The 101,480-nt window shown below is 62.9% G+C and carries 89 protein-coding genes and 2 pseudogenes; 55 read left to right on the top strand and 36 right to left on the bottom strand.

Annotated features, from left to right (window positions below):
* The 3 genes from ACW9IB_RS08515 to ACW9IB_RS08505 form a co-directional block, all read left to right on the top strand.
* On the top strand, positions 1-657 hold a 657-nt coding region (locus ACW9IB_RS08515), incomplete at its 5' end, for an RHS repeat-associated core domain-containing protein (protein WP_457413212.1).
* Positions 654-1,034, top strand: coding sequence for a hypothetical protein (locus ACW9IB_RS08510; protein ID WP_457413211.1), 381 nt, complete (start codon positions 654-656; stop codon positions 1,032-1,034). The genes ACW9IB_RS08515 and ACW9IB_RS08510, both read left to right, overlap by 4 nt.
* On the top strand, positions 1,016-1,489 hold the full coding sequence (locus tag ACW9IB_RS08505) for a hypothetical protein (RefSeq protein ID WP_457413210.1): 474 nt from the start codon (positions 1,016-1,018) through the stop codon (positions 1,487-1,489). Before ACW9IB_RS08510 ends, ACW9IB_RS08505 begins: the two co-directional genes overlap by 19 nt.
* A gap of 196 nt (positions 1,490-1,685) precedes the next feature.
* Here the strand turns inward: ACW9IB_RS08505 and ACW9IB_RS08500 are convergent, their stop codons facing one another.
* Complete coding sequence (locus ACW9IB_RS08500) at positions 1,686-2,273, bottom strand: NUDIX domain-containing protein (RefSeq protein ID WP_457413208.1); 588 nt, start codon at positions 2,271-2,273, stop codon at positions 1,686-1,688.
* A 193-nt stretch (positions 2,274-2,466) separates the two neighbouring features.
* Between ACW9IB_RS08500 and ACW9IB_RS08495 the strand changes: the two genes are divergently transcribed.
* On the top strand, positions 2,467-3,393 hold the full coding sequence (locus ACW9IB_RS08495; RefSeq protein WP_457413207.1) for an alpha/beta hydrolase: 927 nt from the start codon (positions 2,467-2,469) through the stop codon (positions 3,391-3,393).
* 203 nt (positions 3,394-3,596) lie between these two features.
* Here ACW9IB_RS08495 and ACW9IB_RS08490 read toward each other — a convergent pair whose 3' ends face one another.
* Positions 3,597-4,745 (bottom strand): alpha-hydroxy acid oxidase, encoded by a 1,149-nt coding sequence (locus tag ACW9IB_RS08490; RefSeq protein ID WP_457363936.1) that lies wholly within the window; start codon positions 4,743-4,745, stop codon positions 3,597-3,599.
* Positions 4,746-4,867: 122 nt separating this feature from the next.
* Between ACW9IB_RS08490 and ACW9IB_RS08485 the strand changes: the two genes are divergently transcribed.
* Positions 4,868-5,653, top strand: coding sequence for a DeoR/GlpR family DNA-binding transcription regulator (locus tag ACW9IB_RS08485; protein WP_457413206.1), 786 nt, complete (start codon positions 4,868-4,870; stop codon positions 5,651-5,653).
* Positions 5,654-5,739: 86 nt separating this feature from the next.
* Here the strand turns inward: ACW9IB_RS08485 and ACW9IB_RS08480 are convergent, their stop codons facing one another.
* Entirely contained in the window at positions 5,740-5,946 is a 207-nt protein-coding gene (locus ACW9IB_RS08480) for a PLDc N-terminal domain-containing protein (protein WP_457363938.1), read from the bottom strand.
* A gap of 122 nt (positions 5,947-6,068) precedes the next feature.
* On the opposite strand from ACW9IB_RS08480, the gene ACW9IB_RS08475 reads away from it, so the two are divergent.
* Both ACW9IB_RS08475 and ACW9IB_RS08470 read left to right on the top strand, forming a co-directional pair.
* Positions 6,069-6,647, top strand: coding sequence for a hypothetical protein (locus ACW9IB_RS08475; RefSeq protein WP_457413205.1), 579 nt, complete (start codon positions 6,069-6,071; stop codon positions 6,645-6,647).
* A 156-nt stretch (positions 6,648-6,803) separates the two neighbouring features.
* The gene (locus ACW9IB_RS08470; RefSeq protein WP_457413203.1) at positions 6,804-7,547 is read left to right on the top strand and encodes an SDR family NAD(P)-dependent oxidoreductase; all 744 of its coding nucleotides are present in this window, start codon (positions 6,804-6,806) and stop codon (positions 7,545-7,547) included.
* On the opposite strand, the gene ACW9IB_RS08465 is transcribed toward ACW9IB_RS08470, so the two are convergent.
* Complete coding sequence (locus tag ACW9IB_RS08465) at positions 7,532-7,933, bottom strand: winged helix-turn-helix transcriptional regulator (protein WP_457363941.1); 402 nt, start codon at positions 7,931-7,933, stop codon at positions 7,532-7,534. The genes ACW9IB_RS08470 and ACW9IB_RS08465 overlap by 16 nt on opposite strands.
* Positions 7,934-8,024: 91 nt before the next feature.
* Between ACW9IB_RS08465 and ACW9IB_RS08460 the strand changes: the two genes are divergently transcribed.
* Positions 8,025-8,939: an aromatic alcohol reductase gene (locus tag ACW9IB_RS08460; RefSeq protein WP_457413202.1), complete on the top strand. Its 915-nt coding sequence runs from the start codon at positions 8,025-8,027 to the stop codon at positions 8,937-8,939.
* On the opposite strand, the gene ACW9IB_RS08455 is transcribed toward ACW9IB_RS08460, so the two are convergent.
* Positions 8,914-9,459, bottom strand: coding sequence for a putative natural product biosynthesis protein (locus ACW9IB_RS08455; protein ID WP_457413201.1), 546 nt, complete (start codon positions 9,457-9,459; stop codon positions 8,914-8,916). The two genes, ACW9IB_RS08460 and ACW9IB_RS08455, sit on opposite strands and share 26 nt — an antisense overlap.
* Positions 9,460-9,521: 62 nt before the next feature.
* Positions 9,522-9,905, bottom strand: coding sequence for a DUF2946 domain-containing protein (locus ACW9IB_RS08450; protein WP_457413200.1), 384 nt, complete (start codon positions 9,903-9,905; stop codon positions 9,522-9,524).
* Positions 9,906-10,100: 195 nt separating this feature from the next.
* Between ACW9IB_RS08450 and ACW9IB_RS08445 the strand changes: the two genes are divergently transcribed.
* Together ACW9IB_RS08445 and ACW9IB_RS08440 are read left to right on the top strand one after the other, a co-directional pair.
* On the top strand, positions 10,101-10,706 hold the full coding sequence (locus ACW9IB_RS08445; RefSeq protein WP_457413199.1) for an SCO family protein: 606 nt from the start codon (positions 10,101-10,103) through the stop codon (positions 10,704-10,706).
* A complete protein-coding gene (locus ACW9IB_RS08440) occupies positions 10,706-11,173 on the top strand; it encodes a copper chaperone PCu(A)C (RefSeq protein WP_457363946.1) in 468 nt (155 codons plus the stop codon). The genes ACW9IB_RS08445 and ACW9IB_RS08440 overlap by 1 nt, the downstream gene beginning before the upstream one ends.
* Before the next feature lie 105 nt (positions 11,174-11,278).
* Here ACW9IB_RS08440 and ACW9IB_RS08435 read toward each other — a convergent pair whose 3' ends face one another.
* The 3 genes from ACW9IB_RS08435 to ACW9IB_RS08425 form a co-directional block, all read right to left on the bottom strand.
* Positions 11,279-13,408, bottom strand: coding sequence for a molybdopterin cofactor-binding domain-containing protein (locus ACW9IB_RS08435; protein ID WP_457413198.1), 2,130 nt, complete (start codon positions 13,406-13,408; stop codon positions 11,279-11,281).
* Positions 13,405-13,881 (bottom strand): (2Fe-2S)-binding protein, encoded by a 477-nt coding sequence (locus tag ACW9IB_RS08430; RefSeq protein ID WP_457363948.1) that lies wholly within the window; start codon positions 13,879-13,881, stop codon positions 13,405-13,407. The genes ACW9IB_RS08435 and ACW9IB_RS08430 overlap by 4 nt, the downstream gene beginning before the upstream one ends.
* A 103-nt stretch (positions 13,882-13,984) precedes the next feature.
* The gene (locus ACW9IB_RS08425; protein ID WP_457413197.1) at positions 13,985-14,911 is read right to left on the bottom strand and encodes a LysR family transcriptional regulator; all 927 of its coding nucleotides are present in this window, start codon (positions 14,909-14,911) and stop codon (positions 13,985-13,987) included.
* Between the two features lie 248 nt (positions 14,912-15,159).
* On the opposite strand from ACW9IB_RS08425, the gene ACW9IB_RS08420 reads away from it, so the two are divergent.
* Positions 15,160-16,773: an argininosuccinate lyase gene (locus tag ACW9IB_RS08420; protein WP_457413196.1), complete on the top strand. Its 1,614-nt coding sequence runs from the start codon at positions 15,160-15,162 to the stop codon at positions 16,771-16,773.
* A 200-nt stretch (positions 16,774-16,973) separates the two neighbouring features.
* On the opposite strand, the gene ACW9IB_RS08415 is transcribed toward ACW9IB_RS08420, so the two are convergent.
* Complete coding sequence (locus ACW9IB_RS08415; protein WP_457413194.1) at positions 16,974-18,191, bottom strand: cation:dicarboxylate symporter family transporter; 1,218 nt, start codon at positions 18,189-18,191, stop codon at positions 16,974-16,976.
* Positions 18,192-18,308: 117 nt separating this feature from the next.
* On the opposite strand from ACW9IB_RS08415, the gene ACW9IB_RS08410 reads away from it, so the two are divergent.
* On the top strand, positions 18,309-19,232 hold the full coding sequence (locus tag ACW9IB_RS08410) for a LysR substrate-binding domain-containing protein (RefSeq protein ID WP_457363952.1): 924 nt from the start codon (positions 18,309-18,311) through the stop codon (positions 19,230-19,232).
* Between the two features lie 234 nt (positions 19,233-19,466).
* On the top strand, positions 19,467-19,802 hold the full coding sequence (locus ACW9IB_RS08405) for a hypothetical protein (protein ID WP_457363953.1): 336 nt from the start codon (positions 19,467-19,469) through the stop codon (positions 19,800-19,802).
* Here ACW9IB_RS08405 and ACW9IB_RS08400 read toward each other — a convergent pair.
* A complete protein-coding gene (locus ACW9IB_RS08400) occupies positions 19,792-21,405 on the bottom strand; it encodes an ATP-binding response regulator (protein ID WP_457413193.1) in 1,614 nt (537 codons plus the stop codon). The genes ACW9IB_RS08405 and ACW9IB_RS08400 overlap by 11 nt on opposite strands.
* Positions 21,406-21,520: 115 nt before the next feature.
* On the opposite strand from ACW9IB_RS08400, the gene ACW9IB_RS08395 reads away from it, so the two are divergent.
* Positions 21,521-22,123, top strand: coding sequence for a LuxR C-terminal-related transcriptional regulator (locus ACW9IB_RS08395; RefSeq protein WP_457363955.1), 603 nt, complete (start codon positions 21,521-21,523; stop codon positions 22,121-22,123).
* Here ACW9IB_RS08395 and ACW9IB_RS08390 read toward each other — a convergent pair.
* The gene (locus ACW9IB_RS08390) at positions 22,120-22,557 is read right to left on the bottom strand and encodes a GNAT family N-acetyltransferase (protein WP_457413192.1); all 438 of its coding nucleotides are present in this window, start codon (positions 22,555-22,557) and stop codon (positions 22,120-22,122) included. The two genes, ACW9IB_RS08395 and ACW9IB_RS08390, sit on opposite strands and share 4 nt — an antisense overlap.
* 139 nt (positions 22,558-22,696) lie before the next feature.
* On the opposite strand from ACW9IB_RS08390, the gene ACW9IB_RS08385 reads away from it, so the two are divergent.
* The 5 genes from ACW9IB_RS08385 (at position 22,697) to ACW9IB_RS08365 (ending at position 27,022) form a co-directional block, all read left to right on the top strand.
* Positions 22,697-24,028 (top strand): flavin-containing monooxygenase, encoded by a 1,332-nt coding sequence (locus tag ACW9IB_RS08385; protein ID WP_457413191.1) that lies wholly within the window; start codon positions 22,697-22,699, stop codon positions 24,026-24,028.
* Between the two features lie 25 nt (positions 24,029-24,053).
* Positions 24,054-24,464: a RidA family protein gene (locus ACW9IB_RS08380; protein ID WP_010171793.1), complete on the top strand. Its 411-nt coding sequence runs from the start codon at positions 24,054-24,056 to the stop codon at positions 24,462-24,464.
* 11 nt (positions 24,465-24,475) lie between these two features.
* Positions 24,476-25,153 carry a DUF1028 domain-containing protein gene (locus ACW9IB_RS08375; RefSeq protein WP_457413190.1) on the top strand — a complete coding sequence of 226 codons (678 nt, stop codon included), beginning with the start codon at positions 24,476-24,478 and terminating at the stop codon, positions 25,151-25,153.
* Positions 25,150-26,295: an acetylornithine deacetylase gene (gene argE / locus ACW9IB_RS08370; RefSeq protein WP_457413188.1), complete on the top strand. Its 1,146-nt coding sequence runs from the start codon at positions 25,150-25,152 to the stop codon at positions 26,293-26,295. Before ACW9IB_RS08375 ends, argE begins: the two co-directional genes overlap by 4 nt.
* Positions 26,296-26,629: 334 nt before the next feature.
* On the top strand, positions 26,630-27,022 hold the full coding sequence (locus ACW9IB_RS08365) for a hypothetical protein (RefSeq protein WP_457413187.1): 393 nt from the start codon (positions 26,630-26,632) through the stop codon (positions 27,020-27,022).
* 41 nt (positions 27,023-27,063) lie between these two features.
* On the opposite strand, the gene ACW9IB_RS08360 is transcribed toward ACW9IB_RS08365, so the two are convergent.
* Positions 27,064-27,975 (bottom strand): LysR substrate-binding domain-containing protein, encoded by a 912-nt coding sequence (locus tag ACW9IB_RS08360; RefSeq protein WP_457363961.1) that lies wholly within the window; start codon positions 27,973-27,975, stop codon positions 27,064-27,066.
* Positions 27,976-28,224: 249 nt separating this feature from the next.
* On the opposite strand from ACW9IB_RS08360, the gene ACW9IB_RS08355 reads away from it, so the two are divergent.
* The 4 genes from ACW9IB_RS08355 to ACW9IB_RS08340 all read left to right on the top strand — a co-directional run bounded on the left by ACW9IB_RS08355 (position 28,225) and on the right by ACW9IB_RS08340 (position 31,299).
* Positions 28,225-29,640 carry a purine-cytosine permease family protein gene (locus ACW9IB_RS08355; protein WP_457413186.1) on the top strand — a complete coding sequence of 472 codons (1,416 nt, stop codon included), beginning with the start codon at positions 28,225-28,227 and terminating at the stop codon, positions 29,638-29,640.
* Positions 29,641-29,792: 152 nt separating this feature from the next.
* Positions 29,793-30,284, top strand: coding sequence for a GNAT family N-acetyltransferase (locus tag ACW9IB_RS08350; RefSeq protein WP_457413184.1), 492 nt, complete (start codon positions 29,793-29,795; stop codon positions 30,282-30,284).
* A gap of 320 nt (positions 30,285-30,604) precedes the next feature.
* Positions 30,605-30,856 (top strand): hypothetical protein, encoded by a 252-nt coding sequence (locus ACW9IB_RS08345; protein ID WP_457413183.1) that lies wholly within the window; start codon positions 30,605-30,607, stop codon positions 30,854-30,856.
* Between the two features lie 17 nt (positions 30,857-30,873).
* The gene (locus ACW9IB_RS08340; RefSeq protein WP_457413182.1) at positions 30,874-31,299 is read left to right on the top strand and encodes a GNAT family N-acetyltransferase; all 426 of its coding nucleotides are present in this window, start codon (positions 30,874-30,876) and stop codon (positions 31,297-31,299) included.
* Between the two features lie 39 nt (positions 31,300-31,338).
* Here the strand turns inward: ACW9IB_RS08340 and ACW9IB_RS08335 are convergent, their stop codons facing one another.
* Entirely contained in the window at positions 31,339-31,875 is a 537-nt protein-coding gene (locus ACW9IB_RS08335) for a hypothetical protein (protein WP_457413181.1), read from the bottom strand.
* A gap of 122 nt (positions 31,876-31,997) precedes the next feature.
* Here ACW9IB_RS08335 and ACW9IB_RS08330 point away from each other — a divergent pair, with 122 nt between their 5' ends.
* The gene (locus tag ACW9IB_RS08330) at positions 31,998-32,675 is read left to right on the top strand and encodes a class I SAM-dependent methyltransferase (protein WP_457363966.1); all 678 of its coding nucleotides are present in this window, start codon (positions 31,998-32,000) and stop codon (positions 32,673-32,675) included.
* 5 nt (positions 32,676-32,680) lie between these two features.
* Here ACW9IB_RS08330 and ACW9IB_RS08325 read toward each other — a convergent pair whose 3' ends face one another.
* On the bottom strand, positions 32,681-33,892 hold the full coding sequence (locus ACW9IB_RS08325; protein ID WP_457413180.1) for a TPM domain-containing protein: 1,212 nt from the start codon (positions 33,890-33,892) through the stop codon (positions 32,681-32,683).
* A gap of 125 nt (positions 33,893-34,017) precedes the next feature.
* Here ACW9IB_RS08325 and ACW9IB_RS08320 point away from each other — a divergent pair, with 125 nt between their 5' ends.
* Positions 34,018-34,833, top strand: coding sequence for an alpha/beta fold hydrolase (locus ACW9IB_RS08320; RefSeq protein WP_457413179.1), 816 nt, complete (start codon positions 34,018-34,020; stop codon positions 34,831-34,833).
* Positions 34,823-35,956, top strand: a complete 1,134-nt coding sequence (locus ACW9IB_RS08315; protein WP_457413178.1) for a PAS domain-containing sensor histidine kinase — start codon at positions 34,823-34,825, stop codon at positions 35,954-35,956. The genes ACW9IB_RS08320 and ACW9IB_RS08315 overlap by 11 nt, the downstream gene beginning before the upstream one ends.
* Here the strand turns inward: ACW9IB_RS08315 and dapF are convergent.
* Positions 35,953-36,756, bottom strand: coding sequence for a diaminopimelate epimerase (gene dapF, locus ACW9IB_RS08310; protein ID WP_457413177.1), 804 nt, complete (start codon positions 36,754-36,756; stop codon positions 35,953-35,955). The two genes, ACW9IB_RS08315 and dapF, sit on opposite strands and share 4 nt — an antisense overlap.
* Positions 36,757-37,073: 317 nt before the next feature.
* Here dapF and ACW9IB_RS08305 point away from each other — a divergent pair, with 317 nt between their 5' ends.
* Positions 37,074-37,835, top strand: a complete 762-nt coding sequence (locus tag ACW9IB_RS08305) for an HNH endonuclease (RefSeq protein WP_457413175.1) — start codon at positions 37,074-37,076, stop codon at positions 37,833-37,835.
* A gap of 54 nt (positions 37,836-37,889) precedes the next feature.
* Here the strand turns inward: ACW9IB_RS08305 and ACW9IB_RS08300 are convergent, their stop codons facing one another.
* Positions 37,890-39,485 (bottom strand): L,D-transpeptidase family protein, encoded by a 1,596-nt coding sequence (locus tag ACW9IB_RS08300; RefSeq protein WP_457413174.1) that lies wholly within the window; start codon positions 39,483-39,485, stop codon positions 37,890-37,892.
* Between the two features lie 41 nt (positions 39,486-39,526).
* Between ACW9IB_RS08300 and ACW9IB_RS08295 the strand changes: the two genes are divergently transcribed.
* A complete protein-coding gene (locus tag ACW9IB_RS08295) occupies positions 39,527-40,255 on the top strand; it encodes a murein L,D-transpeptidase catalytic domain family protein (RefSeq protein WP_457363974.1) in 729 nt (242 codons plus the stop codon).
* Positions 40,256-40,284: 29 nt separating this feature from the next.
* A complete protein-coding gene (locus ACW9IB_RS08290) occupies positions 40,285-41,031 on the top strand; it encodes a creatininase family protein (RefSeq protein WP_457413173.1) in 747 nt (248 codons plus the stop codon).
* Positions 41,032-41,180: 149 nt separating this feature from the next.
* On the opposite strand, the gene ACW9IB_RS08285 is transcribed toward ACW9IB_RS08290, so the two are convergent.
* Complete coding sequence (locus ACW9IB_RS08285; RefSeq protein ID WP_457363976.1) at positions 41,181-41,522, bottom strand: hypothetical protein; 342 nt, start codon at positions 41,520-41,522, stop codon at positions 41,181-41,183.
* 34 nt (positions 41,523-41,556) lie between these two features.
* Positions 41,557-42,201 (bottom strand): ATPase, encoded by a 645-nt coding sequence (locus tag ACW9IB_RS08280; RefSeq protein WP_457363977.1) that lies wholly within the window; start codon positions 42,199-42,201, stop codon positions 41,557-41,559.
* Positions 42,202-42,343: 142 nt separating this feature from the next.
* Here ACW9IB_RS08280 and ACW9IB_RS08275 point away from each other — a divergent pair, with 142 nt between their 5' ends.
* Complete coding sequence (locus ACW9IB_RS08275; RefSeq protein WP_457363978.1) at positions 42,344-42,607, top strand: hypothetical protein; 264 nt, start codon at positions 42,344-42,346, stop codon at positions 42,605-42,607.
* A 2-nt stretch (positions 42,608-42,609) separates the two neighbouring features.
* On the opposite strand, the gene yfcF is transcribed toward ACW9IB_RS08275, so the two are convergent.
* The gene (yfcF, locus tag ACW9IB_RS08270; protein WP_457413172.1) at positions 42,610-43,242 is read right to left on the bottom strand and encodes a glutathione transferase; all 633 of its coding nucleotides are present in this window, start codon (positions 43,240-43,242) and stop codon (positions 42,610-42,612) included.
* Positions 43,243-43,417: 175 nt separating this feature from the next.
* Here yfcF and ACW9IB_RS08265 point away from each other — a divergent pair, with 175 nt between their 5' ends.
* Together ACW9IB_RS08265 and ACW9IB_RS08260 are read left to right on the top strand one after the other, a co-directional pair.
* On the top strand, positions 43,418-44,863 hold the full coding sequence (locus tag ACW9IB_RS08265) for a hypothetical protein (protein WP_457413170.1): 1,446 nt from the start codon (positions 43,418-43,420) through the stop codon (positions 44,861-44,863).
* A gap of 132 nt (positions 44,864-44,995) precedes the next feature.
* On the top strand, positions 44,996-46,048 hold the full coding sequence (locus ACW9IB_RS08260) for a HoxN/HupN/NixA family nickel/cobalt transporter (RefSeq protein ID WP_457413169.1): 1,053 nt from the start codon (positions 44,996-44,998) through the stop codon (positions 46,046-46,048).
* A gap of 30 nt (positions 46,049-46,078) precedes the next feature.
* On the opposite strand, the gene ACW9IB_RS08255 is transcribed toward ACW9IB_RS08260, so the two are convergent.
* The 5 genes from ACW9IB_RS08255 to ACW9IB_RS08235 form a co-directional block, all read right to left on the bottom strand.
* Entirely contained in the window at positions 46,079-48,511 is a 2,433-nt protein-coding gene (locus ACW9IB_RS08255) for a TonB-dependent siderophore receptor (RefSeq protein WP_457413166.1), read from the bottom strand.
* Positions 48,512-48,601: 90 nt separating this feature from the next.
* A complete protein-coding gene (locus ACW9IB_RS08250; RefSeq protein WP_457413164.1) occupies positions 48,602-49,555 on the bottom strand; it encodes a FecR domain-containing protein in 954 nt (317 codons plus the stop codon).
* Positions 49,552-50,049: a sigma-70 family RNA polymerase sigma factor gene (locus ACW9IB_RS08245; protein WP_457363984.1), complete on the bottom strand. Its 498-nt coding sequence runs from the start codon at positions 50,047-50,049 to the stop codon at positions 49,552-49,554. The genes ACW9IB_RS08250 and ACW9IB_RS08245 overlap by 4 nt, the downstream gene beginning before the upstream one ends.
* Positions 50,050-50,134: 85 nt before the next feature.
* Positions 50,135-50,800, bottom strand: coding sequence for an epoxyqueuosine reductase QueH (locus ACW9IB_RS08240; RefSeq protein WP_457413163.1), 666 nt, complete (start codon positions 50,798-50,800; stop codon positions 50,135-50,137).
* A 101-nt stretch (positions 50,801-50,901) separates the two neighbouring features.
* Positions 50,902-51,510 carry a LysE family translocator gene (locus ACW9IB_RS08235; RefSeq protein ID WP_457413161.1) on the bottom strand — a complete coding sequence of 203 codons (609 nt, stop codon included), beginning with the start codon at positions 51,508-51,510 and terminating at the stop codon, positions 50,902-50,904.
* 141 nt (positions 51,511-51,651) lie between these two features.
* On the opposite strand from ACW9IB_RS08235, the gene ACW9IB_RS08230 reads away from it, so the two are divergent.
* The 4 genes from ACW9IB_RS08230 to ACW9IB_RS08215 all read left to right on the top strand — a co-directional run bounded on the left by ACW9IB_RS08230 (position 51,652) and on the right by ACW9IB_RS08215 (position 56,864).
* Positions 51,652-53,295 (top strand): sensor domain-containing diguanylate cyclase, encoded by a 1,644-nt coding sequence (locus tag ACW9IB_RS08230; protein ID WP_457413159.1) that lies wholly within the window; start codon positions 51,652-51,654, stop codon positions 53,293-53,295.
* Positions 53,296-53,728: 433 nt separating this feature from the next.
* Positions 53,729-54,826, top strand: coding sequence for a carboxynorspermidine decarboxylase (locus tag ACW9IB_RS08225; protein ID WP_457363988.1), 1,098 nt, complete (start codon positions 53,729-53,731; stop codon positions 54,824-54,826).
* A gap of 30 nt (positions 54,827-54,856) precedes the next feature.
* The gene (locus tag ACW9IB_RS08220) at positions 54,857-56,101 is read left to right on the top strand and encodes a saccharopine dehydrogenase family protein (RefSeq protein WP_457413157.1); all 1,245 of its coding nucleotides are present in this window, start codon (positions 54,857-54,859) and stop codon (positions 56,099-56,101) included.
* Between the two features lie 523 nt (positions 56,102-56,624).
* On the top strand, positions 56,625-56,864 hold the full coding sequence (locus tag ACW9IB_RS08215) for a DUF6124 family protein (protein ID WP_457413155.1): 240 nt from the start codon (positions 56,625-56,627) through the stop codon (positions 56,862-56,864).
* Between the two features lie 141 nt (positions 56,865-57,005).
* On the opposite strand, the gene ACW9IB_RS08210 is transcribed toward ACW9IB_RS08215, so the two are convergent.
* Positions 57,006-57,785 carry an IclR family transcriptional regulator gene (locus ACW9IB_RS08210; RefSeq protein ID WP_457413152.1) on the bottom strand — a complete coding sequence of 260 codons (780 nt, stop codon included), beginning with the start codon at positions 57,783-57,785 and terminating at the stop codon, positions 57,006-57,008.
* 215 nt (positions 57,786-58,000) lie between these two features.
* On the opposite strand from ACW9IB_RS08210, the gene ACW9IB_RS08205 reads away from it, so the two are divergent.
* From ACW9IB_RS08205 to ACW9IB_RS08185, 5 genes are all read left to right on the top strand, one after another.
* Positions 58,001-58,783: an ABC transporter substrate-binding protein gene (locus ACW9IB_RS08205; protein WP_457413150.1), complete on the top strand. Its 783-nt coding sequence runs from the start codon at positions 58,001-58,003 to the stop codon at positions 58,781-58,783.
* On the top strand, positions 58,780-59,448 hold the full coding sequence (locus ACW9IB_RS08200; RefSeq protein WP_457413149.1) for an amino acid ABC transporter permease: 669 nt from the start codon (positions 58,780-58,782) through the stop codon (positions 59,446-59,448). The genes ACW9IB_RS08205 and ACW9IB_RS08200 overlap by 4 nt, the downstream gene beginning before the upstream one ends.
* Positions 59,445-60,197 (top strand): amino acid ABC transporter ATP-binding protein, encoded by a 753-nt coding sequence (locus ACW9IB_RS08195; protein ID WP_457413147.1) that lies wholly within the window; start codon positions 59,445-59,447, stop codon positions 60,195-60,197. Before ACW9IB_RS08200 ends, ACW9IB_RS08195 begins: the two co-directional genes overlap by 4 nt.
* Positions 60,194-61,459, top strand: a complete 1,266-nt coding sequence (locus ACW9IB_RS08190) for an NAD(P)/FAD-dependent oxidoreductase (RefSeq protein ID WP_457413144.1) — start codon at positions 60,194-60,196, stop codon at positions 61,457-61,459. The genes ACW9IB_RS08195 and ACW9IB_RS08190 overlap by 4 nt, the downstream gene beginning before the upstream one ends.
* Before the next feature lie 90 nt (positions 61,460-61,549).
* Positions 61,550-61,993, top strand: coding sequence for a cupin domain-containing protein (locus ACW9IB_RS08185; RefSeq protein ID WP_457363995.1), 444 nt, complete (start codon positions 61,550-61,552; stop codon positions 61,991-61,993).
* Positions 61,994-62,016: 23 nt separating this feature from the next.
* Here ACW9IB_RS08185 and ACW9IB_RS08180 read toward each other — a convergent pair whose 3' ends face one another.
* Entirely contained in the window at positions 62,017-64,992 is a 2,976-nt protein-coding gene (locus ACW9IB_RS08180; RefSeq protein WP_457413142.1) for an amino acid adenylation domain-containing protein, read from the bottom strand.
* A 140-nt stretch (positions 64,993-65,132) separates the two neighbouring features.
* Complete coding sequence (glsB, locus tag ACW9IB_RS08175; protein WP_457413217.1) at positions 65,133-66,041, bottom strand: glutaminase B; 909 nt, start codon at positions 66,039-66,041, stop codon at positions 65,133-65,135.
* A 103-nt stretch (positions 66,042-66,144) separates the two neighbouring features.
* Between glsB and ACW9IB_RS08170 the strand changes: the two genes are divergently transcribed.
* Positions 66,145-66,495, top strand: a complete 351-nt coding sequence (locus ACW9IB_RS08170) for a hypothetical protein (RefSeq protein WP_457413141.1) — start codon at positions 66,145-66,147, stop codon at positions 66,493-66,495.
* 139 nt (positions 66,496-66,634) lie between these two features.
* On the opposite strand, the gene ACW9IB_RS08165 is transcribed toward ACW9IB_RS08170, so the two are convergent.
* On the bottom strand, positions 66,635-67,045 hold the full coding sequence (locus ACW9IB_RS08165) for a hypothetical protein (RefSeq protein WP_457413139.1): 411 nt from the start codon (positions 67,043-67,045) through the stop codon (positions 66,635-66,637).
* A gap of 109 nt (positions 67,046-67,154) precedes the next feature.
* On the opposite strand from ACW9IB_RS08165, the gene ACW9IB_RS08160 reads away from it, so the two are divergent.
* From ACW9IB_RS08160 to ACW9IB_RS08150, 3 genes are all read left to right on the top strand, one after another.
* Positions 67,155-68,009 carry an AraC family transcriptional regulator gene (locus ACW9IB_RS08160; RefSeq protein WP_457413137.1) on the top strand — a complete coding sequence of 285 codons (855 nt, stop codon included), beginning with the start codon at positions 67,155-67,157 and terminating at the stop codon, positions 68,007-68,009.
* Between the two features lie 100 nt (positions 68,010-68,109).
* On the top strand, positions 68,110-70,179 hold the full coding sequence (locus tag ACW9IB_RS08155; RefSeq protein WP_457364000.1) for a TonB-dependent receptor: 2,070 nt from the start codon (positions 68,110-68,112) through the stop codon (positions 70,177-70,179).
* Between the two features lie 181 nt (positions 70,180-70,360).
* Positions 70,361-71,251 (top strand): helix-turn-helix transcriptional regulator, encoded by an 891-nt coding sequence (locus tag ACW9IB_RS08150; RefSeq protein ID WP_457364001.1) that lies wholly within the window; start codon positions 70,361-70,363, stop codon positions 71,249-71,251.
* Positions 71,252-71,254: 3 nt separating this feature from the next.
* Here the strand turns inward: ACW9IB_RS08150 and ACW9IB_RS08145 are convergent, their stop codons facing one another.
* Together ACW9IB_RS08145 and ACW9IB_RS08140 are read right to left on the bottom strand one after the other, a co-directional pair.
* Positions 71,255-72,967 carry an ABC transporter ATP-binding protein gene (locus tag ACW9IB_RS08145; protein ID WP_457413136.1) on the bottom strand — a complete coding sequence of 571 codons (1,713 nt, stop codon included), beginning with the start codon at positions 72,965-72,967 and terminating at the stop codon, positions 71,255-71,257.
* Complete coding sequence (locus ACW9IB_RS08140; protein ID WP_457413135.1) at positions 72,951-74,732, bottom strand: ABC transporter ATP-binding protein; 1,782 nt, start codon at positions 74,730-74,732, stop codon at positions 72,951-72,953. The genes ACW9IB_RS08145 and ACW9IB_RS08140 overlap by 17 nt, the downstream gene beginning before the upstream one ends.
* Before the next feature lie 255 nt (positions 74,733-74,987).
* On the opposite strand from ACW9IB_RS08140, the pseudogene ACW9IB_RS08135 reads away from it, so the two are divergent.
* From ACW9IB_RS08135 to ACW9IB_RS08100, 8 genes and pseudogenes are all read left to right on the top strand, one after another.
* Positions 74,988-76,562 (top strand): annotated as a pseudogene (locus ACW9IB_RS08135) ((2,3-dihydroxybenzoyl)adenylate synthase); the annotation flags it as partial.
* Positions 76,560-77,951 (top strand): salicylate synthase, encoded by a 1,392-nt coding sequence (locus ACW9IB_RS08130; RefSeq protein ID WP_457413215.1) that lies wholly within the window; start codon positions 76,560-76,562, stop codon positions 77,949-77,951. The pseudogene ACW9IB_RS08135 and the gene ACW9IB_RS08130, both read left to right, overlap by 3 nt.
* Positions 77,948-79,006, top strand: a pseudogene (locus ACW9IB_RS08125) (condensation domain-containing protein); the annotation flags it as partial. The gene ACW9IB_RS08130 and the pseudogene ACW9IB_RS08125, both read left to right, overlap by 4 nt.
* Positions 79,007-79,029: 23 nt before the next feature.
* Positions 79,030-84,318 (top strand): amino acid adenylation domain-containing protein, encoded by a 5,289-nt coding sequence (locus tag ACW9IB_RS08120; protein ID WP_457413132.1) that lies wholly within the window; start codon positions 79,030-79,032, stop codon positions 84,316-84,318.
* A complete protein-coding gene (locus ACW9IB_RS08115) occupies positions 84,315-89,789 on the top strand; it encodes an amino acid adenylation domain-containing protein (RefSeq protein WP_457413131.1) in 5,475 nt (1,824 codons plus the stop codon). Before ACW9IB_RS08120 ends, ACW9IB_RS08115 begins: the two co-directional genes overlap by 4 nt.
* The gene (locus ACW9IB_RS08110; protein WP_457364006.1) at positions 89,786-90,880 is read left to right on the top strand and encodes a hypothetical protein; all 1,095 of its coding nucleotides are present in this window, start codon (positions 89,786-89,788) and stop codon (positions 90,878-90,880) included. The genes ACW9IB_RS08115 and ACW9IB_RS08110 overlap by 4 nt, the downstream gene beginning before the upstream one ends.
* Entirely contained in the window at positions 90,877-91,959 is a 1,083-nt protein-coding gene (locus tag ACW9IB_RS08105; protein WP_457364007.1) for a Gfo/Idh/MocA family oxidoreductase, read from the top strand. The genes ACW9IB_RS08110 and ACW9IB_RS08105 overlap by 4 nt, the downstream gene beginning before the upstream one ends.
* The gene (locus ACW9IB_RS08100) at positions 91,949-92,743 is read left to right on the top strand and encodes a thioesterase II family protein (protein ID WP_457413130.1); all 795 of its coding nucleotides are present in this window, start codon (positions 91,949-91,951) and stop codon (positions 92,741-92,743) included. Before ACW9IB_RS08105 ends, ACW9IB_RS08100 begins: the two co-directional genes overlap by 11 nt.
* Here the strand turns inward: ACW9IB_RS08100 and ACW9IB_RS08095 are convergent.
* The 5 genes from ACW9IB_RS08095 to ACW9IB_RS08075 all read right to left on the bottom strand — a co-directional run bounded on the left by ACW9IB_RS08095 (position 92,740) and on the right by ACW9IB_RS08075 (position 97,501).
* On the bottom strand, positions 92,740-93,996 hold the full coding sequence (locus tag ACW9IB_RS08095) for an MFS transporter (protein ID WP_457364009.1): 1,257 nt from the start codon (positions 93,994-93,996) through the stop codon (positions 92,740-92,742). The genes ACW9IB_RS08100 and ACW9IB_RS08095 overlap by 4 nt on opposite strands.
* Positions 93,997-94,088: 92 nt before the next feature.
* Complete coding sequence (locus tag ACW9IB_RS08090; RefSeq protein ID WP_457413128.1) at positions 94,089-94,832, bottom strand: class I SAM-dependent methyltransferase; 744 nt, start codon at positions 94,830-94,832, stop codon at positions 94,089-94,091.
* A gap of 75 nt (positions 94,833-94,907) precedes the next feature.
* Complete coding sequence (locus ACW9IB_RS08085; protein ID WP_457364011.1) at positions 94,908-95,885, bottom strand: ABC transporter substrate-binding protein; 978 nt, start codon at positions 95,883-95,885, stop codon at positions 94,908-94,910.
* Positions 95,878-96,636: an ABC transporter ATP-binding protein gene (locus ACW9IB_RS08080; protein WP_457364012.1), complete on the bottom strand. Its 759-nt coding sequence runs from the start codon at positions 96,634-96,636 to the stop codon at positions 95,878-95,880. Before ACW9IB_RS08080 ends, ACW9IB_RS08085 begins: the two co-directional genes overlap by 8 nt.
* Before the next feature lies 1 nt (position 96,637).
* Complete coding sequence (locus ACW9IB_RS08075) at positions 96,638-97,501, bottom strand: ABC transporter permease (RefSeq protein WP_457413127.1); 864 nt, start codon at positions 97,499-97,501, stop codon at positions 96,638-96,640.
* 342 nt (positions 97,502-97,843) lie between these two features.
* Between ACW9IB_RS08075 and ACW9IB_RS08070 the strand changes: the two genes are divergently transcribed.
* The gene (locus ACW9IB_RS08070; RefSeq protein ID WP_457413214.1) at positions 97,844-100,264 is read left to right on the top strand and encodes a TonB-dependent receptor plug domain-containing protein; all 2,421 of its coding nucleotides are present in this window, start codon (positions 97,844-97,846) and stop codon (positions 100,262-100,264) included.
* A gap of 31 nt (positions 100,265-100,295) precedes the next feature.
* A complete protein-coding gene (locus tag ACW9IB_RS08065; protein WP_457413124.1) occupies positions 100,296-101,378 on the top strand; it encodes an LLM class flavin-dependent oxidoreductase in 1,083 nt (360 codons plus the stop codon).
* The last annotated feature ends 102 nt before the right edge of the window (positions 101,379-101,480 follow it).

Raw genomic sequence — 101,480 nt, 5'->3', positions numbered from 1 at the left:
GATCAGGAAAGCGGGCTGCACTACAACCGGCATCGCTACTACAATCCGGATCTGGAACGCTACCTGACGCCGGATCCGGTGAAGTTGGCGGGTGGGATCAATGCCTACCGGTATGTACCTAATCCTACGGGGTGGGTGGATCCGCTGGGGTTAAGTACGTGTCCGGGGGGTGATGGGTGTAAGCCACAATCGGAAATAGAAAGCCCAACCGATCAAATAAAGGTTGAGGACCGCTCCCCACCACAGCCGAGGCCGCAGGAGAAACGTAGCTATTTATACCGAGGAGATATGAGAGAGCCGGATGAGATATTTGAAAAGGGATTTGAGAGCAGAGGCTCGAGTACAGACCTTTTCCTGCACATTTTGAATAACGCGAGCCCGCCTAGCAATTTCGTCCCCACATCAACATCAAGAAAACAGGCATTGCAGTTTGCTTCAAACTTTGGATTCGAGGATGGCTTCCTATACACACTCAAAAGAATCCCTGGAATAGATGTAAACAAAGAACTGGGCTCACGCTCCAAACACAGCTATGAATCGGAAATCGCAATTCCAGGGAGAATAGACACCAAAGATATTTTAGGCGCTTCACCTGTCAATGAGGACGGAACATTCAAGGGATACACTATATTAAACCCCAATAGAGAATACCCATGAAATCACGTGAAATCAGCATCATTAAAAACGGGTTGCGTGAAAGCGCAGTTATAGAATATGAAGGAAGCAAGCCTACGCTTGAGATACTGATGAACGATGGGACTCGAAAAACCTATACAGCATTGGACTTATATGACTGCTTTGGTTTGATGAGAGCGGACCTGAAAGAGATTAAATTCCTATGTAAAGGCTCAAAAATCAATGTTCACACCTCAGGAATGTCTTCACACATGTCAAATGGACTTATCGCATACGAACTATCAATAGGACAACCTGAAGGTATTCCTGTACACATTTTTTCCTATGAGGAAAACGACTTGACCAACGACATACAAGAGCAGCATGACTTCTGCACAACATGGGAAAAATCTTGTTAAATCTCCTAAAAATTCCAGACCGCTCACTTGCACAAACAAAAATGAAAAAGCAGAACATCCATGCATTGATTGAAAATAGTAGAACAGAAGTTTTCGTAAAATATGACACCAACAAATCAATCATGACATTCTCGGAAGCCGACAATTTCAAAAAAATCTACGAAGGAGCAGACATGTATGTTTGCCTGGCAAAAATCAGAGCCGACTTTCCCCATATAACCTTTCTATGCAAAGGCGCAAAGTTAAATGTCAAACCTTCAAGAATGGCCTCTCAAATGAGCTCTGGTCTTGTGGCATATGAAATGACGTTAGGAAAACAGGCAACCAACGAAAATATTGTTCACTTATTTGATTATGAAGAAGAAAACCTTACAAACAACCCACAAGAACAAATCAATTTCTTTAAAAAATGGCTGGCATCACTAGGTGCCCAAGACTATGAAAAATTCAATTAAGCCTCTTTCCTATCCCCTGTAGTGAGCGAGCTTGCTCGCGCCGGGCTGCGAAGCGGCCCCAACTCTGGCAACGTGTTTCTTCCGTTGGATCAGCGCCGTTCATTTTGGGGCTGCTCCGCAGCCCAGCGCAGGGCAAGCCTGCTCACTACAAAAACGGGGTTCACGCTACAAAAAACACCCATTACAAACGCCTGACTCACCACCCTTCCTTCAGCATGCGCAACTCCAGATGCTGCAACAGCATGATGGTCTTGCCATCGACAATCTCACCCTTCTGCACCATCGCCAGGGCCTGTTCGAAGCCCAGTTCCAGAACTTCGATGTCTTCGCCTTCGTCGATCAATCCGCCGCCGTTGCCCACACGGTCTTCCGGTTGGTATTCGCCGATGAAAAAGTGGATGCGCTCGGTAACCGAGCCCGGGCTCATGAACGCGGCGTAGATCTGCTCCACATGCCCCACGCGGTAACCGGTTTCTTCCTCGGCCTCCAGGCGGATGCGTTCTTCGGGGCTGGCATTGTCGAGCAAGCCCGCGGCGGCTTCGATCAGGTAGCCGTGGTAATCGTTGACGAACGTGGGCATGCGGAACTGGCGGATCAGCAGCACGGTGCGTTGCGCACGGTTGTACAACAGGAGAGTGGCACCGTTGCCCCGGTCGTACACTTCGCGGGTCTGGGCCTGCCAGGTACCGTCGCGGCGGCGCAGGTCGAAGCTGTATTTTTTCAGCAGGTACCAGTTGTCCGAAAGGGTTTCTTCAGCGGTGATGCGAACGGGGCTGTTGTCCATGGTCGGGCCTTTGCTCAAAGGAGCAGGAGCATGTCGCGCGGGCATTGTCAGCGTCAAGCCGAGCACGGTGACAGCCCTGTCTTGCTATGCTGTAACACTTTGCAAGCAATCCCCCTCAACGGCTGTCGAATTAATCCCTGCCCTCGTAAGCCATCTGGTAAAAACGCTGCTTCGTTCTTGTTCTGGAACCTTCATGTCGTCTCGTTTTTTTTCACGCTGGAACCTGCGCTGGTTTCCCCTGTTGTGCATGGCACTCGTGATCGTCGGCCTGCCGGTGGGTTGCGCCGTGCTGCAACACAAGGAGCGTGAGCTGGTGTTCCGCATCGAACCGGGCACGGCTAGTTGGTACAGCGGGTTGCCCAAGGCTGTGCAGGAGTTCGAACTCACACCGGCCAGTTTCAAGTCAGGGCAGAACATTCACGGCTGGTGGTGGCCGGCAGAGCGCAAGGACGCGCCGGCCATTCTCTATCTGCACGGCGTGCGTTGGAACCTCACCGGGCAGTTGTTTCGCATCGAACAACTGCATGCGCTGGGCTTCTCGGTACTGGCTATCGACTACCGCGGCTTTGGCCAAAGCCAGGGCGATTTACCCTCGGAAAGCACGGTGTATGAAGACGCACGCATCGCCTGGGAACGCTTCCAGGTGCTGCAACCCGATCCGAGCAAGCGCCTGATCTACGGCCACTCCCTGGGCGGCGCAGTGGCCATCGATCTCGCCGCCGAACTGGGCAAGCAAGTACCACTGCCCGTGCGCGGGCTGGTGATCGAGTCGACCTTTACTTCCCTCGCGGATGTCGCGTCAGCCGTGGCCAACACCTCGCTGCCGGTGCGCTGGTTGCTGTCGCAGAAATTCGATTCCATCGACAAGATCCCCGACATCCATATGCCCTTGCTGGTGGTGCACGGCCTTGATGACCGTTATGTGCCACCCCGTTTCAGCCAGCAACTGTTCGAAGCCGCCCGGGAACCCAAGCGCCTGTTGCTGGTACCCGGCGCGAGCCATAACAACAGCATGAGCTTGGCCGGGCGCAGTTATCGCCAGGCCCTCGACAACCTGATGCAAGCGAAGATGCCGGCCCAGGTGGTGACGCACTCCACAGGCCGTAGCGGCGACTCATAAAATGGTTTTCGGCACTGGGTTTGCGCTTGCCTGTCAAGCGCAAACCCAGCCTATGCGGGGCCGCGCTGGAAGTTGATCAAATATTGACCTCGGGTCAAATCGCCACATCTGCCGGGGCCTCACAAAGTTATCCACAGAGATACCCACGGTTTTCGTGGACAACTCTTTTCAAACTTTTATGATTTTTTTGCTCGGCAAACCCTTCAGGGAAAGGTGCCCGGCAGCAAAATATCGCGGTTCACATCACGTATATCGTTATAGCCACAGAGGGCCATCGACACATCCAATTCACGGGCAATGATGTCCAGGGCCTTGGTCACACCGGCTTCACCCAAGGCGCCCAAACCATACAAATGGGCGCGTCCGATCAACGTGCCCTTGGCACCCAATGCCATCGCCTTGAGCACGTCCTGGCCGGAGCGAATGCCGCCATCGAGCCACACCTCGATGCGCTCGCCCACCGCCTCGACAATCGCTGGCAACTGGCTGATGCTCGACGGCGCCCCATCCAACTGACGGCCGCCGTGGTTGCTCACGATCAGCGCGTCGGCGCCGGAGTCGGCCGCCAACCGTGCATCCTCCACATCGAGGATGCCCTTGATGATCAGCTTGCCGCCCCAGCGCTGTTTGATCCATTCCACATCGCCCCAGTTCAGGCGCGGGTCGAATTGCTGGGCGGTCCAGGACGACAGTGAACTCATGTCTGCCACGCCCTTTACATGCCCCACGATATTGCCGAAGCCACGACGGCGAGTGCCCAACATGCCCATCACCCAGCGCGGCTTGGTGGCCATGTTGAGGATGTTCGGCAACGTCAGCCTGGGCGGCGCCGACAGGCCATTGATCAAGTCCTTGTGACGCTGACCGAGGATCTGCAAGTCCAGGGTCAACACCAACGCATCCACACCGGCGGCCTTGGCACGATCGATCAATTGCTCGATAAAGGCACGGTCGCGCATCACGTACAGCTGGAACCAGAACGGCTGGCCGACATGCTCGGCAATGTCCTCCAGTGAACAGATGCTCATGGTCGACAAGGTGTAGCGCAGGCCGAACGCCGCCGCCGCGCGAGCAGTAAGAATCTCGCCATCGGCATGCTGCATGCCGGCGAGTCCTGTAGGAGCCAGGGCGACCGGCATGGCCATGTCCTGGCCGATCATGGGGGCGCGAATGGAACGCTGATCGATATTGCGCGCCACCCGCTGACGAAACTGGATACGGGCAAAATCACTCTCATTGGCCCGGTATGTGCTCTCAGTCCAGGAGCCGGAATCGGCGTAGTCGTAGAACATCCGTGGAACACGTCTTTGCGCCAGCTTGCGTAAATCTTCGATGGTTGTGATCAACGACATCGGGGTCACCTCTCCCTGAACTGAACACAGAGAGTAACCGCCCATCGGCTTCGCAACCAGTCGTTGCACTTGGATCAAGCGCAGGCTAATCTCCGCACAAACCTGCAAAAAGACGCAAAATCATGCATAGCACCCATCAAGCCGTTGACCTGCCTTCGCTGCGCAAGCAAAAAATCCTGTTGCTGCTGGAGCGCGACGGCAAGGTCACCGCGTCGGAGTTGGTGGAGCATTTTGCCGTGTCCCAGGACACCATCCGTCGCGACCTTGGCGAACTGGCCGCCGCCGGTCTGTTGCAGCGCGTCCATGGCGGCGCCCTGCCCCGGCCCAAAGACACCGGCAAAGACTTCTTCACTCGCGTCGGCGAGACCAATGACGTCAAGCGCCATCTCGCCCAACTGGCTGCCGACCGCGTGCAAGATGGCCAGATCGTGCTGTTCGACTCCGGCTCCACCACCCTTAAAATCGCCCAGTCGCTGCCCCGCGATATCCACCTGACCGTGGTCACGCCGTCACCGATGATCGCCATCGCGCTGGCCGACCACCCCCGCGTCAAAGTGATCCTCACCGGGGGGCAGCTCAACCCGGCAACACTGTCTACCACCGGCCAGGAAACCGTGCGCCTGATCCAGAGCGTGAAAGCCGACCTGCTGTTCACGGGCGTGTGCGCCTTGCACCCCGAGGTCGGTATCAGCTCGCTGCATTTCGATGAAGTGGCCGTCAAACAGGCGCTGCTCGACAGTGCCTCCCATGTAGTAGCCGTGACCACCGCCGACAAACTCGGTGCGGTGGAGCCGTTTGTGGTCGCGCCGTGCAACCGTATCGGCACATTGATTACCGAGTGGCACGTACCGAGTGTCGAAGCGTACGAGCAGTTAGGGCTGGAAGTGATGCGGGTGGCGGTCGATTAGGTACAAGCACTCGCCGATCAAGAAACGCCCCCCTCTAAAAATGCAGACAGGCGCCGATCGGCGCCTGTTTTTTTTACCTCGACCCCTCAGCTTTTGTGCTGCTGAGCCATCTCCCGCTTGGGCCCGAACATCGCCCAGGCAATCAGACCGAGCAAGGGTACGAAGATCAGAATCACCAGCCACAGCCCCTTGGTCTCCCAGCCACTGGTGCTGCGCAATACGATATTGATCGCCCACAATTCCAAGAGCAGCAGAATCACCGCCAAACCGATCCAGACATATTCTATTTGCATGATCCACCTCCTGAGGTCTGTGCATTAGGTCAAGCGATAGCCTTAAGGGTTCCATCGGATTTACCGCAACCGCTCAAGCCTCGGGAACACGTAGAAGCTCGAGTGCAGTCCGGATCGGTGAAATGCAACCCGAATCTTGCTCGATCATGCAGGCTGCACGACAACCTGAAGCGATTCAAATGACTAACCCACTGATTACTGACCTGTTTTCAGAGGCGTTCGCGTTGGTACAGCAAATGCAGGACTACTCCGGACAAGGCGTTCACTTCAGTGCTGGGGGCAGAAATGGAAGCCATCAAGACAGCCCGCAAAAAACCCATAGGGACCAAGCCATTGGCGGCCTGATACCCACTCGGCGAAGCCTGGGTCAGCCAGGCTTCGATGACTCACAGCAACAAGGGGATTGCGTCATGAAGACCTTCATTTCCCAGAGGATTCTACTGGTCATCGGCTTCTCGGCCCTGCTTGCCAACCCAGCCTTCGCCGCGTTCGGTGATGACACCACTCCATCGCCAAGCGCTCTGAACGGTAACAGCGCCGCAGGCTCCGCCCTGCCGCCTGGCACTTACCCCAGCAGCCCTGCGGACAGTGACAAAAAAGCTGAAACGTCACCTCAAGAAAAACCTTCGCCCAGTTCATCGAAGCAAAAGCCACACGACGGCAAGGCGCCCAAAAAGCAAACGCCGCGCACTGGCAGCTAAAGTGAGTCATATCGACTACATGGAGTCATTAAGACAATCAATAGAGGGTGTCTTAATGACTCCTTAAAAATTATCCAATTGATTTATATGAATTTAATAGCTGGCACATTTCCTGATGAGGTGAAGAACACCTTCAACACCCACAGAGAAATCACCATGCGCAATGAATTCAATCGTCGCCTTGCCGTTGTTACCGGAGCCAGTTCGGGGATCGGCCTGGCCGTCACTCGCGGCTTGCTGGAACAGGGCACCCAAGTGGTCGCCATGTCACGAAAGTTGGGAGAACTGGGGGCACTGGCCGAGCGCTTCGGCGAGCAATTGGTGTGGCTGGCCGGCGACGTGACCAGTGCGGCGGATCAGGCGCGCCTGGCACAGTTGACGACCGCCATCGGCCCGGTGGATTTCCTGGTGCCGAATGCCGGCATTGCCTGCCTGGCGGACGGTCTTGACCCAAGCGCATTCGAGCGTCAATGGGCGGTCAATGGCGCCGGCGCCCTCAACACCCTGGCCAGCCTGCGTGGACAGTTGGCCGCCCAGGCATCGGTGGTGTTCATCGGTACCTTCCTGGAGCAGGTCACCTTTCCCGGCCTGGCCGCCTACATTGCTTCCAAAGCCGCGTTGCGCGCCCAGATGCGCACCCTGGCGGTGGAACTGGCGCCCCATGGCATTCGCGTGAACATGGTCTCCCCGGGGCCCACCGCCACGCCGATCTGGAGCACCCTGGGGTTGACTGACGAGGCATTGGGCGGCGTGGCGAAAACCGTCAATCAGCGCTTGCTCAGCGAGCAGTTCCTTGAGCCGGAAGCCGTGGCCGACGTGATCCTGTTCCAGTTGAGCCAAGGCGCTCGCAGTGTGTATGGCCAAGACTGGGTGGTAGATGGCGGCTACACGCTGCGCTGATCGAAACGCCCCCGCGCCTCACGAAACGCTTCGCCGTTGTCCACCACCCAGGTCCACAGCGGAATCATGTGGACCAGCAACTGCTTGCCCAGGGTCGACAGCTCGTATTCGACCCTGGGTGGCACTTCCTGAAAATCATGACGCAGCACCAGCCCATCCCGCTCCAACTGACGCAGGCTGCGGGTCAACATGCGCTGCGTGACCCCTTCCATGCGCCGGCCAATCTCGGCATGCCGCAAACGACCGGACACCCCCAACGCATGCACGATACCCAATGACCAGCGGTTGCCCGCATGGGTCAGCACTTCACGCTTGAGGCCATCATCGTCGGCGCTCAGCGCGTCACACGCCGCCTGTGAGCGTCGGATGATCTCATCGTTATCCATGGTGTCCTCCCGGTATCACTGGTGTGCCTTCTTATGCAGGGCGATTAATTCTGCAAGCATGCCACGACTTTCAACACCGACGGAGAACCCCATGACAGCCTCTTCCATCCTGGTACTCGGTGCCGGCGAACTGGGCATGGCCGTGCTGCGCGAACTGGCGGCCCAGGCCACGCCGCGCCACACCCGCATTGCCGCGCTGCTGCGCCCGGCCAGCCTGCAATCGCCTGGGGCAAAGACCCTGCGCGAACTGGGTGTCGAACTGCTCGCCGGCGACTTGCAGCACGATAGCCAGAGTACCCTGGCCCAGCAGTTTTCAGCCTTTACCACCGTGATCTGTTGCACCGGTTTTGCCGCTGGACCCGGCACCCAGTGCAAGCTGGCACGTGCAGCGATCGAGGCTGGCGTACAGCGCTTCGTGCCCTGGCAGTTCGGCGTGGATTACGACGTAATCGGTCGCGGCAGCCCGCAAGACACCTTCGACGAACAGCTGGACGTGCGCGAGCTGTTGCGCAGCCAGCACGGCACCCAATGGCTGATCATTTCCACCGGGATGTTCACCAGTTTCTTGTTCGAGCCCTCGTTCGGCGTGGTCGACCTGGCGCACAACAGCGTGCACGCCTTGGGCAGCTGGGACACCGCCGTTACGGTCACCACGCCGGAAGACATCGGTCGACTGACCGCGCAGATCGTGCTGGCTGAACCGGCCATCACCAACCAGGTGGTGTACACCGCCGGCGACACCCTGACCTACGGACAACTGGCCGATACCGTGGACACAGTCCTCGGCATCACCCTCAAGCGCGCACCGTGGTCAGTCCCCTCACTGCTGGAAGCGCTGGCCCAGGACCCCGATGACAACCTGAAAAAATACCGTGCCGTGTTCGCCCAGGGCCACGGCGTAGCCTGGGACCCCGCCGTGACCTTCAACGTTCAGCACGGCGTCGCCGTGACCGATGTCGCCAGTTGGATCCGCCAGCACCTCACGGCACCGGCAACCAGCCACTGAACTCACCCCGGGCATTCAACGCGCACCAGGCGAAATCCCACTCGACGACGGGTAACGCCTGGTGCTCGGCAGCGCCCAACGCCGGCCCTTTCCAGTCGAACACCCTTGAGCCCTGCCAGGCCAGGACCACGCCCCGGTCTGCGCTCCTGTCGGTGTTGACCCAACACGCGGCGGCCGCCGCCATGAAGGCATCGATGGGCTCGTCGTCAATCCGCGCGCGATAGGAGGAGCCCAGCAGCCAGCGACAGACATTCACGTGGTAGGTCCAGTCCAGCGGCGGTCGATGGCGATAGGCCCAGGTCATGAAACTGCGGAACAGGTTCAAACCCTCGGGCGGGTCGAGTTTGAGCAGTGCCGGGCAGATATCGAACAAGGCATGCCAATACGGCAGCAGGCGTGCATCCAGGTGCACGAAGCAGCGGGAATTACTCGGGTACTCAGGCAGCACCGGCTCCGCGCGCAGACGGCGCGACGCCTTGCTGACCAGGCGGCTGGCGCCGGCAGGCAACAGGTGGTTCATGAAACGCACTCACAGTCGTGACGATAGAACGCCTCCCGATCACGGGAGACACCGGGTACACGTCAGCAAACAGGAGAGGCGCGAGGGTTGGCCGAGGGCCAGGAATAACGTGGCGGCGCCTTGTTGCGCCGCTCATGGGCCGGTCGCGGGGTTTGCCCCAGCCCAAGCAGCCAGGCAAGACCGATGAAAAACACCAGGGCAACGGTAACGGCATTGCACACCGGGCAGGCAAAGTAGTTCGAGATGTTACTGGAAGACGGGCTGCCCAACCCTTTGTCGGAAAGTGGCGCCTGACCGCCATCCAGAGAACAGAACGCTCCGCCGATGCCGTTGAGCTGCTGGCCGAGCATCTGCCCATGGCCCAAACCGCACACGAACAGGTTCATGAGCACGCAGAAGTACAGGGCCCAGGCGACCAGCGAACGGTTGGGATGGCTCATTTTCATGGCGGCGACTCTACCATCGAAGCCGCCATGGGATGAAGCGCGGCAGGCCCCTGTGGCAGAACGTCGCAGATTACGCGGGCCGGCCAGGGTTGATAGACTTGGCGCCCTCTTCGGTTCTCCTTTTCAAAGCCTGCTGTTCACTGCCCTGATGGCCAGATTCAGCGCAATGCGGGCGCTTCACAGGATGCAAAGTTGATGAGCACGTTATTCACCCGCCGCAACGTCCTGACCGGCATGGGTTTGCTGGGCCTGGGCCTGCTGGCCGGTTGTGACAACAGCCCCAGGTTGAACTTCAAGTACGGCAAGGACCTGAGCGACAAGATCATGGGCCGTACCTTCAAGCTCAAGAACACCGAGGGCGACACCGTCACCCTCAGCTCCTACCGTGGCCTGATGCCGGTGGTGTTCTTCGGTTTCACCCAATGCCCGGCGGTCTGCCCGACCACGCTGGCCCGTGCCGCCCAGGCCAAGAAGCTGATGGGCCGCGACGGCGAGATCATGCAGGTGATCTTCATCACCCTCGACCCCGAGCGCGACACCCCGGAAATCCTCGACAAGTACGTCAAGGCGTTCGACCCCAGCTTCGAAGCGCTCTACGGCACCCCGGAAGAAATCGCCGTGGCTGCCAAGGAGTTCGGGATCTTCTATGAAAAAATCCCGGCCGGTGACACCTACACCCTGTCCCACACGGCCACCAGTTTCGTTTTCGACACCCGCGGCAACCTGCGCCTGGGCCTGCCGGCTTCACTCAACGCCAAAGAGTGCGCAGAAGACCTGCTCACCGTCATGGAGGTCTGCTGATGACTGCCTTTCAATCTTTCAAGCGCCTGGCTTTGGGCCTGACCCTGCTGGGCCTCGCGGCGCACGCCAGCGCCCAGGTGCAAGTGACCGACGCCTGGGTGCGCGCCACCGTGCCGGGCCAGCCGTCCAGCGGCGCGTTCATGACCGTCACCGCCGACAGCGACAGCAAACTGCTGAGCGTGGCCACTCCTGTGGCCAAGGACGTGCAGATCCATGAAATGAGCATGAAAGACGACGTGATGCACATGGGCCCGGTGGACTCGGTAGCCCTGCCTGCCGGCAAGGCCGTCACCCTCGACCCGGATGGCTACCACGTGATGCTGATGGGCCTGACCGGCCAGATCAAGGAAGGCGACCAGGTGCCCCTGACCCTGACCGTGGAAAACGCCAAGGGCGAGAAGCAATCGATCGAAGTGAACGCCCCTGCCCGTGGCCTGGACGGGATGGACCATAGCAAGATGCATTGAGCCGAATAGGGGCAGCTGGCTTTTGTAGTGAGCAGGCTTGTCGAATCGTCGCACCGCCTGCGCCGGGGCGCGCAGCGGCCCTGTACACCAACGAACCTATCCAGCTCACAGCACAACCGGCAACCGGCGCACGCGCTTGCCCGTCGCAGCAAACACCGCGTTCACCACCGCCGGGCCAATCATCACCGTCGACACTTCACCAATCCCGCCCGGGGTCTCTTCGCTGTCGAGCACATGGGTTTCGATCCGCGGCGCCTCGTTCATGCGCAGCATGCGGTAGGTATCGAAATTGGCCTGTTCGACCCGCCCATCCTTGAAGGTGATGTTGCCGAACAACGTTGCCGTAAGCCCGAAGATCGCCCCGCCCTGCATTTGCGCCACCACGCTGTCGGGCACGATGGCGCGACCGCAATCCACCACGCAGGTGAGTGTGTGGACACGCACCTGGCCGGCAGGATCGACGCTGACTTCAGCCACTTGCGCGGCATAGGTGCCAAAACAGAAGGTGAGTGCCACGCCACGCCCGCGTCCGGCCTCCAGCGGCGTGCCCCAGCCCGAGCGTTGTCGCAGCGCTTCAAGCACACGGCGGGCACGGGGATGTTTGTCCAGCAGGGCCAGTCGATAGGCAATCGGGTCCTGACCGGCATCGACCGCGAGTTCGTCGATAAAACCTTCGACCATGAACACATTCTGCGTATGCCCCACCCCGCGCCAGAAACCGGTAGTGATACCGGCTGGCGGCTCATGGCGCACATAACTCACGCCGATATTGGCGAAATCATAAGGGCCACTGGGGTCGCGGGTTGCGTCGCCGTCGATGCCGTTGGCGAAGCGCTCCGGCAGCCAGCGCGCGAGGATCGATGAACCAGTGACTTTGTGGGTCCACACCGTGGGTTTGCCCGTGGCATCCAGGCCGGCGCTGAGGTGGTTGAAATGGTAAGGACGAAGGGTGCTGTGACGGGTGTCTTCTTCCCGCGACCAGATGACTTTGAGCGGAAATGCCACCTGCTTCGCCAGCGCCACCGCGTGGGCCACGAAGTCCACGTCCAGACGCCGGCCAAAACCACCCCCCAACAGATGGTTGTGCACTTGCACCTGGTGCTCGGCGAGCCCGGTCAATTGCATCGCCACAGCCTGCGCCCGCGCAGGCACCTGTGTGCCCAGCCACAAATCACAGCCATCGGCGCGGACGTGCACCGTGCAATTCATCGGTTCCATGCAGGCATGCGCGAGGAACGGTACTTCATACACCGCCGTCAGGGTCTTGCTGGCGGCAGACAGGGCCTGCCCGACATCGCCCACGGTCTTGACCATCGCTCCCGGTGCCTGGGACGCCTGTTCGATATCGGCCAGCATCTGCGCGGTGGAATACTGGCCGTTGGCACCGTCATTCCACTGCACCCCCAATAGCGCCAGAGCCTTGCGGGCGGCGCCCATATGCTCCGCCACCACCGCCACGGCGTTATCGGTACGCAACACCTGCACCACACCTTTTACCGTCCGCGCGGCGCGGTCATCGACACTGGCCAGGGTGCCGCCGATGACCGGGCAGATCATGATCGCGGCCACCTTGAAACCCTCCGGTCGCGCGTCGATACCATAACGGGCGGTGCCGTTGACCTTGCTCGCCGAATCGGTGCGCTGCCGGGTCAGGCCGATCAACTGAAAGTGTTCGGCGCCCTTGAGCTCAACCTTGTCCGGCACTGGCAACGTGGCGGCCTTTTCCACCAGCTCGCCATACGCCAGTTGGCGCTGGCTCGGCGTGTGGTACACCACGCCGTCGCGGGCGGCGCAACTGCTGGGTGCGACATTCCAGAGCACAGCGGCAGCCTGCAGCAACAAGGTGCGCGCCGTGGCACCGGCCTGGCGCAACGGCGCCCAGGCGCTGCGAATCGAGGTCGAGCCACCCGTCACCTGAAAGCCCAACAGCGGGTTGGCATAGCGTTTGTTGTCGGCGGGCGCATGCTCGATTGTCACTTGGTCGAGGCGCACTGCGAGTTCTTCGGCGATCAACACCGGGATCGAGGTGTAGGTGCCCTGCCCCATTTCTACTTGGGCGATGGTAAACGTCACCCGGCCGTCGCGGTCGATGCGGATAAACGCATTCGGCACGAACGATGCCGGTTCATCCGCCAGCGCCTGGCCCAGGGGCAAGTTCAGGCTGAGCAGCAAACCACCGCCACTGGCCGCGCTGACCTTTAGGAAACCGCGACGGCTGAGCAGCGCGGCGTTCATGCGCCCACCTTGACGAATTCGGCGCCCGCCGCCTGCCGGATCGCGGCATGAATGCGCACATAGGTACCACAGCGGCAGATGTTGCCGGCCATGGCATTGTCGATATCGCTGTCACTCGGGTTGGGGTTGCTGGCCAGCAGCGCCGAGGCCGACATGATTTGCCCGGACTGGCAGTAACCGCACTGCACCACCTCGAGCGCGCGCCAGGCTTCCTGGATCTTGTGACCGGCGGGCGTGTCGCCAATCGCTTCGATGGTGGTGATTTGCGCACCGCTCAACGCACTCACCGGCATCACACAGGAGCGGATCGGCGTGCCGTTCATGTGAACGGTACATGCGCCACACAGCGCCATGCCGCAGCCGAACTTGGTACCGGTCATGCCCAGTACATCGCGCAACACCCAAAGCAGGGGCGTGTCGTCGTCGACGTCCACGGTGTGTGTGGTTCCGTTGATGTTCAGCGTCTGGGCCATGGTGCGACTCCTGGAGATAGGCAACCCATCTTAGGATGCCAGCCAGTCCCCATAGAACGCTGTCGGGCTTCATACGCTTTGAAGCGTCTCTAACAAATGCAGCCTAAAGCATCTTCAACGGCTGCGGCGCCGCCACACCACGGGGCGGTTCGCGCAGGAAGTCGATCAGCGCCCGCAGCTTGCGGCTGACCCGCCGGCGATCGGAGTAATACAGGGTGAAGCCCGGCAGCGCGGGGCACCAGTCTTCGAACAGGCTGACCAGCTCACCGCGCTGGATAAACGCATCGATATGGCCGCTGATCATATAGCCGATCCCCAGGCCGTCCAGGGCACTTTGCACCAGCGCCGAGGAGTCGTTGACGATCATCCGCCCACGCACCGGCAGCAGCAATGATTCCTGGCCCTTGACCAGGTCCCAGCGCTCGACCACGCCGCTGGACGCCCGGAAGGTGATGCAGTTGTGGTTGAGCAATTCGCTGGGATGCTGCGGTGTTCCGTGCCGCGCCAGGTACGCCGGCGACGCGATCACGCGCATACGCAGCGCGGCACCGACCTTGACCGCGACCATGTCCTGCTCGACGAAATCACCGAAGCGAATGCCCGCGTCATAACCCAGGCGCACGATGTCCACCAGGGCGTTTTCCATGGTCAGTTCGAGGTCGATCTGCGGGTGGGCGTCGAGAAACGCCGACAGCAGCGGTTGCAGCACCGTCATATAAGCTGCCCGCGGCACGTTCAGGCGCAGCAGGCCGGACGGCGCGCCGACACTATCGCCCACTTCCATGGCGGCGGCGGTCAGGGCCGTGACCGCCGGTTGCACTTTGGCCAGGAAACCCAACCCCGCCTCCGTGAGGCTGACGCTGCGGGTGGTGCGGTTGAACAATGCCACCCCCAGCCGCCGCTCCAGGTTGCGAATCACCTGGCTGACGGCCGACGGCGATACCCCTAGACGCACGGCCGCTGCCGAGAAGCTGGCATGTTCGGCGACACAGACGAACGTAACCAGCCCGTCGAGTTGATCCTGGCGCATGAATTGTTCCGCAGAAAACGAACAGTAAAGCACATGCATTATGAAGATGGACTTCAAGACCTTATCAGCATTTCAGGGCTAGTCTGTGCAACCAAAACCTGTATTCATACATAAAAGATCTGCGATCAACACTTACTATATATTTTCAATCTGCAAATAGACTCGATAGCCTGATCCTGTCGCTCGCGCCTCCCTGTCGCCTACGGCCCCACAACTCCAAAAATAAGTATCAGACAACGGGTATCACTGTGAACACATCCCCTCGTGCCCTGAAAAGCCTGCTTCATCTCGCCATCGCTTTCGCCCTGTTCAACAGCCACAACGCCTATGCCGCCAACACCGGCGAGCTGCCCTGCACCACCACCGAACAATGCGCGGCCCAGGCGGCAAAAGTGGGCGCCACACCCGACAGCTCACAAACCGCGCACAAGGCCAAGGGCGACCCGACCCAGACCCAATTCGCCTGGCTCAACCGTATCAACAAAGCCTCGCTGGTGATGCTGACCGAAGAAGGTATCGTGGCGCCCGCCATGGGCCAGAAGATCGCCGGCGGCGTGCGTTATGCCATCGCCCAGGCCGACCAGCCCGGCGGCACGCGCCCCAGCGATGTGTTGCAGCTGGAAAAAATCATGACCGACAAGATCGGTCCGGAAGCCTCCTTGATCCACTCCGGCCGCAGCCGCCAGGACATGCTGGCGACCTACCGCCTGGCCGCGCTGCGCAACCAGGTGCTGGCCTACAGCGAGGCGCTGAACGCCACGCGCCTGCGCCTGCTGAACATCGCCGACAAAAACGTCGACACCCTGGTGCCTGCCTACACCAACGGCGTGCAGGCCATGCCCATCAGCTACGCGCATTACCTGCTGGCCTTTGAAGCCGCGTTCGACCGCGACGGCCAGCGCATCCGTGAGCTGTACACCCGCTTGAACAAGAGCCCGATGGGCACTGCTGTGCTGGCGAACTCCGCCTACCCGCTGAACCGCGAGCGTCTGGCCGAGTTGCTGGGCTTTGATGGCGTGCGCGAAAACTCCCTGGATTCGAGCCAGGTATCGACCTACGACATTCCGATCGAGGCGGCCAACCTGGCGTCATCGTCGGCGATTCGGGTCGGCGCGATGATCGGCGACATCCACACCCAGTACCACCAAATTCGCCCATGGCTGTTGCTGGATGAGGAAGCCACCTACACCAGCAGCGCGATGCCGCAAAAGCGCAATCCCGGGTTGCTGATGCGCGCCCGTGAGACCGCCTCCGACGTGGTCGGCCTGGCCCAGGCCGTGACGTTGCGCGCGCACAACGTCACCACCGGCATGACCGACTACAAGTTCGCTTTCGACTCATTGGGGGTGTTCCGTTCCACCCAGGAAATGTTCGAAAGCGTGGACGCTGTGCTCGACGCGTTGCAGATCAATCCGCAACGTGCCCTGGAAGAATTGGAGTCGGAATGGACCACCTCCATGGAGCTGGCCGACACCCTGGAACGCCAGTACAAGGTGCCTTTCCGCATCGGCCACAGCTTTGCCTCGCTGATCGTGACCGAGGCCCGCAGCAACGGCACCACGCCAAAAACCTTCCCGTACGCCGATGCGCAGAAGCTGTATAGCCAGGCGGCGGACAAGTACAAGTGGACGCCCAACACCTTGCCACTGGATGAGGCCGGTTTTCGTGCGGCGCTGTCGCCGACCACCATGGTCAAGACCCGCAAGGGCACCGGCGGCCCGCAACCGGAAGAGGTCAAACGTATGCTGACCGAGGCACGCAAGACACTGGAAGGCGATCAGCAGTGGTTGAAGGAGCGGCGTGAAAAGCTCAAGGGCGCTGAAGAGAATCTCGACAAGGCGTTCGACAAGCTCAAGGGCTGAAGCACGACCAGCCATCCGGGAGAGCGGTTTATGCCGGGCTGGGTGGGGCCGCTGCGCAGCCCAGCGCGGGACAAGCCCGCTCACTACAAAAGCCCGGCGAATCCATTGGTTTCAACACATAACCACTGTGGTGAGCAGGCTTGTCGAATCGTCGCACCGCCTGCGCTGGGGCGCGAAGCGCCCCCACCTCTCCTGCTGAGTCAGGTCGGCATCTCCCGTTGCAGCACCTCGCGATCGATCGACTTCTGCCACCCGCAAATCGCCAGGCACGCCACACAATTGCCCAGCACATTGGTCAGCGAGCGGCACTTCATCAGGCGCTCCACTCCCAACAGCAGCCCTACACCTTCCAGCGGCACCAGTTGCAGGATGTTCAGGGTCGCGATCAATGTGAACAGCGCCGAGCCCGCCACACTGGTGGAGCCCAACGACGTGAACAGGCAAATCACCAGCACCGCCAGCAACTCCGCAACGCCCATCTGCACACCACCCATATGGGCCAGAAACATGATGGCGGTGGTCAGATACAGGTTGGTACCGGCCAGGTTGAAGGTATAACCGGTGGTCAATACCAGCCGCACCAACTGTCGATCACAACCCAGTGTTTCAAGTTTATTGATACACCCGGGAATTGCCGCCACCGACGCGCCGGTAAACATCACCAACAACAACTCTTCCTTCAAATAAACAATCAGGCGAGATAACCGCACGCCGACCATTCGCGTCACAGCAACCAACACCACCGCCACAAACAGGATGCTGACCAGATAGATAACCACCACAAACTTCAACAACGGCACCACCGAACTTACGCCGTATTTACCCACCACAAAGGCCATCGCACCAAATGCCGCCAGAGGTGCAAATTTCAAGATGATCCGCAATACATAAAACAACCCTTCGACACCGGTTTCCAACCACCCCAGGCAACGGTTGCCCAGCGTGCTGCCACGCCCCATCCACAGGCCGCAGATGACCGCAACGAACATCACCTGCAGGACCAGGCTCTGGGTAAATACGCGATAAAGGGTCGAGGATGCCGACAGCAGCGAAAGTTCGTGCAGAAAGCTTTCCGGCAGAGGGGGCGTCGCCAGCAGTGGCAAGCCGGTGTGATCGAGATTGAACGCCCACCCCGTGGCCATGCCCAGCAGCAACGCGGCCATCGACATCAGTTGGAAATACAGGATGATGCGCCGCACCACATGCCGGTGATGGGGTTCACGCTTGATACCCGCCACCCCGGTGGATACCAGCACAAACAACAAAAACGGCATCAATAAACCGACCAACTTGATAAAACCGTCACTGAGCACTTTCATCTCGACGGCCACGTTCGGATACACCAGGCCCAACATCATGCCCACGGCAATGGCAATCAGAATAGGCAGGGTTCCGTTCTTGGCACGGGGGGTCGGCATCCGCTCTCCATGGTCTTTTGGCTATTGTTATTGTCGTTGTTCGCCGCGTTCGGCATATTGGGCGCCATGGTCGCCCCAGGCGGCAAATAGTAAAGTCTTGCCACGGGATATACCACCATGGAACTTCGCCATTTACGCTATTTCATCATGGTGGCCGAAGAGCGACACTTCACCCGTGCCGCCGCTCGCCTCAACATGCAACAACCGCCTCTCAGCCAGCAGATTCGAGCCCTGGAGCAGGAGTTGGGCTTCGATCTGTTCAAGCGCCACCCCAAGGGCGTTGACCTGACCGCGGGCGGCCTGGTGTTCCTCGATGAAGCGCGGTTCATCCTCGCCCGCGTCGACCAGGGCGCACTCAAGGCATCCCGCGCCGCACAAGGCATCGAAGGCACGCTGGTGATCGGGTTCACCAGCTCGGCCGCCGCACATCCGCTGATCCCGCGCATCATCCGCGCCTACCGCGAACGCTACCCCGGTGTGGAATTGTCGATCAATGAAGGCAGCGCCCGGGAAGTGACTGAAGACAGCATCGAAAAACGCATCGACATCGGCATCCTGCGGGCCCCGGTCAGCACCCATCAAAGCCTGACTTTCCACCGCCTGCTCAACGAAGAAATGCTGCTGACCCTGCCCACCGGCCATCCCTTGCTGGACAACGCCGGCGGCGCCATCCCCCTCACCGCCCTGCGCGACGAACGCTTTATCCTGGTCCGCCGCCCGGGCGCGCCCGGCATGTACGCCAACCTGATCAAAGCCTGCCAGAACGCCGGGTTCGAACCGAAGATCGCCTTCGAAGTGGAACGCATGCTGACCAACGTCAGCCTGGTGGCCGCCGGTGAAGGCATCTCCGTGGTACCCGCCTCGATGCGCGACGTGCACCGCGAAAGCGTGGTCTATTGCCGAATCAGCGCAGCCAGGCCCAAGTTGCTGGCGCCAATCACCCTGGTGCGGCGCACCTTCAACCCCTCGGCGCCGTTGCAGAACTTTATCGGGCTGGCGCGAGAGTTGGCGGGGGTGTATCGCAAAGGTTCTGCGGCCTGAAATCAGGTGTTTGCGTTAAGCCGACCGGGGCGGACCCGCTCACAAAAAATGATGCTCTGCTGAACACATCTCCATGACCTCACTCTGCCATTAGCACACTTGTGCTAATCGACCCCCACCCCCTGCGGCGCTATATTCCCCGGCACTTCCAACGCTCCTCTGGCACCGCGCTTTCATTGCGCGCGGGCGCGCTGTGCATTGGAAAAACCCAAACAACACCAAGGAAGAAGCACCATGAAACTGCACTCCCCCGTTACCCGCCTTACCCTGTTGGGCGCCTTGATCATCGGCGTGGCCGGCTGCAGCAATATCAAGCCCACCGAAGACCATCTCAAGACGCTGTCGGAAACCAACCTGGGTGAGCCGGTCAAGCGCATCTCCAATGTGCGCAGCGACTCCATGACCACTTATTACGTGGCCAGCGCAGCGTCCGGCGAATACAACTGCTCGGTACCCAGCGGTGCCAGCGGCGGTGCCTTTGCGGTGGCCAGTTTCGGCTTGATGAAACCTGCCGCCTACTGCCAACCCAAAGGTGCACGCGGCAATGGGCTGACGCCGTTCAACCAGTAACCTTCGCCAGGCTGAGGTCCCGCAGGGTGCCGCGCAGTTCGGCGGGGCGCACCGGTTTGGAGAGGATGGCGATCTGACGGTCGTGCAAGGCGGCCTGGATTTTTTCCACGTCGTGCCCGGTAAGGATCAGCGCCGGCACCGCCCAGCCACGTTGGGCCCGCAGGGCATCGATGCATTCGATGCCGGTGGCATGGTTGCCCAGGTCGTAGTCGGCAACGATGATGTCGCAGTCGCTGACCAGCCCCTGCCCTGACGACTCGGCCTGCACGACGCACCCCCAGCGCTCCAGCAGCGCCTGGGTGGCGAGCAGCACGTTGTGGTCATCTTCCACCAGACACACCTTCAAGCCCGTGAGCAGGCCGGCCTGGCGCGCATCGTCGCGCGGTGCCGGCTGACGCGGTGCCGCTGCCAGGGCCAGCCCCAGCAGGCTGACGGACGTGCCATGGCCCACCCGCGAACGCAGGCTCACCTGCATTCCCATCAGTTGGCCCAGACGCTTGACGATGGACAATCCCAGGCCCACGCCTTCGACGTCCTTGTCCCGCAACTGGCGCACGCGATAGAACTCTTCGAAGACCTTTGACAGATGCTCCTCGGCAATTCCCCGCCCCCGGTCATGGATCTCCACCGCCAGGGCGTCGTCACGCAAGCGCACGCCAATCAGCACCGGGCGCTGCGCCCCATATTTGAAGCAATTGGAGAGTACGTTCTGCACCATGGTCGCCAGCAGCGCCGGGTCGACCAAGACCCAATGGGTGCAGGGCCGCAGGCGCAACTCCACCCCGGCCCAGCGCGCGGCTTCGGCGTTCTGGCGCACCAGGTCGGCGAGAAACTCGCCCAGGTGCACGGCGCGGTATTTGGGCAGCAGGCGGCCATTGTCGAGGGTGTACAGGTCGAGAATCGAACGGAACAGCTGCGACACGTTCAGCAGCGAGCGGTCAATGTTGTCCACCAGGCGCCGCTCTTCATCCCCCAGCCGGGACTCGCGCAGGCAAGCGGTGAACAAACCAATGGAGTGGATCGGCTGACGCAGGTCATGGCTGGCCTGGGCCAGGAAGCGGGATTTTTCCAGGTTGGCGGCGATGGCCTCTTCGGAGGCCTTGCGCGTGCGCTCCAGCAGGATATGCGCGTACACCGGAATCACCGTGCTGGTGATCATCAGCATCAGCACCATGAACGGCTGGGCCTGCCACACCGGCGTGATGCGATAAACCACCAGCAGCGCCAGCAACGCCAGCGCGGTGGCAATCGCCAGGTAGCGCGAGCCATAGCGCATGCCGTTGCCCAGGTTGACCCACACCATCACCGCATACAGCGGCAATGCCGCCTCGCCGCCCACCACCAGGCCGAACGAGGTGCCGGTGTAGTCGTGGACCATGCCGAAGATCCGCCGCGCGGGGTAATGCCCGGGCCAGCGGGCGATCACCTGACGCAGCACGATGGAGGCCAGCAGGAACAACAGAATGTAGAGCAGCACCGGCAGATAGGTGTCGAACGACTGGCCCGGCAGGCAGCCGAGTACGCCGATGTAGACGAACGCAATCACCGCCACCACGATGCGCAGGTTGGCCTGATCAAGCTCGGAGTTGGTCTCAAGTGCCATGGGTTACGTCCTTGTGCGGCATTCGTCATATCCGTCACGTCCTCCACGTGGGCTGCGGACGGGGTGGTAAGGTAGCATGCCAGCGAACCACCCTGCCCCAGGAAGGAGCCCCCCCATGACCGGCCGCATCATCATCGCCGACGACCACCCGATGTTTCGCGAAGGCATGCTGCGCACCGTGCAGCGTCTGCTGCCCGAGGCCGTGGTGCAGGAGGCCGGCGACCTGGACAAGGTGCACGCGCTGATCCGCGAGGCCGACGAAGTCGACACCCTGATCCTCGACCTGCGCTTTCCCGGCCTGACCTGCCTGAGCCAACTGGCCGAACTGCGCCAGCAACTGCGGCGCACCACGCTGATCGTCGTGTCGATGGTGGATGACCCGGCGCTGATCGATCAGGTGATGGCCCTGGGCGCAGACGGTTTTATCGGCAAGAACATCGCCCCCGACGAAATCGGCCAGGCGCTACTGGCGATTCGTGACGGCGAAGTGCTGGTCAAGTTCGAACCCTCGGGGCTGTTGCCGCTGGACACCCATACCCTCACCGCCCGCCAGCAGGACGTGCTGCGCCTGATCGCCCAGGGCAAGACCAACAAGGAAATCGCCAAGGCCCTGGATATTTCGCCGTTCACCGTGCGCATCCATGTGTCATCACTGCTGCGCACCCTGGATGTGCCCTCGCGCGCAGCGGCAGCAGTGAAGTACTCCGGCGAGTTCTAGGCGTTTTCATTGCCGGGGCGGGTGAAGGAATAGCGGTCGATGTCGGTGCGCAGGTTCCAGCCCTGGCCTTTCCAGTAAGCGGCGGCGCTGGTGTTGGTCTTGAACACATCCAGGTGACATTTGTGAATGCCCAGGCGCTCCAGCTCATCCAGGCAACGTTGCGTCAGCGCCTGCCCAATGCCCTGCCGACGAAAATCGGGCAGCACCAGCAGGTGTTGCAGGTACCCGCGCCGGCCATCGTGACCGCACATGACGCAGCCGATCAACTGGCTGGCGTCGGCCTCGGCGACAAAACTCAAGTCGGGGTTGCGCGCCAGGTAACGCTCGGTGGCATCGCGGGAATCGGCGTCGCGCAGCGAAATGCCGGGAGTGTTCTGCATGAGGGATATCACTGCGTCGTAGTCGGCTGGCGTCATCACGCGAATCTTGAACATGGGCTTGGCCTGGCATTGAGGGCCTGGCAGGTTGGCATACTTTTGTGACGCTGCGCAGCGCTCTGCATCCGATATTTATGCTCACTTCCCAGCTTAATAATATTTTATTTATAACCCCCCTCCCCCTAGCCTTGAGGTCATGCCAACGCTGCATCCAACTGCATTACGCAAGGACAGAGACATGACTGAAGCAATAACAAAAACAGACACGCTGGTGGTCGGCGCCGGCCAAGCTGGCGTGGCCATGAGCGAGCACTTGAGCAAGCAAGGCGTGCCGCACCTGGTGCTGGAACGCAGCCGTATCGCCGAGCGCTGGCGCACCGGGCGCTGGGATTCGCTGGTGGCCAACGGGCCGGCCTGGCATGACCGTTTTCCCGGCCTGGAATTCGATGACGTCGCCGCCGATGGCTTCGCGCCCAAAGAGCGGGTAGCGGCTTACTTCGAAGCCTATGCACGCAAGTTCAATGCACCGATCCGCACCGGTGTGGACGTCACCTCCGTGGTACGTAACGTGGGCCGCCCGGGCTTTACCGTGCACACCAGCGACGGCGTGATCGAAGCCAATCGCGTAGTGGCTGCGACCGGTCCGTTCCAGAAGCCCGTGATCCCGCCCATCGCACCCACTGGCAGCGCATTGCATCAGATCCATTCCGCCGATTACCGCAACCCCGCACAACTGCCAGCCGGTGCCGTGCTGGTGGTGGGCGCCGGTTCGTCCGGGGTGCAGATTGCCGATGAACTGCAACGCTCCGGTCGCCAGGTGTACCTCTCGGTCGGCGCCCACGACCGCCCGCCCCGCGCCTACCGCCACCGCGATTTCTGCTGGTGGCTCGGTGTGCTGGGCGAGTGGGACCAGGCGGCAATGAAGCCAGGGCGCGAGCACGTGACCATTGCCGTGAGCGGCGCCCATGGCGGCAAGACCATCGACTTCCGTGAGCTGGCCCAGCAGGGTATGACCCTGGTCGGGCTGACCCAATCCTTCGACGGCAGCGTCGCCCGCTTCCAGCCGAACCTGGTGGAAAACCTCCAGCGTGGCGATGAAAACTACCTCGCCTTGCTGGACGCCGCCGATGCCTATATCGAGCGCAATGGCCTGGACCTGCCGCTGGAGCCCGAGGCCCGCCGCGTGTTCCCTGACGCCGAGTGCATCAAACAGCCGATCCTGGAACTGGACCTGGCCAAGGCCGGCGTGACTTCGATCATCTGGGCCACCGGGTTCGCCGTGGACTACAGCTGGCTCAAGGTCGATGCGTTCGATGCCGCCGGCAAGCCTGCACACCAACGCGGCGTCTCCACCGAGGCCGGGATCTACTTCCTCGGTCTGCCGTGGCAGTCGCGCCGGGGCTCATCGTTTATCTGGGGGGTGTGGCACGACGCCAAATACGTTGCCGACCACATCGCCATCCAGCGCCAATACCTTGAATACCGTGAAGCCGCCCCGGTGGCTCGTCCAACCCCTGTCAGCGCCTGACCCCCTATTTGCCGGAGTTTTTCTGATGCCTACTCACACTCGCATCCGCATGTTCAACACCAAGGAAACCTACCCCAACCAAAGCCTGGACAACGACCTGTGCCAGGCCGTGCGTGCCGGCAACACCGTGTATGTACGCGGCCAGGTGGGTACCGACTTTGACGGTAACCTGGTGGGCCTGGGCGATCCCCGCGCCCAGGCCGAACAAGCCATGCGCAACGTCAAGCAACTGCTGGAAGAGGCCGGCAGCGACCTGAGCCACATCGTCAAGACCACCACCTACCTGATCGACCCGCGCTACCGCGAGCCGGTCTACCAGGAAGTCGGCAAATGGCTCAAAGGCGTGTTCCCGATCTCTACCGGGCTGGTGGTGTCGGCTCTTGGCCAGCCACAATGGCTGATGGAAATCGATGTGATCGCGGTGATCCCGGAGTAAGGAGGCAACCCATGACCTTTTCAATCGTTGCCCGTTGTGCCGAGACCGGCCAGATGGGCATCGCCATCAGCTCCTCCAGCATTGCCGTGGGCGCCCGTTGCCCATGGCTGCGCCCGGGCGTGGGCGCGGTGTCGACGCAGAACATCACCCTGCCGGCCCTGGGCCCGGATGTGCTCGACTTGCTGGAACAGGGCCTGGCTCCGGCCGAGGCCATCGACACCGCCCTGACACGCAATGGTTACAGCCAGTACCGGCAACTGACCGCGATTGACCACTTGGGCCGTGCCGTGCATTTCAGTGGCAGCGAGACCCTGGGCACCCACCACGCCGTGGCCGGCGAACAGTGCGTGGCGGCGGGCAACATGCTCGCCGACCGCGGGGTGATCGATGCCATGGTCAAGGCGTTCGAACACGGCGAAGGCCAGTTGGCCGACCGCCTGCTGGCGGCCATGCACGCGGCCATCGCCGCTGGTGGCGAAGCCGGCCCGGTGCATTCCGCCGCACTGGTGGTGGTCGGTGAGCTGACCTGGCCGATCATCAACCTGCGCGTGGATTGGGCCGACGAGCAACCGATCCGCGAGCTGCAAACCCTGTGGGATGCCTATCGTCCACAAGTGCAGGACTACGTCGACCGCGCCCTCGCTCCCGATCGCGCGCCAGGCTACGGCGTGGCGGGAGACGACCGATGAGCAGCAGTCGCGAACTGCTGCAAGCGCTGGTGGGATTCGATACCACCAGCCGCGAGTCCAACCTGCAACTGATCGAGTTCGTGCGCGATTACCTGGCAGGTTTCGGCGTGGCCAGCGAGCTGGTGTACAACGACGAGCGCAGCAAAGCCAACCTGTTTGCCAGCGTTGGCCCGGTGGACGTGCCGGGCATCGTGCTGTCGGGGCATACCGACGTGGTGCCGGTGGACGGTCAACCGTGGACCGTGCCGCCGTTCGAACTGACCGAGCGCGACGGCAAGCTGTTTGGCCGTGGCACGGCGGACATGAAAGGCTATATCGCCTGCGTGCTGGCGCTGGTACCGGCACTGGTCAAGGCGCAGTTGCGCACGCCGGTGCATATCGCCCTGTCCTACGACGAAGAAGTCGGCTGCCTGGGCGTGCGCTCGTTGCTCAAGGTGCTGGAACAGCGCCCCATCAAGCCGCTGCTGTGCATCATCGGCGAGCCGACCGGGCTCAAGCCGGTGCTGGGTCACAAGGGCAAACTGGCGATGCGCTGCGACGTGCATGGCGAGGCGTGCCATTCGGCGTATGCGCCTTACGGCGTGAATGCCATCGAGCACGCAGCGGACCTGATTGGCGAACTGGGCCGCATCGGACAACGCCTGCGCCAGACCCGGGACACGCGCTTCGACCCGCCGTTCAGCACCGTGCAGACGGGTGTGATCAGCGGCGGCAAGGCGTTGAACATCGTGCCGGCGGACTGCCGGTTCGACTTCGAAGTGCGCGCCTTGCCGTCCCAGGACCCGGCAGAGGTGGCAGACGAACTGAAGGCCTACGCCGAGCAACAGGTATTGCCACGCATGCAGGCGGTGAGCGCGCAGAGTGCGATTCGCTTTACCGAACTGTCGGCGTACCCCGGGCTGGTCACCGATGAGCGCAGCCAGGCGGCGGAGCTGATCGCGGCGTTTTCCGGCTCGCGGGACTTCGGCACAGTGGCGTTCGGCACCGAAGGCGGGTTGTTCGATGCCGTGGGCATCCCCACGGTGGTGTGCGGCCCCGGGAGCATGGACCAGGGGCACAAGCCGGATGAGTTTGTGAAGCTGGAACAACTCACTGGCTGCGATCAGATGTTGCGGCGCATGCTCGACTCGATCAGCGCCTGAGCCGAACACAAACCCAATGTGGGAGCGGGCTTGCTCGCTCCCACACTGGATCTCTATTGCTGGTGAGAATGCACCCGGCGCGATGCCCCGGTTGACGGAGCTTTTTCAGCCACTGCCGTCCCCTGTGGGAGCTGGCTTGCCTGCGATAGCGGTACATCAGCCAGCAGCGTTGGCGGCTGACTCTCCGCCTGGTTCGCAAGAAAGCGTTCCATTGTCGACGTGTAATGTTTCGATTCACTTCGACGCCAATCGCCAGGAACGCAGTGCACCGCTCAACCACTTATTGCCGTCCCACCCAGTGGTGGCCACATCAATCAATTCGTAGGTAGTCACGATGCAAGGCATCCAATCCCAACCGATCACCCAGAGCCCTTTAACCCTTTCAGGAGCGCCTGAGGCATTGCGTATGCATCCTGGTGCAGGCATGCCGGAGCAAACCGAAATCCGCTTCACCGTGAAGATTGAGGATTATCGCGGAGCGATGAACCTCTTCAACGATCTTGCACGGTTAAAAAATATTGTCGTCAAACAAGAATTCGATGACTTTGAAGCCGGCGACTACGGCGGTGGATTCGGTCTGTACAACACTGTCCATTTCAGTTTCAAACCTAACAATGCCGACGGGACCTTCAGCCCTGCCTTACAGATGAGGATCAGTGACTTCAATCGGGAATTCCAGGAGCGCCTGCACAACGCAGGCATCCGGAATTACGCCCCCGAGGCCTAAAGCTGAAGAGTTCCCACGCACTGCGTGGGAACTCTGGAACATCAAGCCAACAGCCTTGCCAGCTCTTCGCGGCAATAATCCACAAACAACTGCACCGGCTTGGTCAACGGCGCGCGCCGCAACCACACCGCCGACAATCCCGACCCGGTGACCGTCTCGGCCAGCGGCACACATACCACCTTCTGCCCATCGTAGGTGTATTCGGTGAACGGCTTGGTCACGAGGATGGAGAAGCCGAACCCCCGCCCTACCATCCCTCGTACCATCTCAATGGATGGCGAACTGAACACGATATTCGGCGTCAACCCGCGCTCTTCAAAGATGCTCACGAAGTAAGTGCGGCTGGGCAACACGTCGAGCAGGATCATCGGCTCCAACACCAGGTCCGCCAGCGACACTTTCGCCTGCTGCGCAAAACGGTGATCCGCCGGCAGCAGCGCATAGGGCTGCTGTGGCGGCATCAGCGGCGTGGTTTCGATGGTGCCGCCCAGGTCGTGCTCGAACAGCATCGCCACGTCGATACTGCCCGCCGTAAGCGCCTGCACCAGTTCCTGTTGCTCGCCGTCGCGAATACGGATCTCAACCCCCGGCCACAACGCCTTGAAGCCGGCGATCAGGCGCGGCAGGTACAGCGGCGCAACCGTTTCGAAGCAACCGATATCGATCTGCCCCGCCACCACATCGTTGTCCGCCAGGGCGTTCTGTTCGAATTCGTGGGCCACCCGCAGCAACTCCAGCGCCTTACGGTAGAAGCGTGCGCCGCTGGGCGTCAGCGATACGCCCTGGGCGTGATGCCGGATAAACAACTGCACGCCAAAGCTGTCTTCCAACTGCTTGATGGCCGTGGACACGGACGGTTGCGCGATATACAGCTTGCGCGACGCTTCAGCGACGCTGCCACATTCGGCGGTGGTGACAAAATATCTGAGTTGGCGCAGGTTGTAGGCAGCCATCGGGACCTCCGAAAACGTGGGATTTCGCCCCAAACAAGTGCGTGAAAAACGCCTTTTTCACGCAGATTCAAGTGCATGCAACATACCGGAGCATAATCCGTCGCGAGCTATATTTTTTAAGGTCTATAGCAACAAACTTACTAATTTACCTCCCTGCGCCCATTGCAGATGATCACTCCAACAACAAGCGCCGCGTTGGTGGCGCACAGCGAAGTACGTCAACGTACTCACCTTGCCTTGGAGCTCGTCATGGTCACCACTGCAACATCCTCCGCCCCGCTCATCGAAAAACACACGATTGGATACGTGCCCCCCGAAGATCGCCATGGAAAGGTAAGAGACTTGTTCACCCTGTGGTTCGGCGGCAATATCGCACCGTTGCCGATCGTGACGGGCGCACTGGGTGTGCAACTGTTTCACCTGAACCTGATCTGGGGCATCGTCGCCATCCTCGTCGGCCACCTGGTCGGCGGCGTGCTGATGGCATTGCACTCGGCCCAGGGCCCGCAAATGGGTATCCCGCAGATGATCCAGAGCCGCGCGCAGTTCGGCTCCCTCGGTGCGCTGCTGGTGGTGGTGATCGCGGGTGTGATGTACGTCGGTTTCTTCGCTTCCAACATCGTGCTTGCGGGTAAATCCCTGCATGGCGTGGTCGATGTGGTGCCCGTGCCGGTGGGCATCGTCATCGGCGCCATCGGCTCGGGGATCATCGGCATCATCGGCTACCGCTTCATCCACGTACTCAACCGTATCGGCACCTGGGTGCTGGGCGCCGGCATCGTGCTGGGCTTCGGCTACATCTTCACCCACGTGCAGACCACAGACTTTCTGACCCGCGGCGAATTCAACATTTCCGGCTGGCTGGCCACCGTGTCGCTGGCCGCGCTTTGGCAGATCGCCTTCGCGCCGTACGTTTCCGACTATTCGCGCTACCTGCCGGCTGATGTGCCGGTCGCGTCGACCTTCTGGACCACCTACCTGGGCTCGGCCCTGGGTTCGAGCCTGTCGTTCATCTTCGGCGCCGTCGCCGTGCTCGCCACCCCGGTAGGCATGGACACCATGGACGCAGTCAAACTTGCGACAGGCGCCATCGGCCCGCTGATGCTGGTGCTGTTCCTGCTCAGCGTGATCAGCCATAACGCCCTCAACCTGTACGGTGCGGTGCTGTCGATCATCACCCTGGTACAGACCTTCGCCTACCGCTGGATCCCCACCGCCAAGAGCCGTGCGGTGATTTCCATCCTGGTGCTGGCGGCTTGTGCGATTGCGGCGGTGTTCGCCTCCAAGGACTTCATTGGCCATTTCGTCGACATGGTGCTGGTATTGCTGGTCGTGTTGGTGCCCTGGACCGCGATCAACCTGATCGACTTCTACGCCATTCACAAAGGCCAATACGACATTGCCTCGATCTTCCGCGTCGACGGCGGGATCTATGGCCGCTACAACCCCCAGGCGCTGCTGGCGTATGCAGTGGGCATCGTGGTGCAGATTCCGTTCATGAACACGCCGCTGTATGTAGGCCCGATTTCCGAGCACATCAACGGCGCGGATTTGTCGTGGGTGGTGGGGCTGGTGGTGACCTCGCCGTTGTACTTCTGGCTGGCGAATCGGGACAGTGCGTACAAACGCCGGATGGAGGGCGGGAAGTTGGTGAGTGGGGTTTGATCGCCTGCTGCGCCTGATAGGAGAAAACCCGCTTTGGCGGGTTTTCTGTTTTTAGCGGGCGGCTCGACGCAGCAGCCGCTAGAGAATCGTGTTGCCCGGGACTGCGGTTTCTCTATCATGTGGCCTTTCGCTCAACGCGCCAGGAACCACCCATGCCCACCCTCACCTTCCGCAACGCCCTCCCCGCCGACGCCGCGCGTTGCTTCGAGATTGAAACCACCGCCTACGAAGGCGACGAAGCCGCGACGCTGGAGAAGATCGCCACGCGCATCGCGCAGTACCCCGAGGGTTTCCTGATTCTTGAGGACGAGGGCGCGGTGGTGGGGTTCATCAACTGCGGTTGCGCCTTTGATGTCGTGATGTCGGACGAGGCGTTCAAGGAGTTGGTGGGGCATGCGCCCGAGGCTCCGAATGTGGTGATCATGTCGGTGGTGGTCGACCCCACGCAGCAGGGCAAGGGCTATTCCCGCTTGCTGATGACCGAGTTCGTGCAGCGCATGCAGGCGATGGGCAAACAGACGATTCACCTGATGTGCAAGGAACAGCATGTGCCGCTGTACACCCGCATGGGCTATGGCTATGTGCGGCCTTCGCCGTCGGAGCACGGCGGCATGGCGTGGCACGAGATGGTGATGGTGCTTTAAGTCTGTACGATGCCGGGCTCTGTTATGTATCGGGACGTTTTCAATGGAGAACCGCCGGAACGATGCTTGTATTTCAACGTGCAAAAGTCCCTGATGCAGGTCCATGTTCTGACGCGCCCCTCGAAACGACGCCTTGAAAAAGGGACACAACCTACAGACAGCCCCCTCTTGCAATGGGCGCCTGCGACCTCGGTTTCAACCCGTTACATCCCCGCAAAAACACCTCATTGAAGGGCACTCTGACGCTCTGTAGCCTGCGAAACGCCCCGCCAGAGCCACTCCAGGCGGGACGTATTTCCCACTCTCAACGAGGTGCAGTCATGTCCTCCATCAATGCTTTCAATCCGTACTCGTCGATGCCCTACCTCATGCCGCAGGACACCGTCGATGAAAAGAATCCCAAACACAACCCGCTGGACCACACCGCCGGGGATGATGCTGAAGTGTTCGACCCTGAAACCCAGAGCTGGCAACCCACCCAAGCCGTCGGGAAAGGTCGATTTACCAGCCTTGGCGAGGCGATAGATTTCGAAATCAAGGCCGATAACATGGGAGGATGGCAGCGCGCCTGAAACCACCGAGCCCCTTTATGACAACCCCCCTCATTGAAATCAGCGACCAACCCTGCCCCGACGCCGAACGCACACTCGGTGCCGGCCTCGCCGCTTTCAATGAGGGCATCACGGGCTTCAGCGATCGCCAACCGCTGTCGGTATTGATCAAAGACTCCAGCAGCGGGCAGATCCTCGGCGGTATCACCGGCAAGACCAGCCTGGGCACAGCCTTTCTCGACCTGTTTCACCTGCCCGACGCGCTGCGTGGCTCTGGCATCGGCAGCCAGCTGCTACAGGCGTTCGAAGACGAAGCCCGGCGCCGGGGCTGTCGTCACGCGGTGCTGTACACCTTGAGTTTCCAGGCGCCGGGGTTTTACGAGAAGCACGGGTGGGTGCGGTTTGGCGAGATCGCCTGTGAACCCGAAGGCAGCAGCCGAGTATTTTTATCCAAGGCGTTATGAGGCCCTGCGTTCACCCAAGCGTTCTCCCGCCGCCTGACCTTACTGGCCCACCAGGAAAATGATCTCCTGGGTGTCCATATCGCGGATGGTCGAATAGGTGCTGTATTCAGTGCTGTAGTTGGGTCCCACGCCCTTGGTGCTGGCACTCAGTCGGTAACTCACCCGGTAGCGCTGATTGGGTTTGAAGTCCACGTTATCCGCACCGTTGTTGCAGAACGCACCGCCGGTGCCCAGGGCATTCATCGACACGTTGCACCAGCGCAGCGAGTGTTTGCCCGGGCTGAGCTTCAACGCCTGTTCGCCGGTGACATCAAGGATCGAACTGCGCCCGGCCCCGGCCAGTTTGACGCCGTCCACTTCATAGGCCAGTACCAGGCGATGGAACGGGACGCCCAGTTCGCGCTCGCGCCAAGTGTCGAAATACACCAGCGCAGCGTCGGGAGCGTTGTCCGAGAGGTCGACGGGGTGGAGTTTTTCCGGGGCCCAGTCGCCCTGGTAGTTTTTGTAGTGATAGTCGGAAGAACAGGCGCCGAGCAGTGGCAGAGTCATGACGGCGGCGAGTTTCAGCATTTTCATCGGATGACGGTCCTTGTGTGCGATGAGATCATATCGACATCACCACTGAATACTTGAGGCGATTGCCACACGGGTTTTGCCACAGTAGGGTTGTCGCCTCGCCCATTGCCCTGGAGCCTGCCATGAGCTTTTTTTCCGACCCTGACGCCGTCGCCCGTTATGCCGAAGGGCCAGTGCGCCTCGTACCCGGCTTCGAGGGTTTGCAACGCATGACTACCCTGCTGCTGCGCGAATGCGTGCCGGCCACGGGCAGCGTGTTGGTGCTGGGGGCCGGGGGTGGTCTGGAGCTGAAGCGTTTTGCCGACGCCGAGCCGGGCTGGCGTTTCACCGGGGTAGACCCATCGGCCGAGATGCTGAAGCTGGCACAGGCGACCCTGGGCCCATTGCTGGAGCGCGTGCAGCTGCATGAGGGTTATATCGATACGGCGCCCGCAGGGCCATTCGATGGCGCGACCTGCTTGCTGACCCTGCACTTCATTGCGGCTGAAGAACGCCTGCAAACCTTGAAGGCGCTATGGCAACGCTTGTTGCCGGGCGCACCGCTGGTGGTGGCACACCACAGCTTCCCTCAGGCAGCGGAGGAAAAATCCCGTTGGCTGAAGCGCTATGCAGCGTTTGCGGTGGATTCCGGCGTACCGGCGGCGGATGCCGAGCGCGCGATCACGGCGATCAGCGCACAGCTGCCGGTGTTGTCACCCGAGGCGGATGAGGCCTTGCTGCGCGAAGCCGGCTTTGAGGGGGTGGAATTGTTCTACGCCGGCTTCAGCTTCAAGGGTTGGGTGGGCTACAAGCCGCGCTAGCGGCTTTACCAGCTGCCCGACGCCCCGCCGCCGCCACTGGAGCCACCGCCCCCGGACGAACTGCTGGAACCCGAGCTGGAACTGCCGGAACTGCCGGAACTGCCGGAACTCGACCCGGTGGAACCCGATCCCGACCCACCGGACGTCTTGCCAAAGATGAACAGGGCCACGAACGAGGCAATCGGAAACGCCAGCAGCCAGCCATCCCGGCCCGCGTCGGCAACCGACCCCACCGCCCCATACACAGCGCCCACCACCGCCAGGCGCACGGCAAAACCCACCCGGCTCTTGTCCCAGGCGTCCTTCATGATGAACAGCAACAACAGGTACAAGCCCAGCACCACCAGCGCACCCAGTGGCCAGGCCAGCCAATGGATGAAGTTGACGTCGACGTATTGATCGGCGATCACCAGCGTGGCGACATACCCCAACAACCCCAGCACACAGTAAAAAGCCGTTCGCGCCATCCACAGCGCGCCAAACGTAGCGCCGCCGATCAATAGGCTCAGCGGCAGCAGCAACAGGTAGACCGGCCAGTCGTGCCCACCGCCCAGGAGCGTCAGTAACAAAGTGACCACGGCAGCGGCGATCAATGCCCGGCGCCACGCCAGCTTGCGGGCCGCCATCAGCACGCCGCCGATGCCGCCCGCGATAAACGCCAGCAACACCGCGATGGCCTGGCGAGGCACGCCGTCACCCGCGACCGCGGGCAAGTCGCCGCCCTCCACCAGTACAATCAGATCGTTTACCCCCTGGGCAATGCCACCGGCGAAATCACCCTGGCGAAACGCCGGGGTGATGTGTTCTTCGATGATGCGGTGGGCCAGCAGATCGGTCACCGTGCCTTCCAGGCCGTAGCCCACTTCGATACGCACCTTGCGGTCGCCCTTGGCCACCACCAGCAGGATGCCGTCGTTGACGTCCTTGCGCCCCAGCTTCCAGGCACGGAACAGTTGGTTGGCGAAGTCTTCGATGCTCGCATCGCCCGTGGTTGGCACCAGCAACACCGCGACTTGCGCGCCCTTGCGCTGCTCCAGGGCGGCGAGTTGGTCCTTGAGGTGCGTGACGGTGCCAGCGTCCAGGGTGTTGGTGAGGTCGATCACCCGTTGGTCGAGGGCGACGCCGATGGGCGACGTGTCCGCCTGGACTGTGCTGAACAGGCTGATACACACCAGTGCCACAAGGCCCAGGATGGACTGCCGCAAAATCGCCACCATGCTTTGTTACCTGAAGTTTCATGAATGCGCCAACTCTACCCTATCGTCGCTATAACGCGTGACCCCATGCCGTGGACTATCTACACTCCTGGCACGTAGAGCACCGCGCCATCATCGAGAAGCCCATGGACCTGAAACACCGCAACAATGTCAGCGTGATGGGCGAAGGGGCTGCAACCCTGGTGTTTTCCCACGGTTTTGGCTGCAACCAGGCCATGTGGAACTACCTGGCGCCCCATTTTCTGGCGCGCTTTCGCGTGGTGATGTATGACCTGGTCGGTGCCGGCCTGTCGGACCTTTCGGCATTCGACAAAACCAAGTACAGCGCGCTGGACGGCTACGCCCGCGATTTGAACGAAATTATCGACGCCTTCGCCGTCGGCCCGGTGATTTTGGTCAGCCACTCGGTCAGCGCCATGATCGCCACCCTCGCCGACCGCCTGGCGCCCGGCCGCATCGCCGCTCATGTGATGGTCGGCCCGTCACCGCGCTACATCGATGACGAAGGCTATGTCGGCGGCTTCAAGCGCAGCGACATCGATGACCTGCTCGACACCCTCGACAGCAATTACCTCGGCTGGTCCGGCGCCATGGCCCCGGTGATCATGGGCGCGCCGGGACAACCTGCGCTGAGCGCCGAACTCACCGACAGTTTTTGCCGCACCGAACCCGAGATCGCCCGGCAATTCGCGCGAGTGACTTTCATGTCGGACAACCGTCAGGACGTGAACGGCCTGGCCACGCCGGTATTGATCCTGCAATCGAGCGACGACTTGATCGCCCCGCTTGCCGTGGGCGAATACCTGCACCGCGTAATGCCCAACAGCACCTATTGCCGGGTGGAAAATGTCGGCCATTGCCCGCACATGAGTGCGCCGCAGGCCTGCGCAGCGGCCATGGATGACTTCCTGGCACCGTGGGCGAGCGTCCATGCCGGCTGACCTGTTCGACAGCGCCGCGTGCGCCCTCGCCGTTACCGCCCAGGACGGTACGATCCTGCAAGCCAATGCGCGGTTCAGCGACTGGCTGGGGTTCAGCCACGACGAGTTGTGCAGCCGGCGCTTTCAGGATCTGCTGACCGTGGGTGGCAGGATTTTCCACCAGACCCACTTGGCACCGATGCTGCGCATGGGCGGCAGCGTCACTGAAGTGAAGCTGGACATGCTGCACCGCGACGGCCACAAAGTGACCGTGCTACTCAATGGCACCCAACGCGAAACCGCTGACGGCACGCTGTACGACCTGGCGCTGTTCGGCACCACCGACCGTGACAAGTACGAGCGCGAGTTGCTCAACGCCCGCCACCTGGCCGAAGCGCTGTTGCAGGAAAAAACCGCCACCGAGGAGGCACTCAAACAGGCTCAGGCCGAATTGAGCGAGGCGTACGCCATCGCCCAGCGCCGTGCGTTGTTTGCCGAACAGATGGTGGCCATCGTCAGCCATGACTTGAAAAACCCACTCACGGCCATCCGCATGGCCTCCGACTTTCTCGGCCGTGGCGAACGCACCGCCAAGGAGCGCCAGTTGCTGGGGCATATCGGCCAGTCGTCCGAGCGCGCCCAGCGGATGATCGCCGACCTGCTGGATTTCACCCAGGCCCGCGTCGGCCAGGGCATCACCATCAAGGCTGCGCCGCTGGACCTGCACGGGGTCACCCACCAGGCGGTGGATGAGCTGCGTGTGGCGTTCCCGAAGGCCATGCTGGAGCATCACGCCATCGGCGCCGGCGACGCCCATCTGGACGCCGACCGGGTGCAGCAGATCATCGGCAATCTGGTGGCCAACAGCGTGGCCTACGGCGACCCGCAGCAGCCGATCACTATTACGTCACGCCTTGGGGATGGTGGGTGTGCCGTCTCGGTACACAACCACGGTGCGGCGATTCCCGAAACATTGCTCATGGGATTGTTCGAACCCATGACCCGTGGCACCGACCAGGGCAGCGAAGTGCGCAGCGTCGGCCTGGGCCTGTATATCGTGCGCGAATTGGCCAGGGTGCATGGCGGGGATGTGGCTGTGAGCTCGTGTGCCACCGACGGCACCACCTTTACGGTGACGTTCTAAACCCCGTAGACGTGGCCCTGCATCACCACCTCCACGCTGCCCGTCAGGATCACCCCGCCTTTACCGTCCCATTGCACCGTCACGCTGCCGCCGTCGCACTGCACCTCGACCCGGTCATCCAGCAACCCGCGCCGAATGCCGTTGACCACCGCGCCGCAGCAGCACGAACCCGACCCCAGCGGCACGCCGCCGCCACGCTCCCAGATACGCAGACGGATGCGGCCACGGTCGAGCACCTGCACGAAATGCACGTTGGTCCTGGCCGGGAACAACGGGTGGTGCTCCAGCGCCGGCCCCACCGCAGCGACATCGACCGCAGCGATGTCATCGACGAAAAACGTGCAATGGGGGTTGCCCATGCTGCACGCCGCCGGCGCTCCTTCGATCGGCAACACCCGAGTGTCCAGCGCCTCGGCCAGGGGGACTACCGCCCATTCCAGGGACGGCGCGCCCATGTCCACCGACACCTGCCGCCCCGACGCCCGCACACAGGTCAACAGACCACGGTCGGTACGCAACACGATGGAATCCGTGCCGGCTTCCAGCATCAACCGATCAGCCACTCCTCGGGTGGCACTGCCGCAAGTGGCGAGCGGCGTGCCATTGGGGTTCCAGAACTTGATTCGTGCGGCGGCGTCTTCGCAATCGAGCACCACGGCCAGTTGGTTGAAACCGATCCCGGTGTGACAGTTACCCAAGCGACGCGCCACCTGCTCGGTGATCGGGTCGTCCAGGCCACGGCGGTCGAGGATGATGAAATCATCGCCGTGGGCATGCATCTTCACAAAGGGCAAGCTCATGGAACGTCCTTGGGAGGCTGGAGAAAAACAATCTTATCGGGATGAACCGGTGTTTTGTAGTGAGCAGGCTTGCCCTGCGCCGGGGCGCGCAGCGGCCCTGAAACCGGGCGACGCGGTTTTTCCGGCTCATGTTGGGGCTGCTTCGCAGCCCAGCGCAGGACAAGCCTGCTCACCACAAAAAGCCCATTCACTACCACGACCCTGCGCACCACCCATAGCGTCGAAAATAGCCATATGCCATCACTCAAGATATTCTTTGCCCCCAGCGTCAAACGGTCAACAGACCGCCCCAATCAAACCCCATGGACGAGCCGCCCGTGACAGAGAACGAAATCACGCTACTGCGCTATCTGATCTCACACTTCAGGACCGGGAACATCGTCGCGAACAATCCACGAACGCACCTGCCCTACTCCAAGGTCTACGCGGATCTGGGTATTCCTCCTGATGGCAAGACGATAGGTGACAGCCTCAACGCCTATGGCATGGGAGCGCTCGCAGGATGGCTTGTCGAAAATGGTCTGCCGGCGATAACCGGCGTCATCATCAACAAACTCAGCTCACACAATTCCGAACGCAGGGGAATGCCGTCTGAAACGTACTTTACGTTTCACGATCGTGAAGACCTGGATTTTGTATGGCAACGCGAGCAGATCACCCGTGCCTGCGAGCTGGACTGGACCCTGGAACTCAAACGACGCGGTATCACGCTACCCGATGACTTCCCTCTTGCCGAAGAGGTGCCGCAGACCGTAACCGAAGGTGCCCGCAAGCAGATTACCGTCAATGCCTACGAGCGCAGCACCGAGGCACGGGACAGATGCATACAGGTCCATGGCGTGAAATGCACGGTTTGCCGCTTCGACTTCCATGACTTTTATGGTCCGCGTGGGCGCGATTTCATTCACGTGCACCACCTGACACCGTTGAGCGAAATCCGGGGTGAATACCAGTTGGACCCGGTCAAGGACTTGCGTCCGGTTTGCCCCAACTGTCATGCCATGCTCCACCGAGGTGGAAACATCAGCATTGAAGAACTCATCGGGGAAATCGATTTCGTCAAGGCGTTGAATAAGTAACGAAGACGTTGTGGTGAGCAGGACTAACCTGCTCACCACAACACCTCTGCGCCCTTACAACACACTCCCCATCGCCTTCATCAACACCAGGTCCCGCCCGTAGATGTCCGGCGCGTACACCAGGCTGCCCTGGCGGTCGACTTCCACGGTCCAGTAACCCAGCAACACCGGCACCGGCGTGGCCAGACGGAATTCGTGGGTGATGCCGGTGGCCAGCAATTCGTCGGTGCGCGCGCGTTCGGCCGGGCTAACCAGCAGGTCACGCAGCAGCAACGGTTGTTCGACCCGCACACAACCCGAGCTGAACGCCCGTGGGCCCTTGGTGAACAGCGGCTGGCTGGGGGTGTCGTGCAGGTACACCGAATACGGATTGGGGAAGCGCATCACGATTTTGCCCAACGGGTTGCGCGGGCCGGCCTCCTGACGCAGCAGGATATTGCCCGGGCGCGCCCAGTCGATCTGCTCGGCGGTCAGCGGGTGACCCTCGGCGTCCAGCACTTGCAGGTTCTGCTGGCGCAGGTATTCGGGGTTGAGGCGAATGGCCGGGAGTTTGTCCTCGCGCATGATGGTCGGCGGGATGGTCCAGGTGGGGTTGAGGGTGAGTCGGGTGATGCGCGACTTGAGCAACGGTGTCTGGCGCTCGGCACGCCCGACTTGCAGACGGGTTTGCCACACCGGGATGCCGCTCTGGTAGACACTCAGTTGCGCAGCGGCGACGTTGACCAGCACGCCTTCAGGTTCCAGGTCCTGGGCCAGCCAGCGGAAACGTTCAAGGTTGATGCGCAACTGTTCGCGGCGCACCGCCGGGCTGATATTCAGCTCGGCCACGGTGCCAGCGCCGATCACGCCATCAGCTTGCAGGGAGTGGCTGAGCTGGAACGCCTTGACCGCCTTGACCAGCTCGTCGCGGTACTGCTTGCCGCTGGGCGCCTGCGCCAGGTAGCCGCCACTGACCAGCCGCCGCGCCAGTTCCGGCACGCGCGGGTCTTCCATACCGGGACGCAGCAATGGTCCGCTGCCGACCGGGTCCCAGTGCGGCAACGGCTGCTGGCGTACGCTGGAATAGGCATTGCGCAAGCTGCGGTACAAGTCGGCGCTGGGGCGTGCCTGATCAAATGCCTGAGCCATGTCTTGCAGACCGAGGGCAGCGAACGCCAGAACTTCGGTGTTCGGATCCCGGGTGGGCGGCTGGGAATGCCACAGTGGTTCGAAACGCGATTGTTGCAGGCGCCCGTAGTGCAGGTCCTGCAGGGCTTGCAGGTACTGCCGGCTGTTGCCGATATCGCTGCACAGCACGTTGGCCGTGGCATCTGGCGCAGGCAAGCTATAGTGGGTGGGATCCAGGCCGTCATCGGCGAGCATCAGCAACTGCGCTTGCAAGGCTTGGCGGCGTTCATCGGCAGACCACAGGGGCACATCGCCCTGCTGCTGATAGAAGGCTTGCAGGCGCGCTTGGGCGGCGGCGTCGATCTGCGGCGCGAGGCTTGGGCAGACGCTGGGCAGTTGGGCCAGGGCCTGTTGCACGGGCGCGGAGTTCACCAGAATCGGTGGCGCCACGGGCAGGGGCTCGCCCGCCGGGGCTTCGGCTGTCGCGACCAATGGTGCAACGAGCAGGCAAATGCTCAAGTAACATGCGTGTTTTTTGAACAATTGGCTTTGCTCCAATCCACAGTGTGGGGGATGTACTGTAGATGCTGACTTTCCTGTGCCGGCTGCGGGTGACCTCCGCGAGCCTGATCACTTTGAGCCTGGCTGTGTTGAGCCATTCTGCGCTCGCCGCCAACGGCACCCCTCCTTCCTTGTATAGCAGCCTGGCGCGCTCGGCTCCAGAACTCAATCCCACTGTGCTCAAAAGCGCCCTGAGCGCGGTGCAGTGCGCGGTCAATAATGGAGAAGAACGCTCAGAGCGCCTGGCTGTGATTGACTATTCCCAGCCCTCGACCGCCCGTCGGCTGTGGATCTTCGATTTGCGCAAAAAGACCCTGGTGCTGCGTGATCTGGTGGCCCATGGTGCCAAATCCGGGGAAAACTTCGCCACGCAGTTCTCCAACCGCGAAGGCAGCCATCAGTCCAGCCTGGGGTTGTTCCGCACCCAGGAAAGTTACCTGGGCACCCACGGCTATTCATTGCGCATGGACGGCCTGGAACCGGGCTTCAACGATCAGGCCCGCGACCGTGCCCTGGTGATCCACGCCGCCGACTATGTCAGCCCGCTGTGGAGCAAGCGCGAAGGCCGCATCGGGCGCAGCCAGGGTTGCCCGGCGGTGCGCCCGCAAGTGGCGCGTCAGGTGGTCGACAAACTCAAGGATGGTCAATTCATGTTTTCGTGGTATCCGGACCAGCGCTGGCTCAAGTCCTCGACCTACCTCAATTGCAAACCCCAACAGGTGGCGAGTAGTCGTACAATCCGTGGCGGATAGCCTGTCCCACAGCGATAAGAGAGCGCCACATGCTTCTACACACGTCCACCTGGATCGAAATCGGGCAGTTTCTGGAGCGCAGCCGTACGGTGGTGATCCCCATCGGCTCCAATGAACAACACGGGCCTACCGGCCTGTTGGGTACGGACTGGATGTGCCCGGAAATCATCGCCCATGAGGCGCAGAAAAACGCTGACATCCTGGTCGGCCCCACTTTCAACATCGGCATGGCCCAGCATCACCTGGGCTTCCCCGGCACCATTTCCCTGCGTCCCTCCACCTTCATTGCCGCCATCGGCGACTGGGTGCGCTCGCTGGCCGGGCACGGTTTCGACAAGATCCTGTTTCTCAACGGGCATGGCGGCAACATTGCCACGATCGAGGCGGCATTCTCCGAGCTGTACGCCGAAGCCAGCTTCGCCCGCCGCCCGGCCGGGTTTGCGCTGAAGCTGGTGAACTGGTGGGACCTGGAAGGCGTCAACGAGCTGGCCCAACGTCAATTCCCGGTCGGCCATGGCAGCCATGCCACACCGTCGGAAATCGCGGTGACCCAGTGGGCCTACCCGGCCACGATCAAGACCGCCGATTACTCGCCGCAGATCGCCAATACCGGGCCGATCCGCGAGGCCCTGGACTTCCGTGCCCGCTTCCCCGATGGGCGCATGGGCTCCGACCCTGCGCTGGCCACCGTGGAAAAAGGTGGGGAGTTGGTGGCGTTGGCGGCGCAGGGCTTGCTCAAAACGGTCGACGCCTTCAGCAACGAAGCCAGGCCTTAAGCCGAGTACCGATCAAATGATGGCCGATCGTTCCCAGGCTCTGCGTGGAAACGCATCCTGTGACGCTTTGCGTCACGACCTCAAAAGCGGACGCGGAGCGTCCAGGGCGGCGTTCCCACGCGGAGCGTGGGAACGCTCATTGCCTGGAATCACTTGCACTCCTGCGCCGCCAGCTCCAACCGCGACGGCGTAATCGCCGACGCCAGCGGCTTGCGCTCATACAGGAACACTTTGCCGCCGTCCTGGGACTTGTAGGCTTCCAGTACATCATCGGCGGCAATCTTGCTGGTCAACACCACCTTGGCGTGGCGCGAATTCTGCGTCACGGTCGAGGTGATGCCGTGTTTTTCCAGCTTGGGCACCACGCACTGCACATAGGCTTCGGGGCCCTTGCCGGTCTGCAGAGTGAGGGTCGGGGCGTTGGGCGCGGAAACGCAACCGGTCAGCACGAACGAAGCAATGGCCAGGGCCGGTACACACAAAGAACGCATAGAAAATCCTGCATATCAAAAAGAAAGAATTCAATCAGCCCGCACGGACCAAGGCTTTGAGCGATGCATCGAACTGCTTCAAGGCATCGAGCTGTACATCGCGCTGCTGCTCGATCTGCGCGGCAATCTCGGGGGCAGCCTTGTCCCGCACCCACACCGACGGCACCTGACGGTTCACCGCGCCTTCGGCCTTGGCGATGTATTGCAGGTCCGCGTCGTAGAATCGCGCAGTAAAACGTGCCTCGACCTGATCGTTACGCCGGGTCAACAGCTGATTATGGGTGTCGAGCATCACCACCACATCGGGATGCGCTTGCACCAGGTCATCCAGGGTGTCGTAGAACGTCACCGACACAAATGCCCCTTGCAGCGAGTTCATCAACCAATCGATGGCCAACTCCGGGTCGGAGCTGTTGACGAACGCCTCGCGGATGCGCCCGTCGAGGGCATCCTTGGCGCCATTCAAGGCCATGGCGTGGTAGCGTTCAAGGTAATTGAGGTTGTCGCGGGTGTTGTCGCTGTACAACACACCCACCGATTGCCCACGCTGCAGGGAGTCTACGCTACCCACGAGTGGCAGCAAATGGCTGGTACGCAGTTCGTCGGCAATCGCCGGGTTGGTCATGACGACACTGCCCAGCATCAGGGCCATCAACGTCAGTTGGATAATTGTCCTCATCGCGCGGTCTCCTTGAGCAGCGTCTCGATGGGGCAATTTTCCGCTATTCCCACAAAAACAGAACTTGCGATGCGTGATGGTGACTATTATCTGAACCGATAGTGCCGCGCGGCCTGAACGTCAAAAACCATAAGGACTCGCCATGAAGCCCCACCAGAAAACCTTCGACCGCATCCGCGAAGCCGTCTTGCCGGAGTTTCGCGAGCGAGTCGCCGATTACCTGGTCGACTACGAGAACGTGCTGCAGGACGACACGACCGACAGCCATCAACGCCACGCCAGCGCCCAGCAACTGCGGGGTTATCTGCGCGGGCTGAACACCACCCGCGTGCTGGGCATGGCCGACTGGGAAGACCTGGACCGGCGGGTGGAACAGGCGTGGCTACGGACGGTGGAAGCCGAATAGGCCTACAGTGCCGGACGTTGCAGGTTGACCCAGGCTTGCACCGACGGTCGGCTCCACTGGCGCCGGGCATACTCGACCAGGTCGGCAGGCACGTTATCGCCATTGAGGACCAGGCGATTGAGCATCACCGCCAGTTCCACATCGGCAATCGACCATGCCCCGAACAAATACTCAGGGCTCTCCGCCAGCAGCGCCTGCGCCGCACGGATCAGCTTCTGCGCGGCCGCGTCACCCTCCGCAGACAGCGCGGGCATTTTCTCCCCATAAAACACCACCAGTGTCGAGCGCTCCTGGCGAATCGGCAGCAAATCACTGCGCAGCCACGCCTGCACCTGCCGCGCCCTCGCACGCTGCTGCGGATCGGCGGGATACACCGCTGGCGCCGGATAACGCTGTTCCAGGTACTCGCAGATGGCCGAAGACTCCGACAGCGCAAAGTCGCCCTCGACCAGCGTCGGTACGCGCTGGGTCAACGACAGGCGGGCGAAATCCGCCGAGTGATGCTGCGCGGCGTCCAGGTCCAGGGTGAGTGTTTCGAAGGCCAGGCCTTTTTCGCGCAAGGTCACGAACACCGACATCGCGTAGGGGCTGGTAAACCGGGAATCGACGTAGAGGCGTAACGGACGCAGTTGCATGGCAGGTCTCCTTGGGTGAAGGGCTACGCTACGAGAAGTGCGAGCAGAAAGACAATGCACGGTTTTTATGGGGCTATTCCTGGCGGGAATGGCAACACTAATGGCAATATTATGGCACCGCGCCGCACCCGCACCGTCGCCCTGCCCTTCGTGATTTTCAAGGAATGAACCCCTCATGAAACAAGCGGTTGTCGTCATACATGGCATCGGCGAACAGCGCCCGATGGATACCCTGCACAGCTTCGTCGAGGCGATGATCCCGACCGACTCGCCTGGCGAAAAACCCTTCTACTGGAGCAAGCCGGACCGGCTGTCGCGCAATTTCGACCTGCGCGTGCTGAAATCGGCGGGACGCAACACCACCGACTTCTATGAATACTATTGGGCCCACAAGATGCAGGGCACCAAGGTCGGCCACTTGCTGGGCTGGCTGTGGGACATTTTCAAGCGCCCGCGCCGGGACATTCCCGAGGCCATCGTGCCGATCTGGCGCACCACCCGCTGGACCGTGGTCGCACTCCTGCTCCTGGTGGTCAGTGGCACCCTGGCCACAGCGTGGGGCCGGTTCGAACACAACGACAACCCGTTCGCCCTGATTCCATTGGTGCTCGGCGCCATCGGCCTGGGGCTGCGCTATTCCGCGCTGTCCTATCTGGGCGACGCCGCACGCTATCTCAGCCCCAACCCGCAGAACGTCATGGTGCGCGAGCAAATCCGCGCCGATGGCGTCGCGTTGCTGCGCGCCCTGCACAGCAAGGGCGACTACGACCGCATCATCGTGGTCGGCCACAGCCTCGGCAGCGTGATTGCCTACGACATCGTCGGTTACCTGTGGCACGAGCATCATGACCAACTGACCAAGGTAATTCCCAGTAACCGCGAACTGGCTGCCCGTCACGCCAACCACGAACCGCTGCAACCGGTGGTCAAGCAGGCGCTGCCCGAGGCCGGGTTGGCGCTGGATGGCAGCCTGGGCCGCACCCTGGCGTTTCGCGAGCAGCAGGCCGAAGCCTTCAACGAACAACGCGGCCTGGGCAACCCGTGGCGTATCACCGACCTGGTCACGGTGGGCAGCCCGATGGCCCATGCCAGCCTGTTGTTGGGTCGCAGTGTCAGTGACTTCAAGCAGCGCATCGAACGTCGCGAAGCCCCAGCCTGCCCGCCCACTGAAGACGACAAAGGCTACGGCTACAACGCCCGCCAGCCGGTGATGTTGGGCGAACGGCCCTACACCCCGCAGTACCTGCACCATGCGGCGGCCTTTGCGGTCACACGCTGGACCAACCTGTACTTCCCCGCGCCCTACGGGCTGTTCGGCGATATCGTCAGCGGTCCGGTCCAGCCGGTGATGGGCCTGGGCGTCCTGGACCTGCCGGTCACCGTGGGCAAATGGAACGGCTGGCTGGCCCGTTCCTGGCTCAGCCATACCCAATACTGGAGCGAGCGCCACGGTGCCCGCGGTTACCTCGATCAACTGACCCGCGACGAACATGCCATTCGCCAGGGCTTGCGCCCTTCAGCCACCGAAGCCCTGCGCTGGGCAGTCGACCTCAAAGGGCTGCGCCGCTTCCGCTCGGCGCCTGCCAAAGAACCGGTGGCGGAGGCCGAAGCCAGCGCATGACCGGCCTGCCCGCAGATTTCATCTTGGATCCGCGCAGAATCGATTAACGTCGCCCACCGTGCCTGACTGTTTCAGCACCGCATGCCGCTCCTGCCATGGAGCGGTGGCGTCACTGCACACAGGATTTATCGGATGATCCACCGCCTTGCCCAGATTTTCAGTGACTCCAGCCATGGAGTCCGCTCCCGATTGTTTGGCCTCTATGGCGTACTGATCGCCCTCAACATCGGCGCCTGGCTCTGGGCGCTGGTGGCGTTCCACACGCATCCGGTGCTGCTGGGCACCGCCCTGCTCGCCTACAGCTTCGGCTTGCGCCACGCGGTGGATGCCGATCACATCGCGGCCATCGACAACGCCACGCGCAAGCTGATGCAAGAACGCAAGCGCCCGGTGGCCGTGGGTTTCTTCTTTTCCCTGGGGCACTCCTCGGTGGTGGTGCTGGCTTCCATTGGTGTGGCGTTTGCCGCTGCGACCCTCAAAGACCATTTCGAAGGATTCAAGGCCGTGGGTGGGGTGATCGGCACCTCGGTGTCGGCGCTGTTTCTATGGGTGATCGCGCTGATGAATCTGGTGATTTTGCGCTCGATCTACAAGGCGTGGCGTCATGTGCGCCAGGGCGGCGCTTATGGGGACGATGATTTCGACCTGCTGCTGGCCGAGCGTGGCGTGCTGGCGCGGCTGTTTCGCCCGCTGTTTCGCCTGGTCAGCCGCAGCTGGCACCTGTACCCGCTGGGTTTCCTGTTCGGCCTGGGCTTCGATACCGCCACCGAAATCGCCCTGCTGGGCATTTCCGCCACACAAGCCGCCCAGGGCCTGTCCCCATGGTCGATCATGGTGTTCCCGCTGCTGTTCAGCGCCGGCATGTCATTGGTGGACACGCTGGACGGACACCTGATGCTCGGGGCATACGGGTGGGCGTACATGAAGCCGATCCGCAAGCTCTACTACAACCTGAGCATCACCCTGGTGTCCGTGGTGGTGGCGGTGATTATCGGCAGCATCGAAGCCCTGGGCCTGATCGGCGACCAGTTGGAACTCAAGGGCGATTTCTGGCGTTTTATCGGCAGCCTCAACGACAGTTTCGGCTTGCTGGGCTACCTCATCATCGGAATCTTCGTCGCCAGTTGGGCCGCGTCGGTGCTGCTGTATCGCCTGAAGGGTTTTGATCGGATCGAAGTCGCCTAACCCCGGCGCCTACGACACACCCGCCGAGCCTTAGAAATCCACCGTCGCCGAGACCTTGACCGTGCGCGGTTCGCCCTGGGTCAGGTAGTTGTTGGCGGTCGAGGCCGAGGCCCAGTACGCCTTGTTTGCCACGTTCTCGACGTTGGCGCGCAGGGTGATGTACTTGTCATCGGCCTTGAAGCCATAACGGGCACCGAGGTCGACGCGGGTCCAGGCCGGGATGTTCAGGGTGTTGGTGGCATTCACGTATTCGCCGCCAGTGCGCAGCAGGCGGCCGCTGAGTGCAGCGCCCTGGAGGCCCGGCACGTCCCAATCGGCGCCGACGTTGAACTGGAAGCGCGGCACGCCCGCCGCGCTATTGCCGTCGGTAAGGCCATTGGAGGTTTTCTTCAACTCGGTGTGCATCCAGGTGGCCCCAGCCAGCAAGCGCAGGCCATCGATGGGTTCACCGAAGACGTTGAGTTCCACGCCTTTGTTGATTTGCTCGCCATCGACACTGAAGGTATTGGTGCCATTCGGGTTGCGGTTGGTCGCACTGCTCGGCTGCTCGATACGGTACACACCCAGGGTCGCACCGTAGCTCTCCCAATCCAGCTTCACCCCGGCCTCGGTCTGCTTGCTGCGGTTGGGCGCAAACACTTCGCCGGGGTTAGTGACGTTGTTCAGCGGCGCCGTCGGCCCCTGGGCCAACCCCTCGATACGGTTGGCGTAGAACGAAACATGCTCCCACGGCTTGATCACCAGGCCGTACACCGGTGTGGTGATCGACTCGGCATAGTTGGCGTTGCGCGCTCCCGTGGTGGTGTTCCAGCCATCCACCTCGATGGTCTGACGCCGTACGCCCACGGTCAGCAAGACGCGATCATCAATGAACCCGAGCGTGTCGGAAACCGCTGCGCTCTTGATGCGGTTTTTGCCGACGATGCGCGGGTCGTGAATATCGCTGCCGAAGTAAGTCACGGTCGGACGCGGGATCTGCGTCGGGTTGTACAGGTTGCCCGGGCGGCGGTTGGCTTGCAGGATCGCCTCGAACGCCGAACGCTGTTCGCCCCAGATCCCGGACAAACCGAAATTGACCTGGTGCGTGACCGGCCCCGTATCGAAGTGCCCATTCAACCCGGCCATGGCGCTCTTGTTGTCTTCATCATGGGGCGAGTAGAGAAACCCGACACGCCCTGCGCCATCGTTGCCCACGTACAGCGACGAATACTGGCCGTTTTCCCGCGTGTGTTTGGCGCCGCCGCCCAGGTAGGCCGTCCAGTTTTCATTGAGGTCGTATTCGGCGTTGAACATCCCGTAGGTGTCTTCCAGCTCCGACCAGCTCCAGTCCTGCGCGTAGTTATGCTTGGCCGACGGCGCCTTCGGCACTTGGGTACCGTTGGGGTAAACCACGGAGCGACCGTTGTTGATGCGCTCTTTCTGGTAGCCGAAATCGGTGGAAAGACGCAGGTTGTCACCGCGGTAGTCCAGAGCGACGGCGATCAGCTGCGAGCTTTTGAATTCATCGTCGACGGCCGTGTCGCCGCCATGTCGGGCCAGGTTGACCCGGGCACCGAAGCGGTTGTCTTCGCCAAAACGCTGGCCCAGATCGATATGGCCGCCGGTCTGGCCGTCGCTGGTGGTGTCGAGGGTCACGCTGCGGGTGGCGATATCTTCGGCACGCTTGGGCACCAGATTGACGCTGCCGCCAATGCCGGTGCCTGCCGGCGAGACGCCGTTGACGAAGGCGCTGGGCCCCTTGAACAGCTCGACACGCTCCAGCGCCTCGGTGGTGATGATCTGCCGGGGCAACACGCCGTACAGGCCGTTGAAGGCGATATCGTCGGTGCTCAGCGGCAGGCCGCGAATGGTGAACACCTGGGAAAAGTTGCCGAACCCTGAGGACTGACGCACCGACGCATCGTTGAGCAGTACGTCACCCACGGTGCGCGCCTGCTGGTCGGCGATGGTCTTGGACGTGTAGCTGACCACGCTGAACGGCACGTCATTGATCGAGCGATTCCCCAGCACGCCGAGACGCGCCGAGCGCGCCACCTGACCACCGCCATAGGTGTCGGCCTGCGCCCCGCTCGCCTCGCCGCTGATCATCGTCGCGCCCAACTGCACGGCGTCGCCACTGGCCTGGGGCACCACGGTGTAGCCCGTGCCGCCGGTACTTTGCACGGTATAGCCGCTGCCTTGCAGCAACTGGGCGAACCCGGCTTCTGCGGTGAAGCTGCCGTGCAACCCGGGGCTTTGCTGGTCATTGAGCAGGCGCGAGTCGAACGACAATGGCACCCCCGACAGCGCAGCGAACTGCGCCAGTACATTGCCCAATGCACCCGCCTCGATGTTGTAGCTGCGCGCGGCGCTGGTAGACGCCGCGTCTGCCGCCACCGCGCTGTGCAACGGTGCGAGGGCGGCCAGGGCGACAGCCAGGCTCAGGGCCTTGAAGGGGCGGTTGGGGTGCGGGGTGGAGATCATGGGCATACCTGTCGACGCGCTGCAAAGTTGAGGGTTCTCCCCCTACACCGCACGACCACGGAAAAGGTATCAGGTAAAGGTGAAAAAATTTCAGCGCGGCTCGACGGTCACCCAGTAGCCGGTCAGACTGCTGACTTTCACCGGCAGGGTTTGCTGCAACAGGCGCAGGCTGGCGTCGGTGTCGCGCAACGGGAACGCTCCGGAAACGCTCAGCCCCGCCACGCTGGCATGGCAACGCAACACGCCGGAGCGGTAGCGGCCCAGCTCGTCGAGCAGCGTCGCCAGGGGCATGTGCTGGGCCAGCAGCATGCCGTTTTCCCAAGTGACCGCGCTCATATCCAGCGGTTCTACCGGCGCCACGTCGTTCCAATCGAATGCACCCTGCTCGCCGGCCTTGAGGATCACCCCGTGGCCTCCCTGCTCCGGCAGCATTTGCACCGCGCCTTCAAGCACTGCGACACGGCTGCGCTGCTCGCCCACCCGCACGCTGAAATGCGTGCCCAGCGCACGGGCGATGCCGTGGCGGGTCTGCACGATAAACGGGCGGTGCACGGCGGCCGGATCCTTGGCGGTGGTGATCATCACCTCGCCTTGCAGCAGTTCGACACGCCGTAGCTGGTCGGTGAAGGCGATATTCAACGAACTGTGGGTATTGATCAGCAGGTGCGTGCCGTCGGGCAAGGTCAGTTGGCGTTGTTCGCCGACGGCGGTGTGCTGGTCGGCGGTCAAGTTCTGCCAGGGCTTTTGCCGATACGCAAGCCACGTCGCGGGCCCGGCCAGCAGCAACAGCCCGAGGGCCTGGCGCCGACCCAGGGACTTTTTGCGGCCGATGCGCTTGAGCGTGTCGCCGGCAATCGCGCCCGGCACGCTGTTGAAATCGCCGAGAATCGCTTCGGCACGCTGCCACGCCTGGGCATGTTGGGCACTGCGCCCCTGCCATTGGGCGATGGCGCGGCGGTCTTCCTCGGTGGCGCTGCCGGACTGCAACTGCACCATCCAGTCGGCGGCTTCGCCGAGGATCAGCGGGTCGATGGACGGGTTCATGCCACGCTCAGGCAAGCAAGGAACGCATCGCGCATGTAACGCTTGACCGACACCAGCGACACCTTCAATTCATCGGCGATCTGCTGATAGGTCAGGCCGTCGATCTGCGACATCAGGAAGGCGGTGCGGGTTTTCTCCGGCAGGTCCCGCAGCATGGCCTCGATGCGGTACAGCGCTTCGAGGATCAGCCAGCGGGTTTCGGGCGATGGCACCTCCTGCTCGGGCAAGTGGGCGATGGTTTCCAGGTAGGCACGCTCGACTTCCTGGCGGCGCCAGCTGTCGATCATCAGGCCCTTGGCGATATGGGTAAGCAACGCACGGGGTTCACTGCCGTAACCGGCGCCCTGCTGGCGGGTCAACAGACGCATGAAGGTGTCATGGGCCAGGTCGGCGGCATCGCTGGCATTGCCCAGCTTGCGGTCGAGCCAACGGTAGAGCCATCCGTGGTGTTCGCAGTACAGGTCCTGGATAGGCAGATTGAGCGAAGACGACATGCAAATCACCGGGCGCCAGGCACCAATGCCGAGCAGTAATTAAGAATTGATCGCATTCTAGTCTGCCCGGGGGGACGCTGGCAATTTAGTCGTTCGACGTCTCTTCATCCCCGTAATACTTGACCCCCAGGCGAATGATGTCGCGCCCCTGCTCCTTGCGATGATGGTTGGTATCACGCAACGAATAGATGCAGCCGCAATACTCCTGCTGGTAAAACCGCTCGCGCTTGCTGATCTCGATCATGCGCGACGAACCGCCGCCCTTGCGCCAGTTGTAGTCCCAGTAGGTGATACCGGGATACTTCTGCGCGCTGCGGATGCCGCTGTCGGTGATTTGCTGCATGTCCTTCCAGCGGGAAATCCCCAGCGAACTGGAGATCACGCTGAAGCCGTGCTCATAGGCATACAGCGCGGTGCGCTCAAAGCGCATGTCGAAGCACATGGTGCAGCGCACGCCGCGCTCGGGCTCGTGCTCCATGCCCTTGGCGCGGGCGAACCAGTTATCGGTGTCGTAGTCCGCATCGATGAACGGCACGTTGTGTTCTTCGGCAAACCGAATGTTTTCGTCCTTGCGCAGCAGGTACTCGCGCTCGGGGTGAATATTGGGGTTGTAGAAGAAGATCGTGTAGTCGATGCCGGACGCGGTGATCGCTTCCATCACCTCGCCGGAACACGGCGCACAGCAGGAATGCAGCAGGAGTTTGTCGGCGCCTTCGGGCAGTGTGAGTGTCGGGCGGTTGACGGGGGACATAGCGGCCTTTTCGAAAGTTCATCTGGAAATGCAAGCGACATTGTCGATACCCGCTCCAGCCGAGACAAACTCATTTCATTCCAGATGATCACAAGATTCGCTCACGTTGCCGTCAGATGCACATAGAACGCGTGAAACATGAAATACGCGCATCCGGCCAGTGCCAAGCCCATGCAGCGGTTGAACAGGGTGAACGCCGACTGCCCGGTGATGCGCCGTCCGAGCAACGCGCCCAACAACGCATAGACCCACGGCGCGCCGAAGGCACCGAGCGCCAACAAGGCGGAAACCCCGGCGATGGACGCTCCGGTGATATGCGCCGCCGGCAGCATCACGCTGGTGATCGGCAGCACCGCCATGATGCCCTTGGGGTTGAGCAACTGGATGACCAGGCCGTTCCAGAAGGTAAGGCTCTGGGTGGGTGTGGTGGAAGCAGTCTCATCCACCACCGTGCGGGCGGTGAACACCTGGTAGGCGAGGTACAGGGTGTACAGCCCTCCCACCAGGGAGATGTAAGGCAACGCCGCCTGGGAAACGATCGCCTCGCCGGTGTAGCCGAACAGCACGAACAACACCAGCATCGCGCAGCCGACGCCGATGAAGAACCCGGTGGAACGACGGAACTTGCCGGTGAGCCCGGCATTGAGGCCCATGAAGTTGACTGGGCCCGGGCTGTACATGACGCTGAACGCGTAGAGGAAGATGTCCATGGCTGACCTGCTGTAGAAGAAGTGCAGCGAGTCTACTGAGGCGGGTCCCGGGCATTCTTGTACGTTTGTGGTCGCCGTGGCTGGCAACGCGCGTGACATTACGCCTACCATGTCATGCATCACAGCCTCAGATAGTGCCCCATGATCAAAGCCAGTCTGCGTAGTCACTTGACCTTGTGGTTTGCCGGTGTGTCGTTGCTCACGCTGTTGATCGTGGGGTTTTATGTAGGGCATATCGCCACGGAACAGGCCAAGCAGGCGAGCGGCAATGCCCTGCTCAACACCGCGCGTTCCAGCGCGGCCCTACTGGCGGTGCAACTGCGTGAACGCCAGTTGGAAGTCTCGCTGCTGAGCAAGGCGCCGCTGTTTCGCCAGGGCAACCTCGACGCGCCCGACATCATGACCCTGATGCAATTGCGCACCCAGTCGCGCGCCGAATACGCCTGGATGGGCGTAGCCGACGCCGAGGGTCGCGTGCGCCAGGCGGTGAACGGCCTGCTGGTCAACCAGTCGGTGCAACAACGCCCGTGGTTCCAGGCCGGATTGCGCGGCGAATACACCGGCGATCCCCATGAGGCAGTGTTGCTGGCCAAGCTGCTGCCCGGCGCGGCCAATGGCGAGCCGCTGCGTTTCATCGACTTCGCCGCGCCGATCCGCAATGCCAAGGGCGAGATCATCGGCGTGCTGGGCGCCCATGCGCACTGGAGCTGGGTCACGCAGATCGTCAAAGCCGCCGTGATGCAAAAAGATGCCGCGCCCAACCTGGAAGCGCTGATCATCGACTTCGATGGCAGGGTGCTCTACCCCGAGGTGCTGGCCGGCCAGCAAATGCCCAAGGACAGCCTCGACACACCTTCCGGCTGGTCCACCGGCGACGGCTACGTCAGCGCCTCGGTGGCGGTGCCGAGCCCGTCCAATGCCAACCTTGCCTGGTACATCGTGGTGCGCCAGCCGCTGGACATTGCCCTGCAATCGGCGCGAGGGCTGCTGTACAAACTGCTGGTACTGGGCGTGCTGGCTGCCATCGTCTTTACCCTGGTGGCGTACTACCTGGCGCTGACCCTGAGCAAGCCCATCGAGCGGTTGGCCCGGTCTGCCAAACAGGTGCAGGAACAAAAGCCCGGGGCGGTGTTTCCCCAGGAACATGCAGTATGGGAAATTGCCCAGTTGGGCCAGTCCATCAGCAGCATGACCCAGTCGCTGCTCACCAAGGAGCGCGAGCTGCAAGAGGCCAACGCCTCCCTGGAAGCCACTGTGGCCCAACGCACCGCCGACCTCACCCGCGCCAATGCCGAGCTGTTGAAACTGGCCACTCACGACGCCCTGACCGGGGTCTACAACCGTCGTCGCTTCGATGAAAAACTCGCCGAGAACAGCCTGCTGTTTCAGCGCACCGGCCGTACGTTTGCGCTGTTGCTGATCGATGCCGACTACTTCAAGCGGATCAACGACACCTACGGTCACGCCGTCGGTGACGACGTGCTGTGCCAACTCGCCGCGCTGATCGAAAACACCACCCGCGCCACCGACTTCGTCGCCCGTTACGGCGGTGAAGAATTCGCGGTGCTGCTGCCCGAAGTCGAAGAACCGGACAGCCCCGAAGTGGTCGCCGAAAAAATCCGCGCCGCCGTCGCCGCGGCGTCATTCCCCACCGTGGGGCACGTCACCGTAAGCATCGGCGTGGGCGTCGCCCAACCGTCGGACCGCGACTCCTCGGCGCTGCTCAAACGCGCCGACATGCAGCTGTACCAGGCCAAGGGTGCGGGCAGGAACCGGGTCGCGTAAAAACACGACCCCGGGGTTTTGCTTATCACTGAAATATCCGCCGGCGTCTGTATCGGACCGCCGCCGCTTTCCATAATCAGGCTTCCTCATCGACCCGGGAAGCCTGTCCATGCATCCATTGACGGTTCTGCTGGCACACCTCGCAGCGCTTGTATTCACTTTGCTCGGCATCGGCAGCCTGGCGTGGTTGTTGGCGAGTGTGGGACGGCTGGTGTTTTGACGCAAAGTCTATTGCCCCGGCAACGCCCTCTGGCTCAACACACAACCACTGTGGTGAGCAGGCTTGTCCTGCGCTGAGAGCGATCAATAGTCATACTCAGCAGATAGCATCGAACTCCGGGCAGCAAAATCCGCCCACTAACCTTTCGATTCGATCCAAGTGCGGGCACAATGCGTGTCCTTTTTTGGCAGGCACCGCCGCAGGCTCTCAAAAATGATCAAAACGCCGTATTACCTCATCGATAAACAGAAGCTTCTGGTCAACATGCAGAAGATTGCCTACGTGCGCGAACACTCCGGCGCCAAGGCTCTGCTGGCGCTCAAGTGCTTTGCCACCTGGTCGGTGTTCGACCTGATGCAGCAATACATGGACGGCACCACCTCGTCCTCGCTGTATGAGCTCAAGCTCGGCCGCCAGAAGTTCGAAGGCGAGGCGCACGCCTACAGCGTGGCCTGGGCCGACGATGAAATCGAAGAGATGCTGGATAACTGCGACAAGATCATCTTCAACTCCATCAGCCAGTTGCAGCGTTTTGCCGAACGCAGCGAAGGCAAGACCCGCGGCCTGCGCGTGAACCCGCAGGTGAGCAGTTCCGACTACCTGCTGGCCGACCCGGCGCGCCCGTTCAGCCGTCTGGGCGAATGGGACCCGGTGAAGATCGAAGGCGTGATCGATCAGATTTCCGGCTTCATGTTCCACAACAACTGCGAGAACGGCGACTTCAGCCTGTTCGACAAAATGCTTGGCGTGATTGAAGAACGCTTCGGCGCGCTGCTGCACAAGGTCCAGTGGGTCAGCCTCGGCGGCGGCATCCACTTCACCGGTGAAGACTATGCGGTGGACGCGTTCTGCGCCCGCTTGAAGGCGTTCTCCGAAAAGTACGGCGTGCAGGTCTACCTGGAACCCGGCGAAGCGGCGATCACCAACAGCGCCTCCCTGGAAGTGACCGTGCTCGACACCCTCTACAACGGCAAGAACCTCGCCGTGGTAGACAGCTCCATCGAAGCCCACTTGCTGGACCTGCTGATCTATCGCCTCAACGCCAAGCTGGCGCCGAGCGATGGCGAACACACCTATATGGTGTGCGGCAAATCCTGCCTGGCCGGGGACATCTTCGGCGAATATCAATTCGATCGTCCGCTGGCCATCGGCGATCGGCTGTCGTTCATCGACACCGCAGGCTACACCATGGTCAAGAAAAACTGGTTCAACGGCCTGAAAATGCCGTCCATCGTAGTGAAACAACTCGACGGTACTGTCGAGGTGGTTCGTGAATTTGGTTACGAAGACTACCTGTCCAGCCTGTCCTGAGGCCGGCCAGATAAAGGAGAGATAAAGCAATTGAAAAAGAACGTTCTTATCATTGGTGCAGGAGGTGTCGCCAAGGTGGTGGCCCACAAGTGCGCGCAGCACAACGACGAACTCGGTCGTATTGCTATCGCGTCGCGCAACATCTCCAAATGCCAGGCCATCATCGACAGCGTCAAGGCCAAGGGAGCCTTTAAAGTTCCCGCCGACATCAAGGCCTACACGCTGAACGCCCTGGACGTGGAAGCGACCAAGGCCCTGATCCGCGAGACCGAATCGCAGATCGTCATCAACGTGGGTTCCGCGTTCCTCAACATGTCGGTCCTGCGGGCCTGCATCGACACAGGCGTTGCGTACCTCGACACCGCCATCCACGAAGAGCCGGGCAAGGTCTGCGAGACCCCGCCGTGGTACGGCAACTACGAATGGAACCACCTGGAAGAGTGCAAGCAGAAGAACATCACGGCCATCCTTGGCGTGGGCTTCGACCCGGGTGTGGTCAACGCGTATGCCGCGCTGGCAGCACAACAGCATTTCGACCGCATTGATTCGATCGACATTCTCGACGTCAATGCCGGCTCCCATGGCAAATATTTCGCCACCAATTTCGATCCGGAAATCAACTTCCGCGAATTTACCGGGCAGGTGTGGAGCTGGCAGAACAGCCAGTGGACCAGCAACACCATGTTCGAAGTCAAGCGCACCGATGACCTGCCGGTGGTCGGTTCGCAGAATCTCTACCTTACCGGCCACGATGAAGTGCACTCGCTGTCGAAAAACCTCGACGTGCCCAACGTGCGTTTCTGGATGAGCTTCGGCGAGCACTACATCAATGTGTTCACCGTGCTGAACAACCTCGGCCTGCTCTCCGAAAAACCGGTCAAGACCGCCGAGGGCCTGGACGTGGTGCCGTTGAAAGTGGTCAAGGCCGTGCTGCCCGACCCGTCTTCACTGGCCCCGGGCTACACCGGCAAGACCTGCATCGGCGACCTGGTCAAGGGCACCAAGAACGGCCAGCCGCGCGAGGTGTTCATCTACAACGTGGCCGACCACGAAGAAGCCTTCGCCGAGACCGACAGCCAGGGCATTTCCTACACCGCAGGCGTTCCACCCGTGGCCGCTGCGCTGCTGGTTGCCCGTGGCGAGTGGGATGTGTCGCGCATGGTCAACGTCGAGGAACTGCCGGCCGAGCCGTTCCTCAAGGCGCTGGATGTGATGGGCCTGCCGACCCGTATCAAGGACGAGCACGGTGATCGTGCGTGGGATGCGACTGCCTGATAGGCGATAGCGGACCAAAAAAATGCGCCCTCAGGGGCGCATTTTTTGTTTGGGGAAAACACAGCCCTCACGACCAATGAGGTCAAATGTGGGAGCTGGCTTGCCTGCGAAGGCGGCCTCCCAGGACCGGATGTACTGGCTGACACACCGCTATCGCAGGCAAGCCAGCTCCCACATGGGATTTGTGGTGCTCTAGCACAGTGGTATACGGCGCTTGCTGTGCTCAGAGATTTCCCACAAGGCTTTCAGGTTGTCCCTGGGAACTTCACTGGCTAACCTCCTCGCCGTCGCCGCCCATTCAGCGGCCGGATTTGACCGTCCGACCTTGTTAACGAACTGCTACGCCCTGCACCCGTCTTAGGCGTTTTTTTGTGCCTGAGGTATTGTGTTGCGGCAGTTGTGCGCGGGATACCTTCGGGTATGCCGGGTTCGTTGACAACCGGTCGGTCAACCCGCGTACAGCTGCCACCCTCTTCGTTTGACCGCGAACGCTGGCGGCTCCACTTGTCGACGGAGTTCCACCATGATCAAAGACAGTCCAAATCCCCCCGCAACCCTTTTCACTGTCCGCCCTGACCTGGGCACCGAAACCCTGCTGGCCAATGCCACGCAAGACCTGGCCTGCCTCAACGACATCGCCGCCCATCTCGCCTTTGAAGTCGAGGGTGCTCAACGCAATGTGGCGCTGGGTATCTGCCGCATGCTTGAAGGTGTGCAACTGTTGGTGGACAAGGCGTTGGATCAGACTTGCCCGGCGGCCTGAGCGAACAACAATCTCAAGCCCAATGAAACTCAACTGTGGGAGCTGGCTTGCCTGCGATGACGGTGTGTCAGCCAACACATCCGGTACTGAAAGAGCGCCATCGCAGGCAAGCCAGCTCCCACATTTAAATATCAGTGCCTGTTATTCCAGGTTACGAGCTGAATTGCTCAACGCTCTTGAGCACTGCAACAACGCCGGCGCCAATTGCTTCTCTGCATCCGCCCGGGTCCACCGGCTCGTCGGCGCTACCACGTGCACCGCCGCCACTGGCCGACCATTGGCGCCAAGTACGGGCGCGCCAATGGTCATGTCACCGAGAAACAGCTCCTGGCCGTTCACCGCATAACCCTGCTCGCGCACCAGTTGCAATGACTCCAGAATCCTGTCGACTTCCGTCAGCGTCTGGCTGGTATGGGTAACCCGTTGGCTGTGCTCGATCAATACCAGCGCCTCCTCCTGCGGCAACGCGCTCAGATACGCCCGGCCTGATGCGGTGCAGTACATCGGCACCCGCGAGCCGATCGGCATGTGTACCGGCACAAACCCCGAGCTGACGAAACGTGCGATGTAAGTCATGTCATAGCCCGCCGGCTCGGTCAGGCACGAGGTCTCGCCTGTCAACCTCGTCAACTCCGACAGGAACGGGTTGGCCACCTCGATCAACGAATGCGCATCCAGGTAACTGAAGCCCAGTTCCAGCACATGCGGGGTGAGTTGGTAATGCCGTGTGCGCGGGTGTTTCCGAAGGTAACCCAGGCTTTCGAGGGTAAACACCATGCGCTGGGCCGAGCTTTTGGTCATGCCCGCGGCCTCGGCCACCTCTGCAAGGCTCATGCTGCGGCGCTGTGCGCTGAATGCCTTGAGCACCGACAGGCCTTTTTCCAGGGATTGGTTGTGCAGACTGTTGCGTTCTTCAGACATGGCGGACTCGCGGTCAGGTCGATCAAGCGTGGCGATATTTCTACCGCAAATCACAAAAACAGGCCACAAAATATCGCATATCGATACGAATGGTTCATTTTGTCGATTTTCTATAGCGATATACGATTCACATCAATCGCAATGGCACAGAGCTTGCGGTTTCATCCGCAGCCGCTTGCGCTACTGACTTTCCGTTTTCCTTCTGGAGTAACCCGATGAACAGTCTTTCGCCCTTGTTTCGCCGCCTTGCCTTCGCCCTGTGCGCCACGCTGTGTGCCACTGCCGTGCACGCCGAGGGTGCGTCTTCGTACAAAGTCGGTGCAACGGCCAGTGGTTCGCCGTTCACCTTCCTCGACATCAAGAGCAACAGCATCCAGGGTGTAATGGTCGACGTGGCCGAGGCCGTGGGCAAGGCCGGCGGCTTCACCAGCCAGATCGAGCAGACCAATTTCGCCGCGCTGATCCCCTCCCTCACCTCCGGCAAGCTGGATTTCATTTCGGCCGGCATGCTCAAGACCGAAGAGCGCACCAAAGTCGTCGACTTCAGCTCCCCGGTGTATGCCTACGGTGAAGGGCTGATCGTCAACGCCGACGACAACGCCGCCTACCCGGATCTCACGCCGTTGAAAGACCAAGTGGTCGGTGTGCAGGCCGGCACCATCTTTTATGACCAGCTCAACAAGCTCGGCATCTTCAAGGAAATCCGCACCTACGACTCCATCGGCGAGATGGTTCGCGACCTGTCGCTGGGGCGTATCAAGGCCGCCGTGGGCGACCAGCCGGTGGTGGCGTACCAGATTCGCCAGAAGCTGTTCAAAGGCGTGAAGCTTGCCCCTGACTACAAGCCCGCCAACGTCGGCGAAGTGTGCCTGGTGGTGCGCAAGGGCGACACGCAAACCCTGGAACGCCTGAACAGCGCCATCGCCAGCATCAAGGCCGACGGCACCCTGGACAGCATCCTCAAGAAATGGGGGCTCGATGCCCAGGTGCGCCCATGAACCTGAGTGAGTTCCTGCAAAACGCCCAGGACTTCCTGCCTATTTTGCTGCAAGGCGCCTGGGTGACGATCCAGATCACCGTGCTGTCGTTCCTGCTCAGCAGTGCCATCGGCCTGGTGCTGGCGTTGCTCAAGCTGTCGCCGATCCGTGCGTTGTCGTGGGTGGCCAGCACCATCATCAATGTGATCCGTGGCCTGCCGATCATCGTGCAGTTGTTCTACATCTACTTCGTGCTGCCGGACATGGGCGTGCACCTCACCGCGTTTTATGCCGGTGTGATCGGCATGGGCATCGCTTATTCGGCGTACCAGGCCGAGAACTTTCGCACCGGCATCATCGCCGTCGAACAGGGCCAGCGCGAAGCCGCCGAGGCCCTGGGCATGCGCTCGGTACTGATGATGCGCCGGGTGATCCTGCCCCAGGCGTTTCGCATCGCCCTGCCGCCCTACGGCAACACCCTGGTGATGATGCTCAAGGACTCGTCCCTGGTGTCGACCATCACCGTGGCCGAGATGACCCGCCAGGGCCAACTGATCGCCTCGTCGACCTTCCAGAACATGACCGTCTACACCCTGGTCGCCCTGCTCTACCTGTTGATGAGCCTGCCGCTGGTGTATGCCCTGCGCCGCATGGAGCAGCACCTGGGCCGGAGGAAAAAAGCATGATCGAGATTCGCCAACTGCAAAAACATTACGGCAGCCACCGCGTGCTGCATGGCGTCGACCTCGACGTGGCCAAAGGCGAGGTGGTGTGTCTGATCGGCCCCTCGGGCTCGGGCAAGTCCACCCTGCTGCGCTGCATCAATGCGCTGGAAGCCTACGACGGTGGCAGCATCACCGCGTTCGGCGAAACGGTGCAGCGCGCCAGCAAGAGCGTGCATGCCCTGCGCAGCCACATGGGCATGGTGTTCCAGCGCTTCAACCTGTTCCCACACCGCACGGTGCTGGAAAACGTCATGGAAGGCCCGGTGTACGTCAAAGGCGAGTCGCCCAGGCAAGCTCGCGAAGAAGCCTTGGTGCTGCTGGAAAAAGTCGGTTTGAGCGCCAAGGCCGACGCCTACCCGGAACAACTCTCCGGCGGCCAGCAGCAACGCGTGGCCATTGCCCGCGCCCTGGCGATGAAACCCGAAGCCATGCTGTTCGACGAACCGACCTCGGCCCTCGACCCGGAGTTGGTCGGCGACGTGCTGGCGGTGATGCGCACCCTGGCCGATGAAGGCATGACCATGATCGTGGTCACCCACGAAATGGGCTTCGCCCGCGAAGTGGCCGACCGCGTGTGTTTCCTGCACGGCGGCTACATCGTCGAAAGCGGCCCGGCCGAGCAAGTGCTGGGCAACCCGCAGCAACCGCGCACCCAGGACTTCCTGCGCCGCGTGCTGCACCCCACTGGCGATACGCGGAGCCTGTCATGACGTCATTGTGGTCAGCGACCGCGCCGGCGGCGGTGCCGACGCCCGCGTTGAGCGAATCGATAAACGTGGATGTGGCCATCGTCGGCGCCGGCTATACCGGCCTGTCCACCGCGCTGCACCTGGCCGAGCGCGGCGCGAGCGTGTGTGTGCTGGAAGCCAATGAACCAGGCTGGGGCGCCTCGGGACGCAATGGCGGGCAGGTCAACCCCACACTCAAATACGACCCTGAACAACTGGTGCGCCTGTACGGGTCGGAACGCGCCGAGCCGCTGATTGCCACGGTGTCGAATTCGGCAGACCTGGTGTTCAACTTGATCGACAAGCACGGCATCGAATGCGCCCCGGTACGCAAAGGCTGGATGCAGGTGTCGTACAGCCAAAAAGGCGTGGCCGGGCTGCACGCCCGGGCCGATCAATGGGCCAAACGCGGCGTGCCGGTGCAGCGCCTGGACGCCAGCGCCGTGGCTTCACGCATGGGCAGCACGGCCTTTGCCGGGGGTTGGCTGGATGGCCGCGCGGGGGCAATTCAACCGTTGGCGTATGCCCGTGGGTTGGTGGGTGCGGCGTTGGCGGCGGGGGCTCGGATTCACGGGCAGAGCGCAGTGACCGACTTGCAGCGCCAGGGTTCGGGTTGGCAATTGACCACCGTCGGCGGCGCCCAGGTACGGGCCGATCAAGTGGTACTGGCCACCAATGGCTACAGCGGCAACCTATGGCCCGGCATGGCCCAGAGTATCCTGGCGGCCAACAGTTTTATCGTCGCCACCCGGCCATTGAGCGGACGCGCAGCCGACAGCATTTTGCCGGGACAGGAAACCGTTTCCACCGCACAAAGGTTGCTGCTGTATTTCCGCAAAGACAGCCATGGCCGCTTGCTGATGGGCGGGCGCGGGCTGTTCAACGACCCCGGCTCGCCCACGGATTTCGCCCACCTGGAGCGCTCGCTGGCGCTGCTGTTTCCCGAGCTGGGGCCGTTGGCATTCGAGTACCGCTGGGCCGGGCGTATCGCGATCACACGGGACTTCATGCCCCATGTGCACGAGCCCGCACCTGGGCTCACCCTGGCGCTGGGCTGCAATGGCCGGGGCATCGCGCTGTGCACCAGCCTGGGCCAGCAACTGGCTGGCAAGCTGTGCGACAGCCGCCCGACGTTTGCCTACCCGGTGACCCCGTTGCAGCGCCTGCCGATGCACGGGTTGCAGCGTTTTTACATCGGTGCCGGCGTGGCGTGGTACAGCCTGCTGGATCGGCTGTCCTTGTAGGCATTGTCGATTGCAGGGAATATTCAGCGGCGCTGAAACGTTATACCCGCGAATATTCCCCGCAAAATGCTCGCCCCAAGGAAGAGAACCATGAAACACACCCTCGCTGTCGCCCTCCTGACCGCCCCGCTGCTGTGCACTGGCGTCGCCATGGCTGACACGCTCAGCCCCACCAAGACGTCCCACGAACAAGTCAGCGGCAGCATCTTCTCGCGCCCCGACGCGGTCAAAGGCACCTTCGCCGGCGCTCCGACCGTTGACGTGGTGACCCACGAATCCGCAGACAAAGCCTTCCAGACCGGCATGTACAAATCCGGCCCGATGCGCGAAGAACTGGGCGCGCCAGGCACGCCGTATGAAGAGTTCCTGTACTTCACCGCCGGCGGCGTAACCCTCACCTCCACCGACGGCAAGGTGATCACCGTCAAGGCCGGCGAGTCGGTGTCCATTCCCAAAGGCTGGACGGGAGTGTTCGAGACCAAGGGCTACGAAAAGATTTATGCGATTTACGATGCGGAGGCCACGAAGAAGTAACGCTCTAAAGAGGCGGTTACGCTTCAGGCGTGGCGCTGCAACCACTCCAGATAACGCGCCAGCACCTCCCCGGATAATTCGGACTCGTGAATGCCGCTGCCCCGTAAAAACATCCGGGTGTTGGTGCGATCCCACGCGTAGTTGCGCTGGTACAGCTCGAGGATGGTTTCACCGTGGTGCATATCATCCTTGAACATCCCCAGTAGCGGGTAAAGCAGTGATTCCAGGTCGTGCTCCCATAAGGCTACCCACTGTGCGTAAGGCACCACCGCCAGACGTCGCCCGTAATACCGGCCAACCCGCGCGCAAAACTGCTTGAGGCTCAGATCAGTGCGCGCGGTCTGGCACAGGTTGAACTTCTTGCCCAAGGCTGCGGGTTGACGGGCAATGTGAGCGACGGCCCGGGACATGTAGTCAACGGTGGTCAAACCCTCGCGCATTTGATGCAGGTCCGGCACCGCGCCCTTATCAAGGCAGGTCTTGATAAACCGCCCCCACCATTGGTATTCGGCGCAGGCGCCGGTGCGGCTGTGACAAGTCGCATATCCCAGACGGAATGTCATCAAAGGCAATCCCTTGGCTGCCGCCAGATCAGCGATCTTTTCCATGACCCACTTGCTTTGCACGTACCCCAAGTCGTGCCGGATGGCCGGCAGGTTTTCATCGATGGAATCACCCTCGAACACACGGCGCTTGTGGGTGTAACGGTGCCCCCAACTGTAAATCGAGATGGTCGACATCAGCATCAAGGCCTTGGTCTTTCCGTCGCCGCAAAAACGCAGGACACGCCTGAGGCCTTCGACGTTATCGGCCCTCATGTGCGAGTAATGCCGGATGAAATTGACCGCGCTGGCTGAATGCACAACCACGTCGATTGCCTTACAAAGCCACGCATAGGTCGCCGGTTCTATCCCCATGTTCGCCTTGGCCAAGTCACTGACACAAACCTGCACGCGTGCCCAGTCATCGGACCGTATCTGGACGTGATAGCGCTCGCTGATCTGCTGAAGCCGCGCCAGCCCGGCTGCCGGTGAGTCGCAACGGATCGGACAGTGGATCAGGGCCTCGCTGGTCTCAAGCAACTCCTTGAGCAGATGGATACCGACAAATCCGGTCGCGCCGGTCAGCAGGACGTGGGTGGGACAACTGAGTTGAGCATCGTCAAAATGGTCTGAAAACTCAGTGTCGGGGTCCAGGTACAGGTCTTTCTCGAGTTCGCTCGCCGGCTGGATCCGCTCTTGCGCACCTGCCTGTGTGCGACGCCCAAGCTCGGCGGCCAGGTCTTTGAGCACGCCATGCTCATAGACATCGCGAACGGACACCGACAGCCCGAAGCGAGCGGATAACAGGTGGGCCATCTGCGCAACACGCAGTGAATGGCCGCCCACTTCAAGAAAACTGTCGTTCGGCGAAAACTCGGCATGGCCCAGCAGCTCGGACCAAGCCTGTGCAACCTCAAGCTGATGCTTGTCGGTAAATCGCTCAACGTCCAGGGACCCGGGTTTCTGATGCTTCAGCCTTTCAAGCAAGGCGACCTTGTCCGTCTTGCCATTGGCGTTACTCGGCAACACCTCCAGACAGACGTATTCGAACGGCACCATGTAATCCGGCAAGTCGGCCTCCAGGCTACGGCGCAGGTTGGCTGACAGCTGCATCGGGTGCAGTTTTCGACTGGTGGGCACGACAAACGCCACCAGCCGTTTTTCCGCCTGCGTCCCCTCGTCCACCACCACGACCGCAGCACTTCGAACAGACGGTTCCTTGAGCAAACGCGCTTCAATCTCGCCGAGTTCAACACGGTAGCCGCGTATTTTGACTTGCCCATCGAGCCGGCCAAGGAACTGAAGGCTGCCATCCTCCAGCGTTCGGGCCTGATCGCCGCTGCGGTACAGGCGGCAACCAAGGGTTTCAGAATGGATGAAACGCTGCGCAGTCAGCTCAGGCGCCCCAAGGTAGCCACGTGCCAGGCAAGGGCCGGCGATACACAACTCGCCCACACCCCCCGCCGGAACTTCCTGCTGTTGCTCGTCGAGGATGTACACCTTGCAGGCACCTATGGGAAACCCGATGGTGTCAGGCCGTTTCAGTCGTTTGCTCTGCACGACGTGCGAGGTCACGAAAATCGTCGTTTCGGTGGGGCCATAACAATCCACCAGCCGATAAGGCAAATGCTCCAGCGCGACGGGATGCAGTTTCTCCCCGCAGGTGTAGAGGTATTCGAGTTTCAGACCGTCCGGTTGCGAGGCATTCACAACGTCGTAGATTCTTAACGTCGGTACAAAGGCATGGGTGATGTGATGGTTCACACAAAAGGCCAGGAACGCCGCACTGTTGAGCAGCGACTCTTCATCGAGCACAAACAGGCACGCACCCGCGATCAGGTTTGACCAGATTTCCGCCTGGCTCAGATCGAAACCCACCGCTGCCATCAACGTGGAACGGCTGAACGTGCCGATACCCAGATTGGCGTTGTGTACCCGCAGCAATTCGATCACCGAGCGATGTTCGATGACGACGCCCTTTGGATTCCCGGTAGTCCCGGAGGTAAAAATCACGTACATCACATCGCGAGGCGTGATCTCGACCGGCTGAAATACTGAAGCTTGCGGCGTGGCCAATAGTTCGTCGACGGAGAGCAGGCGACAATCGGGCAGCGCGGCCTGATCATCGAACCGAGTTGAAAGCACCAGGGAGGCGCCACATTGCCGGGCAATATACTCCTTGCGGTTTTGCGGCAGTGCCCGGTCGAGCGGCACATAGGCGGCCCCGGTCTTGAGCACAGACAGCAGCGCGATGATCAAGGCCACCGAACGCTCGGCCTGCACCAGCACCAAGTCGCCGGGCCCGATCTGCATTCGCTGCAAATGCGCGGCTATGGTGCCGCTCTGACGGTCAAGCTCAGCGTAGGTGAGTTGCTGATCAAGGCCTACGACTGCCAGATGCTGTGGATTTTGAGCGACCTGCTGGCGAAACGCGTGCAGCACTGTAAGCGGCGACATTTCAGGATCCTCCTGACGAATAGCTCCTCGCCAACACACTGCGTGGCACGTTGAACCCCGTATTTTTCCTCGCACGCTTCAAAACGTAACCTGTCAATACTGACAGTTTTTAAGCGTGTTTTCTAATAACACCTATAACCTCAAAACACCGACCACCCAATCCGCTCACTCAACAACTCCAGCGCCTTCATCCCCGCCAGCGAGTTCCCCGCCGCATTCAGCTCCGGCGACCACACGCACACCGTAAACTGCCCCGGCACCACCGCAACGATCCCGCCGCCCACGCCGCTCTTGCCCGGCAGGCCCACGCGATAGGCGAAGTTGCCCGCTTCGTCGTACAGCCCGCTGGTGGCCATGATCGAGTTCACTTGTTTGGTCTGGCGGGCACTGAGGATCTGTTCGCCGCTGTGGGCGCTCACGCCTTCGTTGGCCAGGAAACTGAACGCGCGCGCCAGGTCCAGGCAGCTCATTTGCAGCGCGCAGTAGTTGAAGTAGCTGTGCAGCACGGCGTCCACATCGTTGTGGAAGTTGCCGAACGATTTCATCAGGTAGGCCATGGCTGCATTGCGCGCGCCATGCCGGGCCTCGGAGTCGGCGACCACACTGTCCACCAGAATCTGCGGGTTGCCCGACAGACGCCGAACGAAATCGCGCATCGACAGGATCGGTACGGCGAAACGCGACTGGTTGATATCGCAGATCACCAGCGCACCGGCATTGATAAAGGGGTTGCGCGGCCGGCCGCGCTCGAACTCCAACTGCACCAGCGAGTTGAACGGCTGTCCCGAAGGTTCGTGGCCCAGGCGCTCCCAGATGGTTTCACCGCCATGGTCGATGGCCTGCACCAGGCTGAACACCTTGGAAATGCTCTGCACCGAAAACAGCGTGTGGGCGTCGCCGGCGCAATAGGCCGAACCGTCGTTGCCGTACACGGCGATGCCCAGTTGGTTGGCCGGCACATCGGCCAGCGCGGGGATGTAGTCGGCGACTTTGCCGAGGCCGATCAAGGGGCGGACTTCATCGAGAATCGACGCAAGCATCGCCTGCATGTCTTGTGCTGTCATGGTTCGTTGAATCAGTGATCGCGGGGCGCGGAGGATACCCGAAGCGGATGCTAAGATGCGCTCCCCTTCTGCACTCAGGATGCCCCGAATGAAATGCTACCTCGCCCTCGCCAGCCTGCTGCTGGTCAGCGCCTGCACCTCGACCCCACACACCACCACGCCACCGGCCAAGAATGCCAGCGCCTCCGAGTGCCTGGCGGGTGGCGGCACGATGAGACAGGTCGGCAAATTGCAAAGCTGGCAATGCATCACGCCTTACAAGGACGCGGGCAAGGCCTGTACCGATTCAAGCCAGTGCGAAGGCGAATGCCAGACCAGCGTCACCACCCAATCGGGCAAAGGCCCGGTGACCGGCGCCTGTCAGGCGGACAACGGCCACTTCGGCTGCTCGGCAACGGTGGAGAAAGGCCAATTGGGCCGGGCGATCTGCATCGACTGAACGACGCTTCGGTGAAACAGTGGAAGCAACTCAGCTCCCACACTGGATCTCTATTGTTGGCAAGAAAGCGCCCGGCGCGATGGCCCTGCTGGCAGCGCTTTCCAGCCACAGCCAATCCCCTGTGGAAGTGTGCCGTTGTTCAGAATTGCGCCACATCCGACACCCGCTCATCCAGCACATCCCGCGCCAACGCCCAGGCGCGATCACTGGATTCCACCACCAGCAGCGGGTAACCCCAGGCCTTGCCGAACGTCACGGTGAACGGTTTGAGCGCCAGGCGCTTGGCGGCGCTGGGCTCCACCTGGATCATGCCTTTGACGAACGTGCGCAGCGCCTGGCGGTTCTTTTTCATCCAGATCGAAGCATATCGGCGCTCCTCATGGGCATGTTCGTGGTTGTGTTCGTCGACGGCCTTTTCATGCAGCAGCACGAACGGTTGCTGGCGCGCCAACAAGCCTTCGAAGGCTCCGAAAACTTCCTCCGGCCCGCTGTCGCTGGGTGCGTCGAACAAGATATTCACCACGGGAAACGTTGAACTGTCGAGTCGCATGACTGAGCTCCTTATTGAGAACTGATCTCACTTTAATCGCCAAGCCACTGGACGGCATTGCACAGAATAGCCAGACTATTTCGCAATTCAGCCAACCTGTCGTAGCGCCATGAAACAGCATCGTCTCCAGACCCATGACCCGCACATGGCCATGAACGCCGACCTGATCCCCCGCGCCGTGGTGGCCGTGGGTGCCAGCAGTGCGTCGGAAAGCTGGGAGCACGTGCAGCACCAGCACCTCAAGGGTCAATTGATCTACACCTTGCGCGGTGTGGTGCATTGCGAAGTCGAAGCGGGGATCTGGCTGGTGCCGCCGCAGTGCGCGCTGTGGATACCCGGCAGCATTCCCCATGCGGCGCGCGGCAACGGCGAAGCGCAGGTGTATTGCCTGCTGATCGATCCGCAGGCCGCCAACGCCCTGCCCTCCAAGTGCTGCACCCTGGCGGTGTCGGGGCTGGTGCATGAATTGATCAGCAAGGCCGTTGGCTTTCCACAGCTGTACGACGAAGCGGGCGCACAAGGGCGCCTGATCGGCACGCTGCTGGATGAACTGGCCCAGTCGCCGGTCGAAGACCTGCACTTGCCCATGCCTCGGGACCTGCGGCTGCGGCGCCTGGCCAATCGCCTGCTGGCCGATCCGGCCGACAAGGCCACGCTCGACCAATGGGCCGTGCGCATCGGCATGAGCGAGCGCAGCATGACCCGCCTGCTGCTGGAGGAACTGGGCCTGAGCTTCGGACGCTGGCGCCGGCAATTGCATGTGATCCTGTCGGTGCAACGCCTGGCCAAGGGCGAGAGCGTGCAACGCGTGGCGCTGGACCTGGGCTACGAGAACGCCAGCGGCTTTATCACCATGTTCCGCAAGACCGTGGGCCAGCCGCCGGCACGTTATCTGGCGGACCGTACCGGGGCGTTGAAATCTCCGTCGCCGGCGACCATTGCGCTCAAGGAGGCAAAAGGCTAGCAACGTTGCACTGCAATCGGGTGATTTAAAACCCGAATCGGGTAGTGCTCAAAATGAGAACCCGTATCATTTGCACCATTCCCCTTCAGGCGTGGATCCCATGGAACGTTCTTCCCTTTCCCAAGCCGTACGCTGTGCCCTGCTGTTGTCCTGCACCCTGCCGTTGATGCAACCGGTGATGGCCGCCGACGTCAACATCGAAGAGCTGGACGCCACCGTCATCACCGCCACCAAGCAAGACACCCCGCAGTTCAAGACGGCCAACAGCGTCAGCGTTATCAAGGGCGAAAAGGTCGAGGACAGCCACCTCGACACCCTGGGCGATGTGGCCCAGCGCCAGCCCAACCTGTATTTCAGCACCTTCACCCGGCACACGCCGGCCTTGACGATTCGCGGCCTGGGCTTTTCCGATGACGAAGGCGACAGCATCAGCAACAGCGTATACATCGACGGCGTGCCGATGAACGGCCTGGTACTCGGCCAGTTGTATGACCTTGACCAGATCGAGATCCTGCGCGGCCCGCAAAACACCCTGTACGGGCAGAACAGCATGGGCGGCCTGGTTGCCCTGCGCACCCGCGACCCGGAGTTCACCGCCGGCGGCAAGGTCAAACTCGAATACGGCACCCACAACCAACAGCGCGCGGAAGTCACCGGCAACCTTCCACTGACCGAGAACACCGCCGTACGCGTCACCGTCGGCGGTGAAAAGAACGATGGCATGATCGCCAACTCCACCTTGGGCCGGCACGACACCGCCGGTTGGGACAGCGGCTTCGGGCGCATCAAGCTGCTGCATCTGGACGACGATGGCGGCGAATGGCGCTTCGGCCTGCACCACATGAACACCCATGGCGATAACGATTACTTCGCTACCCGCGACCTGGCGAAGAAGTACCAGTCCAACGCCACCGACCCCGGCACCAACAACACCGAATACACCCTGTTCACCGGCGAATACCGCAAACACTTTGCCGATGACACCCAACTGGTGGTCAACGTCGGCGCCAACCAGACCGAATGGGATTACTGGCTGCCCAAGTCACTGTTCGGCGGCCCCACCGGCTACGACATGAAGACTCGCCAATACTCCGGCGAAGCGCGCCTGAACGGCAAAAACGGCAATATCGACTGGCTGGTGGGCGGTTTCCTCTCTCATGTGCGGCGTGACGCGCCCTACACGTTCGACCTGAGCCCGTTTTTCCTCAGCGACACCAAGGCCAAAGTCGAAGGCGACACCGTGGCAACCTTCGGCGAATTGGGCTGGCGCTTCCAGCCGGAATGGCGCGCCGCCGTCGGCCTGCGCGTGGAACACAACCGCCGCACCATGGATTGGAGCAGCCAGCAAGGCGGCCTGTTCGACAGCGACGGTGACGGCGTGCCGGACACCGCTTTTGCCAGCCTCGAATCGTTCAACGACCGCAAGGTCAGCGAGACCGTGGCACTCCCGCGTTTCAGCCTGGAGTACAGCCCCAGCGAACAACACTTCACCTATCTGGTGCTGGCGCGCGGCTACAAGGCTTCGGGCTTCAACACCTACTCCACCACCGCCGCCACCGCCGGCGATGCCTACAACCCCGAGTACGGCAGCTACGCCGAGCTGGGTTATCGCTATCGCGCGCCGAGCAAGGTGTGGGAAGTGGGTGCCGATGTGTTTTACACCCGCCTGCGTGATCAGCAAGTGATCGTCGAGGATGGCGGTGGCCAAACCTCCACCAGCAACGCCGGCAAGTCCCACAACAAGGGCCTGGAACTCACCGCTACCGTACGTCCCTTGGACTCGGTGCAAGTCAACGCCTACGCCAGTCTGTTGGAAGCCCAGTTCGACGACTACACCCGCGGCGCCGTCGATTACTCCGGCAAACAGTTCCCCAGCACACCCAAGCACAGCTATGGCGTGTCGATGGACTGGGCCGCCACCGACCATATCACCGTGGGCACCGGCCTCACCCGCCAGGGCCAGTCCTACCTGTACCCCAACGCGACGCAGTCCCAGGACGCGTACACCTTGTGGGACGCCAACATCGACTATCGCCTCAAGCAATGGACCATCGGCCTGTTCGGCAAGAACCTGGGAGACACCACCTACTTCACCCGCGCCATGTCCAACGGCATGGTCATCGCCGGCCAGCCGCGCACCCTGGGTGTACGGGTCGGCATGGAGTTCTGAAGCGCGGTGTTACAACCTTGCAAATGAGAACCGTTAGTAATAACCTGCGACACATCTTGAATGCTCGCAGGGACTTCCGGGCAATGCGGTGACGCCAACCGGCGCACCGCAGGAACAGGGAAACTTGCGAGCCGTCTGCCCCCCGCCCAGGTCTTCTGGGCGGTCGCCTGCGAGGACGACCATGTACCAGTTGCGCGCTTCCACCTTTTTCGACGAAACCGCCCCCCAGGCCGGCCCACCCGGCTGCCACGTGCGCACCCAGGTGGTACAGCCCGGCCTGGAGGTGTCCCTGGTGACCTTCGACGCCAACCAGGCCGTGCGCATCAGCACCCTCGACGACAACCCTCACCTGCATTTCAGTTGCATGCTCAACGGCGATATCGACGTACGCGTCGGCCGCAAGGGCCTGCACCTGGGCAAAGACCAGGTAATGACCAGCTTTGCTCCCGCTGAACGTTTCGAGCTGGAATTCGCCCCGGCCCACCGCAACCTCGAACTGCGCATCACCCCCCAACGCCTCAGCGAACTGGCCGGTGATGACTACCAGCGCCTGGGCGAAAGCATCGAAGGTAATTTCTGCCTGCACACCACCCACGGCAACCAACGCATCAAGGACGCCGCACTGCGCCTGGAGCGGCTGCTGGGGGATGATTCGGCCTCACCGCTGCTGGTGCATTCGGCCAGCCTGGAATTCCTCGCCTGGCACCTCAAGGCGTTCAACCCCAAGGATCAGAGCGAGCAGATTTCCCGGCGCGAACAGAAGCAACTGCTGGCGGCGCGCGAACGTCTGCTGATGGACCTCAGCGCCGCACCAACCATCGAGCAATTGGCGCGCGAAACCGGGCTCAACCAGCTCAAGCTCAAGCGCGGGTTCAAGGCGATGTTCGATGTGAGCATCTACGCGCTGTTCCAGCGTGAACGCATGGGCAAGGCGCGCCAACTGCTGCAACAGCATGGGGTGACCGACACCGCCTCCATGCTCGGCTACAGCAACATCAGCCACTTCAGCGTGGCGTTTCGCAAACAGTACGGCGTGCTGCCGCGCGATGCCCGGCGCGGCGCCCTCGAGTAAGCCTCAGCCGGCCTGCTGTTGCCACAACTCGGCATACAGCCCGCCCTGCGCCAGCAACGCAGCGTGGCGGCCGCGCTCGACGACCTGGCCGCGGTCGAGCACCAGAATCACATCGGCATGGCGCACCGTGCGCAAACGGTGCGCCACCATGATCACGGTGCGCCCCTCGGCCAGGCGCGACAGCGCGCGCTGAATCTCGTACTGGGCCGACGGGTCGACCGACGCCGTGGCCTCATCCAGCAACAGAATCGGCGCATCCTTGAGCAAGGCACGGGCGATGGACAAGCGTTGGCGTTCGCCGCCGGACAGGCGCTGGCCATTCTCGCCGATCGGCGTGTCATAGCCCTGGGGCAACTGCTGGATAAACCCATCGCAACCGGCCTGAATACACGCCTCGCGCACTCGCGCCAGGCTGGCCTCGGGTTTGCCCAAGCGCACGTTGTCAAGCACGCTGGCGTCGAACAGTTGCACGTCCTGGAACACAAAACTGCACGCGGCGTAGAGCTGGTCCAGACGCAGCTCGCGAATATCCACTCCGCCCAATTCGATGCGCCCCTGCTGCGGGTCATAAAACCGCGCCAGCAGGTGCAACAGGCTGCTCTTGCCAGCGCCGGACGGGCCGACAATCGCCAGCATCTGCCCCGGCTCCACGCTGAAATTCAGGCCTTGCAACGCCCACTCCGGTTGTTCGGGATAGCGCAGGCCCACTTCACGAAAACGCACAACATGGCCCTCCATGGACTGAGTCCGGGCAGGCTCTTCAACCGGTTCGATCTCCAGCAACGCCTGCAAACGCGACTGGGCCTGGGCCAGCCCGCGCAGTTCGCTGAGGTAGGCCGCCACGTCGAGCAACGGATCAAGCAGGCGCGGTGTCACCAGGGCGAACAGCAACCAGGTCATCAACGGCAATTGCCCCATGTCCGCCAGCGCGCTCGCCGTCAGCAACAGCAACACCAGGCTCAGGTCCACGCACAAACGGTAGAGCTGAATCGCACTGCCGCCCCACACCTCCACCCCGAGGCTGTGCCGTTCGATTTCACTGAACTGCTGGTCCAGGCGCCCACGCCAGGCATCGGCACGATTGAACAGGCGCAAGGTGCGCAACCCGGCGATAAACTCCACCAACAGCCCCGCCGCCTGCAAAAAGCTGTGCTGCTTGCGCCGACCTGCGGTCAGGAAGAACCCGCTCAGCCGGTTCAACAACCAGAACCCCGCGGGCAAAGTCACCAGCAAGGCCAGGGTCAGGCGCCAGTCCACCCACACCAGCACCAGCATGCACAGCAAGGGCACCGCCAGCGCCGCCAGCAGTTCGCCGAGCACGTGAGTGAACAGGGTTTCGATACGCTTGACGTCCTCGGTCAAGCGCTCGCCCATCTGCCCGATACGCTCCTGACGCAACGCCCCCAGAGGCAGCCGCCCCACATGGTCGAGCAAGTGCCGCCGGTAACCCTGCATCAATTCATAGCCGCCAAGAAAGCTGTTGAGCTGGCCGAAGTGCGAACACACCAACTGCGCCGCCAACAGCCCAAGCAAACCGATGCTCAGCCACCACAAAGAAAGCGCGGGCTCACTCACCAGCCACACAAACCCGAGAAAAAACGGTGCAATCGCGCACGCCCGTTCCAGCACGCGCAGCCCCAGGCCCAGCCACAGTCGGCGCGAGCGGGTATCGGCGATGCTCACCACTTGGCGCAGCCCTTCAATCAACCCGTGCATGCCGCGTACTCCCTTCCCGGATGGTCCAGTCTTCACTGTCGAACTGATGCTGCCATTGCGTCGCGTAAGTACTGCTGCTTGCCAGCAATTGCGCGTGGGTGCCCTGTGCCTGAATCGTCCCGCGCTCCAGCAACACGATCTGCTCGGCCTCGCGGATGCTGGTCAGGCGGTGGGCAATCACCAGCAGCGTCTTGTCTGGCCAGGTAGCACGCAGGGCCTGGTAGAAACGCTGCTCGGTGCGGCTGTCGGCAAAAGCGGTGGCTTCGTCCAACACCAGGATCGGCGTCTCGGCCAGCAGCGCCCGGGCCAGGCCGATGCGCTGGCGTTCGCCACCGGACAAACGCACCCCGCGCTCATCCATCAGAGTGTCCAGGCCCTGGGGCAAAGCGCGCACAAAGTCATCGGCCTGGGCCACGTGCAAGGCCGTGGCGATTTGCGCAGGTGTCGCCTCAGGGCAGCCGATGCGCAGGTTATCCAACAAAGAGCCCTGGAAGATGAAGGCGTCCTGGGACACCACGCCCACCGTCGCCGCGCGGGCCGCTTCACCGAGTGTCGACAACGGTTCGCCATTGAGCAGCACGCGCCCGCTGTCGGCGTCCAGCAACCCGCCGAGCAGCCAGGCCAGGGTGCTTTTGCCACTGCCCGACGGACCAACCAGCGCAGTCATTTTGCCAGCGGGCAAGTGCAGATCGAGGTACTGCAACAGCGGCTGGCGGTCATAGCTGAACGACACCGCGTCGAAGCTCACCGCCAGCGGCTGTCGCAAGGCGTGCTCATCCCCGTGGGCAGGTCGAGGCCACACCAGCAGCGGCGCAAAACGCCGCACACCGCCCATGATTTCCTGCACCTGGGAATTGAGCCGCGCCACCCGCAACAACGGGCGCAACATGCCGGTACCGAGGATCAGCACCAGCACCAGTTCGGCCTGAGTCAACTGCCCCGCCGCATACAGCCAGATACCCACCGGGAACAACACCGCCACATTGGCTCCCAGCAGCACCACGAACACCGACCAACCGGGCACCGTCAGGCCGATCATGCGACCGATCAGGTGCTGGTAATGCGCCAGGGCCTCGCGCATGCGCTTGAACGAGCGCGCGTCCTGGCGGAAGGCTTTCATCAGCGGCGCATTGCGCAAAAACTCCAGTACGGCGCCGTCCAGGTCATCCACCGCGCCGGCGTACTGTGTCAACCGTTCGCCCAAGCCACGCATCATCCAGGCCTGGGCCAGCAGCGCCAGCGGCACCGGTAACAAGGCACACAGCGCCAGGCGCCAGTCGAGAAAACACAAGGCGATAAACACCCACAACGGGCTCAATAGCGCGGCCACACACTCCACGCTGTGGTGGGCGATGAATTGCTCCATGCGTTCCACGTCCTGGATCACCCGCTGCTTGAGCTCGCCGCTGCTCAGTCGACTCAGCCATGGCAACGGCGCCCACGATAAATGCCGCACCAGCGCGCGCCGGGTGTTGAGCAACACCTGATATGCCGCCACATGACTCAAGTAGTACGCCAGGGTGTAGAGCGCATATTTGCCGAGCAACGCCAGCGCCATCCAGCCAGCCAGCACCGTCAGGTCCGCCCCCAGGCCGGGCCCGCCCAGCACCACCCGGTTCACCCCGCAGGCAAGCAAAAAAAACGGCAGCAATTCCACCGCCGCCGCCGCGACAGCCATGGCCACCGCCAGGCCCAAGCGTCGTCCCTGACCCCGTAGCAGCCAGCGCCAGTTCGGTGGCGGTGTGTCGGCCTGTTCAATATTCATCGCGGCCCCCAGCCTGCTTTCAGTGTGGATGAATGATTGATCAAGCAGCCCGCCGCCGGCTCCCCTGATCGGTTCACACAGCCCCCGGATGGGAATTATTGCTGGCCCGGTACTGCGCACTTTTGGGCATAAGGTTGTAACCAAAAAATTCGGATCAGGGCCATGACGTTCGGTTTCGGGCAGTCCACTCGTCGAATAAGGAGAATGATTCTCAACAAACCCGATTTCCAGCGACCCTCACAAGGAGCCCGATCCATGCACCCTCTTCATTGGCGTGACACCCAGACCCAGCACCTCACCGGCGGCGGACTGTGGCAACCCCAGAGCCTGAACGAGCATCTGCAAGGCTGGGCCCGCGCCTTCGGACCGCGCATTGCCCTGATCGAAGGTGAGCGACAACTGAGCTACCGCGACTTCGAACACCAGGTGTGTTGCCTGGCCGGCGGGCTGGCTGACCTCGGCATCCACAGCGGCGACCGCGTGTTGGTGCAACTGCCCAACGGCATCGACTTCGCCCGCACCCTGTTCGCCCTGCTGCGTCTGGGCGCATGGCCGATCCTGGCCATGCCGGCGCACCGCGAGCGCGAGATCCAGGCCCTGTGCGAACTGGCCGAACCCACCGCCTATATCGTCGCCGAACGTTTCCTGGGTTTTGACTACCGCCCCATGGCCGAACGCCAACTGGACCTGTGCCCTTCCCTGCGCCACTTGATCATTGCCGGTGAAGTCGCCCAACGCGGCGTGGCACTGGCCCGGGTCGACGGCGCCGTACGCGAACCGGCGCCGGTGGACCCACACGACACCGCGCTCTTGCTGCTCTCCGGCGGCACCACCGGCACACCCAAGTTGATCCCCCGCAGCCACGCCGACTACGCCTACAACGCCATGGCTTCGGCGCGCTTGTGCGGGTTCGACCAGGAGGCGGTGTACCTCGCCGCGCTGCCCATCGCCCACAACTTCCCGCTGGCCTGCCCGGGGTTGATCGGCGCCTTGTCCTGCGGCGGGCGCGTGGTGTTTTCCCGCACCGCCGGGGCCGATGAAGCCTTCGATCTGATCGCACGTCACCGTGTGACCCACACCGCGCTGGTACCGCCGCTGGTCAAGCTGTGGTTGCAGGCTCGGGAATGGGACCACAGCGACCTGTCCAGCCTGCGCCTGTTGCAGGTGGGCGGCGCGCGGCTATCCAGCGATGTCGCCGCGCAGGTCACCCCGGTCCTTGGCTGCGCCCTGCAACAGGTATTCGGCATGGCCGAAGGCCTGCTGTGCTACACCCGTCTGGATGATCCGCAGGCGGTCATCCTCAACACCCAGGGTCGCCCGCTCTGCACCGCCGACGAGGTACGTTTGGTAGACGCCGACGGCCTGCCGGTGGCCGAGGGTGACGTGGGTGAGCTGATCGTGCGCGGCCCTTACACCATTCGCGGCTACTACCGTGCCGAGGCGCACAATCAGCAGGTATTCGACGCCGCCGGCTTCTTCCATTCCGGCGACCTGGCGCGCCGGACCGCCGACGGCAACCTGGTGGTCGAAGGCCGCATCAAGGAACAGATCAACCGCGCCGGGGAAAAAATCGCCGCCGCCGAAATCGAACAACTGCTGCGCGAACACCCCCTGGTGCAGGACGCCGCCGTGGTCGCCCTCAACGACGAACGCCTGGGTGAACGCGTGTGCGCCTGCGTGATCCTGCGCCAGCCGCAACCCTTCACCCTCGGTGCCCTGCACCAGCATTTCCAGAACCTGGGCCTGCCTCGCCATAAGTGGCCGGACCAGCTGGAAACCCTGCACAGCTGGCCGCTGACCAGCGTCGGAAAACTCGACAAGCGCCAGTTGCAACAACGCTTCCAGCCCAATGCCGAGTCCCGCCAGCGCTACCTGGAATGCCGTGTACCCATCAGCGCCGCGCCCCAGGAACTGGCCGCCGCATTGGCCGGTGACTACCTGCCCCAGGACCTGACCCTCTACGAGCATCAGGGCGAATGGTCCCTCGGCATCGGCAGCAGCGCCCAGGTGCGCCTGAGCGGCAACAGCGTGCAATTGAACGTGGCCGGCCAGCGCTGGAGCTGGTCCGCCGACGACATTCCGCTGGCCCTGGAAAAAGCCGCCCAGGCGCTGCCTTTCGAACACTGGCGCGCCTACGGCACCGCCACATTCGAACTGGCGCGACGCTTCCATCAACTGAGCGACCTGCCCGGTAGTCGCCCACTGCTGCAACTGGATATCCCGCCGCTGGAATTGCGTATCCGTGAAGGCAGCGTGTTGATCCGTGCCCTGCACGCGACTGCCCTCAGTGCCGCGCAGAGTCGTGTGCAGGCACTGGACGCCGAATGCGCCCTCGACCGCCCCATGCCCCGAGCCGCCCAGGCGGATGTTGCCCGGCACGATGCGGCGCGCTATTGCGCCCAGGTGGAGAGCGCCGTGGCGCAGATTATTCGTGGCGATTACCAGAAGATCATCCTGTCGCGCAAAGTGCCCCTCGAAGGACGTGTCGACCTGATCGCCAGCTACCGCGCCGGGCGCCGCGCCAACACCCCGGCGCGTTCGTTCCTGCACCATCAAGGCGGTTTTTCCTGCGTGGGTTTCAGCCCGGAAACCGTGGTGGAAGTCAGTGCCGGCGGGGCCGTCAGCACCCAGCCGCTGGCCGGCACCCGTGCCTTGGGCCGCGATGCACAGGAAGAAGCCCAACTGCGCCAATCGCTGTACCAGGACCCGAAGGAGATCGCCGAGCACGCCGTGTCGGTCAAGCTCGCCTTTGAAGAGCTGCAACCGATTTGTGAAGTCCAGGGTCTGGGCGTCAGTGAATTCATGGGCATCTCGCGACGCGGCAGCGTGCAGCATTTGAGTTCGCGCCTCAAAGGCCGGCTCAAGCCCGATTGCAATGCCTGGCATGCCTTTGCCGCGTTGTTCCCGGCGGTAACCGCCTCGGGCATTCCCAAGCGCGAAGCCATTGCCGCGATTGCCGAGCACGAAGGCCGCAGCCGTGACCTGTACAGCGGCTGCGTGATGATCGCCGACAGCGATGGCAGCCTCGACGCCGCGCTGGTGCTGCGCAGCGTGTTCGAAGACCAGGGTGAGGCCTGGGTGCAAGCCGGCGCGGGGATTGTGTCATTGTCTTTGCCCGAGCGTGAGTTGGAAGAAACCCGCGAAAAACTCGCCAGCATCGCGCCCCATGTAAAGCTGCTGGCCGTGGAAACTCAGCGCGCCGCCGAGGTGCAGCCATGAGCGCGCTGACCTCGCAGCACCTGCGCGAACAGATCGGTGAACTGCTGCACGGCGGTCCCGCCCAGGACGACCAGGCCAACCTGATCGAACTGGGCCTGGACTCCCTGCACCTGATGCGCCTGGTCAACCAATGGCGCCAGGCCGGTGCGCCGGTGACCTTCGCCGACCTGATCGAACAACCCACTCTCGCCCATTGGCTGCCACGCCTGACCGCCGCACCGCGCCAGGCCGCCAACACCCACGTCGACATCGACCCCGCCGCACCCTTCGCCCTCACCGATGTGCAACATGCCTACTGGATCGGTCGCGGCGCCGAACAGGTGCTCGGCGGCGTCGGCTGCCACGCCTACCTGGAACTGGACGGCCATGGCCTCGAACCGCAGCGCCTGGCATCTGCCTGGCAGGCCTTGCAGCAATGGCATGGCATGTTGCGCGCACGTTTCGACGATGAAGGCCGCCAGCAAATCCTGGATGAAGGCCTGTCGGCGCTTCAGGTTCACGACCTGCGCGACCTCACGCCGGATGCCAGCGAACAAGCGTTGTTGAAGATTCGCGAAGGCCTGTCCCATCGGCAACTGGCGGTGGAGCGCGGCGAGGTCGCCGGACTGCAATTGAGCCTGCTGCCCGAAGCACGCACCCGCCTGCATCTCGACCTCGACCTGCTGGTGGCCGACGTGCACAGCCTGCACCTGATCCTGCGCGACCTCGCCGCGCTGTACCGCGATGAACACCTGCCCGAAGCCGGGCGCGATTGGCATTTCGCCCACTACCTGGCCCGGCGCACGGCCCCCAGGGCGAGCGCCGCGCAGTACTGGCAAGCGCGCCTGGATCAGTTGCCCACCGGCCCCGTCATACCCCTGGCCTGTGAACCCCAGGCCATCGCACAGGTGCACTTTACCCGGCGCCAACAACACCTGCCCGCCGAGGTGTGGCAACGCCTGCGCGATGCCGCCGCGCGGCGTCAGCTCACCCCGGCCATGCTGCTCGCCGGAGCCTTTGCCCAAGTGTTGGGACGCTGGAGCGAGGTGCCGCACTTTTTGCTCAACCTGCCGCTGTTCGATCGCCAGGGCTGGACCAGGTGGTCGCCGACTTCACCAACCTGCTTTTGCTCGAAGTCGACCTGCGCCAACCCGCCAGCCTCGCCACGCAACTGTCGAACGTGCAGGCGCAGTTCCACCGCGACATGGCACATGCCGAGTATTCCGGCGTGCAGGTGCAACGCGACCTGGCTCAGCGCGGCGCCGGTCAGCGCAGTTTTTCCCCGGTGGTGTTCGCCTGCAACCTGGGGACGCCACTGCTCGGCCCCGAGGCAGCACACACCCTCGGCACCCTCAGCCATATGATTTCCCAGACGCCGCAGGTGTGGCTCGATCATCAGGTCTACGAAGAAGACGGCGGCCTGCTGCTGGCCTGGGATGCCCAGGACGCGCTGTTCCCCGAAGGCCTTCTGGACAGTATGTTCGGTGCCTACCTCGCGCTGCTCCACGACCTGCAGCATGATGCGACCTGGGACGCTCCGGCACTGGCCCACCTGCCGGAGGCGCAACAGCGTACACGCGCGCAGGTCAACGCCACCGACCTGCCGGTTGCACCGCGCACCCTGTACCAGGCCCCATTCGCCGTGCCAGGCGAACGCCTGGCGCTGATCGACGGCGACCAGCGCATCAGCTACGCACGCCTGCAACAAGGTGCCCTGCGCATTGCCGCCGCCTTGCTGGAACAGGGCGTTCAGCCGGGTGACGCGGTAGGCGTCTGCCTGCCCCGTGGCCACCGCGCGGTGCTGGCGTTGTATGGCGTGCTGGCGGCGGGCGCCTGCTACGTACCCATCAGCCCCGACCAACCCCAGGCGCGCCGTGAACGCATCTGCCAACGCGCCGGCATTCGCACGCTGATCGAGCCGGCCTGGCTGGACAACGCCCTGACCTTCGAACCGCTGTCCGCCCCCGTGGCAGTGCGCTCCGACAGCCCGGCCTATGTGATTTTCACCTCCGGTTCCACCGGTGAGCCCAAGGGCGTGCAGATCAGCCATCGCGCGGCCTGCAATACCCTGGATGACCTCAACCAGCGCTTCGCCATTGGTGCTGACGACCGCCTACTGGCGGTCTCTGCGCTGGACTTCGACCTCTCCGTGTATGACCTCTTCGGCGTGCTGGCCGTGGGCGGCAGCGTGGTGCTGCTGGAAGACAGCCAACGCCGCGATGCCAGCGCGTGGAACCGCCTGATCAAGCAGCATCAGGTGACACTGTGGAACTCGGTACCGCTGTTGCTGGACATGCTGCTCATCGTGGCCGAACGCTTGCCCTTGCGCATGGCCTGGCTGTCCGGCGACTGGATCGGCCTCGACCTGCCTGCTCGGCTGCATGCCGCCAGCCAAGGTCATTGCCGCTTGATCGCCATGGGCGGCGCCACCGAGGCAGCTATCTGGTCCAACTTCCAACCCGTCGAGCTGCCGCTACCGGCACACTGGCGTTCGATCCCCTACGGTACGCCGCTGGGCAATCAGTACTATCGCGTGGTCGACAGCCTGGGTCGCGACTGCCCGGACTGGCTGGCCGGCGAGTTGTGGATCGGCGGCGCTGGAGTCGCCGATGGCTACCGGGGCGCGCCACAACTGAGCGCGGAACGCTTCGTCGAGCATCAGGGAGCACGCTGGTACCGCACCGGCGATCTGGGCCGCTACTGGCCGGATGGCCGTCTGGAATTTCTGGGCCGTCGCGACCACCAGGTAAAGGTACGTGGCCATCGCATCGAGCTGGGCGAAATCGACAACGCCCTGCTCCTGCAACCCCAGGTGCGCCAGGCCGTCTCCCTGGCGGTGGGCACGCCGTTGCACTTGGTGGCGGCGGTGGTCCCCAGCGAAGGTTCGCTGTGCACCGACGCCCTGCGTCAGCAGTTGAGCACGCACCTGCCGGACTACATGCTGCCCAGCCAATGGCTGCTGCTCGACACCTTGCCCCTGAGCGCCAACGGCAAACTCGACCGCAACGCCCTGATGGAACTGGCCGCCCAAACCGGTCCGCAACAGGCGGTCGCCAATGAAGCGCCCTGCGGTGAACGCGAGGAACAGGTGGCAGCGATCTGGCGCGAGTTGCTGCCGGGCGCCCAGGTGTATCGCCAGAGCGATTTCTTCCGCCTCGGCGGCGACAGTCTGCTCGCCACCCAGTGCAGCGCACGTCTGCGCCGCGCCGGCCTGGCGAATGCCCAGAGCCTGCGGCAACTGTTCGCCACGCCGTGCCTGGCGGAATTCGTCGCGCAGTTGCAAGCACCGGATGTGCACACCGAACAACGCCTGCTGGCCGATCCGGACCAGCGTCACCAACCGTTCCCGCTGACCGAAGTACAGCAAGCCTACTGGAATGGCCAAAGCCAGGGCCTGCCGCTGTCCTGCGGTACTACCTATCTGGTCGAACTGGACGGCGAAGCGCTGGACATCCCGCGTTTCGAACGGGCCTGGGACCGGCTGATCCAGCGACACGAAATGCTCCGCGCCGAGTTGCTCGGCGATCACCAGCAAGTGATCCTCGCCAGCGTCGCGCCAATGCACGTGCAACAGCATCACGTCGACACCGCCAACGCCGCACACGACTGCCTGGCGCAGTGCTGGGCCGAGCGTCCGCGCCAGCGCAGCCAGTGGCCGATGTACGAGGTGCACACCGTGGGCTATGGCGAGGGCCGCTGCCGCGTCGGCTTGTTCTTCGATTACCTGACCCTGGATGGCTTGAGCATCAAGCGCCTGCTGGCGGAACTGGCATTGATCTACACCCGGCCCGACAGCCCGTTGCCGGCCATCGACCTGTCGTTTCGCGATTATGTGCTGCAAGTGCAACCAGACCCGGCCAGCGTCCAGCAAGCCCAGGCCTACTGGCAGGCGCGCCTCGACGATCTGCCCGGCCCACCTGCATTGCCGCTGCGCACCGCGCCGCAGGAGCTGAGCGACGTGCACTTCAGCCGTCGTGAGTTCCGCCTGCCCGCCGCTCAGTGGCAAGCCTTGCGCCAGCGTGCGCGGGAGTCCGGCATTACGGCGTCGGTGCTGTTGCTCAGCGTCTACGCGCAAACCCTCGCGCGCTTCAGCGACGGCCAGCCTCACACCCTCAACCTGACCCTGTTCGACCGCCAGGACATCCATCCGCATATCGGCCGGGTGCTGGGGGATTTCACCTCGCTCGCGCCGGTGAGTGTCTACCCGCAGGTCCGGAGCAGTTTCCTCGACGAAGCCCAGGCGGTGCAGGCCCAAGTGGCGGATGTACTGCAACACGCCGCATGCTCGTCCATCTGGGTGCAACGCGAACGGGCGCGCCGGGTCGGCCCCCAGGCCGCGGCGCTGCCGGTGGTGTTCACCAGCACCCTGGGGCTGGCGGATGACCTGCTGCAAGACCTGCCGGTCGGCTTCCCCGATCTCGTCGCCGGTGGCCTGTCGGAAACTCCGCAGGTGTGGCTCGATCACCAACTTTATGAGCATCGCGGGGCGCTGGTGCTGTGCTGGGACGCGGTCGACGCGCTATTCCCCGACGGTTTGCTGGACGCCGCGTTTGCCAGCTACACCCACGCGTTGCTGGGGCTGATCGAGGCTGACTGGCACGCACCACTGCACCTGCCGCTGCCTGGCGATCAGACCCGGGTGCGCATCCAGGCCAATGCCAGCGCTGTCGAGATCGCGCCACGCAATCTGCTCGACGCGCCCTTCGCCATCGACCCGCAGCGCCTGGCCTTGATCGACGGCGAGCAGCGCGTGAGCTATGGCCAGTTGCGCGATGGCGCCTTGCGCGTAGCTGCCTGGTTGCAGGCCCAGGGCGTGCAACCGGAGGACGCCGTGGGCGTGCACCTGCCTCGGGGGGCCGACGCAGTGATCGCCCTGTTCGGCGTACTCGCCGCGGGTGCCTGTTATGTGCCGATGGGCGTGCGTCAACCCCTGGAGCGCCGCCAACGCATCGAGCAGCGCGCAGGGACTTGTCTGACGCTGGACGCCGAACGGCTGGCGTTCGCGCTGCACGGCCAGCCGTTGGCGGCGCCGCTCGCCACCTCGGTCGACAGCCCGGCCTATGTGATTTTCACCTCCGGCTCCACCGGCGAACCCAAGGGCGTACAAATCAGCCATCGCGCCGCCTGCAACACCCTGGACGACCTTAACCAGCGCTTCGGCATCCAGGCTGACGACCGTCTGCTGGCCGTGTCCGCGCTGGACTTCGACCTCTCGGTGTACGACCTCTTTGGTGTACTGGCGGCAGGCGGCAGCGTGGTGCTGCTGGAGGAAGAACAACGCCGGGATGCCGTGGCCTGGCACCAGTTGATCCAGCAACACCGGGTGACGCTGTGGAACTCGGTGCCGATGCTGCTGGACATGCTGCTCACCGTGGCCGACCACCTGCCGCTGCGTCAGGCGTGGCTATCCGGTGACTGGATCGGGCTCGACCTGCCCGCACGCCTGCACGCGGCCAGTCAGGGCCGCTGTCGTTTGATCGCCATGGGTGGCGCCACGGAAGCGGCAATCTGGTCCAACTACCAGCCGGTGAGCCTGCCGCTGCCCGCACAGTGGCAATCGATTCCCTACGGCCGTCCGCTGGGCAACCAGTGTTATCGCGTGGTGGACACCCAGGAGCGCGACTGCCCGGACTGGGTCACCGGCGAGCTGTGGATCGGCGGGCGCGGCGTCGCCATGGGCTATCGCGGCGCGCCCGAATTGAGCGCCGAGCGTTTCGTCGAGCGCGACGGCCAGCGCTGGTACCGCACCGGCGACATGGGGCGCTATTGGCCGGATGGCTGCCTGGAGTTCCTGGGCCGCCGCGACCAACAAGTCAAGGTGCGCGGCCATCGCATTGAGCTGGGAGAAATCGACAACGCCCTGCTCGACTGCCCCCAGGTACGCCAGGCGCTGAGCGTGACCCTGGGCAGCCCGCCCAGCCTGGCCGCCGCCGTGGTGGTGGACGCCGAAGTCTCGCTGGACGTGCTGCGCCGACACCTGCGCCAGCGCCTGCCGGACTACATGGTGCCGGCCAGCCTGCACATTCTGGATGCGTTGCCCCTGAGCGCGAATGGCAAGGCCGATCGCACTGCGGTGCGCCAACGGCTGCTGGACTGTGCCGCCGAACACAGCGATGCGCCGCAGGGCGCCCTGGAAAACGCCATGATCGAAGCCTGGACCGAGGTGCTGCAACGCCCGATCCCCGGGCGTCACAGTGATTTTTTCCTGCTGGGGGGCGACAGCCTGAGTGCCACGCGCCTGGTGGAAATCCTCAAGCGCCGACACCTGTGCCAGGCCCCCCTGAGCCTGCGCGAACTCTTCGCTCATCCGAGCATCGCCGCCCTGTGCGACTACCTGGGCAGCCACACCGAACACCACGCCGAGCATTTCGAGGAAGGCACCTTATGAATTCCCCATTGAACCTGTCGCAATTTCTCGCCGAATGCGAAGCCCTGGGTATCCGCCTGTGGGCCGAAGACGGCCAACTGCGTTTTCGCGCACCGGCCGGCGCCCTGGACGAGGCACTCAAGCAACGCCTGCGCGAGCACAAGGAGCAGCTGTTGCAGTGGTTCAGCCCGCAGCAACCGACGGTAGTCGCCGACCCCGCGAATCAGTTCCAGCCCTTCGCCCTGACCGATGTGCAGGCCGCCTATCTGGTGGGCCGCAGCGATGCCTATGACTACGGCGGCGTGGGTTGCCACGGCTACGTGGAACTCGACGGCCCGGCCCTCGACCCGCAGCGGCTGGAACGCGCCTGGCACCAGTTGATCCAGCGCCACCCGATGCTGCGCGCGGTGATCGCCCAGGCCGGGCATCAGTGCGTGCTGCCGGAGGTGCAACTGCCGGTGCTGCTCAGCCAGGACTTGCGCGAGCTGCCCTTTGAGGCCGAGCAACAAGCCTTGCTGGCGACCCGTGACGACCTGGCCCATCGCGTGTACGGCGCCGACGCCTGGCCGTTGTATGAACTGCGCCTGAGCCAGCGCGCCAACGGCAGCCGCCTGCACCTGTCCATCGACCTGCTGGTGGCCGACTTTGTCAGCATCCAGTGTCTGCTGGCAGAGCTGGACCAGCTCTATCACGCCCCTGAACAGCCCTTGCCGCCCCTCGGACTGACCTTCCGCGACGCTCTGCTCGCCGAACGCGCGGCCCGGGACACCCCCGCCGCCCAGGCGCGCCACAGCCGCGACCGGGATTATTGGCTGAAGCGCCTGGACCAGTTGCCGCCAGCGCCCGAACTGCCGACCCTGGAACCCCGGACCGGCGCCACGCCGCGCTTCGAACGCCACGCCAACGGCCTGTCGCCCGCGTTGTGGCAGCAGTTCTGTACCCATGCCGCGCAACAACGCCTCACCCCTTCGGCGGCGGTGCTGGCGGCGTTCGCCGAAACCCTCGGGCGCTGGTCGCGCCGCTCTGCCTTCAGCCTCAGCGTTACCGTGCTCAAGCGTCCGGCGCTGCACGCCGATATCGACAAGGTGCTGGGCGACTTCACCGCGGTCAACGTACTGGCCGTGCAACCCCCGCCGGACAGCCACTTCCAGCAGCGCGCCGCGGCGTTGCAGGAACAACTCTGGCAAGACCTGGAACACGATGCCTTCTCCGGCATCGAGGTGCTGCGCGAACGCGCCCGCGTGCACGGTCGCAGCCTGATGCCGGTGGTGTTCACCAGCACCCTGGGGGTGGGTAGCGTCAGGCCGTTCATGCGCGGCGCCACCCTGGGCTACGGCATCACCCAGACCCCGCAAGTATGGCTCGACTGCCAGGTCAGCGAAGGCCCGCAAGGCTTGCAGGTGAACTGGGATGTGCGCAGCGGCGTGTTTCCCGAAGGCCTGATCGAAGCGGCATTTGCCAGTTTCGTCACGCTGCTGCGCCAGTTGGCCGCAGCGGCGACCGACTGGCAGGCGTCCACCCCGTCGCAGTTGCCCGTGGACATGGCCGAGCGCCGTGTGCGCAGCAACGCCACCCAGGTCGACTGGCCCCAAGGCTGCCTGCATGACGGCTTTATCGACAGCCTGCAACGCACTCCCGAGGCCATCGCTTTGATCAGCCACGAGGGCGCGTTCAGCTACCGGCAACTCGCCGAGCGCGCCAATGCGGTCGCGCAGGCCCTGCACCGCGAAGGCTGTGCAGCGGGTGCCAAGGTGGCAATCACCCTGGACAAGGGCGTGGACCAAGTCGCAGCCGTACTCGGCACGCTGTTGCGCGGTGCGGTGTACGTGCCCATTGACAGCGCCCAGCCGGACGCGCGCCGGGACGCGATCCTCGACGACGCGCGCATCCATCATGTGCTCACCGACAGCGCCCAGGCCGAACACCGCAGTTGGTCGAATACGGTAAAGCTGATCGCCGTCGAGCGCCTGGCGCCGCTGCCGTTCGAGCAATTGCCACGGGTCGCCACCGACCCGGCCAGCCTGGCCTATGTGATCTACACCTCGGGCACCACCGGACGGCCCAAAGGCGTAATGATGAGCCATCGCGCGACTTTCAATACCCTGCTGGACATCAACCAGCGCGTGGCACTCGGCGCCTGCGACCGGGTGTTGGGGTTGGCCAGCCTGGGCTTCGACCTGTCGGTGTACGACCTGTTCGGCACCTTCCTCGCCGGTGCCGCACTGGTGCTGCCGGACCCGGCTCAACGCAGCGATCCGGCGCACTGGGCCGGGTTGATCAACTTGCATCAGGTCAGCCTGTGGAACTCGGTACCGGCACAGATGCAGATGCTGTGCAGCTACTTCGATGCCGAGCCGTATGCCGCGGCCAAGTGCCTGCGTACGGCGCTGCTGTCCGGGGACTGGATCGCCGTCACCCTGCCCGCTGCGATCAAGGCGCACTGCCCGGGGCTGCGCCTGGTCAGCCTGGGTGGCGCCACCGAGGCGGCGATCTGGTCCATCGGCCATGAGATCGGCGAGGTGCCGGCCAACGCCCGCAGCATTCCCTACGGCGCGCCACTGGCCAACCAGCAATTCCATGTGCTGGACGAACACTTCCAGGACCGTCCCGACGGCGTGGCCGGGGAGCTGTACATCGGCGGCGTGGGCCTGGCAGAGGGTTATCTCAATGATCCCGAACGCACCGCCCAGCGCTTTATCCGGCACCCGCACAGTGGCGCGCGGCTGTACCGCACCGGCGACTTCGGACGTTACCGCGCCGACGGACAGATCGAGTTCCTTGGCCGCGAAGACACCCAGGTGAAGCTGCGCGGTCACCGTATCGAACTGAGCGAAATCGAAAGTCTGCTCAACGAGCACCCGGACGTGGCCCACGGCGTGGTGCTGCTCAGCGGCGACAACCCGATGGAGCGGCGTCTGGCGGCCTTTGTCGAAGCCCGTCACCAGCACGCCGACACCCGCACCGCGCCGCTGGCCGACTGTGTCCTGGCGTGCGGGGCCGACGCCACGGCAAACCTCGACCGCTCGCTGTTCGCCGAGTGGGTGGCGATGGCCAACCGCATCGCCCTGCTCGACATCCTCAAGACCCTGCGCGATGCCGGCCTGTTCCGCGACGCTCAGGCGCGCCACAGTGTGGCCGAGGTGCAGCAGCAATGCCGCGTCGCCTTGGCCCATCAACGCTTGATGCGGCGTTGGCTGAAAGCGCTGGTTCATGAGGGCTGGCTGCTGCACGAGGCCGACCACTACCGCCTGGGCGAAGCCCCGGGCCCCGAGCAAAGCGCGCAGTGCTGGCAGGCGATGACCACCCTGGAGCAACGCCTGAACTACGGCGCTGAACTGCTGCGTTACCTGCAACAGTCCAGCGCATGCCTACCGCAGTTGCTCAGCGGCGAGGTCGATCCACTGGCGCTGCTGTTCCCCCAGGGCAGCATGGACACCGCGCTGGCGGCCTATAACCAAAACCTGCTGATGCGCTGCATGAACCAGGTGATCTGCGCCAGCGCCCGACAGATCGCCCGCGAACGCGCGGCCCTCGGCCAGCCGCTGCGTGTATTGGAGATCGGTGCCGGGGTGGGCGGTACCAGCCGTGACCTGATCCCGGCGCTGGACGGCTTTGCGGTGGACTACCTGTTCACCGATGTCTCGACGTTCTTCATCAACGAGGCGCGCGAGCATTTCGCCGACCGTCCGTGGGTGCGCTACGGCTTGTTCGACATCAACCGCGATGCACTGACCCAGGGTTTGAATGCCGGCAGTTGGGACCTGATCGTCTGCGCCAACGTGCTGCACAACGCTCGTCATGCGCCCACGGTGCTGAACAACCTGCGGGAACTGGCGGCACCGGGTGGGCACCTGGTGGTGATGGAGGCCACGCGGGAAATCCTCTCGCTGCTGACCTCCATGGAGTTCAAGGAAGGCCTGGACGGGTTTACCGACCTGCGCGCCGGCAGCGACCAGACCTTTATCAGCCGCGCCCAGTGGCAAACGCTGTTCAGCGATGCCGGTGCCGAACTGGTGGCGGCCTGGCCCGAAGCCCATGACGTGCTCGACTGCGCCGGCCAGACCACCTTTGTCACGCGCTTCCCTGCACGTCGCGTGGCGCTGGGCAGCGAGCAGTTGCACGACTACCTGCAACAGCGCCTGCCCGCGTACATGCTGCCCAGTCAGTTGCAGGTGCTGGAGCGATTGCCGCTGTCGGCCAACGGCAAAGTCGACCGCGCCCGCCTGGCTGAGCGCCTGTACGCTCAAGGCAGTCACTTGATGGACAGCGGTGAAGCCCCGCAAACCGAGCTGGAACGGCGTATTGCCCAGCTGTGGAGCCAGGCCCTGGGCTGCACCGAACTGGCCCGTGACCAGGACTTTTTCGCCGCCGGCGGCGACTCGCTGCTGGTGGCACAGGTCGTCGCGAAGATGCGCGAGCAACTGCCTGAAACGGCGGACTGGGAATGGGATCGCCTGTTGCGGGAAATGCTCCGCGAGCCGACGATCAAGGCCATCGCGGCACGCTTGCAGGACACCTCGGTGCAAGCGTCCACCGAAGCCCACACCGGTGCATCACCGCTGAGCGTACTGGCCCCGGCGCGCGACCCGGCATGTCGCACCGTGCACGTGTTGTTGCACGACGGCAGCGGCACCCTCGCGCCTTACCGTGGCGTGCTCGCTGCACTGCGCAACGCGCCCCAGCGCCAGGGCGCGATCCTCGGGTTGAGCCTGCTGGATGAGCGTGCGTATCTTGCGCTGGATGCCGAGCAATTGATCGAGCAGCTGGGCGCACACTATGCCGGGCACTTGCTGGCCCATGGCGCGATGCGCTTCGAGCTGGTGGGGTATTGCATGGGCGGCCTGCTGGCCACCGAAGTCGCGCGCTGCCTGCTGGAAGCCGGAGCCGATGTAGGCACGGTAAGCATCATCAGCAGTGATCGCTTCCGCTACGAAATCGCCGACGAGCTGTTGCTGGAACGAGCCTTTGGCCGCCTGCTGGGTGCCGACATCCACGCCGCCGGACATGCCGTCGATGACGCTGGCCTGCACCGCGCGCTGGCCCATCTGATCGAGCGTCATGGCCGGCAGTTGCCGGCGGACTGCCTGCAACAGCTGGACGGCGAATGGGCGCCCATCGCCGCCAGCTACCGCCAACTGGCGCAGCAACCCAGCGACCAGCGCCTGCAAGCGCTCGCGGCCCAGGTGCGGAGCCAGGCCGATCCGATGCCGGCCGAGCAGGTGCAGGCGTTGTTCCGCGTGTTCCGCCACAGCCTCAACGCGGTAGCGCGCTATCAACCGGCGCCATTCACCGGCGACCTGCGCATCCTGCTGGACGACGAAACCCTGCACTTCCTGCCCGGTTTGCAAGGTGACATGCGCGGTTTCTGGAATGACCTGGCCCTGGGCAACATCAGCCTGCACAGCATCAGCGGCGACCATGTGTCGTGCATGCACACGCCCCATGTCAGCCAATGGCTGCCCGCCCTGCTGGGCGCGCAGGTGCACGCATGAGCCGGCCCTTGATCGGACTGATCGGCGCCGGCGGGGCCGTGGGCGGTGCGGCACTGGCGCAGTTGCTGCCACAGGCCGTACGCATACGGGCCGGCCAACGCCAGTCGCGGGTCTGGCCGGAAGGCGTCGATGGGCAGGTGCTGGACCTGTTTGATGCTCCAGCCCTGGCGGACTTCTGCAACGGCTGCCAGGTGGTACTCAATTGCGCGGGGCCGTCCTGGCGTGTAGGGGATCGCGTCGCCCGAGCAGCCCATGCCGCCGGCGCCGGGTATGTCGATGCCTTCGGCAATGCCGCGCTGCTTGCGGCACTGCACGACGCACGGCAGCCGTCGATCATCGGCGCCGGGGTGTTTCCCGGCCTCACGGCGCTGCTGCCACGCTGGCTGGCCGGGCGCGGCTTTGACCGGGTGACCCGTTTGCACATCCATGCCGGCGGCCGTGAGCATTGCAGCAGCGCCGGTGGCGCCGATGTGTTGCTGAGCGCCCTGGGCGGCTTTGGTACGCCAAACGCCCAGTGGCTGGACGGCCGCGTGCAGGCGCTGCCCGTGGAACAACAGGCGCAGCGCCTGGCCGGTTTCCCCGAACCGGTGTTTCGCAGTGCCTACCTCACTGATGAACTGCAGCGCCTGGCCGGTACCCTGGGGGTGCCCCACGCCAGTTTTCACAACGTGTTCGACCAGGCGACGGTGCCCGCACTGATCGCCAGCCTGTGCCAGCGCCTGAGCCAGGATCCGAGCGCCCTGCCCCAGGCGGTGGAGCAATTGATCCAGGCCGCCGAGCTGCAACTGCTCGGGCGCCGCGCCTATTACCGCCTCACTGTCGATCTCAGCGGCTGGCGCGCCGGGCAACCGCTGCATCAACGCGCGGTGCTGAGCAGCCAGGACAGTTACGGCATCAGCGCCACCGTGGCGGTGTGCGCGGTTCTGCAACTGCTGCACGACCCCGCGTGGCGCGGCGCGCACTGGGCAGGTGATTGCCTGGCACCGGACGGGGTGATCGACGCGATGCAAACCGGCACCGCCTGCCAGGCGCTGAGCATCGTCAACCTTGCCGCGCAAGCGGCCACTAGCGAAGAGGAAGGCGTGTTATGACCGCGCTACTGCGTGTGATCGTCTGCGGCACCACGTTTGGCAATGTGTACCTGCAGGGCATCGCCCGGCTGCCGGCGCACTACCGACTGGTGGGTATCCTGGGACGTGGTAGCGAACACTCCGAAGCCTGCGCCCGGTACTGGAACGTGCCGCTGTATCGCAACCTCGAGGAGCTGCCCGAGGTGGATCTGGCGTGCGTCGCCGTGCGCTCGGCGGTGGTGGGCGGCAACGGTACCGAGCTGGCCAAGGCGCTGTTGGCGCGGGGCATCTCGGTGGTGCAGGAACACCCGGTACACCACGATGAAGTCGTCGACTGCCTGCGCCTGGCCCGCCAGCATGGCGTGCTGTACCGGCTCAACCCGTTCTACAGCGACCTGGCGCCGGTGCGCAGTTTTATCGACGCGGCCCGCCATGTGCTGAGCCAGCGCGAGGCGGTGTATATCGACGCCGCGTGCAGCGTGCATGTGCTGTTCCCGCTGGTGGAAATGCTCGGCCAGGCACTCGGTGGGTTGCGTCCGTGGGCGTTCAACCTGCAGGCCGCCACGGTGGGCCCGTTTGTCAGCATCAGCGGCGAACTGGCGGGCGTGCCGTTGCACCTGCGGGTGCAGAACCAGATGCACCCCGGCGACCCGGACAACCACACCCAACTGCTGCACCGCATCGTGCTGGGCACCACCGGCGGCACCCTGAGCCTGACCGACACCCACGCCAGCGTACTGTGGAGTCCACGCGCTCATGTGCAACGCAATGCCCTGGGCGTGCTGGAAATGGACGGCGACTCGCCGGCCCTGGACCTGGCCGTGAGTAGCCTGATCGGCCACCCGCAGCCGCCGACCCTGCGCCAGGTGTTCAGCGAGTTGTGGCCCGAGAGCATCGCCCACGCCCTGTTGCGCGTGCACGCAAGCATCGGCCACCCGAACGATTCGGCCCTCGCGCAATTTCAGCTCAGTGCCTGCAAAGCCTGGCAGCAACTGGGCGCGGTACTGGGCCCCGCGCAAGCCATCCACCCCGAAGCTCCGGTGCCCTTGGCGATGCATGCCTGGGTCGCCCCTGAAAGGAACCTGCCCCGTGCTCAATGAGATCCTGCACCTGCAACACCATCAGCAACGCTGGATTCGACGCTTCGAACCAAGGCCCCACGCGCGTCTGCGCCTGTTCTGCCTGGCCCATGCCGGTGGCGGCGCGCGTTTTTTTGCCGACTGGGCGCGCTTGCTGCCCCCGAGCATCGAGGTGATCGCCCTGCAATTGCCCGGGCGCGAAGAGCGTATCAACGATCCATTGATCGATCAGATGCGCCCGCTGGTCAACGGCCTCGCGGCGGTGCTGCCGGCCTGGCTCGACCGGCCCTACGCGCTGTTCGGGCACAGCATGGGCGCGGCAGTGGCCCATGAGCTATGCCTGACCTTGCAACGTCAATCGCTGCGCCTGCCCACGCGCTTGATGGTGTCCGGTCGCGAAGGGCCGGGTCGGCACCATGGCGGTCGTTTACACCTGGCGAGCGACGAACGACTACTGGCCGACATAGCCGGTCTGGGCGGCAGCCCGGCGGCGTTGCAGCAGTGCGTGGAGTTGCAGGCGATGGCCTTGCCGATCCTGCGCAACGACTATCGCTTGATCGAGACCTACCAACCCGACCCGCAGCGCGCGCGCCTGAATGTGCCGATCGAAGTGCTGTTGGGGCGGGATGACCCGGAACTCAACCCGGGCGACGCAGAAGCCTGGGCCGATGAAACTGACGAGGGGGTGCGCCTGCACCCTTTCGACGGTGGGCATTTTTACCTGACACCCCAGCGTGAAGCGGTGTTGCGTTGCGTCAGCCGCTGCCTGGGAGTGAGCAGCCCCCAGGCCCTGGAAATGCCTTAGGCGTCGTCCAGGCCAAGGCCACGGGTGCTGCGCCGCACATGCCAGAGCATGACGAGCGCCAGCCCCAGGGCCAGCAGGCCAACGCCCAGGCCGCTGCTGTAACCCCAACTGGCGGCTATGCCGATAGCCACCGACGAAACCAGGATTTCCCCCAGGGTCTGCAAACCCTGGAACACCGAACAATCGGTCCCCGGTTGCTCGCCCAACTGGGCAAAGCGCATCGCCAGCGTATAGGACGCCACGCTGGTGACACCGATACCCAGGCCGCCCGACAGTGTGGCGACGATCACATAGCCCATCGTCGACCAGCCCGGTTGCACCACCAGCCCCAGCCACAGCAAACCGGCGCTGGCGACCAGCACAAGGCCCGCCAGCAAGGTGGCCCAGCGAGACCAGCGGCGCAGCAACAAACCGGCCAAACCGCAGCCGACGATGATGGTCAGTAACTGCCCGACCCCGGCGAGTACGCCGACATCGCTCACCGACCAGCCGGCATCCAGCAGAATCAACTTGGCCAGGCCGAAGAACGTCGAACCGCCCAGGGTCACCAGCATCACCAGCGCGGTGAGGCGCCCGGAAAAGCGTCGTTTGAAAAAGTGCCGCAGGCTGGCTTTGTCGGTCGTTGCCACGGCGGGCGGCTCCTGCCAGAACAGCACCGGCAGACTGCACACCAACACCAAGGCCGCGAGCAGGCCGAACACCGCCGCTGCGCCGAAGTGATCGAACAGCAGCATGGTGCCCGGACCGCCCACCAGCATGCCTACCATGAACCCGGCAACCTGGAAGGTGTTGACCCGCCCCAGGCTGGCACTGGGCAGACGCTCCGCCGCCAGGCCATCGACCGCGATATCCTGAGTCGCACTGAACAACGACAGCAGCGCAATCAGGCCCAACAGCAGCCCCATGTTCGGCACATCGAAGGGCACCCAGGCCATCGCCGCCAAGGTCAATACCGAGCCGGCCTGCAACGGCAGAATCCAGCTGCGTCGCCGCCCCAGGCGCGGGCTCCAGCGGTTCTCCACCGCGGCAGCCCAGAGCAGTTTGGCCACCCAGGGCAGGCTGGCCAAGGGCGTCAAGGCCACCAGGTCCAGGGAAGCCCCCATGTTGCGCAACAGCGTGGGATACGCCTGGAACGCCAGCCCGACCGGCAGGCCCTGGGCCAGGTACAGACCGGCCACCAACAGCACAATTCGCCAATCCCGCGTGACCACCGGGTGGTGGCCCACGGACGAAGTCTCGACAACCGATTGCATGTGTTCACCCTGCCCCAAGCCACAAAAGTCCATCTGATCCGATACACCGACAGGGTGCCGCCCGTAACCCGTAACGGCCCCCCGAATCGGGATTAACTGCGCTTGCGCAATACCGCGGCGGGGATCAGCGCATCACCCAGGGGCTCAAGGACAAAGCCGGCGGCGCCAGCCTCTTCGGCCACCTGCTCAAGACCGAAGGTGTGCCAGTGATGGTCGGCCTGGAACTGGCGAATCACCTGTTCGCCGGCGCGCACCTGGTAGTCGAGGGTCCAGTGCATCAGGTCACCGCCGGCGGGTTCACCGTGCAAGGCGACGTGGTAGGTATGCTCGCCGATGGCGGCGCTGGCGGCTTGCATCGACGGCACGGTTTGCGGGGCCTTGAGCATCATCACATCGACGATGACGATGCCGCGCGCATCCAGGCGTTCGGCCAGTTGCCGCCAGAGTTGCCGGCGCTGGGGCGCCTCGAGGTAACCGATGGTGCCGCAGATAACGGCGGCGGACAGACGAGGCGGCAAGGTCACTTGATCCAGAGTACCGGCCAGCACCGTGACGCGGCGGCGCAGGTCGCTGCTGCGCATGATCCGTCCCACCAGCGCCGCGCGCATCGCCGCCGACGGTTCAACGGCCAGGATCCGTGCCTGGGGCAAGGCGTCGGCGATCACCTGCACGCACGGCCCGGTACCGGCGCCGACATCGAGGATCACGCCCTCGGGGTCGACTGCCTGCAACGCCTGGGCAATCGGGCCCCGGCGCTGCACCCATTGTTGTTCACACAACACATCGTAGAACTCGGCGGACAAAGCATACGGATCGGCGTGCAGAGCGGTGGTCATGAAGGCATTCCCATTGGCTGACTTTCGAGCCGTAATGATAACTACTCTCAACACCAATTCAACCCGGGGAACGCCTCAAGGTGCAACGACGGAGAACACCTCAGCATCCGTCAGCTTCTCGACGTCGACGCGGTGGGGAAAGATTTTCTTCTCCACGAACAGGTCATCCACCTGCTGCAACGCCTGCACGTCCCGCGCTTCGACCGGCTGCAAGGTTTCGTCGCCCCACTGGCGCAGCAACTGCGAAACGCCCAGGGGAATGTCATTGACCTGGGCGAACACCCGCGCATAGTCCTCGGGGTTCTTCTGCGCCCAGTCGAAGGCCTTGGCGAAGCGTTGCAACACATCGCTCAAGGCTTTGCGCTTGAGCGGATCGCCGAGCACTTCGTCCGATGCGGTGATGAAGGTCAGGCCGGTGTTGATGCCTTCGCCGGTGATCAGCACCCGCGCCCCCTTCTCTTCGGCGAACGCCTGATACACGCCGAACGTTGCCCACGCTTCGATCTTGCCCGCATTGAACGCCGGCAGCGCATCGGTGGGCAGCACGAAGCCGACCTTGACGTCCTGCTCATCCACCCCGGCATTGGCCAGCGCGCGAATCAGCAGGTATTGGGAAATACTGCCCCGGGCCGAAGACACCACCACATTGCGTCCCTTCAGGTCGGCCACGCTGCGGATCGGCGAGTCCGGCGGCACCAGAATCGCAATGCCCCGCGACTGGCTGCGGCGCACCGCGACAATGCGCAATGGCGTGCCACCGGTGGCTGCCGCCAATACCGGCGTATCACCCGCCGGGCCAAGGTCCACGGCCCCGGCGCGCAGGGCTTCGAACAGCGGCGCGGCGCCCTGGAAGTTGGCCCACTCGACCTTGTAGTCGATGCCGTCCAGCGCATGGGCGGCCTCCACCACCGTGCGCAAGCCCTTGGCCTGATCGCCGAGGATCAAGGTGACGCCGGACAAGTCGGTCGAAGACTTCGGCGCTTGCGCCGGCTTGTCGCAACCGCCCAGCAACAGCGCGGCGCCCAACAGCAATAACGTTCTGAACTCAACCATGGGCAAAACGCCTGACGCTGACGGTGGCGGGACGCGCCGCCGGGGCCTCCACTTCCACTCCCAGCAGGCTCAGCAAACGTGCGCGGATCGCCTGGAAGCCATCCTGGCCGGTGTCCCGCGCCCGGGGCAAATCGATGGTCAACTGCTCGGCGATCTTGCCATCGGCCAGCACGATCACGCGGTCGGCCAGCAGAATCGCCTCGTCCACATCATGGGTCACCAACAGCACCGCCGGGGTGTGCTTGCGCCACAGTTCGATGATCAGGCGATGCATCTTGATGCGGGTCAGGGCGTCGAGCGCAGCGAAGGGTTCGTCCAGCAGCAACAGTTTGGGCTCGCGCACCAGGCCCCGGGCCAGAGCCACGCGTTGGGCTTCACCGCCGGACAGCGTGGCCGGGTAAGCCTCCAGCCGATGGGCCAGTCCGACCTCGGTCAGGGCTTGCACGGCACGCGCCTTGGCATCGGGAATGCGCAGGCCCAGGATCACGTTTTTCCATGCGCGCTTCCATGGCATCAGGCGCGGTTCCTGAAACACCGCCGCCCGCGCCCGGGGTACGCGCAATTGGCCGCTGTCGATGCTGTCGAGCCCGGCCAGGCTGCGCAGCAGTGTGGTCTTGCCCGAGCCGCTGGCACCGAGCAAGGCGACGAATTCACCCGGCGCGATGTCCAGGTCCAGGCCGTCGATGACCCGTTGTTGGCCGAACTGGCGCACCACATTGCGCAGTTGCACCGGTGCTTCGAAAGTCGTCATGTCAGTTCCTCACAAAGGATGGGCGCCAGGCCAGCGCAAAGCGTTCAAGGGTACGGATCAGGCCGTCGATCAACAGGCCCAGCACGCTGTAGATCAACAGGCAGATCACGATCACATCGGTGCGCATGAAGTCCCGCGCATCGCTGGCCAGGTAGCCGATGCCGGCGGTGGTGTTGATCTGCTCGACAAACACCAGCGCCAGCCAGGAAATGCCCAGGGAATAACGCAGGCCCACGAAAAACGACGGCAAGGACCCCGGCAGGATCACGTGCCAGATCAGCTCGCGACGGCTGAGGCCGAGGGTGTTCGCGGCCTCGATCAATTTGGGGTCGATGTTGCGGATACCGGCGAACAGGTTGAGGTACACCGGGAAGGTGGTGCCGGTGACAATCAGCGCGATCTTGGTGAACTCACCGATGCCGAACCACAGGATAAACAGCGGCACCAGGGCCAGGGATGGAATGGTGCGCAGCATCTGCATGGGCGAGTCGAGGATCACTTCGCCCCGCTTCGACAGGCCGGTAACCAGTGCCGCTACGACCCCGATGCTTACGCCGATGCTCAAGCCCACCAGCGCCCGTTGCAGCGACACCAACACGTGCCGGCCCAGTTCGCCCGAAACGATCATCGCCCACAAGGTGCCGCCGATCTGCGACGGTGCGGCGATCACGCGCTGCGGAATCAACCCGGCCTGGGACGCCAGTTCCCACAGCAGCAACAGCACCAGCGGGCTGACCAGTCGCAGCAGCACATCCGGTGTGCGCCAGTTGCGCAGCCACAGCGGTAACAGTTGGGTGGCGGCGCCTGTCTGCCCCTCTACCTTGTCAACGGAGAACGAACTGGCGTTCAGAGACTTCTCGGTCATCGGCTTCCTTCCTCAAAAAGACACGGCCAGGAGCGCCGTTGCGGACCCATGCTAAGCGCATAAAAAACCGCAGTGAAAGTCTTTATAGGAATAAGCTAATGAACTTAAAATGCGAATTACTGATATATAGTCAAAATGATGATTCGTTATTTTAATAATTAGGATAGAACAAAACGGCATTTTACAGCGCCCCACCCTGCCCCTACTTTCGACCCCCACAGACCGACCCCGACACGGCGGAGGCTTGAATCACGCCTACCCAACGCCCGAACCGGAAGTCGCCCTATGCTTGCTGCCCCGCTCAAACATTCCCCCCTGCTGCTCAGCCTTGCCGCCTGCGGCATGGCTTTGGGCAGCCCCTCGGTGAAGGCCGAAACCAGCGAAGACACACGCCTGGACAAAGTCACGGTGATATCCACCGGCGTGCGCGGCACCCAGCGCACGGTGGCCGAAAGCCCGGCACCGATTGACGTGGTCACCGGTGAGCAATTGCTCAAGACCGGACGCGCCGACCTCACCGAAGCCATTTCCAAACTGCTGCCGTCGTTCAACTACGGCACCAACATCGCCGGCTACAACTCCACCATCCGTCCCCTGTCGAACCGCAGCCTGGCGCCGGCCTACACCTTGGTGCTGGTCAACGGCAAACGTCGGCACAACAGCGCGCTGCCCGCCAACGGTTCCACTGACAGCAGTGGCGCCAACTCGGTGGACATCGACATGATCCCCATCAGCGCCGTGGAGCGCATCGAGGTGCTCAAGGACAGCGCCGCCGCGCAGTACGGCTCGGACGCGATTGCCGGAGTCATCAACGTGATCCTCAAGTCCAGTGCCGAAGGCGGCCACTTGGGCGTGACCTACGGCAAGCTCTACAGCGGTGAAGGTGAAGTGACCAAGACGGAAGGCGATGTGGGCTTCGCCCTCGGCGATGGCGGTTTTCTGCATTTGTCTGGTGACGTACGCCGGCGCGGCGATGCCAGCTGGAACGAGAAAGCCACCAACCAGGCGTATTTCCCCGGCGACCCGCGCAACGCCACCTGGGACCGCGTCGGTGTGAAGAATGGCGACCCGCAGATCAAGGCGTTCAACCTCGGCTACAACGCCGAACTGCCGCTGAACGAGCAGACCAAACTGTATTCCTACGCCACCTATGGCGAACGCAAGGCAGTGATCAACAACTACTTCCGCTACCCCAACGGCAACGCCAACATCCCCGAACTGTTCCCCGACGGCTACTACCCGCTCAATAACCTCAACGACAAGGACTACCAGTTCCTGTTCGGCGGCAAGGGCCAGGTGGCGGGCTGGGACTGGGACTTGAGCACCACCTACGGGCGCAACACCAACCACCAGTTCAGCGACCTGACCATCAACCCGTCCCTGGGTCCGGCCTCGCCGACCTCGTTCGATGACCTGGCGACCTACCGCTTCGATCAGTGGGTCAACAACCTCGACATCACCCGTGCGTTCGACGGCCTGTTTGGGTTCCCGCTGCAGGTGTCAGCCGGCCTGGAACACCGCTGGGAGCGTTTCAGTACGTTTGCCGGCGATCCGCTGGCCTATCAGGTGGGCGGTTATCGCTTCCCGGCGACGCTGCCCAACGGCCAGCCCAACCCGCTGGCCGGGCAACTGGCCGCCATCGCGGCGCAGGCGGCCGCCACGATCGCGCCGCAGGATGAGGCCAATATCAAGCGCAACAATTACGCGGCCTATGTCGACTTCGGCATCACCCCGGTGGAGCGTCTGTTCGTGGACGTGGCGGCAAGGGCCGAGCACTTCGATGACGACTCGGGCAATACCGTCAGCGCCAAGGTCAACTCCCGTTATGAACTGACCGACACCCTGGCCGTGCGCGGCACCGTCGGCAGCGGATTCCGTGCGCCGTCGCTGACGCAGATCGGCTACAGCATCACCGATAACCGGGTCGGCGCAGCGCCGGACGGCACCATCGTGCCGGCGGTCACGCGCATCGCGCCGGTCAATTCATCCCTGGCCAAAGCCCTCGGCGCCAGCAGCCTGGACCCGGAGAAATCAAGCAACTACGGCCTGGGCGTGACCTGGCAACCGGCCAAGCGCACCAGCCTGACCGTGGACGCCTACTGGATCGAAATCGCTGACCGCATCGCCCGTACCGAAAGCCTCTACGGGCCGGCACTCACGCCGATCCTTACCGGCCTGGGTGTGGACCCGTCGACCTGGACGTCCTACTACGCCAACGCCTTCGACACCCGCACCCGTGGCGTGGATGTGGTGGCCGATCACTTCACCGATTTCGGCCGTTTCGGCGAGGTGCGCTGGAACGCCGCGTTCAATTACAACGACACCGTGATCACCAGCCTCAAGCAACCGCCCGCCGCGCTCCAGGGCCTGGGTGCCAACCCCGGCGGCAGCCTCACCTGGGTGGGCCGTGCACGCCAGGGCGATCTCACCGACGCGCAACCGCGCACCAAGTGGATCCTGGGCGGCAACTGGCGGCTGCACGACCTGTCGGTCAACCTGCAAAGCACGCGCTACGGCAAGGTCAAGACCTTGCAGCAACTGGAAAGCGGCGACCGCAGCTTCGGCGCCAAATGGATCACCGACCTGGATATCTCCTACACCCTGCTGGAGAACATCACCCTGAGCATCGGCGGCACCAACCTCTTCAATGTGCGCCCCGACAAGCACGCCGTGCCCTCCGCCGTGGGCCTGAACCTGTACGGCAACCCGCCGTTCTACCCGGGCGGCGGCTTCTGGTACAGCAAGCTGGCGTATGACTTCTGACCCTCCCCCACCGCAACGAAAGGACTTGACCATGAGCATTGAATTCATCGGCTATATCGGCGGCCACCACGCTTCCGAGATTCACCCGCGCAGCGGCCCGACCCTGCAACCGGACTACGTCGAAACCGTGGCCCGTGCCCACGAAGCCGCCGGTTTCGACCGTGCCCTGGTGGCTTTCCATTCCAACAGCCCGGACAGCACGCTGATCGCCGCCCATGCCGCCAGCGTCACGAAAAAGCTGCAATTCCTGATTGCCCATCGCCCGGGATTTGCCCAGCCAACCCTGGCCGCGCGGCAGTTCGCGACCCTGGACGTATTCAACGCAGGGCGCACGGCGGTGCACATCATCACCGGCGGCGACGACCGCGAGCTGCGCGCCGATGGCAGCCATATCGGCAAGGACGAACGCTATGCACGCACCGACGAATACCTGAGCGTGGTGCGCCAGGAATGGACCCGCGACGAGCCCTTCGATTTCGACGGCACCTACTACCAGGTGGAAGGCGCGCACTCCACGGTGAAGTCGCCGCAACAGCCGCATATTCCGCTGTACTTCGGCGGTTCATCCGCGGCCGCAATCGCCGTGGCCGGCAAGCATGCGGATGTGTACGCGCTGTGGGGCGAAACCTACGAGCAGGTGCGTGAAATCGTCGCCCAGGTCCGTGCGGAAGCCGCCAGGCATGGGCGTACGATTCGCTTCAGTCTGTCGTTGCGGCCGATCCTGGCCGAGACCGAGGAACTGGCCTGGGCACGCGCCGAGAAGATCCTGCAACAAGCCACTGCACTCGCCGAGAAGAACGGGTTCGTGCGGCGTGAACCGCCAAACGAAGGCTCACGCCGCTTACTCGCAGCGGCGGCGCAGGGTTCACGCCTGGACAAGCGCTTGTGGACAGGGATTGCCGGTTTGCTCGGCGCCCAGGGCAACTCCACGTCACTGGTCGGCACGCCCGAGCAAGTGGCCGAAGCACTGCTGGATTACTACGACCTGGGGATTACCACATTTCTGATTCGCGGGTTCGACCCGCTCGAGGATGCCATCGACTACGGCAAGCGATTGATCCCCCTGACCCGGCAACTGATCGCAGAGCGCGAACGGGCCAAACAGGTCGCTTGATCCGGAACACCAACCGGCTGCCTGCGATGCGGCGACCCGACAAGCCAGCTCCCACATTGGAGCGCTGTTGTTGGTGAGAAAGCGCCCGGCGCGATGGCCCTG

This window comes from Pseudomonas sp. SDO524_S393 (genome assembly GCF_054071875.1).
This window is presented reverse-complemented; position numbering and strand designations above follow the sequence as displayed.

Bases quoted from the DNA above. Each gene is read 5' to 3' on its own strand.
- ACW9IB_RS08440 (WP_457363946.1), top strand. From the start codon at position 10,706: ATGACTGCCTTTCAATCTTTCAAGCGCCTGGCTTTGGGCCTGACCCTG.
- ACW9IB_RS08210 (WP_457413152.1), bottom strand. From the start codon at position 57,785: ATGTCTGAAGAACGCAACAGTCTGCACAACCAATCCCTGGAAAAAGGC.
- ACW9IB_RS08400 (WP_457413193.1), bottom strand. From the start codon at position 21,405: ATGGCACTTGAGACCAACTCCGAGCTTGATCAGGCCAACCTGCGCATC.
- ACW9IB_RS08085 (WP_457364011.1), bottom strand. From the start codon at position 95,885: ATGGTTGAGTTCAGAACGTTATTGCTGTTGGGCGCCGCGCTGTTGCTG.
- ACW9IB_RS08105 (WP_457364007.1), top strand. From the start codon at position 90,877: ATGACCGCGCTACTGCGTGTGATCGTCTGCGGCACCACGTTTGGCAAT.
- ACW9IB_RS08150 (WP_457364001.1), top strand. From the start codon at position 70,361: ATGTACCAGTTGCGCGCTTCCACCTTTTTCGACGAAACCGCCCCCCAG.
- ACW9IB_RS08065 (WP_457413124.1), top strand. From the start codon at position 100,296: ATGAGCATTGAATTCATCGGCTATATCGGCGGCCACCACGCTTCCGAG.
- ACW9IB_RS08230 (WP_457413159.1), top strand. From the start codon at position 51,652: ATGATCAAAGCCAGTCTGCGTAGTCACTTGACCTTGTGGTTTGCCGGT.
- ACW9IB_RS08195 (WP_457413147.1), top strand. From the start codon at position 59,445: ATGATCGAGATTCGCCAACTGCAAAAACATTACGGCAGCCACCGCGTG.
- ACW9IB_RS08405 (WP_457363953.1), top strand. From the start codon at position 19,467: ATGAAACTGCACTCCCCCGTTACCCGCCTTACCCTGTTGGGCGCCTTG.
- ACW9IB_RS08450 (WP_457413200.1), bottom strand. From the start codon at position 9,905: ATGAAAATGAGCCATCCCAACCGTTCGCTGGTCGCCTGGGCCCTGTAC.
- yfcF (WP_457413172.1), bottom strand. From the start codon at position 43,242: ATGCAACTGCGTCCGTTACGCCTCTACGTCGATTCCCGGTTTACCAGC.
- ACW9IB_RS08445 (WP_457413199.1), top strand. From the start codon at position 10,101: ATGAGCACGTTATTCACCCGCCGCAACGTCCTGACCGGCATGGGTTTG.
- ACW9IB_RS08505 (WP_457413210.1), top strand. From the start codon at position 1,016: ATGGGAAAAATCTTGTTAAATCTCCTAAAAATTCCAGACCGCTCACTT.
- ACW9IB_RS08190 (WP_457413144.1), top strand. From the start codon at position 60,194: ATGACGTCATTGTGGTCAGCGACCGCGCCGGCGGCGGTGCCGACGCCC.
- ACW9IB_RS08090 (WP_457413128.1), bottom strand. From the start codon at position 94,832: ATGACCACCGCTCTGCACGCCGATCCGTATGCTTTGTCCGCCGAGTTC.
- ACW9IB_RS08290 (WP_457413173.1), top strand. From the start codon at position 40,285: ATGCTTCTACACACGTCCACCTGGATCGAAATCGGGCAGTTTCTGGAG.
- ACW9IB_RS08225 (WP_457363988.1), top strand. From the start codon at position 53,729: ATGATCAAAACGCCGTATTACCTCATCGATAAACAGAAGCTTCTGGTC.
- ACW9IB_RS08375 (WP_457413190.1), top strand. From the start codon at position 24,476: ATGACCTTTTCAATCGTTGCCCGTTGTGCCGAGACCGGCCAGATGGGC.
- ACW9IB_RS08215 (WP_457413155.1), top strand. From the start codon at position 56,625: ATGATCAAAGACAGTCCAAATCCCCCCGCAACCCTTTTCACTGTCCGC.
- ACW9IB_RS08245 (WP_457363984.1), bottom strand. From the start codon at position 50,049: ATGTCGTCTTCGCTCAATCTGCCTATCCAGGACCTGTACTGCGAACAC.
- ACW9IB_RS08465 (WP_457363941.1), bottom strand. From the start codon at position 7,933: ATGGATAACGATGAGATCATCCGACGCTCACAGGCGGCGTGTGACGCG.
- ACW9IB_RS08200 (WP_457413149.1), top strand. From the start codon at position 58,780: ATGAACCTGAGTGAGTTCCTGCAAAACGCCCAGGACTTCCTGCCTATT.
- ACW9IB_RS08425 (WP_457413197.1), bottom strand. From the start codon at position 14,911: ATGCGCCAGGATCAACTCGACGGGCTGGTTACGTTCGTCTGTGTCGCC.
- glsB (WP_457413217.1), bottom strand. From the start codon at position 66,041: ATGCAGGCGATGCTTGCGTCGATTCTCGATGAAGTCCGCCCCTTGATC.
- ACW9IB_RS08430 (WP_457363948.1), bottom strand. From the start codon at position 13,881: ATGGCCCAGACGCTGAACATCAACGGAACCACACACACCGTGGACGTC.
- ACW9IB_RS08155 (WP_457364000.1), top strand. From the start codon at position 68,110: ATGGAACGTTCTTCCCTTTCCCAAGCCGTACGCTGTGCCCTGCTGTTG.
- ACW9IB_RS08395 (WP_457363955.1), top strand. From the start codon at position 21,521: ATGACCGGCCGCATCATCATCGCCGACGACCACCCGATGTTTCGCGAA.
- ACW9IB_RS08480 (WP_457363938.1), bottom strand. From the start codon at position 5,946: ATGCAAATAGAATATGTCTGGATCGGTTTGGCGGTGATTCTGCTGCTC.
- ACW9IB_RS08460 (WP_457413202.1), top strand. From the start codon at position 8,025: ATGACAGCCTCTTCCATCCTGGTACTCGGTGCCGGCGAACTGGGCATG.
- ACW9IB_RS08185 (WP_457363995.1), top strand. From the start codon at position 61,550: ATGAAACACACCCTCGCTGTCGCCCTCCTGACCGCCCCGCTGCTGTGC.
- ACW9IB_RS08325 (WP_457413180.1), bottom strand. From the start codon at position 33,892: ATGGTGGCGATTTTGCGGCAGTCCATCCTGGGCCTTGTGGCACTGGTG.
- ACW9IB_RS08435 (WP_457413198.1), bottom strand. From the start codon at position 13,408: ATGAACGCCGCGCTGCTCAGCCGTCGCGGTTTCCTAAAGGTCAGCGCG.
- ACW9IB_RS08410 (WP_457363952.1), top strand. From the start codon at position 18,309: ATGGAACTTCGCCATTTACGCTATTTCATCATGGTGGCCGAAGAGCGA.
- ACW9IB_RS08320 (WP_457413179.1), top strand. From the start codon at position 34,018: ATGGACCTGAAACACCGCAACAATGTCAGCGTGATGGGCGAAGGGGCT.
- ACW9IB_RS08490 (WP_457363936.1), bottom strand. From the start codon at position 4,745: ATGTCGTTGATCACAACCATCGAAGATTTACGCAAGCTGGCGCAAAGA.
- ACW9IB_RS08140 (WP_457413135.1), bottom strand. From the start codon at position 74,732: ATGAATATTGAACAGGCCGACACACCGCCACCGAACTGGCGCTGGCTG.
- ACW9IB_RS08070 (WP_457413214.1), top strand. From the start codon at position 97,844: ATGGCTTTGGGCAGCCCCTCGGTGAAGGCCGAAACCAGCGAAGACACA.
- ACW9IB_RS08330 (WP_457363966.1), top strand. From the start codon at position 31,998: ATGAGCTTTTTTTCCGACCCTGACGCCGTCGCCCGTTATGCCGAAGGG.
- ACW9IB_RS08180 (WP_457413142.1), bottom strand. From the start codon at position 64,992: ATGTCGCCGCTTACAGTGCTGCACGCGTTTCGCCAGCAGGTCGCTCAA.
- ACW9IB_RS08165 (WP_457413139.1), bottom strand. From the start codon at position 67,045: ATGCGACTCGACAGTTCAACGTTTCCCGTGGTGAATATCTTGTTCGAC.
- ACW9IB_RS08170 (WP_457413141.1), top strand. From the start codon at position 66,145: ATGAAATGCTACCTCGCCCTCGCCAGCCTGCTGCTGGTCAGCGCCTGC.
- ACW9IB_RS08385 (WP_457413191.1), top strand. From the start codon at position 22,697: ATGCCAACGCTGCATCCAACTGCATTACGCAAGGACAGAGACATGACT.
- ACW9IB_RS08110 (WP_457364006.1), top strand. From the start codon at position 89,786: ATGAGCCGGCCCTTGATCGGACTGATCGGCGCCGGCGGGGCCGTGGGC.
- ACW9IB_RS08235 (WP_457413161.1), bottom strand. From the start codon at position 51,510: ATGGACATCTTCCTCTACGCGTTCAGCGTCATGTACAGCCCGGGCCCA.
- ACW9IB_RS08255 (WP_457413166.1), bottom strand. From the start codon at position 48,511: ATGATCTCCACCCCGCACCCCAACCGCCCCTTCAAGGCCCTGAGCCTG.
- ACW9IB_RS08470 (WP_457413203.1), top strand. From the start codon at position 6,804: ATGCGCAATGAATTCAATCGTCGCCTTGCCGTTGTTACCGGAGCCAGT.
- ACW9IB_RS08340 (WP_457413182.1), top strand. From the start codon at position 30,874: ATGACAACCCCCCTCATTGAAATCAGCGACCAACCCTGCCCCGACGCC.
- ACW9IB_RS08415 (WP_457413194.1), bottom strand. From the start codon at position 18,191: ATGCCGACCCCCCGTGCCAAGAACGGAACCCTGCCTATTCTGATTGCC.
- ACW9IB_RS08315 (WP_457413178.1), top strand. From the start codon at position 34,823: ATGCCGGCTGACCTGTTCGACAGCGCCGCGTGCGCCCTCGCCGTTACC.
- ACW9IB_RS08260 (WP_457413169.1), top strand. From the start codon at position 44,996: ATGATCCACCGCCTTGCCCAGATTTTCAGTGACTCCAGCCATGGAGTC.
- dapF (WP_457413177.1), bottom strand. From the start codon at position 36,756: ATGAGCTTGCCCTTTGTGAAGATGCATGCCCACGGCGATGATTTCATC.
- ACW9IB_RS08485 (WP_457413206.1), top strand. From the start codon at position 4,868: ATGCATAGCACCCATCAAGCCGTTGACCTGCCTTCGCTGCGCAAGCAA.
- ACW9IB_RS08455 (WP_457413201.1), bottom strand. From the start codon at position 9,459: ATGAACCACCTGTTGCCTGCCGGCGCCAGCCGCCTGGTCAGCAAGGCG.
- ACW9IB_RS08075 (WP_457413127.1), bottom strand. From the start codon at position 97,501: ATGACCGAGAAGTCTCTGAACGCCAGTTCGTTCTCCGTTGACAAGGTA.
- ACW9IB_RS08280 (WP_457363977.1), bottom strand. From the start codon at position 42,201: ATGAGGACAATTATCCAACTGACGTTGATGGCCCTGATGCTGGGCAGT.
- ACW9IB_RS08500 (WP_457413208.1), bottom strand. From the start codon at position 2,273: ATGGACAACAGCCCCGTTCGCATCACCGCTGAAGAAACCCTTTCGGAC.
- ACW9IB_RS08240 (WP_457413163.1), bottom strand. From the start codon at position 50,800: ATGTCCCCCGTCAACCGCCCGACACTCACACTGCCCGAAGGCGCCGAC.
- ACW9IB_RS08390 (WP_457413192.1), bottom strand. From the start codon at position 22,557: ATGTTCAAGATTCGCGTGATGACGCCAGCCGACTACGACGCAGTGATA.
- ACW9IB_RS08495 (WP_457413207.1), top strand. From the start codon at position 2,467: ATGTCGTCTCGTTTTTTTTCACGCTGGAACCTGCGCTGGTTTCCCCTG.
- ACW9IB_RS08365 (WP_457413187.1), top strand. From the start codon at position 26,630: ATGCAAGGCATCCAATCCCAACCGATCACCCAGAGCCCTTTAACCCTT.
- ACW9IB_RS08265 (WP_457413170.1), top strand. From the start codon at position 43,418: ATGAAACAAGCGGTTGTCGTCATACATGGCATCGGCGAACAGCGCCCG.
- argE (WP_457413188.1), top strand. From the start codon at position 25,150: ATGAGCAGCAGTCGCGAACTGCTGCAAGCGCTGGTGGGATTCGATACC.
- ACW9IB_RS08250 (WP_457413164.1), bottom strand. From the start codon at position 49,555: ATGAACCCGTCCATCGACCCGCTGATCCTCGGCGAAGCCGCCGACTGG.
- ACW9IB_RS08145 (WP_457413136.1), bottom strand. From the start codon at position 72,967: ATGCACGGGTTGATTGAAGGGCTGCGCCAAGTGGTGAGCATCGCCGAT.
- ACW9IB_RS08205 (WP_457413150.1), top strand. From the start codon at position 58,001: ATGAACAGTCTTTCGCCCTTGTTTCGCCGCCTTGCCTTCGCCCTGTGC.
- ACW9IB_RS08115 (WP_457413131.1), top strand. From the start codon at position 84,315: ATGAATTCCCCATTGAACCTGTCGCAATTTCTCGCCGAATGCGAAGCC.
- ACW9IB_RS08080 (WP_457364012.1), bottom strand. From the start codon at position 96,636: ATGACGACTTTCGAAGCACCGGTGCAACTGCGCAATGTGGTGCGCCAG.
- ACW9IB_RS08275 (WP_457363978.1), top strand. From the start codon at position 42,344: ATGAAGCCCCACCAGAAAACCTTCGACCGCATCCGCGAAGCCGTCTTG.
- ACW9IB_RS08350 (WP_457413184.1), top strand. From the start codon at position 29,793: ATGCCCACCCTCACCTTCCGCAACGCCCTCCCCGCCGACGCCGCGCGT.
- ACW9IB_RS08355 (WP_457413186.1), top strand. From the start codon at position 28,225: ATGGTCACCACTGCAACATCCTCCGCCCCGCTCATCGAAAAACACACG.
- ACW9IB_RS08285 (WP_457363976.1), bottom strand. From the start codon at position 41,522: ATGCGTTCTTTGTGTGTACCGGCCCTGGCCATTGCTTCGTTCGTGCTG.
- ACW9IB_RS08345 (WP_457413183.1), top strand. From the start codon at position 30,605: ATGTCCTCCATCAATGCTTTCAATCCGTACTCGTCGATGCCCTACCTC.
- ACW9IB_RS08380 (WP_010171793.1), top strand. From the start codon at position 24,054: ATGCCTACTCACACTCGCATCCGCATGTTCAACACCAAGGAAACCTAC.
- ACW9IB_RS08475 (WP_457413205.1), top strand. From the start codon at position 6,069: ATGCAACCCGAATCTTGCTCGATCATGCAGGCTGCACGACAACCTGAA.
- ACW9IB_RS08510 (WP_457413211.1), top strand. From the start codon at position 654: ATGAAATCACGTGAAATCAGCATCATTAAAAACGGGTTGCGTGAAAGC.
- ACW9IB_RS08295 (WP_457363974.1), top strand. From the start codon at position 39,527: ATGCTGACTTTCCTGTGCCGGCTGCGGGTGACCTCCGCGAGCCTGATC.
- ACW9IB_RS08360 (WP_457363961.1), bottom strand. From the start codon at position 27,975: ATGGCTGCCTACAACCTGCGCCAACTCAGATATTTTGTCACCACCGCC.
- ACW9IB_RS08160 (WP_457413137.1), top strand. From the start codon at position 67,155: ATGAAACAGCATCGTCTCCAGACCCATGACCCGCACATGGCCATGAAC.
- ACW9IB_RS08335 (WP_457413181.1), bottom strand. From the start codon at position 31,875: ATGAAAATGCTGAAACTCGCCGCCGTCATGACTCTGCCACTGCTCGGC.
- ACW9IB_RS08095 (WP_457364009.1), bottom strand. From the start codon at position 93,996: ATGCAATCGGTTGTCGAGACTTCGTCCGTGGGCCACCACCCGGTGGTC.